Consider the following 112645-nt stretch of genomic DNA (forward strand, 5'->3'; position numbering starts at 1 on the left):
GCCGGTGAGGAAGACACGGCCGGAGTGGTAGCGGTCGGCCACGCGCTCGGCCGCGTGCCAGGGCGCGCGGCCGGTGATCTGGACCGGGAGGTCGGAGACGCCGGCGGCGGCCCGGATGTGCGCGGTGCAGCGCTCGTCGGTGAAGTCCTCGAGGGTCTCGCCGCGGTCGGGGTGCCAGGGCAGGTGGAAGACCCAGTGCTCGCGGTTGTCCACCGGCAGCAGCGCGCCCGAGCCTTCGGGATGCGTCAGGTAGCACGCGATGAACAGGCGGTCGCCCACCACGTCGGCGAGTTTGTCCGCGCGGAAGGTGACGCTGATGTTGTGGAACAGGTCGCCCTTGCCGCTCTGGGTGATGCCGAGGTGTTCGCGGACCGGACTGCGGGGCCCGTCCGCGGCGACCAGGTAGTCGGCGGTCACGGTGCTGCGGCGTCCGGTGGAACGATCCAGCAGTTCGGCCGTGACGCCGTCGCCGTCCTGTTCGAAGGAGACCAGCTCGGTGCCGAAGCGGACCACGCCGCCGAGGCGTTCGGCGTGCTGCAGCAGCACCGGTTCGAGGTCGTTCTGGCTGCACAGACACCAGCCGGCGGGGCTGAAGCCGGCCGTCCGGTTGCCCGGGTCGATCTGGCGGAAGAGCCACTCCTGCTCGGTGCCCGCCAGGGTGCGCGCCTGCAGGATGCCGTGGTTCTCGCGCAGGACCGAGGCGGCCTTTCGGATGTCGGGCTCCATTCCGGCGACCCGGAAGAGCTCCATGGTCCGCAGGTTGTTCCCGCGGCCCCGGGGGTGGTGCGAGGTTCGCTCGTGCTTCTCGACCAGCATGTGGGGGACGCCGAGGCGGCCCAGGAAGACCGACATGGACAGGCCCACGAGTGAGCCCCCGACGATGAGGACTGGTACTCGCTGCTCGCTGCGCTGGTTCACCGTGCTGCTCCATTCCTGGTGGTGGTTCTCCGGAGTCACGGCCGACCCGGTCCACCTGACAAATCCACCACGAGCGTGGCGTTTGCGCGAATTTCGCCCGGATGGCTGCGAATCATCGCGCCCTGCGGATACCTCGGAAACGATCTGGTGGTCAGGCAACCGGAAAGTGAGAGCGAGACCGCACATGGCTCAGTCAGCTGCCGTCCTCGACGAGCGCGCCCGCCCAGCCGATTCCCGTTTGCGGGTCGTCCTCCTTTTGGACGTCCAAGACGGCGAGCAACAGAACTTCCTCGCTGCGTACGAGAAGATGCGCTACCAGGTCTCGGCCGTCCCGGGGCACCTCACCGACCAGCTCTGCCAGTCCACGGACGATCCGTCGCGCTGGCTGATCACCAGCGAGTGGGAGGCCCCCGAGCCGTTCCTGGCGTGGCTGGACAGCCCGGAGCACATCGAGATGGTCAGGCCCATGAGCAAGTGCGTCCGGGACACCAGGTCGCTGCGTTTCACGGTGTTCAAGGAGACCTTCGGGACGAAGAGCGTCGACAGCGCCCTTCCCCCGCGGGCGAAGAACGGATCCGGGCGCCCCGCGGCGCTCGGCCCCGGACCGGACGGCATCATCCGGCACGCGCTCACCTTCACCGTGAAGCCGGGCACCGAGAAGACGGTCGCCGGCATCCTGGCCGGTTACAGCTCGCCGGCGGCCCAGGTCGACGAGACCACGCGGCTCGTGCGCACCTCGCTGTTCATGCGGGGCAACCTGGTGGTCCGTTCGGTGGAGGTGACCGGCGACCTGGTCGCCGCGCTGCGCCACGTCGCCGCGCAGCCCGAGGTGCGGGCCGTCGAGGAGGCCGTCAACCCCTACCTGGAGGAGGCCCGGGATCTGGACGATCCGCTGGCCGCCAGGGACTTCTTCATGCGGGCCGCGCTGCCCGCCGTGCGCCACAATGTGCGCAGCGGGAAATCCGGCGCGAAGGCGGGCAAGGAGCCGTCGCGCCACGCCTTCTTCTACCCCGTGCGGGCAGGGAGCGGCGAGGCGCTCGCGGAGTTCCTGGACCGCCAGGACCAGGCCGCTGTGGCCGACTCCGCGTCCCCGATCGTGCGCAGCACCGTCTTCCAGCGCGGCGACCGGGTCGTCCGGATGGTCGACATGACCGTGCCGGCGTCCGAGGATCCGGCCGCGGCGCTCGGCATCGCCGGCCCGCGGGCCGGCGCCGTGCTGGCCAGGTTGGTCCGGGCCGCGCCCGACCTGAGCGACCAGGACGGCCGCCTGTCGGCACTGGCGAGCTGGGAGCTGACCTCGGTCACCGACCGGCGCTCGCCGCAGGACTGACGCCGGCGCGCCAGGTGCGCCAGGTCGGCCAGGTCGGCCAGGTCGGCTGAGCCCGCCAAGCCGGCCCGGTGGGCCGGCTCGGCCGGCTCCGTCGTCCGGACATCCGGCGCGAGGGCTCTGGCCGTCGAGGCTTTGGCCGTCAGGACCTGGGTCGCGGCGATTTCGGTCGCCAGGACCCCGGTCGCCAGAACATTCGAGAACACCGCCAAGACCCGGGAACCCCCGGGCCCGTGAGCGCGCGAGCCCACCGGCCGCCGAGCTCACGGAAATGTCGCCAGAACCCACCCGGCGGACCGTCCGGGTGACCCGAAGCGTGAGGGGAAGACCGCTGTGACCGCGAACCTGCCTTGTGTCGTTGATGTCGCCGACGCTCCGTCGAACCGCCGCCGCGGCGGCGATCTGCGGGCCATGCTCACGCCCACCGCCGTCGGCGCCACCAGCGGCTTCATGGGACTGGCCCTGGTCCAGCCGGGGGAGCGGATCGGCGAGCACTACCACCCGTACTCCGAGGAGTTCGTCTTCGTCGTCTGCGGCGAGCTGGAGGTGGACCTGGACGGCGTGCCGCAGCCGCTGCGCGCCGACCAGGGGATCATGATCCCGATCGGCATGCGCCACCGCTTCCGCAACGTCGGCACCACCGAGGCCCGCCTGGTGTTCCACCTCGGGCCGCTGGCGCCGAGCCCGGAGCTCGGCCACGTGGACACCGAGGAGCCGCCCCGGGCGCAGGGCTCGCCGGAGCCGGCGGGAGCCGTCCGATGACCCGTCGGGCGGCGGTGACCGGGATCGGCGTGGTGGCGCCCGGCGGGACCGGCGTCCCGGCGTTCTGGGACCTGCTCTCGGCGGGCCGGACGGCCACCCGCGGCATCACCTTCTTCGATCCGGAGGGCTTCCGCTCCCGCATCGCCGCCGAATGCGATTTCGATCCCGTCGCCAGCGGCCTGAGCGCCGAGGAGATCGAGCGCAACGACCGCTACATCCAGTTCGCGCTGGCGGCCGCCGACGAGGCGGTCCGCGACAGCGGCCTGGACCTGGCCGCGGGCGATCCGTGGCGGCTCGCGGTCTCGCTGGGGACCGCCGTCGGCGCCACCACCCGGCTGGAACACGACTACGTCGCGGTCAGCGCCGGCGGCCGGTCCTGGGACGTCGACCACCGGAAGGCCGAGACGCACCTGGAACGCGCGTTCACCCCGGCCACCCTGGCCTCGGCCGTGGCCGAGCGTTTCGGCGCCGCCGGGTCCGTCCAGACCGTCTCCACCGGCTGCACCTCCGGCCTGGACGCGGTCGGCTACGCCGCGCTGGCGATCGAGGAGGGGCGCGCCGACGTCGCGATCGCAGGGGCCTGCGACTCCCCGATCTCGCCGATCACCGTCGCCTGCTTCGACGCCATCAAGGCGACCTCGGCGCGCAACGACGACCCGGCGCACGCGTCCCGGCCGTTCGACGCGAGCCGGGACGGCTTCGTGCTCGGCGAGGGCGGCGCGGTGCTGATCCTGGAGGAGCTGGAGCAGGCCCGCCGCCGCGGTGCGCGCATCTATGCGGTGCTCGGCGGGTTCGCCACCTTCGGCAACGCGTACCACATGACCGGCCTCACCCAGGAGGGTGTGGAGATGTCCCAGGCGATCGACCGGGCGCTGGACCACGCGCGGGTCGACGCGTCAGACGTGGACTACGTCAACGCGCACGGCTCGGGCACCAAGCAGAACGACCGCCACGAGACGGCCGCGGTCAAGCGCTCCCTGGGCGAGCACGCGTACCGGACCCCGATGAGCTCCATCAAGTCGATGGTCGGCCACTCGCTCGGCGCGATCGGCGCGATCGAGCTCGCGGCGTGCAGCCTGGCGCTGCACCACGGCGTCGTCCCGCCGACCGCCAACTACAGCGACCCCGATCCGGAGTGCGACCTGGACTACGTCCCGAACACCGCACGCGAACTCCCGCTGCGCCATGTGCTGTCCGTGGGCAGCGGTTTCGGCGGCTTCCAGTCGGCCGTCGTGCTCAGCCGGGAGGAGGCCGCGTTATGACCGGGTCGAAGACCGGCCGACGGGCCGCGGTGACGGGAATCGGTGTCGTGGCCCCCAACGGGGTCGGCACCGACGGGTTCTGGAAGGCGACGGCCGAGGGCACCTCCGTGCTCGCGCCGATCGACCGGGACGGCTGTGACGGGTACCCGCTGCGGATAGCGGGCCTGATCAAGGGTTTCGACGCGGCGCAGTTCGTCGAGGAGCGAGTGCTGGTCGCGACCGACCGCTTCACCCACTACGCCCTGGCCGCCGCGGGCCTGGCCCTGGCCGACTCCGGGGTGCCGGTCGACGCGGACGCCGACCCGTTCGGCGTCGGCGTGGTCACCGCGGCCGGCTCCGGCGGAGGCGAGTTCGGCCAGCGCGAGCTCCAGCAGCTGTGGGGTCGGGGCCCTCATCATGTCGGGCCGTACCAGTCGATCGCCTGGTTCTATGCGGCGAGCACCGGACAGATCTCCATCCGCGGCGGCTTCAAGGGCCCCTGCGGCGTGGTGGCCAGCGACGAGCCCGGCGGACTGGACGCGCTCGCGCACGGCGCGCGGGACGTGCTCCGGGGCACCAGCGCGGTCGTGGTCGGCGCCGCCGAGGCCCCCATCGCCCCGTATTCGATGGTGTGCCAGCTCGGCTATCCGGAGCTGAGCACCGGTACCGAGGCCGGAGCCGCGTATCTGCCCTTCACCAAGCAGGCCGCCGGATTCGTCCCCGCCGAGGGCGGCGCGTTCTTCGTCGTCGAGGACGAGGCGACCGCGCGGGCCCGCGGTGCGGAGATCAGGGCTTTGATCGCCGGTCACGCGGCCACGTTCACCGGCGCGTCCCGGTGGGCCGACTCGCGGGACGGACTCGCGTACGCCATCCGCGCGGCGCTCGCCGAGGCGGAATGCGCGCCGCAGGAGGTGGACGTCGTCTTCGCCGACGCGCTCGCCGTCCCGGAGGCCGACCGGGCTGAGGCCCTGGCGCTGGCCGACGTGTTGGGCGCGCACGCCGCCCGCGTGCCGGTGACCGCTCCCAAGGCCGGGACCGGCCGCGCCTCCTGCGGGGCCTCGGCACTCGACACGGCAGCCGCCGCGCTGGCCCTGGAGAAGGGCCTGATCCCGCCGACCCCGAACGTCACCGGCTGTGCTTACGACCTCGACCTGGTCACCGGACTCGCCCGGGTCGGCACGCCACGCACGGCGCTGGTGCTGAGCCGGGGCCTGATGGGCTCGAACTCCGCGCTGGTCCTGCGGCGCGGCTCAGAGTCCTGACAAACCGGACACTCTCGCAGTCTCCACAACCATCGCAATCCCCATGACCCTCGCAATCCCCACAACCGTCCCGGCAGGGACCCGAAAAAGGAGCTATGCGGTGACTGTCGAACTGACCTCCACCGATCTGGCCGGCTTGCTGAAGCAGAAGGCCGGGATCACCGTCGACCCGCTCGACCTGGACCGGCCGGGCGCCACGTTCGAGGACTTCGGCGTGGACTCGCTCGGGCTGCTCGCCGTCGTCGGGGAGCTGGAGAACCGCCACGGCCTGTCGATGACGGCGGCCGAGTCCGCGAAGTCCTCCTCCGAATTCCTCCAGACCGTCAACCTCTCCTTGAAGAAAGGCGCCTGAAATGCCCGGACACACTGAGAACACCGTCGTCATCAACGCTCCGCTGGACCTGGTGTGGCAGGTCACCAACGACCTGGAGAACTGGCCCACGTTGTTCAGCGAGTACGCGTCCGTGGAGGTGCTGGACCGCACCGGTGAGCTCACGCGCTTCCGGCTGACGATGCACCCGGACGAGAACGGCCAGGTCTGGAGCTGGGTCTCCGAACGCGAGACCGACCGCGAGGGCCGGTGCGTCACGGCCCGCCGGGTCGAGCCCGGACCGTTCGAGTTCATGGACATCCGGTGGGAGTACAGCGAGGTCCCCGGAGGCACCAGCATGCGCTGGATCCAGGACTTCGCGATGAAGCCCACCGCGCCGGTCGACGACGCGGGCATGACCCAGCGGATCAACCACAACTCCCGGATCCAGATGGACCTGATCCGGGAGAAGGTTGAGAAGCGCGCGACGGAGGAGTGAAGGCTGTGCACCGCACTCTCATCGTCGCCCGGATGAAGCCGGGCTCGGCCGACGGCATCGCCGGCATCTTCGCCGACTCAGACCGGGGCGAACTACCGCACCTGATCGGGGTCCGCGGACGCAGCCTGTTCCAGTTCGGCGACGTGTACCTGCACCTGATCGAGTCCGAGCAGCCGGCCGGACCGCAGGTGGCCCGGCACACCGGGCATCCGGAGTTCCGCGCCGTCAGCGACCGGCTCGCCGCGTTCGTCGATGCGTACGACCCGGACACCTGGCGCGAGCCGAAGGACGCGATGGCCCGTGAGTTCTATCGCTGGGACAGTGCCGGTTCCGGCTGAATCGACTGATCGCCACCGCGTTTTCGCGTGGGAGGAGGACTGGCCATGACCGCCGTCGACGGTTCGCGGGACACACGTGTGCCGCATTGGGTGCGGTGCGAGGGCTGCGCCGGACTGCTCTATGCGAAGCGGTTCGTCAGGATGCTGAAGGTCTGCCCGGAGTGTGCGCGGCACGGTCGGCTGACCGCGCCCGAGCGGCTGGACCAGCTGCTCGATCCGGGCTCGGCCGAACTCATCCTCGGCGGCCGCACCCTGCATGATCCGCTGGAGTTCGTCGACAGCCGGCCGTATCCGGACCGGCTGCGCGACGCCCGGGCAGACACCGGGCTGTCCGAGGCCGTGGTGTGCGCCAGCGGCCTGATCGAGGGGCTGCCGGTCGTGGTCGCGGCCATGGACTTCCGGTTCCTCGGCGGCAGTCTCGGCTGCGCGGTCGGGGACATGATCACCGAGGCGGTGGCGACCAGCCTGTCCCGGCGGATCCCGCTGCTGGTGGTGACCGCGTCCGGCGGGGCCAGGATGCAGGAGGGCGTGCTGTCGCTGATGCAGATGGCGAAGACCGCCCAGGCGTTCGCGGCGCTGGACGAGGCCGGGATCCTGACGATCTCGCTGATCACCGATCCGACGTACGGCGGGGTCGCGGCCTCGTTCGCGACGCTGGCCGACGTCATCTTCGCCGAGCCCGGGGCGCGGATGGGGTTCGCCGGACCGCGGGTGATCGAGCAGACGACCGGTGAAACCCTTCCGGAGGGCTTCCAGACCGCCGAATTCCTGCTGCGGCACGGGATGGTGGACGACGTCGTGCCCCGGGCGGCGCTGCGGCCGGCGCTGGCCCGGCTGCTGAGCCTGCGCCGATCGGAGCGGAGCATGCCCGCCGACACCGGTGCCGGTGAAGCGGTCTTCCGGACGGCCGAGCAGCTGACGGAGCGCGGCCCCTGGGAGACCGTGCGCCTGGCCAGGCACCCGGATCGCCCGACCACACCCGACTACATCCGCCACGTCGTCGACGACTTCCAGGAGCTGCACGGCGACCGCCTGGCCGAGGACTGCCCGGCCATCGTCGGCGGGACCGGCCTGGTGGCCGGGATCCCGGTGATGCTGATCGGGCACCACAAGGGCGGTCCCGACCTCACCGAGCGGCGGCGACGGCGCTTCGGCATGGCCACGCCGGCCGGATACCGCAAGGCCGCCCGGCTGATGCGGATGGCCGCCAAGCTCGGGCTGCCGGTCATCACGCTCATCGACACCCCGGGAGCGAATCCGGGTCCTGATGCCGAGCGCGCCGGGCAGGCCGTCGCCATCGCCGAGAACCTGCGGCTGATGGCCCGGCTGCCGGTGCCGATCATCGCGGTGCTGATCGGCGAGGGCGGCAGCGGCGGGGCGCTGGCGCTGGCCGTCGCCGACCGGGTTCTGGTCAGCGCCAACGGGATCTACTCGGTGATCAGCCCGGAGGGCTGCGCGGCGATCCTGTGGAAGGCGCCGGAGGCGGCGACGACGGCGGCCGCCGCGCTGCGGATGCGGGCCGGCGACCTGCTCCGGCTCGGCATCGTCGACGGCGTCGTCCCCGAACCGCCGGACGGCGCGCACTTGGACTGCGCCGCGGCGGCCGTCCTGCTGGAGAACGCGCTGAAGGCCACCCTTCAGGAGCTCGTCCCCTGGGACTCGCGGCAGCTCATCGCCCAACGCAGAAACCGTTTCCACAGCTTCGGGACCGAACAGCCCGAGCAGATGGGACCCGAGGAAAGGAGTGACTCGTGACCACCGATCTCAAGGGTGAGTACGCGAAGAACGGCGGCGTGCGGCGTCATGCGACGGGGGTGATGCGGCCCGCGGTGGTCACGGCGGCCGGTCTGGAGGCCGACCTGGAGGCGATGTGCCACCACGTCGCCGAGCTCGCCCGGACGCGGCCGGAGGCGCCGAGCCGGATCCGGGTGGAGCATCTGGGGACCGCCCTGGAGATCGAGTGGCCGTCGGCGGCCGAGAAGGTCGCGGCGGCGATGGCGGTCGGTGCGGGTTCGGGCCATGTGTGGACCGGCGCGGGGCCGGGTTCGGGGGTGGCTGCCGGCTCGCCTGTGGCGGGAGCGGTCGTGCCGCATGGCGGTCCGCCGATCGCCGACGACGGGCTGCACCTGGTGTGCGCACCGATGATCGGCACGTTCTACCACTCGCCCGAGCCCGGTACGCCGTCGTTCGTGTCCGTCGGCGACACCGTCGTGCCCGGCCAGCAGATCGGGATCCTCGAGGTGATGAAGATGATGAGTCCGGTCGAGGCGACCATCGCCGGGACCGTGCGGGAGATCCTCGCGCCCGACGGCGGCTCGGTGGAGTTCCAGCAGCCGCTGCTGGCCCTGGAACCGGTCGGCGGACGCTGACATGTTCCGCACCGTGCTGATCGCCAACCGGGGCGAGATCGCTTTGCGGGTGGCCCGGACCTGCCGGGAACTGGGCATCCGCACCGTGGCCGTGCACTCCACCGCGGACCGGGAGTCCGCGGTGGTCCGGTTCGCGGACGAGGCGGTCCACATCGGGCCGCCCTCGGCGAAGGCCAGCTACCTGCACATGCCGTCGGTGATGGAGGCGGCCCTGCGCACCGGCGCCGACGCGATCCACCCGGGCTACGGGTTCCTCTCCGAGGACCCGGACTTCGCAGAGGTCTGCGAGGCGCACGGCGTCACGTTCATCGGCCCGCCGCCGCACGTCATCGAGAAGCTCGGGGACAAGGCGGAGGCCCGCCGCCTGATGGCCGAGGCCGGGCTGCCGGTCCTGCCGGGCTCCATCGGGGCGGTGAACGGACTGGCCGAGGCGCGCAAGGTGGCCGACCAGATCGGATACCCGTTGCTCCTCAAAGCGGTGGCCGGCGGCGGAGGCCGGGGCATCGCCGTGGTGCGGGCCGCCGACGAGCTGGCACAGGCCTATCGCGAGACCTGCGCCCACGCGCGCGCCGTCTTCGGCGACGACCGGCTGTACGTCGAGCGCTTCGTCGAGGACGCCCGCCACATCGAGGTGCAGGTGCTGTGCGACCGCCACGGCGGCGCGGTCCATCTCGGCGAGCGGGACTGCTCCGTCCAGCGCAGGTACCAGAAGCTGATCGAGGAGGCGCCGGCGCCGAACCTGCCCGACGAGCTCCGCACCCGGATGTGCGAGGCCGCCGTGCGCGGGGCACTGGCCGTCGGGTACGTGGGTGCGGCGACGTTCGAGTTCGTGGTGTCCGGCGACGGCTCCTTCCACCTTATGGAGGTCAACTGTCGCCTCCAGGTGGAGCACCCGGTGACCGAGATGAGCACGGGGATCGACTTGGTACGCGAGCAACTGCTCATCGCGGCCGGGCTCCCACTGAGCTTCCGGCAGGAAGACCTCGCGCCGAGGGGCTGGTCGATCGAGAGCCGGGTGAACGCCGAGGATCCCGACCGCGACTTCGCCCCGACCCCCGGCCTGCTGACCGAGTTCATGCCGCCCGGCGGCCCCTTCGTCCGCGTCGACTCGCACGCCTACCCCGGCTGGCTGATGGGCCCGGACTACGACTCGCTGTTGGCCAAGACCGTCGTCTGGGCCCCCGATCGCGAGCAGGCCATCGCCCGCATGGACCGCGCCCTCGGCGAGTTCCGCGTCGAGGGCCACGGACTGCGCACGACGATCGGGTTCCTGCGCGAGATCCTCGCCCATCCCTCGCATCGGGCGGGGGAGCACACGACCGGGTTCGTCGGGGCGATGACGGCAGAACGGCAGGGTGCTGCGATGGCCGAGGCGGGTGAGGGGTAGGGCGCGCTCAGCCCCGCGCCTCGGCGTCCAGCACCGTCCGGATCAGCGCCGCCCGGCTCGACACCCCGAGCTTGCGGTAGATCTGGCCGAGGTGGGCGTCGACGGTCCGCCGGCTCAGGAACAGGGTCTCGGCGATCTGCCCGCTCGTGACGCCGGTGCTGGCCAGGGCGGCGATCTCGCGTTCGCGCGCGGTGAGGCCGGCGAGGGCGTCGAAGGGTTCGCGCTCGGCCGGTTTCTCGGCCAGGCGGGTGCGCTGGCGGGCCGTCTCGCCGACCAGCAGGGTCGCCTCGCACTGTTCGGCCAGAGCCGTGGCTCGTTCGAGCCATTCCTGGGCCTGCTTGTGGTTGCCCAGTGCGGAGGACAGAGAGGCCGCCGACGACAGGGTCCGGCAGACCTCGATGCGCTCGCCGCTCGCGGTGAAGTCCTCGATCGCCTGCTGGGCGCTGCTGAGGGCGGCTTTGAGGTCGTCGTGCATCGTCTGCGCCCGCATGCGGGCGCGCGAGGCGAAGGCCCGGCTGCTGGGGGAGGGGATGCGCTCGAGTGAGGCTTCGGCCAGTCCGGCCCAGCGGTCGGCCGCCTCGCGGTCGTTCTCGTACATGGCGACCTCGGCCATGGTGTCGCAGGACCTTGTTTTGCGTGCGGCTATCAGGTGCGACAGGTCCGGGCCGCCGGCCGCTTCCAGCAGGAGCCGTCCGGCGCGCGACGGGTCGCCGGCTTGCAGGACGATCTCGGCGCGGCGGCAGCGGACCACGACCGCCCACACGGTGGAGCTGCCCTCGGCCCAGGACGCGGCCTTGTCGGCCCAGGCCAGCGCCTGCTGCGGCGCGTCGCTGACGCCGGTCCACAGCAGCGCGGCGGCCCGGATGATCGCCAGGATCGCCTTGGTCGCCGGGTTCTCGGCGCTCTCGACGTACAGGTCGGCCTCGTCGAGGGTGACCAGGGCCCGCTTCATGCTGCCGGCGCGGGACTGGGTGTCCGCCAGGGATTTCAGGATCATCGGCAGGACGTAGGTCTGTCCGCTGCGCCGCGACAGCGCCGCGCCCCGGACCAGATGCCGTTCGGCGTCGGCCAGCCGGGACATCATCGATTCGCTGAGGCCGAGTTGGTAGACCGCTTCGAGGTTCTTCAACAGTGCGGCGTCCGAGGCGGCGTCGACGAGTTCGGCGGCCTGCGTCAGGGCGGTCTCGGCCGCGTTCAGGTCGTCGCAGGACAGGTACGCGAGCGCGGCCTGGGCCTTGGCCAGTGCTTCGCCGACCGGGTCGAGGCTGCCGTGCGCCAGTGCGGCGGCGGTGTCAGCATGCTGCTGTGCTCGCGCGTAGTCGCCTTGGTCCAGCGCGTTGTCGGCCTGCATGCTGTGCAGCGCGGCTGCTGCCGAGTCGTCGCCGGGGGCGGCGGCCAGGCCCGATCGCAGGATGGCCGAGGACTCCGACAGCCGTCCGAGTTGGCGCTCGAGACGGCCGGCGACGGCCACCGCGGTGAGGTCGCCGGTCGGCGGGTCCACGATGGCCGGGAGCGTGTGCAGCAGACTGCGGCCTTCGGAGGCCTGGCCGGTCAGCAGGCGCGCGCGGGCGAGCAGGATCTGCACCTCGCGCCATGCCGGGGAGTCTTCCCGCAGATGCGGCAGCACGGTTTGGAGGTAGCGCGCCGCGTCGGCGGGGGCGGTGTGGATGGACAGCCGTGCCGCCGCGATCAGGGTGGCCGTGTGCTCCGGGCGGCTGGGGTCGGCGGCGTGGGTGAGGTGGTAGGCGCGCCGGGCGATCGGGGCGGCCTGGCTGGACAGAACACTCTCGGCGCGCAGGTGGATGGCGATGCGCGAGCCGGGCTCGATGCGCCGGTAGACGACCTCGCCGACGGCGGGGTGGCGTATCGCGAATCGGGCGATGGTGCCGGTGGGCCGGACGATGTCCAGGCGGGTCAGCGAGTCCAGGGCGTCCAGGGCCTCGGCGGCCGCGAGACCCGCGACGGCCGCGATCAGCTGCGGGTGGGCCGGCTCGCCCAGGACGGCCAGGGCCTGAACCGTGGCCAGCGCGATCGGGTCCAGGTCGGCCAGCTCGCCGACGACGGCGCGCGCGGCGTCGGTGTGCGGGTCGCCGTCGGCACTCAGGATCCTGAGGTACTGCGGATTGCCGCCGGCCGCCTGGTGCACGGCGTCCAGGTTCGGCAGGTCGCCGACGAGTTCGCGGGCCTCGTCCCGGGTCAGCGGGCCCAGCTCCCAGACGTCGAGCAGGTCCGCCGCCACGGCCCGGGAGACGGCGGCGGCCACCGCCGGGGCGAGCTGGCGGCGGCGGAAGGCGAGCAGGAGCAGCATCGGGGCGTCGGCCGCGGTGCGGATGAGGCCTTCCAGGGCCGGCAGGTGGCGGGGGTCGATGCGGTGCAGCTCGTCCGCGGCGACGACCACGGCGTCGCCCGGCTTGGCGGCGGGGCCCGGCTGCGGGGTGCCGGCCGCGATGGCGTCGCAGAACGCCGGGCCCAGGACGTGGACCTTGGCCGCGCGGGCCCGGGCGGCGAGGTGGGTGACCAGCGTGCTCTTCCCGATGCCCGGCTCCCCGGCCAGGGCGATCGCCCGGCCACGGCCCGACCGCAGCTGGGCCAGGGCGCTGTCCAAAGCGCTGACCTCAGCCGTCCTGCCGACCACCGTCCGTGGGCGGTCAGCGGTGCCGTGATCTCGGGCTGTGGGCATGGGGCCTCCTGGAACGATCTACGGCAAATCTAGTCCACCGATCCGCCGTCACGATATGTCAGAAGTCTTAGTGAAACGGTCGGCGCCGGAGCTGGGTTCACCAGCGGCAGGCCCATACCGGGCCGAGGGCGCCGAGGGCGTTATCAGAGCTCTGCGCACAACTACCTAGGTCGAAACCGTGGCGAGGTCCAGTAGTTGTACCGATGCGCCGCCGATCAATCCGCACTTCACTGGGTCTGCGCGGTCGCCCGGTGCGGCGTCGGCTCCACGAATCCCCACACCTTCCTGCCCCGCTCGGTGCCCTGACGTCCGCCGGCGCCCGTCCGATCCGGCCCCGAGGAGTCTGACATGCCCGTCTACGAAGTCCACGACACATTCGCATACGCAGTGCACCGCCACCCCGGAGGCGTGGCGGTGTGATGACCATGACAGCGGACGCCGACCGAGCGGCCACCCCGACCGCGGGCACCCCCGCGATCACCGATCCCGACCAGGCCCGCTGGCTCCGCGACCAGAACCGGCGCACCGGCGGCCTCAGGCTGTTCTGCCTCCCGCACGCCGGCACCGGCGCCTCGGCCTTCCGCGGCTGGCCCGAACTACTGGGGCCGGGCATCCAGGTGACCGCCGTCCAACTCCCGGGCCGCGAGGACCGCATCCGGGACCCGGCGCACGACAGCCTGGACGACCTGCTCGCCGAGCTGGTCCCGGTCCTGGCTCGGGCCGTGGACGACGACGACGGCCCCTACGCCCTGTTCGGCCACGGCATGGGCGCACTGATCGCCTTCGAGGCGGCCCGCCGCCTGGTGGCCCAAGGCGCCCCGGCACCGCAGCACCTGTTCGCCTCCGCCCACGGCGCGCCCCACGCGCCGTACCGGGAGCGGCGCGTCAGCGGCCTGCCGGAGCCGGAGTTCAAGCGCGCGATGCTGAAACTGAGCGGCATCCGCGAGGAGGCGGTGAAGGAGGTCGCCTTCATCAGCCTGCTGCTGCCGACCCTGCGCGCGGACTTCCGCCTGTGCGAGACCTACGAGTACGTCGACGGCGCACCACTGCCCTGCCGCCTGACCGTCCTGTCGGGCGCCGACGACGACGTCCCCCCACTGGACCTGGCCCTGTGGCGCGAGCTGCACACCGGACCGTTCCGCATCCGCGTCATCGACGGCGGCCGGCACTTCGTGATGCGGGAGCGGCAGCAGGTCGCCGAGGTGGTGCGGGCGGGGTTGGCGGGGGAGTTCTGAGTTCTGAGGCCTGAGGCCTGAGGCCTGAGGGATGGAGGGCTGGCCTGCTGGCTTTCAGCGGGCCAGCCTTCGGGTCTCGCCGGCGCGACCATCGACCCACGCATATGTCAGGCGCGCAAGGACTGCCGGCTGGCTTTCGGCCACTGACAAGGCGGCGACTGCTTGTCCGGCGGCCGCGAACCGCTACTCGACCTCGGCGAGAATCGCCGCCAGGGTCTCGACCGCGGCGTCGGCGTCCGGTCCCTCGGCGTGCACGGTCACCGTGCCGCCGGCGGTGGCGCCGAGGCTCATCACCGTCAGGACGCCGGTGGGGTTCACCGTTTTGGCGCCGTACTCGAGGCGGATGGCGCTGGTGAACTTCGCCGCCTCTTGGGCCAGGCGGCCTGCGGGGCGGGCGTGCAGGGTCGCGGGGAGGGTCACTTGCGCCGACACGCTGCTGCCTTCAGCCCCGCTGGTCGGCTGCGGTCCGGCTTCCGGCGCCTCCAGCTTCGCGATGCCGCGTGCCTGGCGTGCCGCCTCCGCCACGGTGGCGAGGTCGGCGCCGGAGGCGGCGGTGACGGCGGCGGCTACCGCGCCCTCGACGAAGGGGGCGTCCACCAGCAGGACGTCGGGGCGGGGGTGGTCCTCCAGGACGGTCAGGGCGGTCAGGACCGAGCTGCCCAGGTCGGGCAGGATGATCACGCCCGCGCCCCGGTCGGCCTCCGTGATGGCCTCGGCGATGCGGTCGTAGCTCGTGCCCAGTCCGCCGTCGGCGGTGCCGCCGGCCAGTGCCACCGGGACCCGGTCCGTGGCGATCTGCGCCAGGAGTTCGCGCAGGCCCGCCGCCAGCTGAGCGCTGTGGGATACGAGTACGATGCCGGGGGACTGGTTCATGAACGGTGATACTAAATCTCGGAACTTTGTTCAGCAATACCGAAATGCGAGGGTCCAGGGATGGTGCAGTCGGTGCAGCGTGCGGTGCGCGTTCTGCGGGAGCTCGCCGCCGGGGGCCCGCGGCTGGGCGTGACCGAGTTGGCCGAGCGGGTCGGCGTCGCCAAGCCGACCGTGCACGCCCTGCTGCGGACGCTGGAGGGCGAGGGGCTGGTGGTCCAGGACTCCGAGACCGGCCGGTACCAGCTGGGCCCGGGGTTGCTGCTGCTGGGCAACGCCTATCTGGACACCCAGGAATTGCGGGCGCGGTCGCTGAGCTGGGCCGACACCCTGGCCACCAGGGCCGATGAGGCCGTGTGGGTGGCGGTGCTGACCGGGGACCATGTCTTCGTCGTGCACCACGCGTTCCGGCCCGAGGGCGTCGTGCAGATCCTCGAGGTCGGCGCCAGCATCCCGTGGAGCACCTGCGCGCTGGGCAAGGCGATCGTCGCGTTCCTGCCCCCTGACCAGCGCAAATCCCTGCTCGAAGGCGACCTGCCGGCGCTGACCGGCTCCAGCATCACCGATCCGGAGGCGCTGGCCCGGCAGCTGGACGAGGTCGGGCGGACCGGGCACGCCCTGGAGAACCAGGAGTCGGCCCTCGGCGATGCCGGGATCGCCGCACCGGTCTTCGACCGCAACGGCGTGGCCGGCGCGATCGGCGTCATCGGCCCGGTCGAGCGGGTTCTGGACGACAGCGCACGTCAGGGCCACATCGTCGCCGTCCGCGAGGTCGCCCGGCAGATCTCGCGGGAGCTCGGCGCGGGCCGCGGGGCCTCGCGGACCGCGCGTCCCTGACCGGTCGCGCCCGCCCTTGACACCGCCATCGGCCGGGACTAGCTTCCGAACATCGTTCAGTGATGACGAACACAAGTCGATCGCGTTAATCCTCGCCCGCGCCAGGCCGGCCCGCGGCGGCTGTATCGCCGGACAGGCCGCCGGGGCGACACTCGGTGCATGGGTGATCCCTCTGAAGGAGTCGCGGCATGAAGAAGCTGATCAACGCTCCAGAATCCGTCCTGAGCGACGCCCTCGCCGGGGTCGCGGCAGCCCATCCGGATCTGCACGTGGACGCACAAGCCCGCGTCATCACCCGGGCCGGCGGGCCCTCGGTCGGGAAGGTCGCGCTGATCTCCGGTGGCGGTTCCGGCCATGAGCCCCTGCATGGCGGATTCGTCGGCCCGGGGATGTTGCATGCCGCGTGTCCGGGGGAGGTGTTCACCTCGCCGGTGCCGGATCAGATGGTGGCGGCGGCGCAGGCGGTGAACGGCGGTGCCGGGGTGGTGTTCATCGTGAAGAACTACACCGGTGATGTCATGAACTTCCAGATGGCTGCGGAGTTGGCTGCCGATGACGGTATCGAGGTGGCGACGGTTCTGGTCGATGACGATGTCGCGGTGAAGGACTCGACGTGGACGGCCGGTCGTCGCGGTACTGGTGCGACGGTGTTCGTGGAGAAGATCGCCGGGGCTTTTGCCGAGCAGGGTGCGGGCCTGGGCGAGGTTGCCGAGTTGGGTCGTCGGGTGAATGCGGCCTCGCGCAGTTTCGCGGTGGCGTTGACTGCGTGTACGACGCCTGCGGCGGGTAAGCCCGGCTTCGAGTTGGCCGAGGATGAGATGGAGGTCGGTGTCGGTATCCACGGCGAGCCCGGCCGCAGCCGGGAGAAGCTGGAGCCGGCCTCGGCGATCGTGGCCCGTTCCCTGGACGCCATCTTCGCCGATCAGCCGTTGACCGCCGGTGACGAGACCATCGTGATGGTCAACGGCCTTGGCGGCACCCCGCTCATCGAGCTGTACATCGCCTACGCCGAAGTCGCCAAGTACTTCGCGGACAAGGGCGTCCGCATCGCCCGCAACCTCGTCGGGAACTACATCACCAGCCTGGAGATGGCCGGCGTCTCGCTGACCGTGTGCAAGGCCGACGAGCAGATGCTTGCCTTGTGGGACGCGCCGGTGAACACCCCCGCCCTGCGCTGGGGCGCCTGAGGACGAAGGAGCCGACTATGGACATCCACCTGACCCGGGCCTGGGTGCGGGCAGTAGCCGCGGCGATGGATGAGCACAAAGACCACCTGACGCAGCTGGACTCGGCCATCGGCGACGCCGACCACGGCGTGAACATGCAGCGCGGCTTCACGGCGGTCCTGGCGGCGCTGGACGGCTACGAGGCGGCCGGCGTCGGCGACGTGCTCGTCAAGACCGGCACGACGCTGATCTCCAACGTCGGCGGCGCCGCCGGCCCGCTCTACGGCACCTTCTTCCGCGCCACCGGCAAGCAGCTCACCGGCCCGACCGCCGACGCCGAGCAGCTGGCCGCCGCCTTCGACGCCGGACTGGCCGGCGTGCAGAAGCTCGGCGCCGCCGTGCCCGGCGACAAGACCATGGTCGACGCCCTCGTCCCGGCGCTGGCCGCGTTCGGTGAGGCGGCGCGCGCCGGGGAGGGCGAGGCCGCGGCGGCCGAGAAGGCCGCGAAGGCCGCCGAGACCGGCATGCAGGACACGATCCCCTTGCAGGCCCGTAAGGGACGCGCGTCCTACCTCGGAGCCCGCAGCGTCGGGCACCAGGATCCCGGCGCCACCTCCACCGCGTTGGTCCTCCGAGCCCTCGCGGAGGTGCTCCAGTCGTGACGCGGTCGACCTACGTCGGACACCTGGCTTCCGCCGGCACGGCTCTGGGCCTGCTGCACCACACGGATCTGCCGCCGGTCGCGCCGCCCGGTCCGGGCCCGGGCGAGCCCCCGGCGCCGGACTCGGCCGTGGCCGCGGGTGCGGGTGCGGCCTCGGACCCTGCTCCGGACCCTGCCTCGCCCTCGGCCCCAGCCCCGGACCCGGTCGCAGAGGTCACCGAAGCCTTCGACGCGGTGGCCGAGCAGCTGGCCGGGCTCTCGCAGACGCTGCGCGCCTCCGGGCAGACCGACATGGCCGACATCGTCGAGGTCGACGGCTACATCGCGCTGGACGGCGAGCTGCGCGGCGCGGCCGTGCAGCAGGTGCGCGCCGGCCGGTCCGCGCCGGACGCCGTCGTCCTGGCCGTCCACGAGTACGCCGCGCTGCTCGCGAACCTGGACGACCCGACGCTGGCCGAACGCGCGGCCGACGTGCGCCAGGTCGGCCGCCGAGTCCTGGCCCACGTCGCCGGGGCGAAGTCGGCCGTCCCCGAGGGCCCGGTGGTGCTGGCCGCGCAGGAGATCGGCGCCGCGGACCTGCTGGAGTACGGCGATCTGGTCGTCGCCGCGGTCTCGGCGATCGGCGGCCCCAACTCCCACGCCTCGATCATCGCGCGCTCGCTGGGCATCCCGCTGATCCTGGGCATCGACGCGGAAGTCCTGAACCATCCGGACGGCACCGAGGTCCTCATCGACGCCGAACGCTCGACGCTCACAGTGAATCCCGAGCCGGGGGAGCGGACGGCGGCCGTCGCGGCGATGGACGCGGCGCGCCGGCGGCGCGAGGTCCTGGCGGCCGAGCGCGACCTGCCGTCGCAGACCCTTGACGGCCAGGCGGTCGCGCTGTGCGCGAACGTCGCCACGTCGGTCGAGACCAAGGCCGCGAACACCGCGAAGGCCGACGGCGTCGGGCTGCTGCGGACCGAGCTGCCGTTCCTGGACGCGCGTTCCTGGCCCACGGCCGAGCAGCACGCCGCGGTGCTGCGGCCGATCCTCGGCAAGCTGGCCGGGCAGCCGGTGACCGTGCGCATGCTGGACTTCGCCGACGACAAGTTCCCGCCGTTCCTGGCCGACCAGGCCGTGGACGGGCACCTGGGCCGGGGCCTGCCGCACATGCTCGCCGAGCCGCACGCGTTCGCGGATCAGTTCCGTGCGATCCTCGCCGCCGGGGAGGCGTGCGATCTGCGTGTCATGATCCCCATGGTGGCCACCGTCGAGGAACTCGCGGCCTGCGCGAGGATTCTGGCCGACGTCGCCGCGGAGCTGGACGTGGCGCCGCCGCCGATCGGCGCGATGATCGAGCTGCCCGAAGCCGTCGAGATCGCGGACGAACTGGCGGCGGCCGGTGCCTTCTTCTCCATCGGCAGCAACGACCTGACCAGCCAGATCCTGGGGCTGGACCGGCGCGATCCGGCGGTGTCCCCGGCGCTGGCCGCGCACCCGCGCGTCCTCGACGCCATCGCCCGCACCGTGCAGGCCGCGCACCGGCGGGACATCCGGGTATCAGTGTGCGGCGATGCCGCGGCCCATCCCCTCGTCATCCCCCTCTTGCTCGGCCTGGGCTGCGACGTGCTGTCGGTGGCCCCCGCCGCGCTGGACGAGACGCGGGTCCGCGTCCGCCGCCTGGACGCGCAGATCTGTGCCGATGTCGCCGCCGAGGCACTGGCCTGCGAGACGCTGGAGGGCGTGCAGCGGTTGGTACGCCGGCGCTGCTGGCCGGCCATGCCCTGAAGCCGGAACCGCCATGCAGTACCCGAGAGGATGTCCATGACGTCGAAGCACCCTGATCCCGATCCGGCCCCGATGGCGGCCTTCGGGCTGGGCCTGGCTGCCGTGGGGCGCCCCGGGTACATCAACCTCGGCCGCGAGGACGACCTGCCGGCCGACCGCTCGGTCGAGGCGATGCGTACTCGCGCGCACGCGGTGCTCGACGCGGCCTACGCGGCCGGGATCCGCTACTTCGACGCCGCTCGCTCCTACGGCCGCGCCGAGGAGTTCCTCGGCGAATGGCTGAATGCGCACCCTGACATCGACGACGTGGCCGTGGGCAGCAAGTGGGGCTACACGTACACCGCCGACTGGCGCGTCGACGCGCCGGTGCACGAGGTGAAGGACCACAGCATCGCGGTGTTCAGCCGGCAGATCGCCGAGACCCGGTCGCTGCTGGGCGATCGGCTGAACCTGTACCAGATCCACTCGGTCACCCCCGACAGTCAGGCTCTGACCGATCAGGGCCTGCACCGCCGGCTGGCCGCCTTGGCCGCGCAGGGCGTGCGGATCGGCTTGTCGACCAGCGGGCCGCGGCAGGCCGAGGCCATCCGGGCGGCGCTGCGGATCACGATCGGCGGCAGCCGCCTGTTCGAGTGCGTCCAGGCCACCTACAACCTGCTGGAGACGTCGGTCGGACCGGCGCTGGCCGAGGCCCACGAGGCCGGATGGACGGTCATCGTCAAGGAGGGGCTGGCCAACGGCCGGCTGACCGACGCCCATCTGACGGAGCAGAAGCAGGACGACTCGGCGCTGTCGGAGGTCGCGAAGACGTTGTCGGCCGGCGCCGATGCCGTCGCGCTCGCGGCGATCGCGGCCCGGCCCTGGGTCGACGTCGTGCTGTCGGGCGCCGCGACCGTGGCCCAGGTGGAGAGCAACCTGACCGCCGCGGATCTGCGCTTGGCGCCCGATCAGCTCGACCGACTCGCCGCGCTGGCGATGCCGCCGGAGGAGTACTGGACTCAGCGTTCTCAGATGGCGTGGAGCTGAGCGCGTGCCGGAGCTTCGCTACGACTGCGGTGGGTCGTCTGCCGGAAGGTAGGTACCGAGGGTCTTGGCTTTGGCGATGCCGAACTCCTCGGGCGTCAACATGCCTCGCATGAACAGCTCCGCCAACTGGCGGAGCTGTTCGGCGAGGTTCGGCTCGGCGAGGGAATCACGGGCCCTGAGCACCATGTCCCGGAACAACGACGCCTCCGCCTTGTCGAGGTCGTTGACCTTCAACGGATTGCCAGGGCCGTCGTGCGGCGGCACTCCGCCGGCGATCACCAGGCTGATTCCCGCGAACATGGGCCCTTTTTCCAGGGCCACACCCACTATCGCCTCAAGCGGGTACCGGGTCTCGCCGGCACCCGAGGCGGCACTCGACTTGTGCGTGATGACCACGTCTCGGCCGTCGAAGGCCAGCGAGCCGTCCATGCCCTTGATGCGGCTGGTGCCGGGCGGCAGCGGATCGTTCCTGCCCATGATGTTCCCCTCCACCTGTCGTGGTGGGGACGTTACAGGGTCCTGCCTTCCGCGGCGGACTGCCGGGCCTGCTCTAGAACGGTGAGCGTGGCCAGCGCGTCGCGGGGATCGACGGGAGCCGGTGCACCGTCCCGCAGCGCCGCGACGACGCCCGCGTAGAAAGCGGGGTAGTCGCCGGGCAGCGACGGGTACCGGTGCGCGTCCGCGGTCGTGCCGAGCAGGCCCCACTCGCTCTCGGCCGGCTCGCCCCAGCCGGGGCCGGGGCGCTCGCCGGCTCGCAGTGCCGCCTCCTGGGGGTCCAGGCCCTGGACCACGTACGCACCCTGATTGCCGAGGACGCGCAGACGGGGGCCGAGTTGGGCGGTCACGGCGCTCATCCACAGATGCGAGTGGACGCCGGAGGCGTGGGTCAGCGCGATGAAGGCGTCGTCGTCGACCGCGGCGCCGGGGCGGCGGACGACGACCTCGGCGTAGACGCCGGTGGCCGGGCCGAACAGGGTCAGGGCCTGGTCGACCAGATGGCTGCCCAGGTCGTTCAGGACGCCGCCGGCCTTCGCCGGGTCGGCGGACTCGCGCCAGCCGGTGGCGATCTGCGGGCGCCAGCGCTCGAACCGCGACTCGAAGCGGAGCACGTCGCCGAGCTTCCCCTCGGCGATCAGGTGCTTCGCGGTCCGGAAATCGCTGTCCCAGCGCCGGTTCTGGAACACCGTCAGCATCACGCCGCGCGCCTCGGCGAGCTCGATCAGCTCGCGGGCCTCGGCGGCGGTGGGCGCCAGCGGCTTGTCGACCACGACCGGCAGGCCGGCCTCCAGCGCGGCGCGCGCGGTCGGGCTGTGCGTGTCGTTGGGGGAGGCCACGACGACCAGGTCCAGCGCCGAGGGGTCGGCGAGCAGCTGCTCGACGCTGTCGACGGGGCGGGCCTGCGGGTACTCGCGGCTCAGCTGCCCGCGCCGCTCCGGGTTGGCGGTCACCACGTTCTCCAGCCGCAGGCCGGGTGTGGTGGCGATGAGAGGCGCGTGGAAGGAACGCCCGGCCAGTCCGTAACCGACGAGGCCGACGCGCAGCGGGTTCTCGGGAGCGCTCATGGGACCGAGTTAAGCAACACTGTTGGCAAAGCGCAAAACGAGGTCGCACAATGGGACGCATGGAGCGACGGCAGGCCGGGACCAACCTCACGGGGTTGCGGGACCACAACACCGCCTTGGTGCTGGGCCTGCTCCGCGCCGCCGGCAGCGAAGCCGGGACCGGGCCCGGGGCCGGGGCCGAGGGCGGGGCCGAGGGCGGCAGCCGCGTCCAGCTCGCCGCCCAGACCGGCCTCACCCCGCAGGCGATCAGCAAGATCACCGCCCGGCTGCTGGCCGAGGGCCTGATCGAGGAGGTGGGGCGCAGCGCTTCGACCGGCGGCAAGCCGCGCACGCTGCTGGCCCTGCGCCCCGAGGCCGGCTGTGCCGTCGGCGTGGAGCTGGACCGGCGCAGCGGCACGATCCTGCTCGTGGACTTGGCCGGGCGGACGCTGGCGCGGCGGTCCCTGCCGTTCGGGCTGGACGGCGGGCAGCCCGAGCGGGTGGCCGGCGAACTCGCCGAGCGGGTGCGCGGCGTCCTCGCCGCGGCTCCGCGGGGGGCCCGGATCCTCGGCGTCGGCATCGGCTGCCGCGGGCCGCTCGATCACCAGACCGGGGTGCTGCACCGTCCTGCCGGGCTGCCGGCCTGGGACGGATTCCCGTTGCGGGACCTCATGGACGCGCTGCTGGACGTGCCGACCGTGCTGCTCGACAAGGACACCAACACCGCCGCGCTGGCCGCCCCGGCCCCCGGCAGCACCGCGTACCTGCACCTCGCCGACGGCCTCGGCGCCGGAATGCTGCTCAACGGCGCGCTCTACCGTGGCGCGCGGACCAACGCCGGGGAGTTCGGCCACCAGATCGTCCAGCCCGGCGGGCCGGTCTGCACCTGCGGCGCGCGAGGCTGCCTGGAGGCGCTGTGCCTGGCCGCGCTCGCCGAGGACGATCCGCGGACGGCGGCGCGCTGGCTCGGCCTGGGTGCGGCGAACCTCGTCCGGTTGCTCGACATCGACCGGATTCTCCTTGGCGGGCACCGGATCTTCGCCGCCCCGGACGTCTATCTGCGCACGGTCGTCGACCAGATCGCCGAGCACCTGCCTGATCCGGCCTGGCAGAACGTGCAGGTGTCGCTGACCCCCGTCGGAAAGGACGCGGTCGCGGCCGGCGCGGCGCAGCTTGTCCTGGACACCATGTTCGCGATGCCCGCGATGCCCGCGACGCAAATCAGCCCCCTGTCACAGGTGGCAGAGGGCTGATCGGCAGGTTCGCCATCGTCAGCGGACGACGTCGAAGACGTTCTTCTGGATGCCGTTGCTGTAGGTCTGGCTCTCGACCAGCTTCAGCTTCTGCGCGTCCTTGTCCGTGCTGCTGAACAGACGCTTGCCGGCGCCGAGCAGCAGCGGGAAGACGAGCAGGTGGTAGCGGTCGATCAGGCCCGCGTCGGACAGGGCCTGGTTCAGGGAGGCGCTGCCGTGGACGATGATCGGGCCGCCCTCGGTCTCCTTCAGCGCGGCGACCTCGTCCAGGGAGCGCAGGATCGTGGTCGGGCCCCAGTTGTCGACCAGGTCCGCCTCGGTCAGGGTGGTCGACACGACGTATTTCGGCATGTCCTTGTACAGCGAGAACTCCTTCATGTCCGGCCACACCGGGCTGAAGGCCTCATAGCTGGCCCGGCCCATCAGGATGGCCGTGGACTCCTCCTGCTCGGTGCCCTTGAGGGCGTAGGCCTCGGGGACGAACTCGACGTCCTTGAAGGTCCAGCCGGAGTTCCGGTAGCCGGGCTCGCCGCCGGGGCCCTCGACGACGCCGTCGAGCGAGATGAACGCGGTGCTGATCAGGGTACGCATGTCGGACTCCTCAGTTATTGCTGGTGTCGGTGGTGTCGCTGGTGTCGGTGTGGATGGCGTGGGTGAGCCACTGCTGCCAGGCCTGCTCGGCCGCTGCTTCTGTTTCTGCCTCTGCCGGGCCGGCCGGCGGCGCGAACAGGTGGTGGAACATCAGCGCCAGGCCCGAGCCGTGATGGAAGGTGTAGAGCGCGTCGGCGGTGCGGACGCCGAAGCGTTCGCCGTCGGCCCAGACCACCTCGCCGTCCACCAGGGGCAGTGCGACCGGTCCGCCTTCGGCGCGGGCGCCGACGGCGACGGGCGCGGTCAGTGACAGCGCGTCGGCCAGCAAGGCCTGCACGTCCTCGGGCGTGCGGCCGGCCGCTGGCGCCATGCCGAAGACCGGGACCGCGGTGCGGCCGGGAAAGTGCGCCAGATACTCGCGCAGCGTGTTCAGGTGGAAGGGCCAGCCGCGGCGCAGGGCGTCGTACTCGTTCTCCCAGTCGTCGCCGAGCAGGCCGCTGTGCACGACGCGCAGCACGGTGCTCCCGCCCTCGCGGCCTTCCAGGAGGTACTCGAAGGCCATGAAGCGGCCGTCGGGCCCGGGGGCGGTGCGGGTGGCCAGGCGCTTGCCGGGGTCGTAGGCGGTGACCAGGGCCTGCTCCCGGTGGCCGCCGGTGTCCATGGAGGCGGTGCCGCCTTCGCGCGGCTCGATCTCGTTGCGTCCCATGAACCAGGAGTCGACCCCCGGTCCGGTGGCGATCGCCTCCCAGACCTGCTCGGGCGTGGCCGGCAGCGTGGTCTCGAGCTCGATCTCGAAGGGGTGCGTCATCGCGGATCCTCCTGTCCTGCGGCGGATTCGGGCTGGGTGGTGGTGGGTTCGGGCGGGGCGGCGGTGGCGGTGGGTATGGGATGGAGCCCGACGACCAGCCGGTACTCCCGCCCTCCGCCGGCCTGCTCGTCGTGGTAGCGGCTGACCAGCGCGGACACGGCCTGGGTCAGCTCCTCGGCGAACGCCGCCCGGTCGGCCGCGGAGGCGAAGCGCACCCGCGCGTCCATCCCGTAGGTGGCGACCGGCTTCCCGGCCCGCGCCGACCCGCTGAGCAGCGTGCCGACCTCCTGGATCAGCCGCGAGCCCAGCGCCAGCAGCCACCGCGCGGACAGCCGGTCCGGTGCCCGGTCCGGATCCGGGCTCACGGCGCCCAGCGCGCCGGGCGAGATCACGTAGGAGGCGGCGGTGGCCCCGTAGACGCGCTCGGTGACGTTGCCCTTGCGGCGCTCCTCGACGAGCTCTACCAGGCCGTGCCGCTCGAGCTCCTTCAGGTGGTAGTTGACCTTCTGGCGCGGCAGGCCCAGGCGCGCGGCCAGCATGGCGGCCGAGCCGGGCTCGGCCAGGGCGGCGAGGATGCCGGACCGGATGGGGTCCAGCGAGGCCTCGGCCGCGGCGGGGGAGGCGATGACGGCGACGTCGAGCATGGTTCCAGGATGTGACCGACAAGAGATTTTGTCAAGACAAGAAAATTTGTCGGTGGGACGGAAGCCGCACGTCACGCCTCGGCCCGGTGGCCTGATCGCGGAAAACTCCGGCACCGCCGCCGCCGGAGCGCCAAGATTCACCTCATGACAAGACGTATCGCGATCCTGATAGCAGGGCTCTTCGCGGTCCTGCTCGCACTCAGCGGGTGTTCCAGGTCCAAACCCGTCGCCTACGCCCCGGCCGCTTACGGACAGCAGGTCGGCGGCGTGTTCCAGTGCTACTACGTCGACAGCCCGGCCGAAGCGCAGGAGCTGATCGCCGAGGGACTGTGCCCGCCGGGGTCGGTGCCGATGCCCATGCCGCAGTCGTGGCTCAACCAGTACTTCGCGTATTACGACTCCCCGGCCTACTACAACACCTATGTGCCGGTTGGTAACCGCTCGCACTACATCGGGACCTACCACACCTACTACACGCAGCACGCCAGCGTGATCGACGCGGCGGCCAAGACGGCGTCCTGGAAGGGCTCCAACGGCAAGACGGTGTCCGGGTCGCAGGTGGACACGGCGAAGATGAAGTTCTCCACCGGCTCGGGGTCGAACTCGATGATGGGCGGCGGTTCACTGCGCGGCGGATCCAGCGGGGGATCCGTCGGCGGGTCTTCCGGCGGCGGCGATGACGAGTCCGGCCACTCCAAGTCCGGGACCAGCCACTCCAAGTCCGGCGGTACCAGCGGCGGTTCGTTGCGAAAGGGCAAGAAGTGATGCTGCGGGACTTCTCCGTCTACGGCTACTGGCCGCACACCATGGAGCGCTGGGGCGAGGTGTTCCAGGCGACGTCGGCGCGCGCGGCCGAGGACCTGGCGCAGATGTACGCGCGCGAACGGGGCGCGGCGCTGCGGGTCGCGGGTGTCTTCGAGGGCGTCATCGCCTCGGTGGACCGGTACACGCTCTTCGTCGATCCGCGCGACGTCCGGAACCTCGATGCCGAAGGGCTCGATCCCGAGGTGCCGGGGCTGCGGAACGAGACGTGGACGGTGCTCGGGTTGATCGAGTCCGTGAAGGACCGCCGGTGGAACGAGCACACCGGCGGACAGCGGTTCTGCGATCACGTGCTCGCCGATTCGGCGCTGTCCGCCGAGGACGTCGCGGAGGACAAGGCGCGCAGTGAGGGCGGCAGGCTGCTGGTGTGCGCGGTGTTCGACGGGACGCGGCAGCGTGCGGATGCGCTGTATGCGAAGTTCGCGAACCCGGACGTGCGGGTGGCGTAGGCGACCCGGGCCACGTTCCGCGGCGCGGGGGTTGCAGCAGGTTTCCCCGTAAAGGTCTCGCCTTGCCACCCCGGCGCCGACAGCGCATCATCGGTACGCCCTATATCAAGTCATGTGCGCGGAGGCCAGATGAGCGTGCCCGACACGGCCGTGCCGTGGCCGCTGGTCGGGCGTGATCTGGAGCTGGCCGGCTTCGACGCGGTCTGGGCCGCGCGGGGGCGGCAGGGCGTGGTGATCCACGGGCCGGCCGGGATCGGGAAGTCGCGGCTGGCCGAGGAGTTCCTGCCGCGCGCGGTGCGGGCCGGGTTCGAGGCCGGGCGCGCCACGGCTTCGTCGCCGGCGGCCGCCGTGCCGCTCGGGGCCATCGCGCACCTCATCCCGCCGGGCCTGGATCTGGCCGATCCGGTGCGGGGGTTCGCCGCCGTGGCGCGGGAGCTGTCCGGGCCGCGCGGGGAGCGGCGCTGGGTGCTGCTCGTGGACGACCTGCAGTGGCTCGACGCGGCCTCGGCCGTGCTGCTGCGGCAGCTCATGGACGCCGGGGTGGTGCGCCTGATCGGCACGGTGCGCACCGGCGAGCCGGTCGGGGAGGCCGTCGGGGCGCTGTGCGGCGGCGACGCGGTGCACCGCATCGACCTGGAACCGTTCGACGTCCGGGCCACCGAGCAGGCGCTTCAGGCGGCGCTCGGCGGCCCGGTGGTCCGGCGTACCGTCGAGGCCCTGCACGAGGCCTCCGGCGGCAACATCCTGTTCCTCAGGGAACTGGTACTCGGTGCGCTGGCCGCCGGGAGCCTCGTCCACGACGGCGAGATCTGGGAGCAGACCGGCCCGTTCGCCGCCGGGACGCGCCGGCTGACCGAGATGATCGAGGCCCGCCTGTCCGCCGCGCCGGTCCGGGCCCGGCCCGCGCTGGAGCTGCTGGCGTTGTGCGAGCCGGTGCCGGTCGCCGACGTGCTGGCGACCACCGACCTGGACACGGTGACCGCGCTGGAGGAGTCCGGGCTGGTGCGGGTCGTCATCTGCCGCCGCCGGACCACCGTCGCGCTGGCGCATCCCTTGTACGGCGAGGCTTTGCGCGCAAACATCTCGCTGCTGCGGCGGACCAGGGTGCTGCTGGACCAGATCGAGCGGACCAGGGCCGCCGGCGCGCGGCGTTCCGACGACACCCGCCGCATGGCCGCCTGGCAGCTGGCCGCGACCGGCACCGCCGACCGGGACCTGCTCGTCGAGGCGGCGGCGCTGTCCCGCTACGCCCACGACTACGCGCAGACCAAGACGCTTCTGGAGTCGCTGCGCGAGGAGGACCAGACCACGGCGACCCGCCTGGCACTCGGCGAGGCGTTGTTCGAACTCGGGGCCCCAGTGGGTGCCGAGGCCGTGCTGGCGGCCGCCGACGCCGGAGCCCGCGAGGACCCGGAGAAGCTGGCGGTCGCGGTGGTCCGGTCCTGGAACCTGTTCTGGGGCGCGGGCCGGGCCCAGGACGCCCTGCGGCAGATCGCCGACGCCGACGCCGTCATGACCGACCCCGAATGCCGCAGGATGCTGCGATACCACCAGGCCTCGATCCGGCTCTCCGACGGCGACGCGTCGGCGCTCGCGCTCCTGGACGACATGCCCGACGACGTCGAGGACCACGGCGACCCGACGGCCTGGCTGACGGCGGCCATGATGAAGTCGATGGGGCTGACGATGCTCGGGCGCACCGCGGAGGCCTCGGCGTGGGCCGAACACTCCTATCGGACGCACCTCGACATCGCCGGACGGGCCCTCTACCCGCATCCGTCCGCACAGCTCATCTCGCTGTCGGTGACCCTGCGCGACGCCGGACGGTTCACCGAGGCGCGCGCGGCGAGCGAACTCGCGCACTCCGGGCTCGGCACGTCGGCGACCCAGCTGACCCGCACCTGGGTCGCCTTCAGCCGCGGCCAGATCGAGCTGAGCTGCGGCCACCCGGCGACCGCGCGCCGCTGGTTCGCCGAGAGCGTGCGGCGCGCGCGTTCCCAGGGCCAGATCAGGCCCCTGAATCCGGGCCTCAACGGACTGGCGGTGGCCGCCGCGCTGCGCGGCGACATCGCCGCCGCCGAGCGCGCGGCCGAGCGCGCGCGGCAGTATCCGGCGTTCGGCATCTGCGGGGAGTTCGGCGCCCTGGCGCAGGGCTGGCTGCGGGTCGCCCGCGGGGACCTGGTCGGCGCGCGCAGGGAGCTGACCGAGGGCGCGCAGCGGTCCCGGGCCGCCGGGAACGTGCCGATGGAGGCCTGGCTGCTGGCCGACCTGGCACGCCTCGGCGGCGCGCGGGCGGCGCTGGAGCGGCTGACGGAGCTCGCCGAGACCGGGCAGGGGCAGCTGGTCCCGGCGGTGACGGCGCTGGCGCGGGCGCTCGCCGCCGACGATCCCGAGCGGCTGCTGGCGTCCTCGGGCGAGCTGGCGGCGATGGGCGCCGACCTGTACGCGGCCGAGGCGGCCGGCGCGGCGGCCGCGGCGTTCCGCCGGGTCGGGCGCCCGCGGCGGGCGCCGGTGGCGGCGCGGCTGGCCGCGGAGCTGGCGGTGCTGTGCGAGGGGGCGCGGACGCCGTTGGTCGCCGCGGAGGCGGCGGCGCCTTTGACGGCGCGGCAGCGGGACATCGCGGTGCGGGCCGCGGCGGGGGTGGCGAGCAAGGACATCGCGGCGCAGTTGCATCTGTCGGTGCGGACGGTGGAGAACCATCTTCAGAACGCCTATGCGCGGCTCGGTGTGACGACGCGGGCTGAACTGGCGGCGGCGCTGGGAGCTTAGGGCTTCTCGAGTGTCGGTTACTTGAGTACCGATCACTTGAGTACCGATTACTCAAGTGCGTTGTTCGGCGCGATGGTCGACTTCCCTCATACCCCTTGAGGACTCACGGGGCGGAGGAGGTGACCGTTGTGGCCATGAAGAAGGACATCATCTGGGACTGACGACGTGTGGGCGAGCGTCTGGGCTGGACCGCGGTGCAGGGTGGGGACCTCGCGGCCCAGCCGTTTTCGTGTGCTCAGTAACCCTGCTGGTTCTGGTTCTGATGCTGCTGCGGTTGCTGGTGCTGTTGCTGGACGGCGAGGATCTCGGCGACCTTCTGGGCCTGCTTCGTGGGCATCATGGTCGCGACCATCGAGCCGTCGGCGAAGTGCAGCTCGGCGCGCGGGGTACGCCCGTGCAGCGCGGCGTCCTTGGTGCCCTCGGTACGCACGCCCGCGATGGCGGTGCGCGGCACGGCGTGCACCAGGCGCATGGACGAACCCCCGGTACGCCCGGCCCGGAAGATGAGGTACCGCCGGTCGGTGAGCACGCCCCACGAGCCGGGCCCGTAGTCCTCACGCGTGGCCCGCGAATAGCGGATGAACCAGCCGGCCTGACTCTCCCAGCCGCCGAGGAAAACCGGCCCGGCGAGCTTGCGATTGAGCGCCTCGACGCTCTTCTCGGCGATGCGCTCATTCATCGCGTCCATGGGATTCAGGGCCCACTTCAGACCCTTGTTCATCTTCTTGTCCGCACGACTGATGCCCCCGAGCACCCGATGCTGGCCCTCGATGGCGATCATGAGCTCACGCGGCGTCTCGGGAATGGTGTCATCGAGCTTGAGGATGAAGCCGTAGTAGACGCTCTCCCCGGGCTCGAGGAAGGGCGCGGCCCCCTCGACCAGGCGGTCGCGGGGCGTGGCGAGGCCGGGCGGGGGCGGGAAGCTGGCGGATTGGGGCTGGGGTGGTTGCTGCTGCTGCCAGCCCTGGTTCGGAGCCGCCGGGGACGCTTGGTAGGGCGCGGGCTGCTGCCAGGGCTGGTTGGGGGCGGCGGGCGGGGCCGGGTACTGCTGGGCCGGAGCCGGCTGCTGCCAGGCCGGGGCAGGAGGTGCTGCCTGGGGAGCTGCTGCGGGCGGCTGCTGCCACGCCGGAGGGGCGGCGGGTGCTGCGGGCTGCTGCTGCCAGGCCGGGGCCGCAGGAGCGACCTGAGGCGCGACGTTGGCAGGCTGCTGCCAAGCAGGAGCGCCGGCGGGTGCTGAGGGCTGCTGCTGCCAAGCCGGAGCACCAGTGGCTGCTGAGGGTTGCTGCCATGCAGGAGCGGGCGATGCTTCGGCGGGCTGCTGCCACGCCGGTGCAGCATGCGGCTGCGGCGCATCAGCAGGCTGCTGCCAGCCCGGAGCGGCGGGAGACTCGTGCGGCTGCTGCCAGCCCGGAGCGGCGGGAGACCCTTGCGACTGTTGCCAGCCCTGACCAGCCGGATACTGCGGCGCCCCGCCCGCCTGCTGCCACCCCGGGTTCGGCGCCTGGTACTGCTGCGCCGGCGGATACGCCTGCTGCGGCTGCTGCCACCCCTGCGGCGCCGCATAAGGCTGCTGCTGCTGATGCTGCGGCGCGTGGGCCTTCTTCCCCGACCCGTACGGATTCACCGGTTGCGCGGGATTCTGCTGCTGCTCGTTCTGTTGCGGCCACTGCGGCTCGGGCTGATTCATGCGTCCCCCATGGCTTCGGATATGCGTGCCAAGGGTAGGGCTCGGCGGGCCCCCGAGCCAGGGGCTTGATGCGGCGGGTTTCGGTGCGCCCGGTGCGGTTAGTCGGGGCGGCCGAAGGCTCTGATCTCCTCGATCTGCTTCGGGGTCAGCTTTGCGGGCTTCTCGCCGCGTTCCAGTTTCGCGGCGTGGACGTGCCGCTGGATGTCCGTGGCCGGGGTGCCGGTGTCGCCGACGTCGGTGAAGTTCGAGATGCCCGCCAGGACGTGGCGCATGATCTCCCCCGTGCGGGTTTTCGGCATGCCGGCGATGATCCACACGTTCTTGGGGCCCGCTATGCGTCCTGTTTCGCGTTCTATCGCGGTGGTGATGCGGGCGACGGTATCGCTGTCGGGTTCGCCGGGTGGTTCGAGGACCACGTACATCTCGATCAGCCAGCCGTGCTCCGGGTCGTGGACCGGGACGGCTGCCGCCTCGGCGACGTCCTCGACGGTCAGGGCCGCCGCCTCCAGGTGCTTGGCGCTCAGCTGGTGGCCGGCGACGTTGATCACGTCGCCGACCCGGGCGGGGCTCGGTCTCGGCGCCGCCTCGCGTTCCGTCCTGCGCCGCAGGTGCGTACGCGGGTGTGCGGGACGGACCGCTCCCGCGGCCCGTCCCGGCGTCCGCACACCGCGCCCGCCGGCTCTGGCCCGACCGCTCATCGCGGCCAGGTCGGCAGCAGGGTCTTGCCGTGGGTGGCGTTCACCACCGCGGCCGAGGAGGCGTACCAGGCGACCACCGCCGTGACTATGCCGAGCCACCCGCCCACCTTGGTCATCACGTCCGGGGCCGGCACGCCGTTCTGGAACGCGCCGATCGCCAGGAACAGGAAGGTGAGAGTCAGCAGCACGAACACGCCCAGCACCGCCAGGTTCGTCTTCAGCGCCGCCAGCGTCATGTACGCGGTGAAGATGCACCAGGCCAGCAGGAACAGCCCGACAGCCTGGTGGATGTCGCCCGCGTTCCTGGGCGTCAGCCTCACCAGCGCCCAGTAGCTGAGCCAGAACGCGCCGAAGGAGGCGAACGCGGTGGCACCGAAGGTGTTGCCGCGCCTGAACTCCCACATACCGGCCAACAGCTGCGTGGTGCCGCCGTAGAACAAGGCCAAGGCCAGCACGACGTGTACCGCGCCGGTCTCCTTGATGAGGTTCGCGTTCAGGAAGCTGAGCACGAACGTGGTCATGGCGAAGCCGGCGAGTCCGAGCGGGGCAGGATCGGCGATTCCCGAGACGGGGGGCGCGGGTGGCGCCGGCCGGCCCGTGGGGGTCGTCTCGCTCATTTCGCGACTCCTTCCTGCGGAGGAAGGGACAGACATATCCGCTAAATAAAGGATAGAACGGTCACTCGCGAAAGAGTAGTGCTGAGCGTGTCTCCTAGAGCCCATGTGGTGTTCGGGGCCGATGATGGCTAGGCGCTCACGTGCTCCTCCACGACCCACGACCGCGTGGCCGAACGGTCCAGGAAACGCGCCTCGTCCTCGGCGACGCCGGACCCTTCCGCGAGCACGAGGGACAGCCATGCTCTGCGTGCGGCCTTGTCGGTGAACTTCATCCGCGTCACCACGTCGAAGTCGGCGGGGAATCCGCGGTCGTCGGTCGCCGGGAGGTAGTCGCGGACGTAGTGATCCGGGGTCGGCGCCAGGCTGAGGATCAGCGGGACGTGGTGGTTCTCGTAGTAGTCGACCAGTTCGGCGCGGCTGAGGCCGGCGCGGGCTTTGAGGAGGGCTATCGAGGTGATCATGCCTGCCATTCTGGCCAGTTCCCGGCGAAGCGCCTTTCGTTAGAACCTCTCACGCTTCCTATTGACTCTCGCGGCTCGGAAGTTATAGCTTCTAACTCAAGCGTTAATGGCTAACTGATGGGACTCGCACCATGACACGGACCATGTCACGCACCGCTCTGCTCGCCCTCCCGCTGGCCGCCGCCGCGCTGGTCGGCGGCCTGGCCGCACCGGCCCAGGCGCAGGCGTCCGGCGCCGCGCAGCGCCCCCTGACCTGCCAGGGCCAGGGCATCGACCCCGCCGCGCAGCTGCACTACCAGACACAGATCTTCATCAAGGCGCCGCTGAGCACCGTGTGGCGCGTCCACACCGACGTCGCGGCCTGGCCGCAGTGGCAGCGCGCGGTGAGCACCATGGAGCCGCTGACGCCGGGCCGGCTGCGCCCCGGATCGCAGTTCCGGTGGACGACGCCGGCCCCGGCCACCGCCTCGACGCCCGCGACCACGCTGGTCGTCACCTCGACGGTGCAGGACGTCCGCCCCGGCCAGTGCATCCGCTGGATGGGCCCGGCGATCGGCGACGGGCTTCGCATCGACCGAGGCACCCACGTCTGGAACTTCATCAAGGTCCCCGGCGGCGTGATCGTGCGCACCGAGGAGAGCTGGACCGGCGCGCAGATCGAGGCGGACCCGGCGACCGCGATCCGTTACCTGGCGCCGGGTCTGGACGAGTGGCTGGCCGACCTCAAGGCGCGCGCCGAAGCCCAGGCCTGCCATCACTGATGGGGCTGATGGGGCGGCTACACCAGATCAGGCTGCTGCCACTCCTGGCCCAGCACATGCTCGGCCAGGAACGCCCGTACCGTCTCGTACCAGAGCTTCGACTCCTGCGGCCGCAGGATCCAGTGGTTCTCGTCGGGGAAGTACAGGAACTTCGCCTCCTTGCCCCGCCGCTGGAGGTCCTGCCACTGCCACAGCGCGTTGGCCACCGGTACCCGGTAGTCGTTGTTCCCGTGGATGACGAGCATCGGCGTGCTGACGTTGTCCGCGTACAGGTGCGGCGACCAGCGCAGGGCGTGCTCGGGCCGCAGCAACACGTCGCCGTAGGCCTGCCGGAAGAACCACGGTACGTCCGAGACCGTGCGCAGCTGCGCGTTCCAGACGCCGGCGTGGGATATCAGAGCCTTGAAACGGCCGGTCTGGGTGGCGATCCAGTTGGTCAGGTAGCCGCCGAACGAGCCGCCCATGGCGGCCGTGCGCGTGCCGTCGATGTCCGGCCGGTCGATCACGGCGTCGGTGGCGGCCATGATGTCGTGGAACGGGACCCCGCTGCCCTCGCCCTTGCCGCGGTCGACGAACGCCTGGCCGTAGCCGGTGGACAGCGAGTAGTCCGGCAGCAGGACCGCGTATCCGCGCTGCACCAGAACCCACGGATTGGCGCGCCAGCTCCAGGAGTTGCTGCTCATCAGCGGGCCGCCGTGGATCCACACGACCAGTGGGGCCGGGCCGTCGGCGGCGTTCGGCAGGACCAGCCGGGAGTGGATGACGGTGCCGTCCTCGGCGGTCGCGGTCACCTCCTCGACCCAGCCGGGCAGCCGCACCGTGTCGCCGGGCGCCGACAGCAGAACCGGTTCCTGGTCCTCGGCCGCGGCGTCCAGGCGGACCGGACGCGGAGTGGCGTCAACGGCGGTGCGGATCGCGAACAGGGTCCGGCCATCGGGGGAGACCTGAAGGCCGGTGTACGCCGCGCGGTCGCCGGTGAGCCGGGTGACCTCGCCGCCGGCCAGGTCCACCTTGAACACCGGCGCGCGGCCGAGCTGGTCGGCGGTGAAGTAGAGGGCTGAGGAGTCCGGCGCCCACACCAGGCCCTGCGGCCACAGGTCCAGACGCTCGGCCAGGGCCCGGCTCGGGCCGCCGGCCAGCGGCTGGAGGTGGATGGTGGGCTTGCCGGCCGCGTCGAAGGTGGCGGATTCGCTGCGAACGAAGGCGACGGTGGTGTCGTCGGGGGAGATGGTCGGGTCGTAGTGCTGGTGCCCCGGGTCGCCGGCGAACAGGGCCGACTTCCCGGAGTCGACGTCGAGCACCCGCAGTTCGGCGGCGTGCTCGCTGTTCGCGAGGGCGGCCGTGATGCCGTAGACGACCTTCGAGCCGTCGGAGGTGACGCCGAAGGAGTCCACCGCCGGCCCGAGGTCCCCGGTGGCGTCGCGCAGCTCCAGCTTTCCGTCCGGACCGGGGGCCTCGGCCACGAACAGGCGGATCCCGTCCGGGCCGATCTGCGTGTCGAACTGCCGGACCCACGCCTGGGTGTGCAGGATCGCGGTGACGTTCGCGTCCTTGCGGGCCTTGCGGCGCGCCGCGTCGTCTTCGAGGTCCCCGGCCTGCGGCATGACCTTGGCCGACAGCACGATCCGGCCGGTCTTCGCGGCGACCTGGACCTGCCCGATCCCGGCCGGCGGCGCCGCCAGCAACCGGGCCTCGCCGCCGCGCGCCGACAGCAGCCACAGACCCTGGCCGCCGCCGTTTCCCTTGTCCTCGCCGTCCTTGGCGTCGGCGTCCGGGTCGGCGCGCTTGGCGGCGAACAGCAGCGAGCCGTCAGGCAGGAACGCCGGGGCCGACTCGCCGGCCGCCGACCGGGTCAGCCGGAACGGGGCGCCGCCGTCGCGGTCGACATCCCAGATGGAGGAGACGTACTTCTTGCCGTCCGGTGACAGGTGCTGCACCCCGACCACCAGGCGGTTGCCGTCCGGGGACAGCGCGAGGCCCCTCACCCGGGGGATCTCCATGAATCCGGCCAGGTCCTCGAAGGGGCTCTGGGCATCGGAGAGGCTTTGGGCGTCGAGGAGGCTCTGGGCGTCGGCTGGCTGGGTGGCTTCGGTTTCCGCTATGTGCTCAGTCATCGGGGGCCACAGTAGCTGTCGCGGCTTTGCGCGCATCTGAAAATTCCCATGACATCCGGCTGGTCGCGGGCGACCATGTAGGCACGATGCAGTCCGCGATCACTGTCACTCCCTCCCAGCTCCCGCCTTTGTTGCTGGCCACCGCGACCGTCCGCCCCGTCTTCCTGTGGGGCGCGCCCGGCATCGGCAAGTCCTCGCTGGTGCGGGCTTTCGCCGACAGCCTCGCTCTGCCCTGCGTCTCGCTGCTGGGTACCCAACTCGCTCCCGAGGACCTCATCGGGGTCCCGCAAATCACGCCGGAGGGGCGCAGCCGTTTCTGCCCGCCGGAGATGATCGCGCGCGACGAGCCGTACTGCCTGTTCCTGGACGAGCTCAACGCCGCCTCGCCGGATGTGCAGAAGGCGTTCTACAGCCTCATCCTCGACCGGCGGATCGGCTCCTACGAGCTGCCCGCGGGCTCCATCGTCATCGGCGCCGGCAACCGGGCCACCGACAACGCGCTGGCGCGGCCGATGGCCAGTGCGCTGGTGAACCGGCTGATCCATGTGCACCTGCGGGCTTCGGCCGTGGACTGGTTCGAGTGGGCCGGGGCCAACAACGTGCATCCGTGGGTGCTCGACTACCTCACCGACCGGCCGGACCAGCTGTGGTCGCAGGCGCCCAAGACCGAGGAGGCGTTCTCCACGCCGCGGTCCTGGCACATGCTCTCCGACGCGTTGCACTCCTGGGGCGAGGCGCCCGACGAGGACATGCTGAAGGTCCTGGCCTCCGGCACGCTGACGCCGTCGCACGCCGCCGGGTTCTGCGGCTGGGTGAAGATCGTGCGGAACTCCTACGGCTTCGAGGCGATCCTGAAGGGCGACGCCTCCTGGCCGCGTCGGCGGCAGGACCGCGACCTGCTCTACTACCTCGCCGAGGCGTTCCGGGCGCGGCTGGTCAAGGAGCTGCCGGCGGAGAAGAACCAGGGCTCGAACGCCGGGCGGCAGCTGGCGTTCCGGGCCAAGGCGCTGCTCGTCGAGCTGGCGGAGATCTCGCTGGAGATCGCGCAGACCGTCCTCGCCGACGACGAGGACGGCGTGCCGCTGCTGCCGACGTGGTTCCTGGTCGAGGCCGCGCGCGACCTGCCGCGGCTGGTCGCCGCCCGGCAGTAGGACCTGAGCCACAACCTGAGCCACAACCTGAGCCACAACCGGAGGTGGAACCAGAGGCTGATGGGCAAGTCCAAGAAGAAGATCCCGGATCCGACCCTCGCCGACTTCGAGGCGGGCATGGCCCTGCTCTCCGCGCATCCGGCCTTCTCCCACCTGCGCGTCGGCTCGGTCTGCCGGGCCCCGCAGTGTCCGCACGCGCCGGAGCGCGGCTTCTGCGTCGTCGACTCCAACGGGGCAGTGCACGTCTCCCGCTCCCACCGGGCCACGCCGGAGCAGTGGGCCTGGGCCGTCGCGCACGCGCAGCTGCACCTGGGCTTCGGCCACGTCCCGGCGGACGAGGCGGGCGACCGTCCGCAGCCGGACGCCGTGGCGATCGCCGCGCGCTGCGCCGTCGTCAACCGGTTCCTGGACTCGCTGAGGATCGGCGAGCCGCTGCCGCCGGAGTTGGTGGAGACCAGCGGCTCGGACGAGGAGACGCTGGCCGACCGCTGGCGCCGCCTCGGGGTGCCGCCGCACCTGTCCGATCCGGAGCTGACCGGCACTGCCGGGCCCGACCCGGACCAGGTTCTCGTGGCCTACACCCAGAGCTGGCGCACGCCCGACGGCAAGGTACCGGACTGGCAGGCCGGCTTCGCGCGGTCGCTGTCCCGGGCCGTTACGGCCGCCGTGGACGTCGCGGGCGGCGGCCGCGAGAGCATGAGCCACGGCGCCCGGCGCAAGAAGCCGTGGGAGCTGGCGCTCAGCTGGTTCGTGGCCTCCTATCCGCTGCTCGGCGGCATCGCCTCCGGGCTGACGATCGTCTCCGACCTGGACATCGCGCAGGCGCACCAGATCTGGATCGCCGCGGTCGACGCCGCGCTCGGCGAGGTGTACATCAACCCGTTGGCCGCGCTGAGCGAGACCGAATGGCGGTTTGTGCTGGCCCACGAGATGCTGCACGCCGCGCTGCGCCACGGCGACCGCGTCGGCGGCCGGGACCGCTTCCTGTGGAACGTGGCCGCGGACTACGTGATCAACGGCTGGCTGCTGGAGATGGGCGTCGGCGACATGCCCGACGGGTGTCTGTACGACCCGGACCTGGCCGGCATGTCGGCCGAGGAGGTCTACGACCGCATCGCGCGGGACCTGCGCCGCGTCCGCAAGCTGCGGACCCTGCGCGGCGCGGGCGTCGGCGACGTGCTGCACGAACCGCTGCCCGGCGCGGCGGACCGGCGCGGCGTCACGGACCTCGACGACTTCTACCGGCGCGCGCTGCTCACCGGCGTGTCCTTCCACCGCGACGTCGACCGCGGCCTGCTGCCGGCCGGCTTGACCCAGGAGATCAAGGCGCTGGAGCAGCCGCCGCCGAAGTGGGACGCGCAGCTGGCGCGCTGGTTCGACGAGTATCTGCCGCGCGTGGAGCCGACCCGCAGCTACGCGCGGCCCTCGCGGCGTCAGTCATCGACCCCTGACATCCCCCGCCCCGGCCGCCACCACCCGACCGAGCTGGTGCCACGGGTGACCTTCGGCGTGCTGCTGGACACCTCGGCGTCGATGGACGTCCGGCAGCTGGGCAAGGCGCTCGGCGCGGTGGCCTCGTTCGCCGCGGCCCGCGACGTCCCGGCGGTGCGGGTCGTCTACTGCGACGCGACGCCCAAGGACGCCGGGTACGTGCCGGTCGAGGAGATCGGTCACCGGCTGCGGGTGTGGGGCCGCGGCGGGACGGTGCTGCAGCCCGGGATCCGATTGCTGGAGAAGGCCGCCGACTTCCCCGAGGACGCCCCGATCCTGATCATCACCGATGGGGATTGTGACGTATTGACGGTGCGCCGGCGGCACGCCTATCTGGTCCCGGCCGGGCTGTCGCTGCCGTTCAAGCCGCACGGGCCGGTGTTCGGGTTCCGCTGAGGTTTCCGGCTCCGGACGGGCCCGGGACGGGCGGGAACGGCGTCCGGAACGCGGGTCTGTCATCCGTGTGGCGGTGTGGCAGGGGCCTGCCACAGTGCCATGATCCGGCGGTGAACTGCTCGTTTCCAGGTCTGTACACCGGGATTACCGGTTGGTAACTTACTCCGAGTCAGGTCTGTGATCCACTTCACCCGCCAAGGAGTGCCATGCGCAGAAGACCAGTTCGGCGTGCCCTCGCGACCGCCGCCGTGGTGGCCCTCGGGGCCGCCGGGATCGGCACGGCCACGGCCGCGACGTCCTCCGCCGCCTCGTCCGACTCGTTCTACAGCTACAGCGGCTCGGCGCCGTTGTCCTCGTACGCGCCGGGCACCGTCCTGGACACGCGGACGTTGCAGTACCACGTCCTCGGGATCCCCACGCCGGTCACGGCGATCCAGATCCTGTACCGCACCACCGACGCGCAGGGGCGTGCCACCGCCGGTGTGACGTCGGTGATCCGCAGCATCACCGGCGACGCCGGCAGGGCCGTTTCCTACGACTCGTTCTACGACTCGCTGAACCCGGCCGACAGCCCCTCGCGCGCCATCGCCGGCGACGTCTCGCTCGGCGGCGTCATCCCGAACGCCGAGACCCTCTTCCTGGCGCCGCTGCTGCTGGAGGGCTACAACGTCGTCATCCCCGACACCGAGGGCCAGACCGCGGACTTCGCCGCCGGACCCGAATACGGGACGACCACCCTGGACTCGATCCGCGCTTCCACAAGCAGCGCCGCCGGGACCGGCATGAACGACGGCACCAAGTTCGCCCTGGAGGGCTACTCCGGCGGCGCCATCGCCACCGACTGGGCCGCGGCCCTGGCCCCCTCGTACGCCCCCGACGTCAACCGCAACCTGGTGGGCTTCGCCGAGGGCGGCCTGCTGGTGGACCCGGCACACAACCTGAAGTACGTCTCGGGCTCCCTGGTCTGGTCCGGCGTCATCCCGATGGCCATCATCGGCGTCGCCCGCTCCTACAGCATCGACTTCAGCAAGTACCTGAACTCCTACGGCATGCAGGTCTACAACCAGCTGCAGCAGGGCTCGATCGTCAACGCGCTCGGTGAGTACCCCGGCCTGACGTGGCAGAAGATGGCCAAACCGCAGTACGCGAACCCGGACTCGGTCCCCGAATTCGTCGCCGCCGTCAACAAGATCAACCTCGGCTCCGCCGGCACCCCCACGATCCCCGGCTTCATCGGCCAGGGTGACGGCGGCGTCCTGGAGGGCACCTTCTCCAGCCCGCCGGGCATCGGCACCGGCGACGGCGTGATGGTCGCCGGCGACGTTCGAGCGTTGGCGCGCCAGTACTGCGCCACCGGCGACAGCTCGATCGAGTTCAACCAGTTCGACCTGCTGAGCCACATCGGCACGGCCGCCGCCTGGGCCCCGCTGGCCCTGCTGTGGCTGAACGACCGCTTCGCCGGCCACACCGCGCCCTCCGACTGCGGCTCGATCGCGGCGGGGAACTCGCTGGCGCCGGAGCAGGTGGTGTCGGGTTCTTGAGCGAGGCCAAGGCTTCTGTGTGACCGATCGCATCCCGCGAGCTGCTCAGGCGGCATCGCGGGATGCGCTTTGCGCGCACGGTTCAGCGATTGAGTCCGGCCAGATACTCGTTGTAGGCGTTCAGCTCGGCATCGTTGTTGCGGTCCGCGGCCCGGTCCCGCCGTACGGCGTCCCGGGTGTCGGCCTTCCGCCACTGCATGAACAGCACCAGCAGCACCAGCACGCTCGGAATCTCGGAGAACGCCCACGCGATCGCGCCGGCTGCGTGCTCGTCCGACAGCGCGGTCCCCGGCCAACTGGCGGGGTGGTGCGTGAACACCGTGGTGGTCAGGGAGCTCTCCATCATCACCGCGATGCCGAAGAAGGCGTGGAACGGCATGCCGCCGAACAGTTCCAGGATGCCCAGCACCGGGTTGGCGCGGCGGGGGCCGGGGTCGACGCCGAGGATCGGGTAGAAGAACAGCAGGCCGACGGCCAGGAAGTGGACCAGCATCAGGTCGTGTGTCCACCAGGTGCTCATCAGCGTCGTGAACAGCGACGTGAAGTAGAGCCCGTACAGGCTCGCCACGAACACCGGCAGGGTGAACCACGGTGCCGTGATCACCTTGGCGAAGCGCGAGTGCAGGACGTGCACCAGCACTTCGCGCGGGCCGAGGCGGCCGTGGGGCGCGGCCCGCAGCGAGCGCAGGGCCAGAGTGATGGGGGCGCCGAGCAGCAGCAGGACCGGGCTCACCATGGACATCACCATGTGCTGGACCATGTGGACGCTCATCAGCTGCATCCCGTAGCCGCCGATGCCGGTCGCGGTCACCTCGATGATGGTCGCGATGCCGAGCAGGAAGGCCACGGTGCGGCCGGGCTGCCAGGAGTCGCCGCGGCGGTGCAGGCGCCATACTCCGATCACGTACAGCAATGCCGCCAACAGGCAGGCCGCCGGGAGCAGGGGGATCGGCTGCGGATGCCAGGCCAGCAGCCGGCCGAGCGAGACCGGGGCCTCGGGCATCCAGCCGGGGCCGCTCATCCCGTCGCCCATGGGCGTGCTCCTTGTGCTCCTCGTGAGTGGTTGCTGACCGGGGAGTGGCGGGTTCCGGCCGTCGGTGGCCCGGTTAGGGGCCCATCGTCCCACACCGCCTTTCGCTCCCCGCGGGCGGTGTGTCCCGGTTGGGCCGAAACCGGGCGGGGCATGACGGACGGCGTGGGGAACCGATGCGATGATGTGTCCGCCATGGACCTCAGGAGTGTCGCCCCGAACGCGCGGGCCGCTGTTTTCGCAGCGGTCTGCACGTTGCTGGCGGTCGCGGCACACCGCCTGATGTCGGGCACGGGCATTCCGGTAGCGGCCCAGGTGTTCGGCGCGGTGGCGGTGTTCTGCTTCGCGCGGATCGCCGCGGCGCTCGGCGAACGCGGCCTGGGATCGATCGCGCTGCTCGTCGGCGGCTCGCAGATCGGGTTGCACCTGCTGTTCCACGCTGTGCAGGCCCCGACTATGTCTGCCATGCCTGGTATGGGGCAAATATCCGGAAACTCATCCGGCATGACGATCGCCCACATCCTCGCCGCCGCCACCGCCGCCTGGTGGCTGCGCCGCGGTGAGGCCGCGTTGTTCGCCGCCGTCGAGCGGGCCCGAGTGGTCCTCGGCGCGTCGTGGCGGATGGTGGCGTGGTGGGCCATGGGGACGCGGCCGATCCGGTCGGCGCCTCCTGCGGTGCCCGCGTTCGGTCCGGAGGTCTGCCGGCCGGCCGCGGCGCGCGCGTTGCTGTTCACGGTGATCAGGAGAGGGCCGCCGCCGGCTTCCGGTCGGTAACGGAACATCATCAGCCCCGCTTCGTCCGGGGCTGCGGCGGCTCCGCCATTTTGTCGTGCTCTCTATCACCGTGGAGATACCACTATGTCCAAGTTCTTCCGCGCCGCGGCGGTCACCGGCGCCGTGTGCACCGTCCTGGCGATCGCCGGTCCGGCGTCCGCGCACGTCACCATCGGCCCGAACACCTCGCCCAAGGGCGGCAGCGACGTCGAGCTGACCTTCCGCGTCCCCAACGAGGAAGCCCAGGCGAGCACCACTCAGATCGAGGTCGACTTCCCGACCGACAAGCCGATCACCGGCGTGCTGCCGGAGCCGACGCCGGGCTGGACCGTCAAGGTCGACAACCTGACGCTGCCCACTCCGATCAAGACCGACGACGGCACGGTCACCCAGGTCGTGCAGCGCATCACCTGGAGCGGCGGCCAGATCCCGGTCGGGCAGTACCAGGGCTTCCGCGTGATGCTCGGCGCCCTGCCGGACGACGCCGACAGCCTGACGTTCAAAGCCCTGCAGACCTACTCCAACGGCGATGTCGTCCGCTGGATCGACGTCCAGCAGCCCGGTCAGCCCGAGCCCGATCACCCGGCTCCGGTGCTGACGCTGACGGCGGCGGCTCCCGACGGGGCTTCGTCCTCGTCCTCGTCCTCGGCTCCGGCCTCGGGCTCGCAGGTGACCGCGACGGCCTCGGCCTCCTCGGCCGGTTCGACCACCGCCGCCGGTACCGCCGCCTCGGCCAAGACCAGCGACTCGACGGCCCGCGCGCTCGGCATCGCCGGCATCGTCGTCGGCGTCCTGGGTCTGGGCGCCGGCGCGTTCGGCTTCGCCGCGGCGCGCCGCAAGGGAGCCGGGACGCCGGAATGATGCGTCGCCTCGCCTGCGTGGTCGCGGTGGTCGTCGCGGTGCTCGTCGCCGTGGCGCCCTCCGCGTCCGCGCACGCCACCGTCGTCTCGACGTCGCCGGGGGACGGCCAGGTGGTCGCCACCGCGCCGAGCGCGGTGTCGGTGCGCTTCGACGAGCCGGTCCAGATGCAGTTCGGGGCGCTGCGGGTGTTCTCGCCGTCCGGGGCGCGGGTGGACGAGGGCAGCCCCTCGCACCCGGCCGGGCACTCCGACACGGTCGAGGTCGGCTTGGCCGCCAACCTCGGTCGCGGCACCTACACCGTGGCCTGGCACGTGATCTCGGCGGACTCGCACCCGGTCTCGGGGGCGTTCACGTTCAGCGTCGGCGCCTCCTCGACGACCTCGGTGTCCCAGGACACCCTGAACGCCGCCGGGAGCAAGACAGTCGGGGTCCTGTACGGGATCGCCCGCGGCGTCGCCTACGGCGGTTTCGCACTGGCCGTCGGCGCGACGGCGTTCCTGCTGTGCTGCTGGCCGGCCGGAGCAGCGTCGCGCCGGGTCCAGACCCTGATCGGCGCGGGCTGGGCGGCCCTGGTGGCCGCCACCCTGGCCGTGCTCGGGTTGCAGGGCCCTTATGACGGCGGCTTCGGGCTGGGCCGGGTCTTCGACAGCGCGGTGCTGCGCACCACGATCGGGACCCGGCTCGGCACCGCGCTGTCGGTCCGGCTGCTCCTGCTCGGGGCGTTCGGCACCGGCCTGGCGGTGCTGCTGCCGAGGTTGGAGCAGGCCTCGATCCGGATGCGGATCGCGGCCGGCGCGGCCGGGGCGGCGCTGGCCGTGGCGATGGCGGCGACGTGGGCCACCGCCGACCACGCCGGCACCGGTTCCCAGGTCGCGCTCGCGCTGCCGCTCGACGTCGTGCACGTGATGGCGATGGCGGTGTGGCTCGGCGGGCTGACGGTCGTCGTCGCCGCGCTGCTGCGTCCGGTGGGGGGCGGCACGAAGACCGGGTCCGGAGTGGATCCGGCGGTGCTGGCACCGGCGATCCGGCGGTTCTCGACCATCGCGGCCTGCTGCATCGGCGTGCTGGTCGCCAGCGGCACGTACCAGGCCTGGCGCCAGGTCGGGACGCTGGGCGCGTTGACCGGCACCGTCTACGGCAAGCTGTTGCTGGTCAAGCTGCTCGGCGTCGGGCTGATCGTGGCGTTGGGGTATCTGGCCCGGGTGTGGATCGCGCACTACCTGGCTGATCGCGCGGCGCCCGACGAGGTCGCCATCCGGCAGCTGCGCCGCTCGACAGGTCTGGAGGCGGTGCTCGCGATCGGGGTGCTGACCGTCACGGCCATGCTGGTCAACGCCCCTCCCGCGCGCACTGCCTTCGCGGCGCCGGTCTCGACGGCCGCCGCCTTCGACACCGGCGGCCCGAACGGCAAGGGCAGCGTGCAGATCTTCGTCTCGCCCGCGAAGGCCGGCACCGACCTGGTGCACATCGAGGTCGTCGCGCCGTCGGGGGAGCCGGAGGCGGTGCCGCAGCTGACCGCGACGCTGTCGCTGCCCGACCGGCAGCTCGGCCCGCTGCCGGTGAGCCTGAGCGGCGCCGGGACGTCGCACTACTACGGGAACGCGACGATCCCCCTGCCGGGCAGCTGGAAGTTGGCGGTGACGGTGCGGACCGACGACATCGACGAGACGACGGTCACCGTTCCGGTCACGATCCGCTGAGCCCCACGACGCCGGCGATGGCGGCGGCGGTCGGTATCAGAACTCAGATGATCCCGACCATCGCCGCCATCGTCAGCGTCATCAGCAGCGCGCCGACATGCGGCACGGTCACCAGCAACCGCGGCGCCCCGGCCGTGCCGCCGTGCCGGTGCCGCGCGTCGACCAGCCGCCGGCCGTGCACCACCGCGCACCCCGCCAGCACGCCGGCGACCCCGAGCGGCACCCACGTCGGCGGATGCGTCGGCGCGTCGAGCATGTACGCCATCGCGGCCTGGCCGGCGCCGATCGCCGCGTTCTGGCACCGGTGCTGGGTCGGGCTCGGACGCAGCGTGGCGCGCGCGAAGTAGGCCGCGCCCAGAGCCGCGTAGCCGATGGCGGCGGCGTGCAGCGCGCCGGCCGGCACCCCCGGGAACACCATGAGCGTCATGCCCGCGCCCATCACCGCGTGCCCGGCATCGGCCGGCCGGTCCGTGTCCGGAAGCCGTGTCGGCGAGAGCAGACGCAGCACATGCACAACCGTCGCCGCCCAGAACAGCGTGAGCTCGGCCAGTACCACCGGCACCGAACCGCCGCCGGAACCCATGTCCATTCCCGACAACCCCTCGGCTCGACACCGCTCCACCGACCACCCACAAAACACCCACGGAACACCCACCGACCGTCCCCACGGAGAGCCTTCCCGACCGGAAGCCGGGATAGTCCATGGCGAATGCGGCGAAACCGAGGGACACCGTAGCGGGCCGGTATGACAGGGCTCGGACTGTCCCTTAGGGGCGCGGCGCCGGTGGCAGCGGCGGCACCAGTTTCGTGTCGGACAAAGCCGCCCGCAGCATCGCCTCGGACACCGGGTCCTGAGGCAAAGCGCGCTCGGGATTCGGCCCCGGCTGCTGAAGCCCGGAGCTGGGCGCGGGGGAGACGAAGTTCAACCACGTGGCCGCCACCGCACCGCGATGACCAGGGAACAGTCGGACCGCGAAAACGGCGGAGAAGGGCCCGTAGTCCTTGCTGGAAGTCTTCAGAACTGATCCGTCGGACAGCGTCGATGTGGTGCACGGAGTCCACTGCGCCGTATCTGTCCAGCCGCCTTGGGGAGTCTGCTCGGGATGCAGTATCACGAGCGAATTGCTGTAGTCCGCCGCACAGCCGGCCATCCCGTCCATCCCCCCCTCCGACGAATCCATGAACGACAGGCTCAGGGTGCCGGCCCGGGTCGTCGCCCCGGTGGCCTGCACTGCTGTCGCCGGCAGTCCGTCCTCGGTCCACAGCACGCTCGCGTTCACAGCGGTCTCGTTCACGGCCTTCGGGTCGTTGTCGGCCACCAGCTTCGCGAAGCCGTCGGGCGCGGTCTTCGCGACGTGGACGAGGGTGGGGTCGAGTTTGCTCAGCAGCTCCATGGCATCGCGCGCTGTAGAGGTCGAGACGGCCAGTCCCTTCGCGGACGTGCCGAGGTTGGCGGCGTTTCTCGGCGCGTAGCTGACGAAGTCCACGTAGTCGAGGACCTTGGAGGGGTCCACGGCCGCCGGCAGCAGTGTCGGTGGCGGCGTCGAGGGCGCAGCGCTCTGCCCCGGGGCGGCCGAACTCCTTCTCGTCGGGTCCGCGCATCCGTTCCGCCCCTCATCCCCATGCTGCGCCCGGGTGTCCCGGACTCTTCCGACCACCCCACGGATGCCGGGGCCGTCAGGTTGTCGCCGCGCGCGAGTTCGGAAGGCGGTGTCTCGGTGTCTCGCTGCCACGGTGCCTTGATGTCTTGGTGTCTCGGCGCTTCCTAGCGGCGCCGCAGGTACTCGTCGATCGCCGCGTGCACGGCTTCGCGGGCCTGCTCGTAGCCGACCCCGCGGTCCGCGAGCGCCTGCGCCGCGGGATCGTTGGGGGTGTGGGCCACCGCCAGCAACAGATGCTCGGTGCCGACGTAGTTGTGGTTCAGCTTGAGCGCCTGGGCGAGCGCGGTCTCCAGAAGACGGCGCGCCGGGGTACCCAGCGGCGGCGCGACGGTACGCGAAGATGCGGTGCCGTGCGGTGTGTCGAGTGCCGCGCGCAGATCCGCGGTGTCGACTTTCAGCAGATCAAGGGCCTGAGCCGCCAGGGTGTCGTGGTCGTCGAGCATCGCGAGCAGCACGTGGCGGGGCTCGACCGTCGCGCTGCCCAGCCGGCCGGCGTGCTGTTCGGCGCGCAGCAACGTGGCGCGGGTGCGTTCGGTGACCCGGCTCAGGCCGCCGGTGCCGAGGAGGTCGCTGAGCGTCAGCTGGAAGCGCGCCGGGGCGTAGCGCTGCTGCGCGGCCTGCCGGCTGATGCCCAGATGGTTGCCGATGTCGGCCCAGGAGCTGCCGCGGGCGCGCGCCTGCTCGACGTAGTACCCGACCAGGCGTGCGCCGAGCGCTGAGAGCTCGTCGGCGATCTGCTCGGCGGCGGCGAGGCGGTCCAGATCGGTGCCGGTGCCGGTGCCGGTGTCGTTGTCGCTGCCGCCGTCGCCGGCGGCCGTGCGCGCGTCCAGCTCGGCGATCAGGGAGGGGAGGTCGGGGAGCTCGGGCACCCGGCCATTCTGGCAGTCAATCGGACGGTTGCCGTGGACGTTGGCGTCAACCATAGCCTTGACATTACGATAAGTGTCAATCAATCCTTGACGCATGACCGTGACGCACGTGGCCCAAGCCCTCGACACCCTCGTCCCGCAGATCCTCACCCTGTGCAAAGCCCCGGGCATGTCCCTGGCCATCGGCGTGGACGACCAGGTCGTCTTCGCGAAGGGCTACGGGTACGCCGACCTGGCCGCCGGCCGTCCGATGACGACCGCGACCGTCGGGCCCACCGGCTCCGACGCGAAGCCCTACACCGCCACTGCGGTGCTTCAGCTGGTCGACCGAGGCCTGATCGGCCTCGACGAGCCGATCGCGGACCACCTCGGCGGCCTGCGTGTGGCCAACCCCCATGGGCGGCGCGAGATAGCGCTGCGGGACCTGCTGACCCATCGCAGCGGCCTGGGCACGGATCTCGGCTTCTGCGACCGCGCGTTGCCGTTGCCGTTGGGGGACCTGCTGAAGAAGGTCTTCGAAGAAGGGCGGACCGATGCCTACCACGGCGGATTCCTGCCGCTGTGGGCCACACCGGTCGGAGCGCACTACCAGTACAGCAACGTGGGCATCGCCCTGGTCGGGTACCTCGTCGAGCGGCTCAACCCGGACGGCGTCCCCTTTCCCGAGTGGCTGCGCCGGAATCTGTTCGCGCCGCTGGACATGACGTCGACCTGCTTCCCGCCGGCCCAGCACCCCGACCACGTCCCGGCCGACCTGCTCGCGCGCCGCTCGACCGGCTACGCCACGCTCGACGGCTTCCAGTTCCGGCTGCCGCAGATCCACGCCGGCCTCTACCCGGCCGGGACCGCGCTGACCACGCCGTCCGACCACGCGCGCTTCCTGCTGGCGACGGCCGGCGGCGGCCGGCTCGGCGACGTCAGGATTCTGCGACCCGAGACGGCGGCGGCGATGGTGACGCCCCAGGCCGGCCGCGGCCCCGACCCGGACAGCGCGGTCGGGCTGGTCTGGAACGTCTTCCAGTACGGCAGTCCCGGCTACCACGTCGGCCACGGCGGCGAGTACATGTGGGGCTGGAACCAGGTCTCCCGCATCTGGCCCGACCGGCGGATCGCGGTGACCGCGTCGGTCAACCAGTGGGACCTCGGCGACCAGGGCTCGTCCGAACGTCCCAGCCACCTCGCGGGGCGGCTGGTGTTGGACGTCGTCAGCGCGTGGGTCGAGGGGAAGGACCCGCGGCCCCTGCGCGGTCCGGCCGCCGCGCGGAGCTACGTGGCCGGGCTGATCGTCGGCGATCGCCTCACGTCCCGGCTCGGTATCAGCACCGCGCTGACGGATCGCGACGTGGACGCCGTCGTCGCCGACAGCGTGGTGGCCGAGGGCACGCCGTGGGATCCGGACGCGTTCGGCGCGGCGGTGCGGGACGTGGCCGCGACCGACGGCACGCTGCCGTCCCTGCTGGCACTCACCCGGCAGCAGATGCCCAAGCATCATCTGGCACTGGTGCGGCGCCAACTCGGTGTTCCGTTCCTCGGTGCGATGCTGGGCAGTGACTAGCCTGGCCCGATGGACAGTCTTGCCACGAAGGTCGACGATCTCCTCGCCGCGGGTATCGAGCAGCGGGTCTTCCCCGGCGCGGTGTGGGCCGTCGGCGGCCCGGACGGGGTGCTTGAGCAGGGCGCGGCAGGGCTGTTGGATCCGGATGATCCGAGCCTGCCGATGCGGGCGGACACGCTGTTCGACCTCGCCAGCCTCACGAAGATCATCGCGGTGTGGTCGACCGTCGGCATGCTCTGGGAGCAGGCGCGACTCGACCTCGACGACCCGCTGGCCAAGCACCTCCCGGACTCGGTCGGCTTCCCTTTGGGAGCCGTCACGATCCGTCAGTTCCTGACGCACACGTCCGGGGTCCCGCTGCGGGCGAATCTGCGCGCCTCATACGGGACCGACTCCGAGGCGGTGCGGCTCGGCGTACTGCGCGAGGCGATGCGCCGGCCGGCCGGCGAGGCCGTCGAGTACACCGACCGGTCGGCGCTGATCCTGGGCTTCCTCGCCGAGCAGCTGACGGACCGGCGCCTGGACGACGTCGCACGCGACGAGATCTGGACGCCGCTGGCGATGTCGGCGACGCGCTACGGCCCGCTCCCGGCAGACCTCGCCGGACAGTGCGCGCCGACCGAGTTCGACGAGGAGGCCGGCGCGCACGTGCGCGGGTTCGTGCACGACTACTCGGGGCGGCTGCTGGGTGTCTGCGGGATCTCCGGGACGTTCTCGAACGCGCCGGATCTGAGTCGCTTCCTGCGATACGTGCTGAATCCGACGGCACCGGCGGACTCGGCGGCATCGGCGACACCATCGGCGCCTGTGGGCTTCGGCCGGCGCTGGATCGGCGAATCCCTCCGCCTGCACACCGGCGACCTGCATCCCGCACGCGGACTGTTCTGGGTCGCCGCCGACCAGGACATCTGGTACCACTACGGCTTCACCGGCACCGGAATGTGGGTGTCGCCGACGCGCGATCGGTGGGCCCTGCTGCTCACGAACAAGCTCTACTACAGCCGGGACCGCGGCCCGATGGCCGAGGTACGCAACGCGTTCCGGCGGATCGTGTTCGCAGAGGGCTGATCAGCGGGCATCACGCGAGCCCGAGCAGCGCCCCGCCCTGCCCGCCGACCTCCGTCGTCTCCGTCACGAACGTCTCCTCGACCCCGAGGATGTACGGCATCAGTTCGGCGAGCAGCGGCGCGAGGTGTTCCCCGTCGCGTACGCCGCCGATCTGGTCGGAGTCGGGCGCCCACTCGATGCGCAGGACGTAGGTGTCGGGAGTGGAGATCGAGCGCGACAGCTCGTAGGTGAGGCACTGCTGGTTGTGGCGCAGCCGGTCGGTGAGGCCTGCGAAGGCGCCTTCGAAGACCTGCGCGTCGTTCGGTGGGATGTGGATGCGGACGGTCTCTATGTACATGTACTGATTCCCTGCCCGAGTGCGGTGGCGGCCCTCGCGCTCCGGACCGGGCGCGGGGCCGCCGACGGCTCTTCGATCAAGCCTACAGAGGACGCACGTTGTAGTTCGCGGCGAAGAGGTTCGCCGGGTCGTACTGGCGCTTGACGGCCGCGAGGCGCTTGTACGTGTCGGCCGGGTAGGCGGCGGCCACGTCCGTGTCGTCGGCTGCGGAGTTGAAGTTCGGGTACGTGCCGCTGACGTGCGGGGCCAGCCGTTCCCAGACCGCGTCCAGGGCCGGCAGGGCGGCCTGGACCACCGGGGCCGGGCCGATCACGGCGGTGCCGATCATCAGCTCCGCGCGCCGGTGCGCGAACGCCGTCGCGTCCTCGGCCACTCGGGCGAGTGCGCCGCCGACGCTGCGCGCGGTGATGAACGGCGCGCCCTCGGCCGCCCCGACCTCGGTGAGGATCCGCAGCGCGGCGTCGGCGCCGGCGCGTTCGACGAAGGCGTTGGCGGTGTGGAAGGTGATGCCCGGCGGCGGGGTCTGGGCGTTTTCCAGCGTGTCCGCATAGGGCTTGAGGACGACGTTGTCCCCGGTCACCGTGCCCAGCCGCCGGATCGGGTCGATCGCGGCGTCGGCGTCCTCGGCGGAGTCCCCGTCGAAGGCCACGAAGATCTCGACCGGCGCCTCGGGCCCGCCGGCGAAAGGGTTGGCGAAGGCGGCGATGGTGGTCAGGGACTCGGGTGCGCCGCGCATGTACTCGGCCCAGCCGTGGAGCACCTGTGGGGCCTGCGCGGCCGGGAACGCGATGCGGCCGTGGAACACGTCGGTCGTCGGATGCGCGGCGAACTCGAAGGCGGTCACGATCCCGAAGTTCCCGCCGCCGCCCCGGAGGGCCCAGAACAGCTCGGGGTTCTCGTCCTCGTCGGCGGTGAGCACCTGCCCGTCGGCCGTCACCACCTCGGCCCGCACCAGGCTGTCCAACGCCAGGCCGTACTTGCGCACCTTCCAGCCGATCCCGCCGGCCAGCGTCAGCCCGCCGACCCCGACGCCCTTGGTGTCGCCCGAGGAGATCGCCAGCCGGTGCGGCGCCAGCGCCTCGGCCACCTGCCCCCACGTCGCGCCGCCGCCGATGCGGACCACGTGCCAGCCGCCGTCGACGACCTCCACGCCGCTGAGCATGCCCAGGTCGATGACGACGCCGCCGTCGTTGGTCCCGAAGCCCGAGAACGAGTGGCCGCCGCCGCGCACGGCCAGCGGGAGCCCGGCCGCCGCGGCGTACTTGACGGCCGCCTGCACACCACCGACGCTGCTCGGCCGGAGGATGACGGCCGGCGCGCCGGCGGCCATGATCGCGCCGGAGTGGGCGGCGTACTCGGGGTGTCCGGGCTCGATGATGTCGCCGCTGAAGTCACGGCTGAGGGTTTCCAGGGTCGCGGTCATGGCGGATCCTCCTGCGTCTCGCTGTTCGTCTCTGTGGGGTCGAACAGGAGATGCCGGAGGTCGACGGGTTGTGACAGCAGGGGAGTGTGACGTGGGTCACGCAACCGTGGCCGATCGCGCAGCCGTCAGTCGAGCTCGATGTTGAAGTCCCACACCGCGACCACATGCCCGTCCTCGCGCAGCGTGATCTGCGCCGCGCCGGACGAGAACGTGCCGCGCATGACGAGGTCCGCGGTGCCGCCGGCGGTCGCGGCGGCCTGCGCCGGGCCGACCGGGGTGAGGGCGATGTCGGTGCCGTGGTCGTCGCGGGAGGACAGGTCGGCGGCAGTGACCTTCATCGTGCCGGTCTTCGTCGCCACTCGCAGAGTGATGGTGCCGGGCACCTGGGTCGGCATCGTGGCCGGAAGCGGTGTCGGCAGGTCCTCCGTCGGGCCGAGCGCGGTGATCACGCCGGTGCCGGAGGGCAGAGTCACCGCCACCGGTGAGCCGACGGCGACCAGTTGCGGGTGCGCCTCGTCGGCGGACGGCGTCGGCTGTGTCTTCGGCGCGCTGGGGATCGGGACGGCGCCGAGCTTGTTGACGACGTCCGCGGCCGACTGGTCGGACGAGCTCTTGGAACTCGCGCAGCCCGCCGCCAGCGCGGCGAGCGGGACAGCGGCGAGAGCGATGGCCGAAACGGTGGCGAGGCGGCGGACGCCGGACCGGCCGGGGAGGCCGGTCCGGCGCGAGGCCGCGGAGTGCGGTGTCTGTGTCTTCACAGGGTTCCTCAGTGGGCGTACACGCTGTCGGCGGGGATCTCCGGGCGTCCGACATCGGTCACGCCGGCGACCGCCGGATACGTGATCGATCCCGACGGGGCCGGGGGCAGCGCGTGGCCGGAGGGGTTGTTGTACACGTCCCCGCCGAAGGGCCGCAGCCCGTCGGCCGCCGCGTAGCCGAGGTGCCCCTTGCCGTCGGTCCCGCCGTGTTTGACGCCGAACAGGTCCTCCATGCTGCGCAGCCAGCTGTAGTGGTTGTACGGCTGCGCGCTCACCGACCCCGGCTTGATGTAGCGCGAGATCATCACCGCGCCGGTGATCCCGCCGCCGGGTGTGGTGTCTTGTCCGAAGGCTTGGTCGCCGGGCTGCGCGGTGTTCGGTCCGGGCAGCTCGTTGCAGCACGCCACCACCGACTGCGCGGTGTCGGTCGGGGTGTTCAGGCCCGAGTCCGGCGGGTTGCCGGTGTAGTCGCCGATGGAGTTCCCGTACATCTTGTAGGGCGGGAACGCCTCGTCGAAGACGATCTGGATCAGGCCGTCCTTCTGGAACGCGGGGGAGGCCATGATCTCCGGGACGACCTTCTCCAGGAACAGATCCGAGGCGTACAGGCCGCCCTGGTGGTTGTTCGGGTCGCCGGACAGGTTGTCGCCCTTGCAGGTGGCGTCGTGCGCGTCCGAGCAGTTGTCGGGGGTGATCCAGTTGAAGGCCGGGGTCGTCTTGATGGACTTCAGGTCCTGCGCCAGGCTGTTCTCGGCCGGGTGGCCGGGGGCCGCGGCCAGGCCGTTCAGCGGCACGACGTTCTTGCAGTCGTTCGGATTGTCGCTCACGGCGTGGAAGAACGCCGCCGGGTTGTGCTTCGGCACGTACTGGTCGTCCGGGGTCGCGCTGCCCGGATCCGGGACGCCGGCGCCCGACGGGTCGCCCGGCACGCCGCAGGCGTAGGCGTCCTCGCGGCTCGGCGTGTTGCCCATGTCCTGCGCGTAGAGCTTCCACGGCACGTGCTTGTCGTCGAGCTGGTTGAACAGCGTCTTGACGGAGGACGGGTACACACAACCGGAACTGGCGTTGACCTGACCGTCCGCGGCCGGGGTGCCCGGTGAGACGTTCTTGTAGGTCGGGCAGTCGCTCTGGTTGTCCGGCGCCGGCGCCTGGCCGGCGATGAGGCTGAGGTAGTTGTCCAGGCTGTAGTGCCCGGTGCCGTAGTACTGCGTCAGCAACTCGCCGTAGGAGGGCAATGTCTTCCACAAGTAGCTGTTCTGGTTGAGCCCGGAGAAGGTCGCCTCGTAGGACTTGTTCTCCAGGATGATCGTCCAGACGTGGCCGATCCTCGGCGTCCGGCCGTGCTCGGAGTCGGCCTGCGCGGTGCCGCCGGCGGTGACGACCATCGCCGCGGTGGCGCCGAGTGCCAGAAGCCCGGCCGCGACCTGCTTCTTCCTGCGGAACAGCGGTCGCGGGCTTCGCCCGGGAAGTCTCATGCGGTCTCCTCGAAGTGGCTGGAGGGTTGCCAAAAGGTGAACAACGCGTAGCGGATGATATTCGAGCCCTGCCGAAGGCGGTAGCCCAAACGTGCGAATCGGGTGATTCCTCGACATCTTCGAGGCTCGCCGCGTTATGCTCCGTCGTGTCGGATTAAGGACGCTGAAAGGCGTGGGCACGCGTTGGGTAGTCCTTTGACACGATGGGTCCGGACAGGCGGCGTGGCCGCGCGCCGTCCGGCCGATGCCGGGCGCGCGGTTCTGCTGTTCGTGCTGCCCGGGATCTGGGTCGCCGTCGTGCTCGTGCTCCAGATCCTGCTCCCGGCCCGGATCCAGCTCGCGCCCCTTCTTGCCGCGGCCCCGGCGATCGCCTGCGCGGGCACCGGACGGCGGCAGTGCGTGTGGATGGCGGGCCTGTGCGCGTTCGTCGCGTTGTTGCCGGGTGCTCCGGGCAACGGCTCCGGCGGCGAGGTACAGCGGATCGGGACGTTCGCGGCGATCCTGTCCGTGGTCGCCACCAGCTATGTGATCGCCGTGCGCCGGCAGCGCACGCTCGGTGAGCTGACCCAGGTGCGGGCCGTCGCCGAGGTGGCGCAGCGGGTGCTGCTGCGGCCGCCGCGGCCCGAGATCGGCGGCGTGCTGGTCGCCGCGCGCAGCGCCTCGGCCTCGGCGGGTGCCTCGGTCGGCGGCGACTTCTACGACATCGTGGACACGCCCTACGGCGTGCGCGCGATCATCGGGGACGTGCGCGGGAGCGGCCTCGGCGCGGTCGAGGTGGCGGCGGTGCTGCTCGGTTCCTTCCGCGAGGCCGCCTACGACGAACCGGACCTGCGGGATCTGGTGCGGCGCCTGGAGATCAGCCTGCGCCGCTACCTCGGGGACGCGGACGCCGCCGCGGCGCACGTGCCGCTCGCCGACGGCGCGCGGCTGTGGGAGACCTCGAACTCGCTCGCGGTGGCGCCGCCCCGGACCGCGGTGGACGTGCGCGAGGAGTTCGCCAGCGTCGCGGTCGTGTCGATCCGGCCGGACGGCTGGCTGGAGCACGTCACCTGCGGCCACGCGCCGCCGCTGATGGTGCGCTGCGGCGCGGTGTCGACGGTGCAGGGCCAGTCGGTCGGGCTGCCGCTGGGGCTGAGCACCCTGGCGCCCGGGCTGGACGGCCGGGCGCGGTTGGTGGTGACGCCGTTCGACAGCGGGGATTCGCTGCTGCTGTACACCGACGGCGTGACGGACTCCGGCGGCCCGGACGCGGAGCCGCTGCCGCTGGCGGCGTTCCTGGAGGATCTGGCGGACGCCGCGCCGGACTATGTGTTGTCGGCCATCGAGGCCGAGGTGACGGTGCGGGCGCGCGGGGCGCGGGCCCGGGATCTGGCGATGCTGTTGGTGCACCGGCCCTGAAGCCCTGAAGCCCTGAAGCCCTGAAGCCCTGAAGCCCTGAAGCCCTTAGAGCCCTTAAGCCCTTAGAACTCTTAGAGCCCTTGAGGATCTTGAGGATCAGCCCTCGACCGGCAGCGTCGAGTGCGCCGGGGCGCGCAGCCCGTCGAGGAACAACTGGAGATACCGCCGGGAACTGCGCCGCACCGTGACCAGGTCCGGCAGCGGCCGGGTGAGCTGGGCGACGGCCACGATGATGTCGGCCAGATCCACGTCCGCGCGCAGCACGCCGGCCCGCCGGGCCCGCGCCAGGATGGTCTCGACCAGGCCGTTCAGTCGTCCCTCCAACGCCTTGACCTCCGGATCGCCGGGATCGTAGGCGCCGTCGAGCATCACGCACATCGCGCCTATGCGCTCGTCGGCGGCGGCCAGGACGAAGCGCGTCAGCGCGTCGAACGGGTCGTCGCCCTGGGCCAGCGCGGACTCGGCGCGGTCGCCGGTCCGCTTGAGCACGCTGCGGACCACGGCCAGCACCAGCGCGTCGCGGTCGGGGAAGTGCCGGTAGACGGTGGCGTTGCCGATGCCGGCGCGGCGGGCCACCTCGTCGATCGGGGCCTGCCGGCCGATCTCGGTGAACAGGTCACGGGCCGCGGAGACGATGCGTTCGCGGTTGCGCAGGGCGTCGACCCGGGGGGCTCGGGTGCGCTGCGGGCGGCGGTTCGCGGTGGCCACGACGTCCACGGTTCCTCCTGGGCGGTCGGGCGGGATGCGGGCCGCACCATCCTAACCTTTAGAAATGCCCTGATTTCGGGCGTTCGACGGGCTTTCCGGTGAACGGTGGAGGCCGCCGCGCACGAGACACGGAGGGGGTGCGTACTCGGGCGCGACGGCCGTTTTCCAAGGATCTACCTGCGGAGGGATCCTCGTGGGGGACCAGGTCCCCTGTGCAGGGTAACGCATCTTCCGGGGAAATGTTCCCCGGAAAATAACGATACTTAGCGTTGCTTATTATATGGCGCCGTCCGGCCCCGTTGGATACCGGCGGGGGTATAGCAGATACCCGGCGGGGTATAGTGACGTGTACGGATCCCCAGGGAAGGAGTGCCGGGATGCAGGTCGAGACCGAGACCGTCACCGAGGTGACCAAGCGGCTGCGCCGCGCCGAGGGGCAGATCCGCGGCGTCATCGCCATGCTGGAGTCGGGGCGGGACTGCGCCGAGATCGTGACGCAGCTGGCCGCGGTGTCCCGGGCGCTGGACCGCGCCGGGTTCAAGGTGATCGCCGGCGGGCTTCAGCAGTGCCTGGAGTCCGACGACGCCGAGGAACGCGCAGCGAGCGTGGCGCAGATGGAGAAGCTGTTCCTCTCGCTGGCCTGAGTGCCACGGCGCCACCAGCACTACAGCGTTACGGCAATGCAGCACCGCAGCACCGCAGCACCACAGCACCACAGCACCACAGCAAGGAAGGCAGCATCATGAGCTACGGAACAGCCGTCACCGTCGACCGTCCCTACGCCGACGTCGTCGAGCAAGTCCGCGAAGCCCTGCGCGAGCAGGGGTTCGGCATCCTGACCGAGATCGATGTGCAGGCCACGATGCGCGAGAAGCTCAACGAGGAGACCGGCCCCCATCTGATCCTCGGCGCGTGCAACCCGCCGCTGGCGTACCGCGCGCTGGCCGCGGAGCCGTCGATCGGCCTGCTGCTGCCGTGCAACGTCGTGGTCCGCGAGGACGGCGACCGGACTCTCGTCGAAGCGCTGGATCCGGACATCATGGTGCGGGTCACCGGGAATCCGGCGCTGGAACACGTGGCCGCGGAGGCGAAAGCGCGGCTCGCCGCGGCGTTGGCGGCCGTTGCCGAAGCCTGACAATCCGGGAAACGACCATCGCGCCGAGGCGCCGATCCCCGTAGGCTCAGTGCGTGACCGAGCCAGGACGGGTGATCGGGGGACGCTACCGACTGGTGGATCGGTTGGGTTCCGGAGCGTTCGGACAAGTGTGGCGGGCCTACGACATGCACCTCGGGGTGGACGTCGCCGTCAAGCAGGTCCTGCTGCCGATGGAGGGCAAGGGCCCCCAGGCCGCCGAGCGCGTCGCGCGCGCGGCCCGGGAGGCGCGCAACACCGCGCGGCTGCGGGACTGCCCCAACATCGTGACGGTGCACGACGTGCACATCGAGAACGGCGCGCCGTGGATCGTCATGCAGCTGGTCAAGGGCGAGAGCCTGGCCGAGCGGCTGGCGCACCGCGGGCCGCTCACCGAGAACAACGCCGTCGCGCTCGCGCGCGACCTGTTGCGCGCGCTGGCCGCGGCGCACGCGGCCGGGATCGTGCACCGGGACGTGAAGCCGGGCAACGTCCTGCTGGCCGGCGACGGGACCGCGCTGCTCGCGGACTTCGGCATCGCCGTCCGCTTCGACGACGCGCGGGTCACGCGCACCGGGACCTTCATCGGCTCGCCCGGGTACGTCGCCCCCGAGCGCGTGATCTCCCAGGACGCCGGAGCCATCGGCGACCTGTTCTCCCTCGGGGCCACGCTTTATGAGGCGGTGGAAGGGCTTCCCGCCTTCCGTGCCGACATCATCGGCTCCGTGGTCGCCGGGCAGCCGGCGCCGATGCGCCGCGGCGGCCGGCTGACCGCGCTGATCACCCGGCTGCTGGACAAGGATCCGGCGACCCGGCCCGATGTGGCCGCCGCGTTCGCGCTGGTCGGCGACTGGACGCCGCCGCCGACCGTCGAGGCGCCCGGGTCGGCGGCGCGGCCGCCGGCGCAGGACGTCCAGCTCGGCGTCGAGTGGGTCGAGCACTTCGCGTTCGTCAACGAGCGGCTGCGCAACGACGACGTCGCGGCCGGCCGCGGCGCCCGGACGTCCAACGCGACCGAGGCGCTCGGCAGCATCCGGACCGAGATCGGCGTCGACCAGAACGAGTACCTGGCGGCCGGCGGTCGCGAGGTGCACGCGATCGTGTCGGTCAGCACCGCCGACTCCGGGAGCGCGGCTCCCACCCGTGCCATCGCGGCCGCCTCGGCGCGGCGTGCCGATCGCAGCTACGGCGCCAAGCCCGCGCCGGTGGCCAGCACCGACGGCCCGCCGTCCGTGGTCTTCATCGCCGACTGCTCGCGGTCGCTGGCCGAGCCGGGACGGCTGGAGGGCGTCAAGGCCGCGCTGCACGCCGGGATCGACGGCCTGCCCGAGGGCGCGCGGTTCGCGGTGATCGCCGGCCGCGCGGACAGCCAGGCCGTCTATCCCGAGGACGGCGGCACCGAGCCGGTGACGAAGGCGTCGCGCGCCGCGGCGAAGGCGGCGGTGGACCGGCTGACGGCCTACGGAGGGCGCGAGATCGGGCTGTGGCTCAGCCGCGCGGCCCGGATGTTCGCGCTCGGATCCGGGCCGGTGCGGCACGCGATCATCATCGTCAACGGCCGCGACGAGGGCCTGCACCCCTCGCGCCTGGCGATGACCGCACGCGCCTGCACCGGGCTGTTCACAGCCGACTGTCTGGGCCTGGGCGACGACTGGGACGTGCACGAGATGCGCCTGGTCTCCGAGCAGCTGTCCGGGACGGTCGCGCTGGTCGCCGAGCCCGCGGCGCTGCCGCAGGCGGTGCGCGAGGCGACGGTCGGCGCGGCGGCGAAGCGCGTCGCGGACGTCGAACTCAGCGTGTGGACGCCGAGCGGCGCGGTGATCCGGTACGTGAAGCAGGTCGATCCGGTCCTGCGGGACCTGACGGACAACCGGATCGCCGGCGACGCGGTCCGCACGGTCGGCTTCCCGACCGGCGCGTGGGGCCCGGAGACGCGGACGTTCCACATCTGCGTCGAGGTGGCCCCGGGCGAACTCGGCCAGGAGAAGCTGGCGGCGCGCGTACAGCTCACGGCGCGCGGGCCGGAGGCCGTGGAGGTGCTCGGCGAGGGCAAGATCCGCGCGGTCTGGGTCGACGACGAGACGCTGGTGATGCGCGTCGTGTCGAAGGTCGGCCCCTACGCCGGGCAGGCTGAGGCCGAGGTCTGGGTCGACCCCGAGATCGGCGACCTGGAACGGGAACTGGCCGGCCTGGCCGACGAACTGTCGCAGGCCGAGGCCGAACTCGCCGAGGTCCGCAACCTGCTCGCGGTCTTCGGCCGGGCCCACGCGCGCATGTTCGCGCCGCTGCTGGCCGAACTCGACGAGATCGAGGCCCGCATCGCCGAGGTCCACGCGGCCCGCAGCGGCCGCGCGGACGACCAGCGCGACGCCGAGACCGCGCGCGAGCGCGCCCAGCAGTCGGCACGCCAGGCGGACGAGGAGAAGGTCCGCGCCACCCGCGCCGAACCGCCCCGCCCGGCCCCGACCGGCGAGGCCAAGCGCATGTACCGCAAACTGGCCCGCCGCTGCCACCCCGACCTGGCCGACGACGAGTCCGACCGCCAGCGCCGCGAGGTGTTCATGGCGCGCGTGAACGACGCCTACACCCGCGGCGACATCGGCCTGCTGGCCCAGCTCTCGCGCGAGTGGGACGCGGAGGGCCCGGACAGCGCCGGCACCAAGCCGCCGAAGGACCCGGGCGAGCGCCGGAAGCTGAAGGAGCACCTGCAGCAGGCACTGTCCTCGGTCCACAACCGACTGGACCGCATCCGCGAGGAACTGTCGGCGGCCCGCGAGTCGGAGCTCGGCCGGATCGTGTTCGCGCCGGGACAGGACGCCGGGATGCCGGCCGCGATGCGGCGGCTGGACTCGATGGCGGACAAGCTCAAGGCACTGGTCGACGAGCGGCGGCGGATGCTGGAGGGGCTCCTGGACGCCGCGGCTGAAGCGGCGGCCGCGAGCGCCGCCGCGGATGCCGGAGTGGGGGACGAGAGCAGGCGGTGAGCGGCGGGCGATGAGCGTGGGGGGCGGCGCGGCGGAGGGCGGCTTGCCGGGCTCAGGGGACTCGGCGGGCTCGGAGTCGGTGGCTGCGGAGGGCGGCTTGCCGGGCTCAGAGTCGGTGGCTGCGGAAGGCGGCTCGGAGCCGGACTCGGGGCAGAGCGGCTCGCCGGGCTCAGCGGGCTCAGCGGACTTGGAGCCGGCGGCTGCCGGGGTGCCGGAATCGCGGCCTGCGGCGTCCGAGGTCGAGGCGTTCGGCGCATCAGCGCTCGCGGACACCGGCGACTCCCCGCTGGCGCGCCGCCTGTCCGAGCTCGGTCTCCACGACGGCCCGCGCGTGGTCTGGCGCCGCCCCTTGGCTCCCCGACTCCGCATCCGGGTGCGCGAGGACGACGCGCTCCTGGTGTCCATGCCCGACGACGCCACTCCCGTCGCCGTCATCGATCCGGCCACCGGTGCCGACAGCCCGCCGCCGGCCGAGTGTTCATGGCCGGCACCTGTGGGCCGCCTGCACTCTGTCCGTCTCGACCCGCGAAGCGGCTACGTCATCGCCGGCGGCTGGAACGAGGACGGCCGCTACACCGTCACGGCGGTGGATCCGGGCAGCGGCGCGGTCGTCTGGCAGAACGTGCCCTTCGCGCACGGCGTTCAGAGCGGGAGCGGCTGGCGCTCCTGGCTCGCCGACGACCATCCCGACGCCGAGGCCCTCGTCACCTACCAGTTCATCCGCGGCGACGAGCCCACGTGGCAGTACTCCGATCCGTTCACCGGCAGCCAGGTGTGGACGGTCGAGTGGTGGATGCACGATCCGACTCCGCCGGTGGACGATCCCCGGGACGTCATGATCGGGCTGTGGTCCGGAGCGTCGCGTCTGGGCCCTCAGGGCATAACCGGATTGCGTGCTGAGGACGGCGCACATCTCTGGTACATCGAGTGCGATTCAGGTCGCTGGCAAAGGTACAAAAAGCCCCAGCACCCCCTCTACGCCGGTAAGTCCGACCACTGCGTCGTCCTGGCCGAACTCGTCTCCGGGACGGTCGATCTCCCGACCTGCCCCTGCGGCCGCAGCCCGGACGACCGCTTGGAGACCTATTGCGAGGAGTGCGGCGGGAATTTCACCTACGCGGCCCTCGTCCACGTCTTCGACCGCGCGACGGGCAGGCTGCTGTTCCACCGCGAGTGGCCCGATCCCGACGCCCCCGCCACCGCCGTGGCCGACGTCGTCGACATCCGTTCCGACGTCCTCCTCACCCGCGAGGGCTCCTTCGTGCGCGGCCACTCGCTGCCCGAGGGCCGGCAGCTCTGGTCCGTCGTGCCCCCGATCGCGACCACCTTCGACGCGAGCGGTCGTCATCCCGGCAGCCGCTGGGCCTGGCTCCGCCCCTCGGGGCCGGATGCCGGATCCGTCGCGCCGAGCGGCCTTTTCCTGCACGCGCCCACCGGCAGAACCCTCAACGTGCCGGGCGCCTTCCACCACACCGCGGACGACCACGTCATCACCCGCGACGGCGGGGACCTGATGTGTTGGGCGCTCCCGGCACGTTAGTGGAGCGGCGGTTGCGGTTAATCAGAGAGCAGAGATTTATCAGAGAGCAGAGTCGGTGGGTAAGATCCGCGCCGAGCGATCAACAACGGAATGGGGAGGCGACATGTCCGAGGCGGGTTGGAGTTCGCCGGAAGTGGACACCGAAGTCGCCACTCCGGCGCGGATGTACGACTATTATTTGGGCGGAAAGGACAATTTCGCCGCCGACCGCGAGGCCGCCGAGAAGGTCCTGAAGAACATGCCCAAGGTGCGGGCCTTCGCGCGGGCGAACCGGGCGTTCCTCGGGCGTGCGGTGCGGGGGATGGCGGCGGAGGGTGTGTCGCAGTTCCTTGACATCGGGATAGGGCTGCCCGGTCCCGGCGGGACCGTCGCGAGCGCGTTGGCCGCGCGGCCGGACGCGCGCATCGTCGGTGTCGACAACGACCCGATCGTCCTGGCGCACGCCCGGGCCCGGCCGGCGGACTCCGGAAACGGCGCGGCGGCGATCGTCGCCGGGGATCTGCGCGATCCAGCCTCGATACTGGCCGATCCGCAGGTGCGCGGGAAGCTCGACTTCGAGCGGCCGATCGGGGTGATGCTGATCGCGGTGCTGCACTTCGTCGGCGACGACGAGGATCCGTACGGCGTCGTCAAGACCCTGATGGAGGCGGTGGCGCCCGGGAGCTTCCTGGCGCTGACGCACGTCACCGGCGACTTCGACCAGGAACGCCTCGCGGTGTCGGCGCAGGCCTACGAGAAGTCGACGGCGAAGCTCACGGTCCGCAGCGCCAAGGAGACCGGCGCGTTCTTCGACGGTCTGGACCTGCTCGACCCCGGTGTGGTGCTGTTGCCGCGCTGGCGGCCGGACGGCTCGGTGCCCAGGGACGCCGACGACATCTGGATGTACGGGGCGCTGGGACGCAAGGAGTAGTTACCGGCCAGTTGCCTGCGGGCTCCGGTTTGACCAAGGTGGAGTCGTCCACCTCGGAACGGAGCCAGCATGACCCAACCCGCCACGGCGGCCGCGGACGCAGCCGAGCTGCTGCGCGGGCTGCATGACGTCCTGCCCGGCCTGCGCGACCTCTACAAGGACCTCCACGCGCACCCCGAACTCTCCTTCCAGGAGACCCGGACCGCGGGCATCGTCGCGCAGCGCCTGCGCGCCGCCGGCTGGGACGTCACCGAGGGTCTCGGCGGGCCGGAAGGCGTCCCGGGCACCGGTGTCGTCGCCGTTCTGCGCGGTGGCCTGAACGATGGTCCGAACGGTGGGCCGAACGGCGCAGCGGAGGGCCCGGTGATCCTCCTGCGCGCCGACATGGACGCCCTCCCGGTCCGCGAGGAGACCGGCCTGCCCTACGCCTCGGAGGCCACCGCCACCGAGCCGGACGGCACCGAGGTCCCGGTGATGCACGCCTGTGGCCACGACGTCCACGTCACCTGTCTGCTCGGCGCCACCGAGCTGCTGGCCACGAATCGCGCGGCGTGGGGCGGCACCGTAGTGGCCGTCTTCCAGCCGGCCGAGGAGGTCGGCGGCGCGCCGAGGATGACTGAGGACGGCTTCCTGTCCCGCTTCCCGCGGCCCGAGGTCTGTCTGGGCCAGCACGTAGGTCCGGCTCCGGCCGGGCTGGTCGGCACGCGTCCGGGCCCGGTGATGAGTGCCTGCGACACCTTGCGGGTGAAGGTGTTCGGCCGGGGCGGCCACGGCTCGATGCCGGAGACGACCATCGACCCGGTGGTCATCGCCGCCGCGATCGTCATGCGGCTGCAGACGATCGTCTCGCGCGAGATCGCGGCGAGCCGGTCGGCGGTGGTGACCGTCGGCTCGCTGCACGCCGGGACGCGGGCCAACGTCATCGCCGACGAGGCCGAGCTCGGCATCACCGTGCGCACCACCACACCGGCGGTGCGGGACAAGGTGCTGGCCGCGATCACGCGCGTGGTGAACGCTGAGGCCGCCGCGTCCGGGGCGCCGCGGATGCCGGAGATCACGCCGCTGGACGAGCTGCCGCTGCTGGTGAACGACCAGGCCGCGACCGACGTCGTGCTCGGGGCGTTCCGCGAGCTGCTCGGCCCGGACCGGGTGTTCGTGCTGCCGTCCACGCTCACCGGCAGCGAGGACTTCGGGCACTTCGGTACGGTGCTCGGCGTCCCGTCGGTGTTCTGGCATTTCGGCGGACTGGACCTCGCCGACTTCACCGAACAGGACATCCTCTCCCTGCTGGAGGACGGCATTCCGGCCACCCTGCCCAGCAACCACTCCCCGAAGTTCGCCCCCGCCGTCGATCCGACGCTGGAGGTCGGGGTGCGGCTGATGCTCGCCGCCGCGTCCGCGTGGCTGGCGGGCACGGCGGCGGGAGGTTCGGTGTTGGATACAGAATAGACGTTGGAAAAGGGGAGTCCTGGAAGGGAGCGCTTGATGGGTGTCGGTGGCTGGCTCCGCAAGAGCACAGACCGCTTCTTGAGCCGGTTCGAGGACCCGCTGGAGCAGTTCGAGCTGGCCCGGCGTCGGCAGCTGGACCTCCAGACCGACCTGGAGCACCGGCTGCTGCTGGTGCAGCCCGGCTCGAAGGAGGAGGCGAACCTCCTGAAGGCCAAGGCCGAACTGGAGGGCCGGATCTCCGAGTTCCAGGGGATCATCGTGCGGCTGAAGGCTTCGCAGTCCGCCGGGGCTTCGTCGTCGGCGGCGGACAAGCTGGAGGAGGAGATGGCGCGGCTGGCCGAGGACGCGAAGCGCTGGGGCTGACACGCCGCCGGTATTCTTTGTCGCACGGTCGTCCTCATCAATGCTCTGTGGTGTTACGGTGCCACGCATGCAGGCATCAGCACCCTCTTCGGAATCGGCACGCTCTTCGGAATCGGCACAGATCGGCGTCACCGGACTGGCCGTCATGGGCCGCAACCTGGCGCGCAACTTCGCCCGTCACGGTTACACCGTCGCACTTCACAACCGCACCGCCGCTCGGACCCACGCCCTCGTCGAGGAGTTCGGGAGCGAGGGCACGTTCGTCCCGACCGAGACCGCCGAGGAGTTCGTCGCGGCGCTCGAGAAACCCCGCCGCCTGATGATCATGGTCAAGGCCGGCGAGCCCACCGACGCGGTCATCGAGGAGTTCGCCCCGCTGCTGGAGCCCGGCGACATGATCATCGACGGCGGCAACGCGCACTTCGCGGACACCCGGCGCCGGGAGAAGGCGCTGCGCGAGCGCGGCATCCACTTCGTCGGCTCCGGCGTGTCCGGCGGCGAGGAGGGCGCGCTGCACGGCCCGTCGATCATGCCCGGCGGCTCCGCGGAGTCCTACGCCGTGCTCGGGCCGATGCTGGAGGCGATCAGCGCCAAGGTGGACGGCGAGCCGTGCTGCACGCACATCGGCACCGACGGCGCCGGGCACTTCGTCAAGATGGTGCACAACGGCATCGAGTACGCCGACATGCAGCTCATCGCCGAGGCCTACGACCTGCTGCGCAACGTCGCCGAGTACAGCCCGGCGCAGATCGCCGAGGTGTTCCGGTCCTGGAACAAGGGCCGGCTGAACTCCTACCTGATCGAGATCACCGCCGAGATCCTGGCCCACACCGACGCCGCGACCGGCAAGCCGTTCGTGGACATCGTGCGCGACGCCGCCGAGCAGAAGGGCACCGGCCGCTGGACGGTGCAGACCGCGCTGGACCTGGGCTCGCCGGTGACGGCGATCGCGCAGGCGACCTTCGCCCGCGTGGCCTCCAGCCGGACCGAGCTGCGCGAGGCGTACAAGAAGCAGGCCGGCGGGACGGAGCACCCGCTGCGCGCGCACGAGACCGAGCGCTACGTCGCCACGGTCGAGCAGGCCCTCTACGCCTCCAAGGTCATCGCCTACGACCAGGGCTGGACGATGATCCGGGACGCGGCCGAGGAGTTCGGCTGGGACATCGACCTGGCGGAGGTGGCGAAGATCTGGCGCGGCGGCTGCATCATCCGCGCCGCGTTCCTGGACCGGATCCGCGCCGCGTACACCGCCGACGCGACGCTGCCGAGCCTGCTCTCCGAGCCGGAGTTCGCCGGCGAGATCGCCAAGGCCCAGGTGTCCTGGCGCGAGGTGATCGCCTCGGCGGCGCGGCGGGGGATCCCGGTCCCGGCCTTCTCGGCGGCGCTGGCGTACTTCGACACGTTGAGCGCCGGGCGGCTGCCGGCGGCGCTGATCCAGGGGCAGCGCGACTTCTTCGGCGCGCACACCTACCACCGGACCGATCGCGAGGGCGCTTTCCACACGCTGTGGGCGGAGGAGGGGCGGCCGGAGGTCGAGGCCTGAGCGAGGTCTGAGGCCGCATCCGCCGACGGCGGATGCGGGGGGATAGGTCGGCCGGGGCGAGTCCGGGGGCTGTGAGCTTCTAGGGTGCCTCGGCCGGCTCAGGTGCCTTGGCTGACCCAGGCGCCTCGCCCGACGCTGCCGCCGGCCAGTTCCGCAGCGCCACGTCCAGGGCCTCCATCGCGGCGTTCCACGACGCGTCGGCGGCCCGGGCGTTGTGCTGGTAGGAGCCGCCGGCCTCCAGCGTGACGAAGCCCAGGACCGTCGCGCCGAGCAGCCGCACGGCGTCCGTCTCGGCGGGCTCGCCCAAGGCGTAGCCGCGCAGCAGGGCGCGGGTCAGATCGGAGTTCCGGCGCGCGGCGTCGGCGGCGGGGGAGTCCAGGGGGACGGCCATGCGCGCGGCCGTGAAGCGGCCGGGGTGGGCGCGGCCGTAGTCGCGGTAGGCGGCGGCGAAGGCCAGGAGCGCCTCGCGTCCCGAGCGGCCGGCCAGGGCCTCGGAGAGGCGGTCGGCCAGTTCCCCGAGCGCTTTGGCCGCGACCCGGACGCGCAGGTCGTTCGCGTTGCGGATGTGCGAGTACAGGCTCGGTTCCCGTACCCCGAACCGCCGCGCCACCACCCCGATCGTGACGTTCTCGAAGCCGATCTCGTCGGCCAGTTCGGCGGCCGCGGTCACGAGGACTTCCGGGGACAGGCCGGCGCGTGCCATGCGTCTCCTTTGCTGGTTAACGATTTGCCTAAGTGACTTAGGCAAGCTTAGCGTACCGAGCATGGAACCGATCACCGAGAGCCAGATCCGCACCTGCTTCGTCAACTGCTCCAAGGGCGAGGCCCTGCGGATGGGGCTGCCCAGGGAGCTGGAGGAGACGCCGTGGGCCGACCTGGACTTCCTGGGCTGGCGCGATCCCGGCGCTCCCGAGCGCGCCTACCTGGTCGTCGAGCGCGAGGGGAGCCTGGTCGGCCTGTCGCTGCGGGCCTCCGGCGGCGCGGCGCGCGGGTTCGGGGCCCGGAGCATGTGCTCGGTCTGCCTGACCACCCGGACCGGCGGCGGGGTCGCGCTGATGACCGCGCGGCGGACCGGCGCGGCCGGGCGCAACGGGAACTCGGTCGGGCAGTATCTGTGTTCTGATCTGCGGTGCTCGCTGTTCGTGCGGGGGATCAAGACCACGGTGAACGGGCACGATCTGGACGAGTCGGTGGACCTGGAGGGACGGATCGCGCGGGCCGTCGGGAACCTGGACTCGTTCCTGAACCGCGTCCTGGCGCCGTAGGTGGGCGGTGCAGGCGGGCGGCGCCGTCCATGGAAGCCGCAAGCCACCCGCAACCGTCACGCAATCCCCTCGTTCTACCTTCTAAGAAGGCTGATGCCGTACCGCTCAGCCTTCGCCGGGGCCGGCGCCGGTTCCCCCCGATCGGCGCCGGTCCTTCTCCCGTGTCCGGAGCCTCTCAGTCCATCGCCTCGACCAGCCGGCGGCTGACGAGCAGGGCGCCGGCCAGCCCGTGCTCCGGCGAGGTGCCCGGGTCCTGATAGAGCACCACGCCCAGCACCAGATGGTCCTGGCCGTTCAGGGCGCGGTGCGCGGCCCACATCAGGGCGCCGCCGGCGGGGGTGCTGGAGCCGGTCTTGCCGCCGACGACGCCGTCGGCACCCAGGAGCCCGTCGGTGTTGGCCAGGACGTCCTCGGGATCGTCGGGGACCTGGATCACCGGCTCGGCGGTCAGAGCGAGCAGCGTGGGGTCGGTGAGCGCCGTCTTGGCGAGCTGCAACTGGTCGATCGCGGTGCTACGGGTACTGGCGTCCAGGCCGCTGGGGTCGGTGTAGGTGGTGTCCTTCATGCCCAGCGAGAGCGCCGCGGCGTTCATCTCGGCGACGAAGGCGTCCTGCGTCCCGGCGTCCCAGCGGGCCAGGAGCCGGGCGACGTTGTTCGCCGAGGGGACGAGCATCAGCTCCAGCAGGGTGCGCTCGCTCAGGCGCTGGCCGGCGCGCACCGGGGCGGAGCTCTCGTCGCGGGAGTAGGACTCCATGGCGGCCTGCGGGTCGACGAGGATGTCCGGACCGGACTCGCCGTCGGCCAGCGGGTGGTCCTTGAGCACCACGTAGGCGGTCATCACCTTGGCGACGCTGGCTATCGGCACGGGCGTCTGGTCCCCGCAGGTGCCGAGATCCCCGATGCCCTCGGCCCACAGGGCGGTCTCGCCGTCGGAGGGCCAGGGGAGCGAGGCGGCGAAGTCGTGGTACGCCGGGGTGACGAGCTTGAGGTCGGGCGCGGCCGGCTCGTCGAAGCCGTGCGCGGCCAACACCGCGGCGAGCGCGGCGCCGGTGAGGGCGACCAGGCCGAGGAAGGTGAAGACGAAGGTACGCACGCGGTGGCGACGGCGGGGTTTCTGGGGCAATCCACTGGATTCGGCGGTGTTTTCCGCCTGTCCGGATTCCGGCGCCGATTCCCGCGCTGGCGCCGCGGCAGCGGACCCCGTCGACTCCGGCTCGGACGCCGGGGTCGCAGGGCTCTCCGATGCCGCCTGCTCTTCCAGTTCTGGATTGGGCACCCATCGAAGCTAGCGGAGGCCCCTCGTCGAACGCGATCTCGAACGGCAGGTTGTGACAGAACTGCGGGATCCCGCTCAGTCCGCGTCCACAAAACCCACCAGCACCGCCGCCCCCGCCAGCAGTTCCTCAGCCTTCGCCGACTGCCCCGAAGCCTGGTACACCTCCGCCGCGTGCTCCCGCTCCGCGATCTCCGCGCGCACGATCGCCGCCACGTCCGCCTCGCTCAGCTCGCGGCGCGCGGCCTCGGCGGCGCCGATTCCGACCGCGCTGGCCTCGATGGCGCCGGCGCGCACGTCGCCGGCGTCGACCGCTTCGGCGTTCTCGATGGCGGCGAGGGCGGCGCGCAGGGTTGACGCGGTGGCGCGGTCGCGGGCCTTCAAGGCGATCGGGAGGGCGGCGCGGAGGCGGTCGCGCAGGGGTGTCGGGTTCGGGGCGGGCTGCTCGGTCATGCGATGACCGTAGGTGGGGGTGTGCCGGTGATCAAACGGTTATGGGGAACCACTCGGCCAGCGTGGTGATGGTCTTCTTGGAGTCCGTGTGGTGCAGGCCGAGGATGCCGAGGCGGGCGGCGCCTTGGAGGTTGTGCTCCAGGTCGTCGATCATCACGCAGTCGGTCGGTTCGACGCCGAGGCGGGTGCAGGCCAGCTCGTAGATCGCCCGCGACGGCTTGCGGACGCCGACCTCGCCGGAGATCACCGTGATGTCGGCGAGCTCCGTCAGGTCGTAGCCGCGGTAGGCGTCGTCGCCGAGGGAGTTGGAGACGATCGCCACCGGGACGCCCGCGGCCCGCAGGGCGCGCATAGCCGCGAGCATCTGCTCGTCCGGCTTCAGCAGGGCCTGGAAGGCGTCGACGAAGCCCGGCGCCGGGAGTTCGACGCCCCGCGGCGCCAGCAGCTCGGCGATCCCGCGCTCGAACTCCGCCTGGTCGATCCGGCCGCACTCGTGGTCCACCAGCAGAGCGCCGGCTGCCGGGTCGGAACGGAACAGCGTCCCGAACAAGTGCGGATCGCCCGAGACCGTCGCCGAATACGCGGCGAAGGCCTCGAAGATGCTCGACGTCAGCACGCCGCCGAAGTCGGTGAGTACCGCGCGCGGGGTGCTCATGCCGACTCCAACGGGGCGAAGCGCGGCGGACGGCGCTCCAGGTAGCTGTGCACGCCCTCGGCCGCGTCGGGGTGCCGGAACGAGTCGTGCATCAGCTTGGTGGACAGCGCGACCGCCGTCGGCAGGTCGGAATCCATGGCCTGATACACCTGCCGCTTGATCAGCGCCATCGACTGCGGCGAGCAGTTCTCGGCGAGGTCGGCCGCGTAGGCCAGGGTCGTGGAGAGCAGGGATTCGCCGGGCAGGACGCGGTCGACGAGCCCCATGGCCAGCGCCTCCTCGCCCAGGACCACCCGCGAGGAGAACAGGAGGTCCAGGGCCCGGCTCTGTCCCACCAGGCGGGGCAGCAGCCAGGCGCTTCCGTACTCGGCGATCAGTCCGCGGCGCGAGAAGGCCGTCGTGAACTTGGCCTCCGGCGTCGTGAAGCGCAGGTCGCAGTACAGCGCCTGCACGAAGCCCAGACCGGCCACCGGGCCGTTGATCGCCGCGATCAGGGGCTTGCGGAAGGACAGCGGCCGCTCGCGCGGGCGGCGGGTCCGGTCGTCGGCGAGGGTGTCCGGATCGACCGTGCCGAGCTGCGACAGGTCCTCCATGTCGGCGCCGGCGCAGAACCCGCGTCCGGCGCCGGTGACCACCACGACCCGCACCTCGGGGTCGGCCTCCGCCTCGTCGAGGAGCGCGAAGTAGCGCTCCTCGAGCGGGATGTTCCAGGCGTTCAGCCGCTCCGGCCGGTTGAGGGTGAGCAGCAGGACCGCTCCGTGCCGCTCGGCCAGGACCAGCTCGGGCGCATCAGTGTTATGAGTCATGTCAGTCCTTCGGGCCGCCGGCCGCGTAGATCACCTGGCCGGACACGAACCCGGCGTCCTCGCGCACCAGGAACGAGGCCACGGCCGCGATGTCCTCGGGCTTGCCGGAGCGGCCGACCGGGATCTGGCTGATCGCCACCTGGCGGAACACGTCGAAGTCCACGCCCATCCGCTCGGCGGTGGCCTTGGTCATGTCGGTCTCGATGAAGCCCGGCGCGATCGCGTTGGCGGTGACGCCGAACTTGCCCAGCTCGATCGCCAGCGTCTTGGTGAAGCCCTGCATCCCGGCCTTGGCCGCGGCGTAGTTCGCCTGGCCCCGGTTGCCCAGCGCCGAGGTGCTGGACAGGTTCACGACGCGGCCGAAACCGGCGTCCACCATGTGCTTCTGCGCGGCCCGCGACATCAGGAACGCGCCGCGCAGGTGGACGTTCATCACCGCGTCCCAGTCCCCGACGGTCATCTTGAACAGCAGGTTGTCGCGCAGGATCCCGGCGTTGTTGACCAGGATCGTGGGCGCGCCGAGCTCGGCGGCGATCCGCGTCACCGCGGCGGCCACCTGCTCCTCGTCGGAGACGTCGCAGCCCACGGCCAGCGCCTTGCCGCCGGCCTTGGTGATCGCCGCGACGGTGTCCGCGCACGCGGTCTCGTCCAGGTCCACGACGGCGACCGCGTGCCCGTCGGCGGCCAGCCGGGCGGCGACGGCCGCGCCGATGCCGCGCGCGGCACCGGTGACGATCGCCGTGCGGGGGGTTCCGGAGGTGTCGGTCATGTCAGCGTCCTTAGTGCTTTGGCGATCAGGGAGTCGATCTGCTCGGTGGTCGGGGCGAAGGCGGCGGCGCGGTTGCGCGGCTCGTCCAGGACGCGGCGCAGCACGCCCTCGGCGATGATGGCGATCTTCCACAGGCCCAGCGCGTGCCAGAACGCCAGCGCGGCGCCGTCCCGGCCGCTGGCCTCCAGGTACGCGGCGGCCATCTCGTCGCGGTCCGGGAAGCCCGGCATCGTCGAGAAGCTCAGCAGGCCCTGGCCGGCCTCGCCGGCCGCGGGCCAGTAGGCCAGCAGCGTGCCGATGTCGGCCAGCGGGTCGCCGAGCGTGCACAGCTCCCAGTCCAGGACCGAGGCGACCGAGCCGTCGGCCGGGGAGACGATCACGTTGCGCATGTGGAAGTCGCCGTGCACGAGGGTGAGCTCGCGCTGCTCGGGGATCGCGGCGGCCAGCCGGGCGGTCAGCGTGTCCAGGTCGGCGGACTCGCGGGTCTTCGAGTGCTGCCATTGCGTCGTCCAGCGCTTCAGCTGGCGCTCGGCGTACGGCTTGTGGCTGGCCAGGTCGACCAGCCCGGTCTTGTCCAGGTCGACGGCGTGCACCGGCGCCAGCGCGCGGGCGATCGAAAGGCCCACGGCGTGCCGGGTCGGCTCCTCGACCCCGTCCACGACCTCCTTGCGGTCCAGAACCAGGCCGTCGACGAACTGCATCAGGACCATCGGCACGCCGTCCGCGGTCCACACGCCGAACACGCGCGGGACCGGTACGTCAGAGTCCTGCAAAGCGGTCAGGATGCGCGCCTCGCGGGCCACGTCGTGCGCCGAGGCCAGCAGGTGGCCCAGCGGCGGCCGGCGCAGGATCCAGCGGCGCTCGGGGCGTCCGGTGGCGTCGGCGACGGCGTAGGTCAGGTTCGACTGGCCGACGCCGACCCGGGTCAGCGTCAGCGGCGGCTCGTGCTCGATCCCTGATTCGGCCAGCCAGCCCGAGACCAGCCCGGGCAGCTCTTCCAGAGCCGGACCGGCGGAGGATCCGGACTTCTCGGGAGTGTCAGACACCGGCCTGCCCCAGCAGCGCACCGCCGTCGATGACCAGCGTCTCGCCGGTGATCCAGGACGCGGCGTCGGAGGCCAGGAACGCCACCGCTGAGGACACGTCCTCCGGCTCGCCGATCCGGCCCAGCGGGTAGGAGCCGGCGACCCGCTCCTCGTGTTCGAACAGGGCCGCGGCCAGCTTGGTGCGCACCACCGCCGGCGCCACGCCGTTCACCCGCACCTTCGGCGCCAGCTCCAGCGCCAGCTGCTTGGTGACGTGGATCAGCGCGGCCTTGCTGGCGTTGTAGACGCCCAGGTTCTCCGCGACGTGGATGCCGCCGATCGAGGCGGTGTTCACCACCGAGCCGCCGTGCTCGCCCATCCATGCCTTGACCGCCAGCGAGGTCCACAGGATCGGGCCCCACAGGTTGGTGTCCAGGGTCTTGGCGAAGCGGCTCTTCTCGATGTCGATCAGCGGGCCGTACGCCGGGTTGGTGCCGGCGTTGTTGATCAGGATGTCCAGGCTGCCGAAGCGCTCGATCGCGAAGTCGACGCAGGCGCGGGCGGCGTCCTCGTCGGTGGCGTGCGCCTGGTGGCCGATCGCGGTGCCGGGTCCTACGACCTGCTTGGCGGCTTCGTCGGCGTGCTCCTGGGTGCGCGAGGTCAGGACGACGTTCGCGCCGCCGGCGGCCAGCGTCTGCGCGATCGCCAGGCCGATGCCGCGCGAGGCGCCGGTGACGATCGCCGTGCGGCCGGACAGCGAGGGGATGAGGGGGCTGGTCATGAGGTGAGGGGACTCCTGGTCTCAGTGCTGATCTCAGTGCTGGTCTCAGTGCTTGTACTTGGCGAGCTCGATCTTCGCGATCGACCGCTTGTGGACCTCGTCCGGCCCGTCGGCCAGCCGCAGCGTCCGCAGGTGGGCCCAGGCCCAGGCCAGCGGGAAGTCGTCGGTGACGCCGGCGCCGCCGTGCACCTGGATCGCGCGGTCGATGATGCGCAGCGCCATCTCCGGGGCCGCGACCTTGATGGCGGCGATCTCGGTGCGCGCGGCCTTGTTGCCGACCGTGTCCATCATCCAGGCGGCCTTCAGCGTCAGCAGCCGCGTCTGCTCGATGTCGATGCGCGACTCGGCGATCCAGTCCTGGATGTTGGCGCGCTCGGCCAGCGGACGGCCGAAGGTGACGCGGTCGGTGGCGCGCCGGCACATCAGCTCCAGCGCGCGCTCGGCCATGCCGATGGTGCGCATGCAGTGGTGGATGCGGCCCGGGCCCAGCCGGGCCTGGCTGATGGCGAAGCCCTCGCCCTCGCCCTTGAGCAGGTCCTCGGCCGGGACGAAGACGTCCTCGAAGGTGATCTCGGCGTGCCCCTCGCGGTCCTGGTAGCCGAAGACCGGCAGCGAGCGCACGATCGTCACGCCCGGAGCGTCCAGCGGCACGACCATCATCGACTGCTGACGGTGCGGCGCGGCCTCCGGGTCGGTCTTGCCCATGACGATCAGCACGCGGCAGTTCTTGTGCATGGCGTTGGACGTGAACCACTTGCGGCCGTTGAGCACGTAGCCGCCGCGCTGGTCGTCCCGGACCATGAGCATCTCGATGTTGGTGGCGTCCGAGGAGGCCACCGCCGGCTCGGTCATCGCGAAGCCGGAGCGGATCTCGCCGTCCAGCAGCGGCTTGAGCCACTTCTCCTTGTGCGCCTCGGATCCGAAGAGGGTGAACACCTCCATGTTGCCGGTGTCCGGCGCGGCGCAGTTGGTGGCCTCCGGCGCGAGATGGCTGCGGCCCATGATCTCGGCCAGCGGCGCGTACTCGAAGTTGGTCAGCCCCGGGCCCCATTCAGGATGCGGGTGGAACAGATTCCACAGCCCGCGCTTCTTGGCCTCGGTCTTCAGCTCCTCGATGACCGCGGGCTGGTGGTGCGGGTCCCCGGAGGCGCGCATCTGCTCCTCGTAGACCTCTTCGGCGGGATAGACCTGCTCGTCCATGAAGGCGAGGAGGTCGTCCTGGTAGCGCTTGGCGCGGTCGGAGACTGGGAACATGGTTCCGGTATAGTTGAGGTCGGCGTCAAGTTCAAGTAGGGAGACGGCGTTTCGCCATGGGAAAGACTGAGGTTCGCGTCACACCCCGCAGCGCGCGGGGCATCCGCACCCGCACCGCGCTGGTCACCGCGGCGCGCGTGGTCTTCGAGCGCGACGGGTACCTGGACGCCCGGCTGGCGGACATCTCCGCGGAGGCGGGGGTCGCGTCCGGCTCGCTCTACACCTACTTCGAGGGCAAAGAGGAGATCTTCCGCGCGGTCGCCGAGCAGGTGGCCGAGGAGATGATGCACCCGCACCTGCGCGCCCGGACCGGGGTCACCGACCCGCGCGAGCTGATCGACCTGGCCAACCGCGAGTACCTGCGCTCGTACAAGAAGAACGCCAAGCTGATGGGGCTGTTCGAGCAGGTGTCGCAGGTCGACGAGGAGTTCCGCGCGGTGCGGATCGAGCGCGCGAACGCCTTCGTGCAGCGCAACGCGAAGATGATCCGGACCCTGCAGGAGGCCGGCGCCGCGGACACCGAGCTGGACCCGCTGCTGACCGCGCACGCGCTGTCGGGGATGGTGTCGCGGATGGCGTTCGTGGCGTACGTGCAGAAGGTGCCGATGCCGTTCGAGCGGTTGGTGGAGACGCTGAACCGGATCTGGGTGAGGGCCCTGGGTCTGGAATCCGCAAGCGGTCTCGAACCTGGGGGCGGCTCCGCGTAGGCTCCGGGGCCATGGGCTACACCACGGAATTCACCGGCGCGGTCACGGTCGAGCCGCCGTTGAACAGGCACGAGATCTCGTATCTGCGGCGCTTCGTCGGCACGCGGCGCATGGACCGCGAGCAGGGTCCGTACTACTGCGGCACGGGGTTCGCCGGGCAGGACGAGGAGCCGGACATCCTGGACTACGACAAGGCCGGGTTCGGGCAGCCGGGGCTGTGGTGCCGGTGGGAGCCGACCGACGACGGCCGCCGGATCCAGTGGGGCGGGGCCGAGAAGTTCTACCACTCCGAGGAGTGGATGGCCTACCTGATCAGGACGTTCCTAATGCCGGGAGCGGTGCTCTCGGAGGAGTTGGCGGCGGGTTTCGAAGGGCGCTACTACGCCCCGGAGTTCGAGTACTTCACGTTCGACCACGTCGTGAACGGTGTCATCGACGCGGACGGGGAAGAGGTCGACGACGTCTGGCAGCTCATCGTCACCGACAACGAGGTCACCTCGCGCGAAGTGGAGTCAGGGCTCACCGATATCGAGGAGCCCTGACTTGAGCCCTGACGTGAGCCCTGACTTGAGCCCCGACGTGATCTGATCCGGCCTCGTCCGCGAAAGCCGCGCTCAGCTCGTCGGCAGATCCACGAGCTCGGCGAGCCGCCGCCGGTGCCGCGTCGGGCTCCCCAACGCGATCGAGGCGCTCTTGGCCCGCTTCAGATACAGGTGCGCGGGGTGTTCCCAGGTGAAGCCGATGCCGCCGTGCATCTGCACGCACTCCTCGGCCGCCTGGACCGCGACCGCCGAGCAGTGGGCCTGCGCGACGGCGACCGCGATCTCCCGCTCCCGGCCGGTCGCCGAGGCCGCGTGGCGGGCGACCGCCCGGGCCTGGGCGATCTGGACCCACAGCTGTGCCAGGCGGTGCTTGAGTCCCTGATAGGAGCCGACGGCGCGGCCGAACTGGTGCCGCGTCTTCACGTACTCGACCGTGGTCTTCAAGCACTGCTCGGCCAGGCCGAGCTGCTCGGAGGCCAGGATCGCCGCCCCGCTCAGCAGCGCCTGCGAGAGCGGTTCGTACCGGATCGCGAGCAGCTGGCCGGGCGTGTCGTCGAACTCGACGTCGCTCAGGACCCGCGTCATGTCCAGCGTGGTGGCCGGGGTGATGCGCGCGTCGGACGCCTGGACCACGTAGATCGAGCCGTCGGAGGGGACCAGCAGGACGTCGGCGGTCTGCGCGCCCGCGACGCTGGTGACCTTGCCGGTGAGCCGCGCCGGGTGCGGGGCCTCGCGGGGCGGCCACGGCGTGACCGAGACCCGGCCCTTGTACGTCGTGTCGGGCGAGCGCGTGAAGGGGATCGCGATCACCGCGGTCACCTCGCCCGAGGCGATGCCGCGGAGCAGGTCCTCGGCCGCGGCCGCGGTGCCGTTGCCGCCTTCCCGCGCCGCCAGCAGGAGTTCGGTGGCCATCAGGTTGCCCAGGAACGGCACCGGCGCGACCGCCTTGCCCAGTTCCTCGGCGACCACGGCGGCCTCGCGCAGCGAAGCGCCGGCGCCGCCGAGCTCCTCGGGGATCAGCAGGCCGGCCGCGCCGATCCCGGTGCCCAGCGCCTTCCACAGCTCCGTGTCGTACGGCTCGGCCGTCTCGGTGCGGGCCAGCACCGCGGACCACGGGGCGCGGTCGGCGAGCAGGTCGGCGACGGCGGTCCGCAGCTCTTCCTGGTCTTGCGAGTACAGGAGTTCGTCGCTCACCGGGGGAGGTCCTTCCACGCGACGTCCTTGTCGGTCCGGATCTCGCCGGGCAGGCCCAGGACGCGTTCGGCGATGATGTTCAGCAGGATCTCCGAGGTGCCGCCCTCGATCGAGTTGCCCTTGGACCGCAGGTAGCGGTAGCCGGGGGACCGCCCGACGAAGTCGACGGTGTCGGGCCGGCGCATCGTCCAGTCGTCGTAGCGCAGCGCGTCCTCGCCGAGCAGTTCCAGCTCCAGGCCGGAGATCTGCTGGTTGAGGGTGGCGAAGGCGTACTTCGCCGCCGAGCCCTCGGGCCCGGGCTGGCCGGCGGCCAGCTGCGCCGACAGCCGCTGCGCGGTCAGGCGTGCGGCCTCGGCCGCCACCCACAGCGTCATCAGCCGGTCGTGCAGCGCCGAGTCGCGCACCTTCTCGTTCTCGCGCCAGGTCTTCGCCAGCACGCCGATCATCCCGGACTCGCGCGGGGAGGACCCGCCGCCGATCGCGACGCGCTCGTTCATCAGCGTCGTCTGCGCGACCTTCCACCCCTCGCCGACCGCGCCGAGGCGCTGGCCGTCGGGGATGCGGACGTCGGTCAGGAAGACCTCGTTGAACTCGGCCTCGCCGGTCATCTGCCGCAGCGGCCGCACCTCGACGCCCGGCGCGGTCATGTCCAGCACGAAGTAGGTCATGCCCTGGTGCTTGGGCACGTCCGGATCGGTGCGGGTGACCAGGATCGCCCAGCGCGCCTCGTGCGCCATGGACGTCCACACCTTCTGGCCGTTGACGACCCAGTCGTCGCCGTCGCGCACGGCGCGGGTGGCCAGCGCGGCGAGGTCGGATCCGGCGCCGGGCTCGGAGAACAGCTGGCACCACACCTCCTCCCCGCACCACAGCGGCCGCAGCCAGCGCTGTTTCTGCTCCTCGCTGCCGAAGCCGAGGATGGTCGGGGCGGCCATCCCCAGCCCGATGCCGATGCGCCGGGGCCCGTTGTCGGGGGCGCCGGCGGCGGCGAACGCCTTCTCGGCGATCGGCTGCCGGTCACGCGGCAGGCCCAGGCCCCCCAGCCCCGGCGGATAGTGCAGCCAGGCGAGCCCGGCGTCGAAGCGGGCACGGAGGAAGTCCAGCCGGTCCGTGCTGCCGGGATCGTGGGAGGCCAGGAAGTCGGTGATGCGGTTCTCGAGGTCGTGCTGGGTGATCAATGGCGGCACCCTTGCTTTCCAACCGGTCGGTAACTGTCCGCTCAGTATTGTCCTGGCGGGGGTGGTGTCAACAGGGGTTGATCGATTTCAGCATTCATGATCGGCCCACCACGCCTTGGCCGAGGCCAGCAGATGGTGCCGGACCAGGTCCACGTGCGGGTTGGCCGAGCCGCCGGGCCGGCGGACCAGATACGCGGTGTTCAGCGGTGCTTCCTCGGGCTGGTGGAGCAGTGTCAGAGCACTGCTGTCCAGCTCCGCGCGGCACAGGTATTTCGGGAGCACCGTCCAGCCGGCGCCGGCCACCGCCGCGGTGCGGATGGCGCGCAGATCGGGGATCGTGGTCAGCTGCGCCGGGGCGGACAGCTGCTCGTTGAAGACGTAGCGCCAGTAGCGGCGGATTATCGGCAGATCGGCGTCGTAGGCGATGAGCGGAACATCGGTCAATGCGGCCGGAAGCGCCTTGCCCTTAAGCCTTTCGGCCCAACGCGGTGCCGCCACAAGGATGAACTCCTCGTCGGCGAAGGGCTCTGAGACCAGGCCCCTGCTGTTCGGCCGCCGGGTCGAGATCACCAGGTCGTGCCGGCCGGCGCGCAGCTCGTCCAGGAGATCGTCGGTGAGGCCGGTGGAGACGCGGAGCTGGACGCCGTCGGCGATCAGCGGCGCGACCAGTCCCATGCCCACCGCGCCCAGGAACTCGGCCGGTCCTGCCAGGTGCACGGGCTCGGCGACCGGGGTGTCCGCCTCGTCGGTGAGGCCGGACAAATGGTCGAGCGACGACGCGACCTGCGCCGCCAGCTCGTCGGCGTAGGGGAGCGGCACCACACCGCGGGCCCGGCGCTCGAAAAGCTCTCGGCCCAGGCGGGTCTCCAGCGCGCGGATCTGCGTGGTGACCGTCGACTGGGACAGCCCGAGCAGGTGCGCGGCGGCGGTGAAGGAGCCGGAGCGGTGCACCGCCAGGAAGGTGCGCAGCTGGTTGAGGTCCAGGGGGTCGGCCATGATGCGAGGCTACCTCGATCCATCGATAAACAGATACGTGCCATCGGAGTACCCATTGGTCTCGATAAGTTCACCAGGTTTACTGTCGGGGCATGGCGAAGATCCTGATGGTTATGACCGGTGCCGACTCCTGGACCTTGAAGGACGGCACGAAGCATCCGACCGGCTTCTGGGCCGAGGAGGCCGTGGCGCCCTACCAGGCGCTGAAGGCCGCCGGCCACGAGGTGGCCGTCGCGACCCCCGGCGGCGTGGTGCCCACCCCGGACGCCGGCAGCCTGTCCGCGCAGTTCACCGGCGGTGAGGACGGCGCGCGGCAGATGTCCGACGCGGTGGCCGCGATGACCGAGCTGCGGAGCCCGGCCGTGCTGGCCGACGTCTCCCTGGACGACTACGACGCCGTGTTCTACCCCGGCGGCCACGGTCCGATGGAGGACCTGGCCGAGGACGCCGACTCCGGCCGTCTGCTGACCGCCGCCCTGGCCTCCGGCAAGCCGCTCGCGGTGGTGTGCCACGGTCCGGCCGCGCTGCTCGCCGCCAAGGGCGCGGACGGGAAGTCGGCCTTCGCCGGCTACCGCGTCGCCGCGTTCACCAACGAGGAGGAGGTCCAGGGCGGCCTCGCCGACAAGGCGAAGTGGCTGCTGGAGGACCGCCTGGTCGCCGACGGCGTGGTGGTCGACAAGGCCGCGCCGTGGACGCCGCACGTCGTCGTGGACCGGAACCTGATCACCGGGCAGAACCCGATGTCGTCCGCGCCGCTGGCCGCCGAGCTGCTGAAGGCGCTCGGCTGAGCGACGATGAGCAGGCCGGACTTCTCTTTTTAAATCCTTTCATCCCTCCCCACCTTCACTCTCTTGGAGCAACTCGTGTCCGTCGCCAGTCGTGAATGGCAGCTGATCGCACGTCCGGTCGGCGAGCCGAAGGCCTCCGACTTCCGCCTGCTGCAGGCCGAGGTCGCCGACCCCGGTCCGGGACAGATCCTGGTGCGCAACACCTGGCTGTCCGTCGACCCGTACATGCGCGGCCGGATGGACGACGTCCCGTCCTACATCCCGCCGTTCCAGCTGGACGAGCCGATGACCGGCGGCGCGGTCGGCGTCGTGGTGGCCGCCGGGGAGGGGTCGCCGGTGCCGGTCGGCGCGACGGTCTCGCACTTCGAGGGCTGGCGCGAGTACGCGCTGCTGGAGGCCGCCAGGACGCAGGTGCTCGACACGTCGAAGGTGCCCGCGCAGGCGTTCCTCGGCGTGCTCGGCGTGACTGGTCTGACCGCGTACGTCGGGCTCACCGAGATCGCGCCGGTGAAGGAGGGCGACGTCGTCTTCGTCTCCGGGGCGGCTGGCGCGGTCGGCTCGGTGGCCGGGCAGATCGCCAAGAAGCTCGGGGCGTCGAAGGTCATCGGGTCGGCCGGCGGGCCGGAGAAGGTGCGGCGGCTCAAGGAGGACTACGGCTTCGACGTCGCGATCGACTATCGCGAGGGCGAGCTGAACGCGCAGCTGAAGCAGGCCGCGCCGGAGGGCATCGACGTGTACTTCGACAACGTCGGCGGCGACCACCTCGACGCGGCGCTGCGGCGGATGAACCTGTTCGGGCGCATCGCGCTGTGCGGGGCGATCTCGGTCTACAACGAGAAGGGGCGGCCGCCCGGGCCGGCTCACCTGACCAACGCGATCGGCAAGAGCCTGACGCTGCGCGGCTTCACGATCGGGCACCACATGAAGACGTTCCCGGAGTACATCGGGAAGGCCGTCGGGTGGCTCGCGGACGGCTCGCTCCGCGCGGACGAGACGGTCGTCGACGGGATCGACAACGCTTTGGACGCCTGGTTCGGTCTGATGAGCGGGGCCAACACCGGCAAGATGTTGGTACACCTGCCCGAGGCCTGAGCCCGGGTTCCGTACTCCGGCCTAAGCGCTCTGTGATCCGAACGGTCGCCTCGACCTCCCGCGCTCCGCTCAGGTGGGATAGGGAGGACGCATGCGTATTGTGATTGCGGGCGGCCATGGAAAGATCGCGCTTCTGCTGGAGGCGCGCCTGAGCGCGGACGGTCACACCGTCCAGGGGCTGCTGCGGCGGCCCGACGGCGCCGACGATCTGGTGGCCGCCGGGGCGGAGCCGGTCGTCTTCGACCTGGAGAGCGCGACCGCCGAGGCGCTGGCCGAGGTGATCCGCGGCGCCGACGCCGTGGTGTTCGCGGCCGGCGCCGGCGCGGGCAGCACCGCCGAGCGGAAGTACACCGTCGACCTCGGCGGCTCGGTCCTGCTGGCCGAGGCCGCCGAGCTGGCCGGGGTGCGGCGGTTCGTGCAGGTCTCGTCGATGGGGGCCGGGGCGCCCGCGGCCCCGGGGTCGGACCCGATCTGGGTTGCGTACATCGACGCCAAGACCAAGGCCGAGGACGACCTGCGGGGCCGTGATCTGGACTGGACCATCATCCGGCCCGGCGGCCTCGTCGACACGCCGGGTTTGGGTCTGGTGCATCTGGTTACCACCACCGGCCGGGGGACCGTTCCGCGAGCCGACGTCGCGGACGTCCTCGCCGAGGTCATCGAACAGCGGGCCGGCATCCACCAGACCCTCGAACTGGTGTCCGGGTCGACCCCGATTTCTCAGGCCGTCGCAGCCTGGAAGGGATGAGGAAATGCAATACATCACTTTGAATGACGGAGTCAGCATCCCGCAGCTGGGCTACGGCGTCTGGCAGGTCCCCGACGAGCAGGCCCACACCGCCGTCGGCACCGCCCTGGAGATCGGCTACCGCCACATCGACACGGCCGCCGCGTACGAGAACGAGACCGGCGTGGGTCGCGCGATCCGCGACTCGGGCATTCCGCGCGAGGACATCTTCCTCACCACCAAGCTCTGGAACGGCGACCACGGCTACGACGCCGCCCTGCGCGCCTTCGACAAGAGCCTGGAGCGCCTCGGCACCGACTACGTGGACCTGTATTTGATTCACTGGCCGGTCCCGGAACAGGATTTGTATATCGAGAGCTGGCGCGCCCTGGAGAAGATCAACGCAAGCGGCCGGGCCAAGGCCGTGGGCGTCTGCAACTTCACCGCCGAAACCCTCGAACGCCTGGTCAAGGAGTCCACCAAGATCCCGGCGATCAACCAGATCGAACTCCACCCCTACTTCCCCCAGCCGGCCATGCGCCAGCTGAACGAGAAGCTGGGCATCGTCACCGAGGACTGGAGCCCCCTGGGCCAGGGCGGCGACCTCCTCAAGGAGCCGGTCCTGATCCGCATCGGCGACGCCAACGACAAAACCCCGGCCCAGGTCGTCCTCCGCTGGCACCTGCAACTCGGCAACGTGGTCATCCCGAAGTCCGTCACCCCCTCCCGCATGATGGAGAACTTCGACGTCTTCGACTTCGAACTCACGCCCGCCGAGATGGACGAGATCACCGCCCTGCGGCGGGACGACGGCCGGATCGGGCCGGACCCGGCGCATTTCAATTACGTGGGGTGAGGCGGTACTCGCTGGGCCGGCCGATCACGGCCGGCCCTCAGTCCTCGGTCGCGTCGTCTTCGTCGCCGCCGGCGTAGGCGAGCAGCGCTTCGCGTGTGCGGCCCCTGACGCTGATCCACGCCCCGTCGGCGACGTGTGCCAGGAGGTCGTCGCCGACGTACCAGGCGGTCTTGTACCAGTCGGGCGTGATGCGGGGGAGGGCTGTGAGGCCGGTGTCTTCCGGGGTCTCGTCGTCGGGTTGCCAGGCGGAGGTGAGGTTCTCGTCGTCGCCGATGATGGTCTCGGTGATCAGGGCTTCGACCAGGGCCAGGGACAGCTTGCCGGTCCAGGGCTCCCACTTCTCCTGGGTCTTGTCCGCCAGGTCGGCGCGGAGGTAGGTCGGCGGGTCGTCCTGGGTCAGGTCCTCGAGCAGGACGCCCCAGGCGCAGACGCCTTGGTTCTCCTCGCGGAAGACGAGTGCGCCTTCGTAGACGTCCAGTTCGTCCGGGGTGGTGAGCGGGTCCTGGTTGCGGGTGAGGTCGTCGCGGCGGCCGAAGAGTTTCAGGGCTTCGCGCAGGGCGGCGGGTAGGGGGTGGCCGAGGGTGGCGGCGGCTGCGTCCAGGTCGGTGTCGGGGTGGCCGTCGGCGGGGGTGAGGGGGCGTTCGGTCCAGTCGGCGGCTAGGACTTCGGCGACGTGCCAGGCGGCTGTGCGGTCGCCGGGGGTGGCGACGGCGTTTTGCAGTGCTGTGGATATGCGGGATGCGGCGGTGTCGGTGTCGGTGTCGGTGGCTGGGGCGGTCATGGGGCCACACCGTAGCGGCGGGGACCGTCAACATGCGGGACCATGGCGTATATGGAGAATGACGGGCTCGCGGTCGCGGTGATCGGGCTGGGCGGCATCGCCCGCAGTGCGTACCTGCCGGTGTTGGGGACGCGGGCTGATCTGCGGTTGCGGCTGATGACGCGCGATCGGGCGCGGCTGGACGCGCTGGGTGAGTCGTATCGGGTTCCCGCGGGGTGCCGGTTCACCGACCTGGACGCGCTGCTCGGCGAGGATCCGCCTCAGGCGGCTTTCGTCCATGTCGCGACGGTCGCGCATGTCGAGGTCGTCGCGCGGCTGCTCGACGCCGGGATCCCGACCTATGTCGACAAACCGCTGGCCGACACGCTCGCCGAGTCGCGGGCGCTGGTCGAGCACGCCGAGCGCACCGGGACGCCGCTGATGGTCGGCTTCAACCGCCGCCACGCGCCGGCCTACGTCGATGCGGCGCGGGCCCCGCGCGAGACCGTGATCCTGCAGAAGAACGAGGCGGACGCGCCGGGCGTGGTGCGTGACGTCGTGTTCGACGACTTCATCCATGTGGCGGACACGCTGCGCTTCCTCGCGCCCGGTGACGTCACCGACGTGACGGTCTCCGGCCGGGTCGAGGACGGGATGCTGGAGCATGTCGCGCTGACGCTGTCCGGACCCGGCTTCACCTGCTTCGGCGTGATGAACCGCCGCGCCGGTTCGAAGGGCGAGCGCCTGCAGCTCATCGGCGACGGGCACCGCCGGGACCTGCACGACCTGACCGAGGGGCCGACCGGCTGGACGCCGGTGGGGCGGGTCAAGGGGATCGAGCAGATCTGCGAGCACTTCCTCGCGGCGGTGCGCGGCCAGACGCAGTTTCCGGACTTGCAGGACGCGCTGGCCTCGCACGAGCTGTGCGAGCAGGTGGTCGAGCGGCTGGACGGGTGACGCCGGCCGCGTCGCGGGGGCGCGCGGCGGGAAGGTGAGTTGCTGATGAGTGAGCAGGGCGAGCCGGACGAGCGTGACGGAGGCGGGAGCGGCGGCGACGGCCGCGCCGATGCCGGCCGTTCCGACAGTGCCGCCCGCGGCGGGGGTGGCGGCGCCGGTGACTCGGGAGGGCGCGGCGAGTCCCGTGGACTCGACGAGTCCGGTGTCTCGGGCTGGCGCATCCTGTTCCCCTCCCCGACCCGCTTGGCCGTGGGCGTCCTCGGCCCCCTCCTCCTCACCACCGCCTACTTCATCCTCCCCTTCGAGGTGATCGGCCCGGACCACCCGGTCCTCGCCTGGGTGGTCCTCGTCGGCATCCTCGTCTTGTTGGCCATCGGCATGGTCGTGACCACCAGCCGCACCCTGGCCGCCCAGCCCGGCCGCTTCCGGCACCCGGGAGTGGCCATCCTGATCATGTCCTGGGCCGCGACCCTGGCCTTCTCCGCGAGCTACTGGGCCATGGCCACGCGCCACGGGGAGTTCGTCGGACTCCAGACCCGCCTGGACGCGCTCTACTTCACCGGGGTCACCATGGCGACCGTCGGTTACGGCGACATCCACCCGAGCGGTCAGCTGGGGCGCGCGGTGGTGCTCGTGCAGATCGTCTACACCTTCACCTTCCTGGTCGGCGGGATCACCGCGATCAGGACCCGGACACGGGCCCGAATGATGGATCGGATGAGCGGGGGTAAGTAGGCCCGATGCTCAATTGGCTCAGCAGTCTGCCGCCCGCCCTGATCTACGTCGTGGTGGGCCTTCTGGTGTTCGTCGAGGACGCCTTGTTCGTCGGCTTCGTGGTGCCCGGGGAGACGGCGGCGGTGATCGGCGGGGTCCTGGCGAGCCGGGGGACGGTGGACATCTGGGCGCTCGCCGCGGTGGTGGTGTTCGCGGCGATCGCCGGGGACAGTGTCGGGTACGAGGTGGGGCGCCACTTCGGGGAGCGGCTGCTGGGAACCCGGCCGCTGCGCGGGCACCAGGTCCGGATCGACAAGGCCCGGGCCCTGATCCGGCGCCGCGGGGCCGAGGCAGTGTTCCTCGGCCGGTTCGTCTCCTTCTTCCGGGCCCTGATGCCGCCGCTGGCCGCGATGTCGCATCTTCCGTATCGGAGATTCCTGCTCTTCAACGCGCTCGGCGGGGTGGTGTGGGGCATCGGATTCACTCTGTTGGGCTACTTCGCCGGCGCCGCCTACTCGCGAGTCGAGCATCTGGTGGGCGGGATCCTGGCCGGGGTGGTGGCGACGGTGGTGATCATCGGGCTGATCGTGTGGAGCGTCCGGCGCCACCGGGCCGAGCGGGCCGAGGAAGAAGAAGCCGATGACCAAGCCGATGACAAAGCGGAGGACGAAGCGGACGACGAAGCCAAGGACGAAGCCAAGGACGAGCCCGAGGGCGGCGTCACCCGCTGACGAGCTCCCCGTCCCGCGCGACGACCGTCCCGCCCCGCACCACCACCTCCCGCGCCGGCACGTCCACCACCACCTGCGCCAGGCACTCGCCGCGCACCAGGAAGAAGTCCGCCGGCGAGCCCACCCGCAGGTCGCTGACCGGCAGTCCCAGCAGCTCGGCGCCGTGGGCCGCGGCGGTGTGGAAGCCGAGTTCGAGGTCTTCGTCCACCCGCGCCCGCAGCGAGCGGGCCATCAGATGCGCCCGGTGCAGCATGTCGGCGTTGCCGAACGGCGACCACGAGTCCCGGACCCCGTCCGACCCCAGCCCGACCTGGACCCCGAGCTCGCGCAGCCGCCGCACCGGCAGCGTCCGGCCGGCCGGGGCGACCGTGGTCAGGCCGATGCCCGCCTCGGCCAGGTCCGCGGCCCGCCGGTCCAGCTCCGCCTCGGGCAGGCCGACCAGCGCGAAGGAGTGGCTGACCGTGACCCGGCCGCCCAGGGACAGGGCGCGGGTGCGCTCGAGGACCCCGTCGAAGACGTCGAGGCCGTCGCGGCCGGTGTCGTGCAGGTGCAGGTCCACGCCGACACCGTGCCGGTCCGCCAGCTCGAACATCAGGTCCAGCTGGCCGGTCGGGTCGTGGTCGAAGGCGATCGGGTCGATGCCGCCGATGAAGTCGGCCAGGCCGGCGCGCGCCGCCTCCCGCATGAGGTCGGCGGTGCCGGGGGCGACGTGCACGCCGTGCTGCGGGAAGGCGACGGTCTGGACGTCCACGATCCCGCGCAGCCGCTCCCGGGCCTCGGCCACGCCTTCCAGGCCGGCCAGGCCGAAGGCCGGGGCGACGTCGGCGTGGGCCCGCATCGCGCGGGTGCCCTGCGTGGCGGCGTGCGCCATGAGCCGATGGGCCCGCTCGCCGACCGGGGTCGGCAGGGTGCGGAACAGCTCCGCGTCGGCCTGACCGAGTTCGGCGATGCCCAGCGCACGCTTGCGGGAGACCCATGGCTCACCCCACGCCGTCTTGTCCGGGTGGATGTGCGCGTCGACCATGGTCGGCAGCGCGATCCGCCGAATGCCGTCGACGACCCGCGCGCCCGGCGTGTCCGCGACGGCGGTGCGGAACCGCGCGATCCGGGTGATGACGCCGTCGGCGACCACCAGGTCGACGGGCTCGCCGCCGAAGGGGCGGATCCCGGTGAAGACGGTCGGGGAAGCCATGGGTCTCCTTCTGGGTTCTTGTCCGGGGTTGATACAGGGGTTGATGCAGGGGTTGATGCAGCCCTACTTGGTCACGGCGTTGGCCCCGGCCTGAGCGTAAGTCTCGTCCATCGTGCCGCTCGGCGCGCCGGCCACGCCGATGCCGGCGATCGGGGCGTTGCTGCTGTCGACGGGGACGCCGCCGGCCAGGAACAGAGTGCCGGGGATGTCCTTCAGGGTCGGGTTCTGCTGCACCGGCATCGACGGGGCGGAGGCCACCCGTCGCATCCGCACCTCGAATCTGACCCCTGACGCGCCCCGCATCCTGGTCCTCACCACCTACGACACCGACGCCGACATCACCCGCGCCGTCGAAGCGGGCGCCACCGGCTACCTGCTGAAAGCCGAACCGCCGGACGAGCTCTACGCCGCCGTCCGGGCCGCCGCCGCGGGCCGCACCGCGCTGTCCCCGCCGGTCGCCAGCCGCATGCTGGCGCGGATGCGCTCGCCGAGACCCGCGCTCACCGACCGGGAGAAGGACATCCTCGCGCAGCTGGCGCAGGGGCTCGGGAACCGCGACATCGCGAAGCAGTTGTTCATCAGCGAGGCCACGGTGAAGACCCACCTCGGGCGCATCTACGACAAGCTCGGGGTGGACACGCGCGCTGGAGCCGTTGCGGTGGCTAAGGAACAGCGGTTGCTGGGCTAAGGCGTCAGGTGCTGGGGCGAAGTCTCAGTCCGCCAGCGCGAGCAGAAGCCGGGCACGCTCCGAAGCCGCCACGATCCGTGCCGGATCACTGCCGGCGGACAGCAGCTGCGCCAGGACGCGATGCGCCAGGCATGCGCGGAACGTCGCCTCGTCGGACGCGGCGACGGCGGCGCGCGCCAGGCTGTCGACGGCGGTCCTCGGCGCGCCGCCGATCACCGAGGCCAGCAGGGCCGTCAGATCGATGGTGCGCGTGCCCCGGCCGAAGCCCTCCAGGTCGATGACGGCCGAGAGCGCGCCGCCGCGGGCGAGCAGATTCGCGATGCTGAGGTCGCCGTGGACGAACTCCGTGCTCGGCAGTGCGGGGACCGGATGCGGGACCAGCGCGAGGGCGCGCGCGGCGAGGCCGGCCAGGTCCGGGTGGAACTCGTGCTCGGTGATGCCGCCGTTCAGGAACAGGGTGATCATCGCCGACCAGTCCCGGTCGGGGCGCGGCCGGACGTCGGCTTGCAACTCGATGGCGGCGGCTGCTCGGGCGAGGACGTCGGGGGACGGCGGGGCCTGCTCGGCGTCGGGGGCGAAGGCGGTGACCAGGAAGTGGCGCTCGCCGCCTTCACGTCCGACGCCGAGCGGGCCGTGGGCGAGGATCGGCGGCGTCGGATAGCCGGCCGCGCTCAGCGCGGCGGCCAACGGTTCCAGGGCTTCGAGTTGCGGGCCCCACCACGCGCCGTCCTTGACCTTCGCCACGGCCCGGTCGTCGCCGGAACCGAGGAGCTGGACGCTGTCGGTGCGCCCGCCGGCCAGGCGTCCGAGCACGGTCCAGGAACGTCCGGTGGCGCGGTTGACGGCGCGGAGGTCGTCGGGGATCAGACCGGCGGGTTGCTGTGCGCTGTCCTGGTTCGCCGACACGTGCAACAGGCGGTATCCCTGCTTCGACGCCGCGCGCTCGGCCGGGAAACCGGTGTCGGTGAGCCAGGTGTGCAGGGCGTCGGCGCCCATCGACTGTTTCAGGACGAGGTAGGCGTCGCCGCCGTGGGCCAGGCGGCGCAGCCAGCTGTCGAGCAGCTCCTGCATCGAGGAGCGGCCGATCTTGACCGGCGGATGCGAGTAGATGCGGTCGAAGCGCAGGGCCGCGGGCACCGTCTCCGGTTCGGCGACGACGACGTTGCGCGCGCCGGCCGAGGCGGCGTTGCGCGCGGTCAGGGCCAGGGCTCGCCGGTTGACGTCCACGGCCCACAGCCCGGCGTCGGGCTGCCGCACGCCCATCGCCACGGCGATCGGGCCGTAGCCGCACCCCAGATCGACGACGCCGGTGCACGCCGCGGGGGCCGGCGCGTGCCGGACCAGGATGCCGGTGCCCCGGTCCACGCGCTGGGCGCCGAACACGCCTTCCGCGCTGACCAGCGGTAGTGGTTCGGCGCGGCCGGGGACGTCCAGGGTCACGACGCGCTCGCGCGCGGGACCGTCGGGCTCGGCTCGCCAGTACTCACCACCCATGGCGCGAGTGTCGCAGGGTTCGGGGGATCGGGCATCCGGTTAAGCCGTCCGGATCGGTGGGGCGCCGGATCAGTGCAGCCCCGACCCACCCATGGAGTCCGGATCAGTAAGGTTCAGCCGTGACCTCGGATGAGACGGGCCCATCGGGCCAGACCTGCCAGACCTGGTTGATCGTCGGCCTCGGCAACGGCGGATTCTGGTTCGCCGGAACGCGCCACAACGCGGGCTTCTCAGTGGTCGAACATCTCGCGGAGCGCGTCGGCGCCAGGTTCCGCTGGGCCGGACCGCGGTGCCGGGTCGCGGAGATCGAGCTGGCCGGGCAGCCGGTCGTGCTGGCCAAGCCGCTGTGGAACATCAACAAGTCGGGCGGGCCGGTCGCGGCGTTGATGCGGGCGCGGCGGGTGGGGGCGATGCGGATGGTCGTGGTGCAGGACGATCTGGACTTCCCCTTCGGGAAGGTGTTGCTCAAGCGCGGCGGGGGCGCGGGCGGCCACAACGGGGTGCGGTCGGTGTCGGACACCGTGAAGAGCCACGAGTACACGCGGCTGCGGTTCGGCGTCGGGCGGCCGGCGAAGGGGCAGAAGATGGGCCGGTTCGTGCTCGGGAAGTTCGCCGACGCGGAGCGGGAGCAGATGCCCGCTTTGCTCGACCGGTGCGCGGACGCGGTGGAGATGTTGGTCGAGCAGGGGTTGTCCCGGGCGCAGACGGCGTTGCACACCGGGCAGCGTTAGGGGTTTCAACGGCCCCTGAGACCGTTCCGCAACCCGCGACAACTGGTCGAAGCCACCCTGTCGTGACAGCGTGTCAGGGTGAGCGAATCAGGGGATTGGGCGGCGCCTGGTTACACGGAGATCCGGGAGCTGGGCTCGGGGGCCACGGGGCGCGTCGTCCTCGCGCGCGAGGACGCGGGCGGACGGCTGGTGGCGATCAAATACCTGGCTGCGCGCCTGGTGGGGGACCATGTCTTCGCCGAGCGCTTCCGGCGCGAGGCCGAGCTCATGGCGCTGGTGCGGGACCCGAACGTGGTCGAGGTGTACGGGCTCGTGATCGCCCCCGACGGCCGGGGCGTCGCGCTGGTGATGGAGGCGGTCGAGGGACCGACACTGCGGACGCTGCTGGGCCGCGGCCACGGCTCGCCGGAGGCGGCCCTGTCGCTGCTGCGCGGGTCGCTGCTGGGGCTCGCCGCCGCCCACGACCGGGGCGTGGTGCACCGCGACTACAAGCCGGACAACGTGCTGGTGGACGCACGCGGCCGCAGCAAGCTGACGGACTTCGGCATCGCCTCGCCGGCGTGGCAGGGCGCGCCCGCCGAGGGAACGCCGGCCTACATGGCGCCCGAGCAGTGGAACGGCTACCCGCCGGCGCCCGCGTCGGACATGTACTCGGCGGCGGTGGTCTTCTACGAGTGCCTGACCGGCGTACGGCCCTTCCGCTCGGAAACCCTGGCCGAGCTGCGCACCCTGCACGAGTCGGCGAGGCCGCCGCTGGACCAGATCCCGCCACCGGTCCGCGCGCTGCTGGAGCGGGGACTGGCGAAGTACCCGGACCAGCGGTACGGGGACGTGCGCACCTTCCTGGCCGACGTCGAGGCGGCCGCGTTCGCCGGGTACGGCGCGGACTGGCTGGAGCGCGGTGTCAGGGACCTGGCTTACGTCGCGGCGGGCCTGGTCGCGGCGCTGCCGTTGCTGGCGCTGGCCGCGGGGACTACGGCGGGGACGATCGGGGTTGCGGGGGCGGCGGGCGCGGCCAGTGCGGTTGGGGCGGGGACAGCGGGCGCCGTAGGTGCTGGCGGTGCTGCGGGCGGCGCGGCCAGTGCGGTCGGAGCCGGTGCGGCAGGCGTGGGCGGAGCCGGTGTCGGTGCCGGGGCTGCCGGCGGCGCGGCTGGTGCGGGCGCAGGCGCTGCCGGAGCCGGTGCTGGTGCCGCAGGCCAAGCAGGCATCCAAGGCGCCATCCAAGCCGGCCAGGCCGGAGGCCAAGCCGTCACACAAGCAGCCGGCCACGCCGCCACCCAAGCCGCCGGTCACCTCGGTGCCCAAGCCGCCGGCCACGGTGCCGCGGCCCAAGCCTTCGGCGGCGTCGCGGCCGGTCACGGTGCCGCCGCGGCACAGACCTTCGGGCGGGTCGGCCACGTCGTCGCGGGCCATGCCGCCGTGCACGGCTCCACCGCCGCCGGGCAGGTGCTCGGCGACGCCTCCGGCCATGCGGCACAGGCCGCGCAGCACACGCGCCGGGCCGCGCGTTGGACTCGGCACGGTGCCAAGCTCATGCACGGCAAGGCGCTCGTGGCCACCGTCGCGACCGTGACGGTCGCCGCGGCCGGGACCGGGGTCGTGGTGGCGACGGCGGGGAGTGGCGGTGATGCGAAGACCTCTGTGGCGCAGGCGGAGGAGTCGGCGTTGCACGCTTTCGGGCGCGGCGACTATGCGGCCATGTGCGGGGAGATGAGTGCGGCGATGCTCAAGATGTACTCCGGGTCGGCGGGATGTCTGAAGATCATGGCGAGTGCCAATGGCTTCGTGTCCACCGTCGGTGCCTCGCTCGCCGATCAGCGCAAGGCAGCTAGTGCGGCGACCGTGGATGCTTCGCAGGTCACTGTCACCGGCGACACCGCTGTGGTGCCGGCCTCGGCGGTGCACGGGGACTTCGGCGACATCACGGTCATGGGGCAGAGCGTGCAGTTCCACATCAACGACGTCACCTGGGTGAAGGAGGACGGCCGTTGGAAGATCGGGATGCCCAAGAACCTGCCCAGTGTTCTGCCGACGGTCTTCCCGACCGACTTCCCCACGGACTTCCCGACGAACTTCCCCACGAACTTCCCGACCGATCTGCCGACCGACTTCCCGACTAACCTGCCGACCGACTTCCTGAGCGACCTCCCCACCGATCTCCCGACAGGCCTCCCCACCGGCTGACCGACATCACCAATTGGTAACGCCCGCAACGCCCCCGCTCGGGGACCCCGTTCTACACCGTATGAGCCGTGTCCCCAAAGCACCCGGCGGCGGACTGCCGGGCCTGGTCGGCAAGCGTGCGATCGCCCAGCGCATGCTCCTGCTGGCCGCCCTGGCGGTGCTCCTGCCCGCGCTCGTCCTGGTCACGCTCATCCGCATGCACGGCACCACCGCCGAGCGTGACGGCGTCCGCAAAGCGCTCAGCACCCTGCCCGACAGCGAGCGCACCGTCACAGCGCTCTACAACATCGGATCGCGCTTCCCCGCCGACCCGACCACGCGCGTGGCCTTCCTGGCCGGCATCGAGCAGCAGATCCACGCCGCCTTCACCGGGGTGGACGTCGATGTCGACCAGGAGACCGCGACCGCCCCCTACGGCGTCACCGGTACCGATGGAAGCAGCGCGGGGAATCAGGCAACGTACTCGGTCTACTTCCTCGGCTCCAACGAGGCCACCAAGCACGCCCGCCTCGTCTCCGGCACCTGGCCCGCCCCGGCCCCCGCCGGTGCGCAGCCCGGCACCGGCACCGCCTCGGGCACCGAGTTCGAAGCCGCGGTCCCGCAGGTCGCCGCCACCGCCAACCACTGGAAGGTCGGCGACGAGGTCGACACCCGGGCGCGCATGGACGGCGCGATGCAGCGCTTCAAGATCGTCGGCGTCTACGACCCGGTCGACACCTCCGGCGGCTTCTGGCAGGCCGAGGCCTACAAGGGCGCCGGCAAGGGCCAGGAGGACCTGCCCACCTTCGGGCCGGCGTTCGTCGACCCGAGCGTCACCGCCGGCCGGCTGCTGGAGGTCCGCCAGGAGACGGTGCTCGCGGCCCCGGACTTCAGCACCATCCAGACCGGGCCGGCCTCCACCCTGCAGAACCGCCTCGCGGTCCTCGACGCCTACCTGGCCGGCGCGGCGAACGCCGTCGACACCGACATCCACACCACGGTCGTCGACCCGCTCACCGCGCAGACCCAGGGCATCGACGGCGACCTGCGCATCAGCAGCCGTCTGAACCTGCTGCCGGTGGTCGAGCTCGCGCTGCTGGCGCTGACCGCGCTGGTCCTGACCACGCGCCTGCTGTCCGAGCACCGGCGGGAGACCGACGGCCTGCTGCGCGCCCGCGGCGCGTCGGTGCGCGGGCTGCTGCGCATCGGGATGACCGAGGGCCTGCTGCTCACCGCCCCGGTGGCGGCCGTCGCGCCTTTCCTGGCAAGGGTTCTGGAGCGCGGTCTGACCTCCAGCCGGTGGTCCGCCGCGCACGACAGCGCCCCGCCGATCTCCTCCGGCCTGTGGGCCGTCGTCCTGGTCGGCGCGCTGATCACGTTGCTGCTGCTGACCTTGGTGCCGGTGACGTCCTCGGCCAGCTTCGTCGGCGTCAAGCGCGAACGCAGCCGCTCACAGGTGCGCACCGCCGTGCAGCGCACCGGCGCGGACGTGGTCGTGGTCCTGCTCGGCGCGGCCGCGCTGTGGGAGCTCACGCGCTTCGGCGACGACCCCTCCCACAACGGCCCGCTCAGCCTGCCGCAGGTGGTCGCGCCGTCGGTGCTGCTGCTGGCCGGATCGCTGGTGCTGCTGCGGGTGCTGCCGCTGATCGTCGGTCCGCTGGAGTACGTGGCCGCGCGACGCCGGGCCGCGGTCGTGGCGCTGGCCGGGTGGCGCGTGGGCCGCATGGCCCGGACCTACGCCGCGCCGATGGCCCTGCTGATCATGGCGGTCGCGGTCGGGACGCAGGCCACGGTGTTCCTGGCCTCGGCGGACCGCTCCGCCGCTGATCAGGGTGCGCACTTGGTCGGCGCCGACGTCCGCGCCGCCGACATCCCCGGCGGGCATCTCGGCGTCAGCGGATCGTTCGCCGCCGTGCCGGGGACCGCCGCCGGGTTCGCCGCCGCCCGCGAGAACCTCTCCTTCGGATCCGGGACCGTGCAGCTGCCGGTCGACGTCCTGGGCCTCGACCCGGCACGCTCGGCGGGGGTCGTGGATCTGCGCTCCGATCTGGCCGGCAAGACCTGGCCCGAGCTGTCCGCGGGGCTGGCGGCGCGCGGCTGGGACCAGGACGGGCTGTCCGGGGGCGTGCCCTTGCCCGGCAAGCCGACCAGGCTGGCGATCGACGTCCGGTACCAGGCGCAGAGCGCGCATCCGACCGAGCCCGGCAGCCTCGGCGCGCTCGATGTCCAGGCCGAGGTGGTGGACGCCTACGGCGTCGGCTCCGTCGTGGACTTCGGCGGTCTCCCCGCCGCGGACGGCCAGACCCACACCCTCAGCGCGCAGGTCGCCGCCGAGGGCGGCACCATCGCCTATCCGCTGCGGATCACGGGTCTGTCGATCACGTACAACGCACCGCTGTGCGCGACCTACAGCTCGCAGGGCACTGTCGATCCGAACTGCAGCGTGCAGGCCGGCGGTCAGGGCAACGGCGAAAACATCACCATGGACGTCGGCAACCTGACCGCCGACGGACAGCCGGTCTCGCTGCCCGCCGGGGTCCAGGCGCACGCGGTCGGCGAGACGCAGCCCGGCAGCACCGATTCGGACACCTCGGGGACTGTTGCCGCGCCGAACGCCTACCAGGTCGGCACGACCTCCGGCTCCGGGCTCGTGCACTTCACCGAGTACTCCGGCTTCGGCGCCGACACCTCGCCGATCGTCACCCACACCCTGGACCTGTCCCGCTCCGCCGCCTCCTCCGCCGACGTCCCGGCCCTGGCCTCCGCCCAGCTGCTGAACACCCTCGGCCTGAAGGTCGGCGACTCCTACACCACCAAGGCGTTCGGGGCCGAGGTGCGCCTGCACTTCGTCGGCTTGGTGACCGCGATGCCCGCGCCGTACCGGATCGGGAATCCGGCTCCCGGCGCCCCGGCAGAGAACGCGGCGCTGGTCGTGCCGATCGGATTCCTGGATCGCGCGGACCTGATGGTCAAGGCGGTGGACGAGCAGATCGAGTGGTGGGCCAAGGCCGCCGGGGACACCACGCCGGCGCAGCTTGCCGACCGCTACCGCGCGGTGCACAACGGCGCCCTGGTCTCCGCGCCGACCGTCACCGACCGCACCAGCCAGGCCGCGGTGATCCGGGACGACCCGATCCGCAGCGCCATGAAGCTGACGCTGGTGATCGCGGCCGGCGCGGCGCTGCTGTTCATCCTCATCGGGTTCGCGCTGCACTCCGTCATCGCGCTGCGCGAGCGCACCACCGAACTCGCCCTGCTCAACGCCCTGGGACTGTCCCGGCGCCGCACCGCCGCGATGCTGCTGGCCGAGAACCTGCTGCTGGTGGTCCTCGGCATGGTCGGCGGCGGGGCGCTGGCGGTGCTCACGATCCGATCGGAACTGCCCTTGCTGATCCTCACCGATTCCGGACAGGTGCCGATCCCCAAACCGGTGGCCGTGGTGGACCTGCCGGCCCTGGCCGGGGTCGGCGCGGTGGCCGCCGTGCTGCTGCTCGGGCTGGTCGCGCTGGTCTCGCTGACCCGGCGCTCGGACGGCGTGGGCGGCACGCTGCGCCTGGGGGAGGACGGCCGATGAGGACGCCGCGCTGGTTCGCCGAACTCGGCCCGGCCCGCCTGGTGCTGGCCGCGCTGGCGCTGTTGGCCGCCGGGACGGCCGCCGTCGCGGTGGTGGTCCCGGCCGACACCAAGAAGTCCGACGCCTTCACCGTCAGTTCCCTGATAGGCCAGGCGCCCTGGTCGCACCGCGATCTGGTGTTCTCCGGCCCGCCGGTCTCCACCGACGCCGCGTACCCGAAGACCGCGTCCGACATCTCCTCGGTCGCGGCGTCGAACCTGGCCGCGCTGCCGGACGCCCTGAAGAAGCTGGTGTCGCAGACCTCGATCACGCGGCAGTACGACCACCTGCTGCCGGCCGTGAACCCGCCGGCCCACCTCGCCAACCCCGCCTGGCTGCGCTTCGACTGGGCGCCGCAGCTGGACGACAAGGTGCGCTGGATCGCCGGGGGGACGCCGGGCAAGGAAGCGGAACAGGACGTCTTCAACAGCTCCGACGGGTTCCTCACCGGCGTGAAGATGACGGTGCCGATCGCGGTGTCCGAGGCGACGGCGGACCGGCTCGGCCTGACCGTCGGCACGGTCGTGGCGACGGACACCACCGGCACCGGGACCGGCCCGGGCAACCACGTCGCGTTCACGATGTCCGTCCAGGTCGCCGGGATCTTCGCGCCCGCCGCCGGGGTCGGCGCGGACGACCCGCTGTGGCACATCGCCACCAAGCGCGATCCGGTGCTGACCACGGAGTGCCTCAACTTCAAGTGCGAACAGTCGGTCACCGTGTGGGAATCGGACGTGTTCGTCAGCCGCCCCGACGCGATCGCGTCGATCTCGGCCGGCGCCCGCGTCGGCGAGTACACGACGGTCTACGACTACGTCGTCGACCCCTCCCGCCTGACGCCCGCGGTGCTGTCGGCCGTCGGCCCGGCGCTGGACCAGGCGACGCTCGGGGTCAGCGACCTCAAGGGCGGCGTCGAGCTGAACACCGGGCTCAAGGACCTGGCCGCGGGCGTCCTGAGCACCCAGTCCGACAGCCACCAGCTGTCCGCCGTCGTGCTCGGCGCGCTGTCCGCGGGCGCGCTGGCGGCGCTGTTCCTCATGCTGCGCCTGACGGTGCTGCGGCGGGCCCTGTTCGTCGCGCTGTACCGGGCCCGCGGCGCCTCCCCGGTCCGGCTGGCGCTGCGCCACGCGACCCAGGTCGCGGCGGTCGTGGCGGTGTTCGCGGTCCTCGGGGCGGCCGGCGCGGTCCAGGCCGGGCACGGCACGCTGCGCGACCCGGCCGCGTGGTCCGGCGTGGTGCTGGTGACGCTGCTGACGTTCGGCATGGTCGGCTACTCGGTGCTCCGGGCCGGGGACCGCGTCGTGTCGGCGCGCCACGAGGCGGTCGGCGACACCGCGCGGGTCCGGCGGATCGTGCGCGACATCGGCCTGCTGCTGGCGGCCGGCGGCGCGCTGGCCGTCTACCGCAGTCAGGGCTCTGCGACCGCGAACGGCTCGATCGACTGGATCGCGGTGGCCGCCCCGGCGCTGCTGGCCTTCGCCGCCGGGATCGCCGCGGTGCGGCTGGTGCCGGCCTTGTTCGGGCCGGCGGTCCGGCTGCTGGCACGGCGCCGCAGCGTCGTCGGGTTCGTGGCGGCGGCGCTGTCCGGGCGCCGGGTGCGCGTGGTCGCGGCCCCGCTGGCCGGCCTGGTCGTCGTGGTCGCGGCCGGGATGTTCGCCGCCGGCTACGACGCCGCGGTGCAGCAGAAGGTGCGCGACGACACGGTCCGGTCCGTCGGGGCCGCGGCACAGGTCGACGCCCTGCCGGTCGGGTCGGTGTTCCCCGACGACTTCGCGGCCGAGGCTGAGAAAGTGCCCGGTGTGCGCGGCGTCTTCACCGGCCGCGCGGACGTCGGCGGGATCGCGCAGATCACCGACGAGGGCACCCCCGAGCCGCGGCCGATCACGGTGATCACCGTCGAGCCGGAGGCCTTCCGGAAAGCCGCTGCGGCAGCGCTGAGCGACGCTTCGGCGCGCGGGCAGCAGGTCCCGGCGAGCTGGCCGGTGCCCCCGAAGGCGGACGGGACCGTGACCGTGCTGGCCTCGCCGGGCCTGGCCGGTCTGTACAGCGGGTCGGTGTCGGTGTCCGAGACGGCCGGCTCGTTCAAGGCCGTCATCGGGGCGTACGCCGACGTGCCGCTGGCCGACTCCGTCGAGAACGTGGGCGGGACCGACTACGTCGTGGTGCCGGCCGGCGAGGTGCCGATGGTCGACCCCGGCAAGCCGAACGTCGCGTGGTTCGGTGCCGGCACCGGGTCGGTCTCGGCCTCGGCGCTGCGCGCGCTGCCCGGGGTGACGAAGGACTTCGACGTCACGATGCTGGCGGACGCGCAGTCCCAGGTGTACGCCGAGGGACGGGTGTCGGCGGCGCGGGACGTGTTCCATCTCGTCGAAGCACTCTGTGTCGGCTACTTCGCGTTGTGCCTGCTGCAGTTGCTGACCGCGACGCGGGCCGTCAGCCGTGACAGTGCTCTGCTTCTGCAGGTGTTCGGCCTGCGCGCGGTCCGCAGCCGGCTGGTCGCGATGCTGGTGCCGTTGCCGGTCGCGGTGCTCGCGGTCGCGGCCGGACTCGGCATGGGAGCCGGGCTCTCGCCGCTGCTGGGCTCGCGGAGCCGCGGTCCGGCGGGAGGGGCCGGAGGGACCGGGGACTCCGTGGTGGCGACCGGATCGATCGGCTGGGACTGGGCCGTGCCGGTCGTGGCGGTGGTGCTCGCGATGACGGTCGGGGGCGTGCTGCTGGACCAGATGCTGCGGCGGCCGATCGAGTTGTCCGTGCGGTTGCGGGACGCTGAATTCGAGTAGCAGGCCGGGATTCGGGCGGACCCGAGTCGGTGGCGGCTGGTAGAAAGTCTCGCGTCGGAACCAGCCGCCTGAAGGGGTCCCCGTGATCGCAAGCGAGTGTGTCGAACTACAGGGGTGGGGCGGACTGCCCGTATTCACCATGCCCGACGCGGATCCCGAGGCGAACCACGACTGGCCCGCCGGTGCCGAGAACCCCGCCGACGTCGAGATTCCCGCCGACGTCGAGGAGTGGGCCTGGCGCCTCGAGGTCGGCGACTATCGCGGCCTGCCTTACCCGGCGCGCTTCGACGCCTTCCTGCACGCTGTGGACACCACCAGGATCAGCGCTTTCATCATCGGCAACTGGATCACCGACGACGATCACGATCGCGACGCGGCCGACGTGTTCGCGCCGCTGATCGCCGCCGCCGACCGGTTCCCGAACCTGCGACACCTGTTCCTCGGCGACATCGTGGCCGAGCAGAACGAGATCTCCTGGATCCACCAGAGCGACCTGACGCCGCTGCTGCGGGCCTTCCCGAAGCTGCTGACGTTCGGCGTCCGGGGCAGCGAGAACCTGGGGTGGGAGCAGCGCGCGTACCCCGAACTCAGGGAGCTGACGTTCCAGAGCGGCGGCCTGCCGCCCGAGGTGGTCCGGGCCGTCGCCGGCTCGGAGTTCCCGGAGCTGACCGACCTGGAGCTGTACCTCGGCGACGAGGAGTACTTCGGCGGCTCGGAGATCGCCGACCTGGCCGGCATCCTGGCCGGTGCCGGCTTGCCGAAGCTGCGCTACCTGGGCCTGCGGGACGCCGAGAACGCCGACGAGGTCGCCGCGGCGGTCGCGCACGCCCCGATCGTGGCCCGGCTGGAGGTGCTCGACCTGTCGCTGGGCACGCTCGGCGACGAGGGCGCGGCCGCGCTGCTGGCCGGGCAGCCGCTGACCCACCTGAAGAAGCTCGACCTGCACCACCACTTCATCTCCGAGCCGATGCAGGAGCGGCTGCGCGAGGCGCTGCCCGGCGTGGAGCTGGACCTGTCCGGACAGGAGGAGCCGGACGACTGGGACGACGGCGAGGAGCACCGGTTCGTCGCGGTCGCCGAGTAGGCGGGCCGGGCGGGGATGGCGGGGATGGCGGGGATGGAGTTCGGGGGAGGCCTCGCGTCGCGGATCGAATGCCGTGGCGGCGTCGCGTTCGAGCAGGCCTTCGAGGACTTCGTGGAAGCGGTCGACACGACGCGGGTGGCCGCTCTGGTCATCGGCCGCTGGGGCGAGGTCTCGCACGCGGACGGGTACCCGGGCCGGCTGCTGGCCGAGAACGCGGAACGGTTCCCGGCGTTACGCGCGCTGTTCCTCGGCGGCGGCGACGGCGACGAGATCGTGTACATCGAGCACGCCGACCTCACGCCGATCCTCGATGCGTATCCGGGATTGGAAGAACTCTGGGTCCGCGGTACTCCCGACCTTTCGCAGGAGTCGCCTCGACATTTCGATGCGATGCGGCATACGGGACTCCGCCGCCTGGTGCTGCAATCCGGCGGCCTCCATCCCGAGGCGATACGCGCGCTCAGCGAGTGCGATCTCCCGGAGCTGCGGCATCTGGAGCTGTATCTGGGGCATCCCGACTGGTGCGGATGGGCCGAGCCGGAAGACCTCGCCTGGCTCCTGGCCGGTGGGACCTTCCCGCAGCTCGAGCACCTGGGCATTCGCAATTCCCTGATCCAGGACGAGATCGCGGCGGCGCTGGCGCACGCGCCGATCGTGGCCGGGCTGCGGGTGCTCGATCTGTCATTGGGCGCGCTCGGCGACGACGGCGGGGAGGCGTTGCTGCACGGTCAGCCGCTGGACCATCTCGCCGCGCTGGATCTGCACCATCACTACTTCTCTGAAGCTATGCAAGACCGGCTGCGTACCGCGTGGCCGGGGGTGGACGTCGATCTGTCCTGGCACCGGACAGCCGACGAATCGGGCCGCAGGTATGTCGGAATCGGGGCGTGAGTATGAGTTTCGTGGAATATCTGGAGACATTCGGCGGGCTGCCGGTGGTCGCGTTCTCGCCGCACCCGGAGGCGGCGATACCGGAGGTGACCGGAGACGTCGCGTTGCGCATCGACTGCTACTACGACGACGACCACGGCAGTTGGGCCGATGACTGGTTCGAGTTCGAGGACATCTGGGAGCGGTTCCTGGCGACCGTCGACACCACCCGGGTGACCGCGCTGACCATCGGAATGTGGAGCGAGTACATGGGCAACGGGGACTACCCGGTGGCCGAACTGCTCGCCAAGAGTGCCGACCGGCTCCCGGCCCTGCGTGCGCTGTTCCTCGGTGACATCTTCGAGGGCGGCGACGGCGGTTCGGACACCGCCTACATCGAGCATGGCGACCTCGCTCCCATACTGCGTGCGTATCCGCGGTTGGAAGAGTTGTGGGTGCGCGGCTGCCCGGAACAGGAGTCGTTGTATTTCGAGCCGCTCCGCCACAGCGCGTTGCGCAAGCTGGTCTTCGAATCCGGCGGCCTGCCGCCGACCGTGATGCGGACCGTCGGCGAATGTGACCTCCCCGCGTTGCGGCACCTCGAGTTCTACTTCGGCGACCCCAATTACGGCGGGGACGCGACGCCCGCGGATGTCGAATGGCTGCTCAGCGGACAGCACTTCCAGAACCTGAAGCACCTCGGCCTGCGCGACTCCGTGATCCAGGACGAGATCGCCGCCGCGGTCGCGCACGCGCCGATCGTCTCCCGGCTCACGACGCTGGACCTGTCCCTGGGCACGCTGGGCGACGAGGGCGCGGCCGCGCTGCTCGCCGGCCAGCCGCTGACCCATCTGGCCAAGCTGGACCTGAACCACCACTACATCTCCGCGGCGATGCAGGACCGGCTGCGCGCCGCGTGGCCCGGCGTCGACGTCGATCTGTCCGATGCCCAGAACGAGTCCCGAGGACGCCGCTACATCGCGGTGGCGGAGTGAGCATGTCCTTCTCCCATCACATCACCGAGTTCGCCGGCTGGCCGGTCGTCGACTTCCCCGCCGATCCGGAGCTGGACACGCCGGCCGAGGCCGCCGATCCCGGTGCCGTGGCGTGGCGCCTGGACTGCAACAAGGACGAGTATTTCGACGTCGATTTCCCCGAGCTGCTCGCGGACTTCCTGGACCGGGTGCCGAGCACCGCGGTCGAGGCGCTGGTCACCGGACAGTGGGTGGAGTGGTGCGAGGACGACTGCACCGTCGTGGACGACCTGGTCGCCGTCGCCGGCCGGCTGCCGTCGCTTCGGGCGTTGTTCGTCAACGACCTGGTCGACGAGCAGAGCCAGCCGTCTTGGATCTACGTGCCGCAGCTGACTCCGTTGCTGGAAATCTTTCCCCAGCTGGCCGAGCTCTGGGTCCGGGGTACGCCCGACGGCATGGTCAGAGACGACGCGACCAGACCTCTGATAGCACCCGCCAAGCACGCCGCGCTGCGCACGCTGGTTCTCCAGTCCGGCGGCCTTCCCGCGAGCACGATCCGCGCGCTGGCCGAGTGCGAGTTCCCCGAGCTGACGCATCTGGAGATCTACCTCGGCCACCCGAGATACGGCGGCGACGCGACGATCGAGGATCTGGCCCCGCTGCTCGAGGCCGGCCGTTTTCCCCGCCTGCGGCACCTCGGCCTGAAGGACTCCATGATCCAGGACGAGGTCGCGGCAGCGGTGGCCCGGGCGCCGATCGTGGCCCAGCTGGAGTCGCTGGACCTCTCGCTCGGCACCTTCGGCGACGAGGGCGCGGCGGCGCTGCTGGCCGGACAGCCGCTGGACCATCTGCGCGAGCTCGACCTCGGGCACCACTACCTCTCGGCGCCGATGCAGTCCCGGCTGCGGCAGGCCTGGCCGTCCGTGCGGATCGGCTTGGCGGACGAGCAGCAAGAGGACGGGTGGGGCCGGTACATCGCGGTGGCCGAATGACGGCCTCGGCCTCGCGCGATCCGGCCGTCCCGTTGCGCTTCGCGGTCGTCGGCAATCCGGACAACCGCCGGGTGCAGCTCTTCGCCGACGCTGTCCGCGAAGAAGGGCTGCCCGAGCAGCGGATCGTCGCGTGGCTCGACGTGCTGCGCGGGGACGCCGAATTCCACGCCGGCGAGCTGGTCCGTGTCGACTCCCCTGGCGAGGACGCCGAGGTGGCCCGGCTGCTGCACGGCGCGGACGGGCCGGTCGACATGTACCGGGTCGAGGGCACGCGCCGGTGGTATCAGGGCTTTACGACCGCGGTGGAGAAGCTGGAGCACGCGATCGACACCGCCGGCGCGGTCCGGCTGTTCACAGCCCGGGAAGTCGCCACGGCCTTCGACAAGCAGGCGACGCATGCGCTGTTGGCCGAGGCCGGGGTGCCGGTGCCGCCTGTCGCGGCGACGGACGGCTCGGAGTCGGCGTTCATCAAGATCCGGCACGGTTCCTCGGCTTCCGGCGTCGTCGCGCTGACGGTGCGCGGGCCCCGTCGGCGTGCGGTGACCTCGGCGGAGATGGTGCGCACCGAGGCCGGTATCGAGCTCTACAACTCGCTCAGGGTCCGCACCTACCTTCGCGACCCCGACATCGACGACCTGCTGGGCGTCCTGGCCCTCGACGGTCTCCACGCCGAGCAGTGGGTCCGCAAACTGAGCATGGCCGGCCGGGAGTGCGACCTGCGCGTCGTCACCGTCGGCGGTCGCGCGACCCACGCGGTCGTGCGGACGAGCACGTCCCCGATGACCAACCTGCACCTCGGCGGGCAACGCGGCGACCTGGCACGGTTCCGGGTGCTGGTCGGGGACGAGCGCTGGCAGGCGATCCTGGACCTCGCGGAGTCGGCGGCGGCGTGCTTCCCGGGCGTGCACTGCCTCGGGATCGATGTGCTGCCGGGCGCCGACGGCCTCGATCGCATCGGCGAGGTCAACGCTTACGGCGACCTCCTGCCGAACCTCATGGGACTTCCGGGCACCCCCGGGGAAGGCGTCGGTACCTACGGCGCACAAGTTCGTTCACTGATAGGCCGTTACGCACCATGACCATGCGAGACATCGTCGGGAGTCACGACCTCCTGTTCGTCACCCTCGACACCCTTCGCTACGACGTCGCCGTCGAGGAGCTGGCCGCCGGCCGGCTGCCGAACCTGGCCCGGGTGCTGCCGGAGGGGTGGGAGCGCCGGCACACGCCGGGTTCGTTCACCTTCGCCGCGCACTCCGCGTTCTTCGCCGGCTTCCTGCCGACGCCGGACGCGCCGGGCCGGCATCCGCGGCTGTTCGCCGCGCGCTTCGGCGGCAGCGAGACCACGGCCGAGGACACCTGGGTGTTCGACGAGCCGGACCTGGTGGCCGGGCTGCGCAAGGCCGGGTACCGGACGGTCTGCGTCGGGGGAGTGGGATTCTTCAACCCGGAGAGCCGGCTCGGGCAGGTGCTGCCGGGCTACTTCGACGAGGCGTACTGGTCGGCGGCGACCGGGGTGACCGATCCGGACTCCTTCGCCAACCAGATCGCGGTGGCCGAGCAGGTGGTCGCGGCGCAGCCGGACGACCAGCCGCTGTTCCTGTTCGTGAACGTCCCGGCGCTGCACCAGCCGAACTGGTTCTACCTCGACGGTGCCATCAGGGCTGCCGGGGCCGGGGCTGCGGCCGGTGACACGCGCGCCTCCCACGCGGCGGCTTTGCGTTACGTCGACTCGCAGATCGGGCGGCTGTTCACCCTGATGGCGGCGCGCCGGGCCTGTTTCACCATCGTCTGCTCCGACCACGGCACCGCCTACGGCGAGGACGGCCATGTCGGGCACCGCATCGGCCACGACGTGGTGTGGACGGTGCCGTATGCGGATTTCGTGCTGCCGAAGGGATACGAGGGCTGATGCTGGACCGTCCCTACGAAGCCTACGTTTACGCCTACCCACATAAGACCGCGTATCGGCCACTCGCGCCGAAGCCCCTGCTGTCCGATGTGTGGCGCGGCGAGTCGCGTGATGCGTTGTCCTTTTATACGCACGTCCCGTTCTGCGAAGTCCGGTGTGGTTTCTGCAACCTGTTCACCCGGACCGGGGCGCCGGCGTCGCTGACCGAGGCGTACCTGGACGCCTTGGAACGGCAGGCGACCGCGGCCCGGGCGGCCTTGGACGACTCCGGTCCCGCGCCCCGCTTCGCCAACGCGGCGATCGGCGGCGGTACCCCGACGTATCTGAGCCCTGACGAGCTGACCAGGTTGTTCGACATCGCCGAGAAGGTGATGGGGGTCGGCCTCGGGACGATCCCGCTGTCGGTCGAGGCCTCGCCGGCCACCGCGACCCCGGACCGGCTGGCGGTGCTCGCCGAGCGCGGGACCACGCGGCTCAGCCTGGGCGTGCAGAGCTTCGACGACGTCGAGGCGCGCTCGGCGGTGCGGCCGCAGAAGGCGGCTGACGTCTTCGCCGCCCTGGACGCGGTGCGCGACGCGGCCATCCCGGTGCTGAACGTCGATCTGATCTACGGCATCGACGGCCAGACCCGCGAGTCCTGGCAGGCGTCCTTGCGGACGGCGCTGCGGTGGACGCCTGAGGAGATCTACCTTTACCCGCTTTATGTCCGGCCGCTGACCGGCCTCGGCCGTCTGAGCCTCGGTCACGACACCGAGTGGGACGCGCAGCGCCTGGACCTGTATCGCCACGGCCGTGATCTGTTGCTGGAGAACGGCTACGAACAGGTGTCGATGCGGATGTTCCGCCGCCTGGACGCCCCGGCCGTCGAGGGCGGCGAGGACTACGCGTGCCAGACGGACGGCATGATTGGCCTGGGCTGCGGTGCGCGGTCGTACACCGCCTCGCTGCACTACTCCTTTGATTACGCCGTTTCGGCCTCGGAAGTGCGCGGGATCATCGACGAGTACGTCGCCACCGGCGACTTCAGCCGCGCCGAGGTGGGATACCGGCTGGACGAGGACGAGCGTGCTCGCAGGATCCTGATCCAGTCGCTGCTCCAGGCGGACGGGATGGAGCGGGGTGACGCGGCGGAACGGTTCGGGGCCGAGCTGGCGCTGTTGAGCGATCGCGGGTTCCTGGCGTCGCTGCCGGACGGCCGGCTGCGGCTCACGGACGAGGGCCTGGCCTGGTCGGATTCGGTCGGCCCGATGTTCTTCTCCGAGCCGGTGCGGGCCGCGATGCGCGCCTACGAGCTGAGGTAGGGCCTTGATGGACCTGTCGATCCTCTATCGCGGCCCGTTGGCCAGTTGTGACTATGACTGCGGCTATTGTCCCTTCGCCAAGCGCCGGGATTCGCCGGAGACGTTGCGGGCCGACCGCGCGGCGTTGGAGCGGTTCGTCGCTTGGGTGACCGAGCAGACCGGGGACCGGATCAACGTGCTGTGCACGCCGTGGGGCGAGGGGCTGACGAGGAGCTGGTACCGGCGTGCTCTGGTCGATCTCAGCCGGCTCGGGCAGGTCGGCGAAGTGGCGATCCAGACCAACCTGAGCTCGCGGACCGCGTGGGCCTTGGAGGCGGACCTGGATTCGCTGGCGCTGTGGTGCACGTACCACCCGGACCAGGTGCCGTACGGGCGGTTCCTCGGCCGGTGCCACGAACTGCGGGACGGCGGTGTGCGGTTCAGCGTGGGGATCGTCGGGCTGCCCGAGCATCTGGAGGCGGCGCGGCGGTTGCGCGCCGACCTCCCCGATGAGGTCTACCTGTGGGTCAACGCCGCCGAAGGCCACACCTACACCGACGACGAAGCCGCGCCGTGGGCCGAGATCGATCCGCTGTTCCCGGTGTCGCGTTTCCCGCATCCCTCGCAGGGGCACGCCTGCCGGGCCGGAAAGTCGGTCATCTCGGTGAACGGCGACGGTGAGGTCTACCGGTGCCACTTCGTTTCGCGCACCGACCCCACCGAACGCCTGGGCAATCTCTACGACGGTTCATATCGCAAGGCTCTGATGCGGCGTGTCTGTCCTCTGGCGCAGTGCGATTGCCATATCGGCTATGTGCACATGCCGGAACTCGGGCTTTATGAGACGTTCGCCGGCGGGGTCCTGTCACGGATCCCCGCCGCGCTGCCCGTGCTCCCGGTGCTCCCAGTGCTCCCAGTGCTCCCGGTGGTCTCGGCGCTCTCGCCCGCGCTCAGGTCTGCTGGAGCGGCTGGTACTGGTCCTCCGTGAGCCCGAAGGTCCAGGCGACGCCGGCTTTCGCGGTCTGCATGCTGGGCGGCACGCGTAGGAAGTAGACGTTGAAGGTGCCGTCCGGCTCCGGCGAGGAGTTCACCACCTCGACCATGACGATGGACTCGTCGGTGCCCATCTCGATGCGCCACAGCTTGCCGGCCTCGTCCTCCTGGAGCGGCTCGGCGCCGGACTCCTTCAGGAAGCGCTCCGGGGTGTAGTGCTCGACCATCATCCGGCGGAGCTCGGCGTTCTCCTCCGCGCGGATGGACTCCGGCGTGGTTGTGGCCAGCCGCTGTCCGAACTCCTCGGTCAGCGGGGTGCCGCGCCAGGAGTACACGGCGAAGCCGTCGGACCAGACGACTGCCGGGCCGTCGCCGTGGTGCAGGCGGTCCTGGTCGTCCAGGCGGAGGGCCAGCGGGCGCTCGGTGAGGACGACCGCGTTCTCGAACGGCCACCACCAGCCGGCCGAGCGGGCCATCCGGGCCAGGCCCGAGGCCATGCCGGCGGCTTCGTAGAGCGGGAGCCAGGCGGCGTCGAAGGGGCCGTGGACCGCGTGGGTCAGGGCGACGCGCAAAGCGGTGCGCTCCGCGGCGTCGTCGGGGTCGGTCTGGTCGGCCTGGTCGGCCTGGTCCTCGACGGCGGCGGCGAAGCGGGTGATCAGGGTGCTGATCAGCGGCGCGATCTCGCCGCAGGACGCCTGCCAGACCCGGCCGAACTCGCGCGGTCCGAGGCGTTCGGCGAGCTCGGCGCGGCCCCGCGACCAGGTCAGGTCCCTGATGCGGTCGCGGGCCGGGGCACCGAGGCGGTCGGCCTCGGAGATCACCAGCCGCGCGGCCTCCAGCGGGGAGCGGCACCAGATGATCCGGGGCGCCGGTGCGTCGGGCAGCGCCTCGGCGTACAGACGCAGCACCTCTTCCTCGGCGGCCTGGCGGTCCACGGCCTCCGTGGACAAGGCGATCTCGCGCCAGGCGTCGTGCGCGGCGGCGGCGACCGCGACGATGCCGTCGGCGGTCAGATCGGGGTGCGCGGTCACGTCGATCGCGGGGGCGGCCGGCTTCGCGGGGGTCGAGGCGTTCGCGGGCGTCGGCATCAGTCCGCCACCACCCGGAAGGAACGCAGCGCCTGCGGCTCGTACTCGCGCTGGCGGACCACCTTGAACCAGCCCTGGGGCAGCGGGATGGTGCCGTGCTCCTCGTGCACGACCTTGCCGCCGAGCGGGAGGAACGCGTAGGCCGGCTCGCTCTCGCTGGGTGCGGGGTAGAAGTCGCCCTCGTCCCGGGTGGCGACCAGCGCGTGCGCGTGGCCGGTGCTCTCCCCGAGCGCCAGGATCATGGACTCGCGCGGGCGGCGCGGCTTCGGTCCGGCGGCGCGGACGTCTTCGGGTACTGCGTTCTCCGTGACCTGGACGATCAGCACGTCTCCTTGGCGGTACACGGCCCCTCCTCGTGTTCTCCGTGTGGCTCCGGCGGCAACGGACTTCACGCTAGGGGGCGCTACTGACAGCCGCGTGACAGCTGCGGCTCTTGACGGCGATCGCTTTAGCGGCTTGATTGATTGGCCGACGGCGATCCTGCCACCCGGGTCGGCGCGGCGGCTCCCACCCGACCGGTGCGGCAGCCCGATCGCACCGCCCGTGTCCTCGTCACTGCGCAGTAGGTGCCACATCCCTAAGCGTCAGGAGGACCATCGAGTGACACGTATCGCTCTCGCGAAGAGCCCCGCACGGCGGCTGCTGATCGCGGCCACCGCGGCCGCGGCCGGAGCCGCCTTCGCTTTGTCCGGGGCGGGATCCGCGGGATCCGCGGGCTCGGTCGGGTATCCGGTCGTGCAGCCGTTCGCCCAGGACTCCGTCCAGGTCGCCGCCGGCGTCCTGCCGCCCACGCAGGCGGCGTGCAACGCGGTGGGACGGCGGTGCTTCACGCCGGCGTCGATGCAGAACTCGTATGACGTCACCCCGCTGCTCAGCGGCGGGAACGACGGCCACGGCAAGACGATCGCGATCATCGACTCGTTCGGGTACGACACCGTCGCCGGCGACCTGGAGAACTTCAGCCAGCAGTTCGGTCTGCCGCTGATGTGCGGGATGCCGAACGTGACCTGCACCCCCGGGATGCCGACCTTCCAGTGGGACCAGTGGGACGGCAAGCGGCCGATCAAGCAGCCGCCGTCCGGCTCGCACGGCACCGCCCAGCAGGCGAGCAACGCCTGGGCCGAGGAGGTCGCGCTCGACACGCAGTGGGCGCACGCCACCGCGCCGGGCGCGAACATCATCCTGATGTCCACCAGCGTCGCCGAGACGCAGGGCGTGCAGGGCCTGCCGCAGATGATGAACGCCGAGCAGTACCTGGTCGACAACCACCTGGCGGACGTGGTCTCGCAGTCGTTCAGCACCGCCGAGCCGGACTTCCACGGCGGCAACTCGATCCAGAACCTTCGGCACGCGTTCATCAGCGGCACGGCAGCCGGCGTGACCTTCCTGTCCTCCTCCGGCGACAGCGGCACGGAGAACAACGCGAAGACGCCGATCAAGAACCCGGCGGCCCTGGACACCCCGAGCGTCGGCTGGCCGGCCTCGGACCCGCTGGTGACGGCGGTCGGCGGCACGTACCTGTGCACCGACGGCGCCACCGGCACGACCGTCGACAGCACCAGCCCGGGCGGCCTGTGCAGCAAGTACCCGGGCCAGCGCGACGTCGGCTGGACGGACTCCGGCGGCGGCTACAGCTCGATCTTCGCCCGGCCGTCCTACCAGGACACCCTGCCGGCCGGCTCGACCCCGATCGGCGCGATGCGCGGCGTCCCCGACATCGCGTATCAGGCCTCTGCCGGCACCGGCGTCCTCATCTACGACACAGCCCCCGGCGACAACGGCGGCTCGGACGTCAACGACGGCAGCTGGTACGTGATCGGCGGCACCAGCTCCTCCTGCCCGCAGTGGGCCGGCCTGGTCGCGATCGCGGACCAGCTGGCCGGACACGACCTGGGCCTGATCCAGCCGAAGCTGTACAGCCTGGCGTTCGGCACGGACCACGGAACGTACTTCTTCGACGTGACCACCGGGAACAACACCGTGTCGAGCACGGTCCCGGGCTACCCGGCGACAGCCGGCTGGGACCCGGTGACCGGCCTCGGCACGCCGGACGCGGCGAAGCTGCTGCCGGTCTTGGGGGAGTAGCGGTGTTGCTGCTGGGGCTGGAGTCGTAGCCCTCTCCCAGGTGTCCTGACCCTTCGACACTTCGACGAACGTGGCGTCCCCCTGGTCCGGGGACGTCACGTTTTTTTGTTTGTGGGTTGACAGGCGACAGGCGTTTCTTGACGGCTTCGCGCATGGTTGGCGGGATCCGTTGGTGGCGCGGGTCGGGGGTGGAGCTGGTTTCGCGGGGCGGTGGTGGTGTGGGTAGGTGGGTGAGCCTAAGGCCACAGTCAAGAGCAAAAGCGGCAGTCAAGAGCAAAAGCGGCAGTCAAGGTCAAGGGCGCCTCCGGCGGCGCCTGCGCGGCGAGCGGCCTGGCTCCGGGGAGTGGGGGTCGCGCTGCTAGGCGGCGGTTGTTGCTTGTGGTCGCCTGTGTCCCGGATTCCCCGTCGCTTCGTCGCCCGGAGGGAACCATCCCGGCCTGGGCGGTGTCAAGCCGGATCACTGTTGCTGGCCACCGGTTTCGTCCGGCTGGACACCGCCCAGGCCGGGATGGTTGTGCAAGCACCGCCGAAGCGACGGGGAATCCGGGACAACCCCCGCCTGTGGTGTGGACTCGGTCCACTTCGCGAGGCACAGCGGCGGCGAGGCGGTGTGTGCACGAGGCGCGGGAACTCTTCCCACAGGTGGGTTTGTCCCGGATTCCCCGTCGCTTCGGCGGGCGGAGCCAAGCAGGCCGGTCCGGTGGTGTCAAGTCGCTGATACTGGACCACCAGCTGGGCGATCCGACTTGATACCACCGGACCGGTCTGCTTCCGTAAGGCGACGATGCGACGGGGAATCCGGGACGAAGGCGACCACAAGCAACGTCCGGCGGCAGCCAGCGCGACCCCCACTCCCCGGAGCCAGGCCGCTCGCCGCGCAGGCGCCGCCGGAGGCGCTCTTCAGGCTCTTGACTTTCGCAGTTGCCCTTGACTGTCGCAGTAGAGCCGACCACCTGCCCACACCACCACCGCCCCGCGAAACCAGCTCCACCCCCGACCCGCGCCACCAACGGATCCCGCCAACCATGCGCGAAGCCGTCAAGAAACGCCTGTAAGCCCCCCCCGCCCTCCCAGCCGCACCCACACGAGGAACTCACCCACACCACAGGCAGGGAATCCGGGACTGAGGCGGCCACAAGCAATGACCGCCGCCAGGCAGTGCGGCCCCCCAACCCCCGGAGCGAGGCCGCCCCGCCGTCCGAAATGCCACCGAACGCCCATCTCATGCCCATCACGGCGTTGCCGAAAGGTTACCCGCGCGGGTGCTCGGACCCCTTCCGTCGCGACAATATTTAGTTTACTTTACTGACGAACTCGCACGGCGCTTCATCTGTACGTCACCGAGTACGGCCCTGCTTCACCCACGCCCCACCCGCACGGCACGACATCCCTCCGAGGAGGACGCTTGCATCCGCCCGTTGTGCTGGGAATCGACTTCGGCGGCACCAAGACCGCGATGGCGGTCGCCGAGCCCACGCCCGGCCCCCGTCTCGGGGCTGCCACCGTTCCGACCCATGCTGCCGAGGGCGGCCGGGCTTCGCTCGGCCGTGGTCTGCGCGCTGCGCGGGCGCTGCTGGACCGGGTCGCTCCGGGGCGGGAGCCCGTCGCGGTGGGGGTGTCCACCATCGGGATCCCGCGGGACTCCGGGGTCGATCTGGCCCCGAACATTCCCGGGTGGGCCGATCTGGCGCTGGCCAAGGAGATCCAGGCGGCGTTCCCCGCTTCGGAGGTCCGGGTCGAGACCGATGTGAAGGCTGCCGCGCGGGTCGAGGCTGTCGAGGGTGCGCTGAAGGATGCTGATCCCGGTCTGTATCTGAATCTCGGTACCGGGCTGGCCGTCGCCATCGTCACCAAGGGCGAGGTCATCGCCGGACGGAACGGGGCCGCCGGGGAGATCGGCTACAACCTGCGCGCCCTGGCCGACGTCGGGGTGGCCGCCGGGCAGCGGTCGATCCTGGAGGACCAGGTGAGCGGGATCGGGTTGCTGGCCCGGGCCAAGGAGCTGCTGCCGGATGCCACCGGGGCCAAGGACCTGTTCGCCGCGGTGAGTCAGGACCCTCGGGCCGCGCAGGTTCTGCGCGAGTTCACCGACGAGCTGGCCTTCCACCTGGTGAACCTGGCCATCGCCGTGGATCCGGCGCGGATCGCGGTCGGCGGTGGCATGGTGCGCTCCTGGCCCGTGCTCTACGCGCCGTTGCGCCGCGCGCTGGACGCCGCGGTGCCGTTCCCGCCGGAGCTGGTGCAGGCCGCGTTCCCCTTCGACGCGCCGCTGGCCGGTGCGCTGGCCCTGGCCCGGGCCGCTCTGGAAACCTCCACGACCTCAAAAGCCCCTTGATGACACCGCATGGCTTCTCTGTGACGATCAGGGATTTCACGCGATCGGCAAGCGCACCACAGCAGGACGTAAGACCGCACATCGCAGGACCGCACACCGCACCACGGCACGACGCACCACCGCACATCGCACCACCGCACGACGCACCACCGACACAAGCAAGGCACCACACCACGAAACCAACCACGGGCGCCACATCCCGCAGTAACCGGAAAGGAACCCCAGCATGAGGCGCAGGAAATCGTCTTTGATCGCGATCGCCGTCTCCATAGGCCTGGCGGCATCCGCGTGCGCGAGCACCAAGCACACCTCGGATTCCAGCAGCGGCGGCACCACCGCGGCCAGCTCGGCCGGGGGCTCGTCCACGGGGACCGCCGCGAGCTACAAGCAGGGTGGGACGCTCACCATCTCCAACGAGCAGGGTCAGACCTGGCCGTGCTCGTTCAACCCGTACAACTCCTCCTTCAACCTGGAGTCCCTCGGCTTCATCTACGAGCCGCTGGTCTACACCAACATCCTGCAGGACGCCAAGGAGACGCCGATGCTGGCGTCGAGCTACCAGTGGAACGCCGACAAGACGCAGATCACCTTCACCATCCGCGACGGGGTGAAGTGGAGTGACGGCCAGCCGCTGACCGCGGACGACGTGGCCTACACGTACAACCTGATGAAGCAGACCCCGGCGCTGGACAACTACTCGCTGTGGTCCGCGGCCGGCCTGACCAGCGTCACGGCCACCGGCAACCAGGTCACCATGGCCTTCAAACAGAACGCGCAGGTGTACTTCTACACCTTCGCCACGCTGGTCGGCATCGTGCCCAAGCACATCTGGTCCACCGGTGACGCCGCGGCGCACCCGGA

103 protein-coding genes and 1 pseudogene (2 of these 104 cut by a window edge) are annotated in these 112645 nt (G+C 71.6%); 64 read left to right on the forward strand and 40 right to left on the reverse strand.

Going from position 1 to position 112645, the window contains the following annotated elements; all coding sequences use genetic code 11:
- Positions 1-918, reverse strand: the 5' portion of a protein-coding gene (locus ABIA35_RS25885; protein ID WP_370343649.1) for an FAD-dependent oxidoreductase. Its footprint begins 702 nt before the window's first position; 918 of the gene's 1620 nt are visible here — the first part of the coding sequence; its start codon is at positions 916-918; the stop codon falls past the left edge of the window.
- 184 nt (positions 919-1102) lie between these two features.
- On the opposite strand from ABIA35_RS25885, the gene ABIA35_RS25890 reads away from it, so the two are divergent.
- The 10 genes from ABIA35_RS25890 to ABIA35_RS25935 all read left to right on the forward strand — a co-directional run bounded on the left by ABIA35_RS25890 (position 1103) and on the right by ABIA35_RS25935 (position 10413).
- Positions 1103-2248: a SchA/CurD-like domain-containing protein gene (locus ABIA35_RS25890; RefSeq protein ID WP_370343564.1), complete on the forward strand. Its 1146-nt coding sequence runs from the start codon at positions 1103-1105 to the stop codon at positions 2246-2248.
- A 330-nt stretch (positions 2249-2578) separates the two neighbouring features.
- Positions 2579-3007 (forward strand): cupin domain-containing protein, encoded by a 429-nt coding sequence (locus tag ABIA35_RS25895; protein WP_370343566.1) that lies wholly within the window; start codon positions 2579-2581, stop codon positions 3005-3007.
- Positions 3004-4269, forward strand: a complete 1266-nt coding sequence (locus ABIA35_RS25900) for a beta-ketoacyl synthase (protein WP_370343568.1) — start codon at positions 3004-3006, stop codon at positions 4267-4269. Before ABIA35_RS25895 ends, ABIA35_RS25900 begins: the two co-directional genes overlap by 4 nt.
- Positions 4266-5510 carry a beta-ketoacyl synthase N-terminal-like domain-containing protein gene (locus ABIA35_RS25905; protein ID WP_370359619.1) on the forward strand — a complete coding sequence of 415 codons (1245 nt, stop codon included), beginning with the start codon at positions 4266-4268 and terminating at the stop codon, positions 5508-5510. Before ABIA35_RS25900 ends, ABIA35_RS25905 begins: the two co-directional genes overlap by 4 nt.
- Positions 5511-5610: 100 nt before the next feature.
- Complete coding sequence (locus ABIA35_RS25910) at positions 5611-5862, forward strand: acyl carrier protein (protein ID WP_370343570.1); 252 nt, start codon at positions 5611-5613, stop codon at positions 5860-5862.
- Position 5863: 1 nt separating this feature from the next.
- Positions 5864-6319, forward strand: coding sequence for an SRPBCC family protein (locus tag ABIA35_RS25915; RefSeq protein ID WP_370359621.1), 456 nt, complete (start codon positions 5864-5866; stop codon positions 6317-6319).
- A gap of 5 nt (positions 6320-6324) precedes the next feature.
- Positions 6325-6657 (forward strand): TcmI family type II polyketide cyclase, encoded by a 333-nt coding sequence (locus ABIA35_RS25920; RefSeq protein WP_370343573.1) that lies wholly within the window; start codon positions 6325-6327, stop codon positions 6655-6657.
- 45 nt (positions 6658-6702) lie between these two features.
- A complete protein-coding gene (gene accA / locus ABIA35_RS25925; RefSeq protein ID WP_370359623.1) occupies positions 6703-8412 on the forward strand; it encodes an acetyl-CoA carboxylase carboxyl transferase subunit alpha in 1710 nt (569 codons plus the stop codon).
- Complete coding sequence (locus ABIA35_RS25930) at positions 8409-9026, forward strand: acetyl-CoA carboxylase biotin carboxyl carrier protein subunit (RefSeq protein ID WP_370343575.1); 618 nt, start codon at positions 8409-8411, stop codon at positions 9024-9026. The genes accA and ABIA35_RS25930 overlap by 4 nt, the downstream gene beginning before the upstream one ends.
- Position 9027: 1 nt before the next feature.
- Positions 9028-10413: an acetyl/propionyl/methylcrotonyl-CoA carboxylase subunit alpha gene (locus ABIA35_RS25935; RefSeq protein ID WP_370359624.1), complete on the forward strand. Its 1386-nt coding sequence runs from the start codon at positions 9028-9030 to the stop codon at positions 10411-10413.
- Positions 10414-10420: 7 nt separating this feature from the next.
- Here ABIA35_RS25935 and ABIA35_RS25940 read toward each other — a convergent pair whose 3' ends face one another.
- A complete protein-coding gene (locus tag ABIA35_RS25940; RefSeq protein ID WP_370359626.1) occupies positions 10421-13093 on the reverse strand; it encodes a LuxR C-terminal-related transcriptional regulator in 2673 nt (890 codons plus the stop codon).
- Between the two features lie 419 nt (positions 13094-13512).
- Here ABIA35_RS25940 and ABIA35_RS25945 point away from each other — a divergent pair, with 419 nt between their 5' ends.
- On the forward strand, positions 13513-14328 hold the full coding sequence (locus ABIA35_RS25945; RefSeq protein ID WP_370343579.1) for a thioesterase II family protein: 816 nt from the start codon (positions 13513-13515) through the stop codon (positions 14326-14328).
- Between the two features lie 183 nt (positions 14329-14511).
- Here ABIA35_RS25945 and dhaM read toward each other — a convergent pair whose 3' ends face one another.
- The gene (gene dhaM, locus ABIA35_RS25950) at positions 14512-15201 is read right to left on the reverse strand and encodes a dihydroxyacetone kinase phosphoryl donor subunit DhaM (protein ID WP_370359627.1); all 690 of its coding nucleotides are present in this window, start codon (positions 15199-15201) and stop codon (positions 14512-14514) included.
- A gap of 60 nt (positions 15202-15261) precedes the next feature.
- Between dhaM and ABIA35_RS25955 the strand changes: the two genes are divergently transcribed.
- From ABIA35_RS25955 to ABIA35_RS25975, 5 genes are all read left to right on the forward strand, one after another.
- Positions 15262-16035 (forward strand): IclR family transcriptional regulator, encoded by a 774-nt coding sequence (locus tag ABIA35_RS25955; RefSeq protein WP_370343581.1) that lies wholly within the window; start codon positions 15262-15264, stop codon positions 16033-16035.
- Positions 16036-16223: 188 nt separating this feature from the next.
- Positions 16224-17222 carry a dihydroxyacetone kinase subunit DhaK gene (gene dhaK, locus ABIA35_RS25960; RefSeq protein ID WP_370343582.1) on the forward strand — a complete coding sequence of 333 codons (999 nt, stop codon included), beginning with the start codon at positions 16224-16226 and terminating at the stop codon, positions 17220-17222.
- A gap of 17 nt (positions 17223-17239) precedes the next feature.
- Positions 17240-17863, forward strand: a complete 624-nt coding sequence (dhaL, locus tag ABIA35_RS25965) for a dihydroxyacetone kinase subunit DhaL (RefSeq protein WP_370343583.1) — start codon at positions 17240-17242, stop codon at positions 17861-17863.
- Positions 17860-19632, forward strand: a complete 1773-nt coding sequence (locus ABIA35_RS25970; RefSeq protein WP_370359628.1) for a putative PEP-binding protein — start codon at positions 17860-17862, stop codon at positions 19630-19632. Before dhaL ends, ABIA35_RS25970 begins: the two co-directional genes overlap by 4 nt.
- A gap of 36 nt (positions 19633-19668) precedes the next feature.
- Entirely contained in the window at positions 19669-20658 is a 990-nt protein-coding gene (locus ABIA35_RS25975; protein ID WP_370359630.1) for an aldo/keto reductase, read from the forward strand.
- An 18-nt stretch (positions 20659-20676) separates the two neighbouring features.
- On the opposite strand, the gene ABIA35_RS25980 is transcribed toward ABIA35_RS25975, so the two are convergent.
- Complete coding sequence (locus ABIA35_RS25980; protein WP_370359632.1) at positions 20677-21150, reverse strand: hypothetical protein; 474 nt, start codon at positions 21148-21150, stop codon at positions 20677-20679.
- Positions 21151-21167: 17 nt separating this feature from the next.
- The gene (locus ABIA35_RS25985) at positions 21168-22220 is read right to left on the reverse strand and encodes a Gfo/Idh/MocA family oxidoreductase (RefSeq protein ID WP_370359633.1); all 1053 of its coding nucleotides are present in this window, start codon (positions 22218-22220) and stop codon (positions 21168-21170) included.
- A 59-nt stretch (positions 22221-22279) separates the two neighbouring features.
- Here ABIA35_RS25985 and ABIA35_RS25990 point away from each other — a divergent pair, with 59 nt between their 5' ends.
- Positions 22280-23452, forward strand: coding sequence for an ROK family protein (locus ABIA35_RS25990; RefSeq protein ID WP_370359634.1), 1173 nt, complete (start codon positions 22280-22282; stop codon positions 23450-23452).
- Between the two features lie 18 nt (positions 23453-23470).
- Here ABIA35_RS25990 and ABIA35_RS25995 read toward each other — a convergent pair whose 3' ends face one another.
- From ABIA35_RS25995 to ABIA35_RS26005, 3 genes are read right to left on the reverse strand one after another with little or no spacing between them, the layout of a single operon-like run.
- On the reverse strand, positions 23471-24043 hold the full coding sequence (locus ABIA35_RS25995) for a dihydrofolate reductase family protein (protein WP_370343590.1): 573 nt from the start codon (positions 24041-24043) through the stop codon (positions 23471-23473).
- A 10-nt stretch (positions 24044-24053) separates the two neighbouring features.
- Positions 24054-24851, reverse strand: coding sequence for an SRPBCC domain-containing protein (locus ABIA35_RS26000; protein ID WP_370343591.1), 798 nt, complete (start codon positions 24849-24851; stop codon positions 24054-24056).
- Complete coding sequence (locus tag ABIA35_RS26005; RefSeq protein WP_370343592.1) at positions 24848-25495, reverse strand: ArsR/SmtB family transcription factor; 648 nt, start codon at positions 25493-25495, stop codon at positions 24848-24850. The genes ABIA35_RS26000 and ABIA35_RS26005 overlap by 4 nt, the downstream gene beginning before the upstream one ends.
- Positions 25496-25639: 144 nt before the next feature.
- Here ABIA35_RS26005 and ABIA35_RS26010 point away from each other — a divergent pair, with 144 nt between their 5' ends.
- From ABIA35_RS26010 to ABIA35_RS26020, 3 genes are all read left to right on the forward strand, one after another.
- Positions 25640-26260 carry a hypothetical protein gene (locus ABIA35_RS26010; protein WP_370343593.1) on the forward strand — a complete coding sequence of 207 codons (621 nt, stop codon included), beginning with the start codon at positions 25640-25642 and terminating at the stop codon, positions 26258-26260.
- Positions 26260-26766 carry a hypothetical protein gene (locus ABIA35_RS26015; RefSeq protein WP_370343594.1) on the forward strand — a complete coding sequence of 169 codons (507 nt, stop codon included), beginning with the start codon at positions 26260-26262 and terminating at the stop codon, positions 26764-26766. Before ABIA35_RS26010 ends, ABIA35_RS26015 begins: the two co-directional genes overlap by 1 nt.
- A gap of 129 nt (positions 26767-26895) precedes the next feature.
- On the forward strand, positions 26896-29535 hold the full coding sequence (locus ABIA35_RS26020; protein ID WP_370359635.1) for an AAA family ATPase: 2640 nt from the start codon (positions 26896-26898) through the stop codon (positions 29533-29535).
- 235 nt (positions 29536-29770) lie between these two features.
- On the opposite strand, the gene ABIA35_RS26025 is transcribed toward ABIA35_RS26020, so the two are convergent.
- From ABIA35_RS26025 to ABIA35_RS26040, 4 genes are all read right to left on the reverse strand, one after another.
- Complete coding sequence (locus ABIA35_RS26025; RefSeq protein WP_370359637.1) at positions 29771-31222, reverse strand: hypothetical protein; 1452 nt, start codon at positions 31220-31222, stop codon at positions 29771-29773.
- 98 nt (positions 31223-31320) lie between these two features.
- The gene (locus ABIA35_RS26030) at positions 31321-31770 is read right to left on the reverse strand and encodes a hypothetical protein (RefSeq protein WP_370343598.1); all 450 of its coding nucleotides are present in this window, start codon (positions 31768-31770) and stop codon (positions 31321-31323) included.
- 146 nt (positions 31771-31916) lie between these two features.
- The gene (locus ABIA35_RS26035; RefSeq protein ID WP_370343600.1) at positions 31917-32537 is read right to left on the reverse strand and encodes an acetate uptake transporter; all 621 of its coding nucleotides are present in this window, start codon (positions 32535-32537) and stop codon (positions 31917-31919) included.
- A gap of 128 nt (positions 32538-32665) precedes the next feature.
- Positions 32666-32998: an EthD domain-containing protein gene (locus ABIA35_RS26040; protein ID WP_370359639.1), complete on the reverse strand. Its 333-nt coding sequence runs from the start codon at positions 32996-32998 to the stop codon at positions 32666-32668.
- A gap of 143 nt (positions 32999-33141) precedes the next feature.
- Between ABIA35_RS26040 and ABIA35_RS26045 the strand changes: the two genes are divergently transcribed.
- Positions 33142-33759: an SRPBCC family protein gene (locus tag ABIA35_RS26045; RefSeq protein WP_370343603.1), complete on the forward strand. Its 618-nt coding sequence runs from the start codon at positions 33142-33144 to the stop codon at positions 33757-33759.
- A 17-nt stretch (positions 33760-33776) separates the two neighbouring features.
- Here ABIA35_RS26045 and ABIA35_RS26050 read toward each other — a convergent pair whose 3' ends face one another.
- The gene (locus ABIA35_RS26050; protein ID WP_370359640.1) at positions 33777-35873 is read right to left on the reverse strand and encodes a prolyl oligopeptidase family serine peptidase; all 2097 of its coding nucleotides are present in this window, start codon (positions 35871-35873) and stop codon (positions 33777-33779) included.
- A gap of 86 nt (positions 35874-35959) precedes the next feature.
- Here ABIA35_RS26050 and ABIA35_RS26055 point away from each other — a divergent pair, with 86 nt between their 5' ends.
- From ABIA35_RS26055 to ABIA35_RS26065, 3 genes are all read left to right on the forward strand, one after another.
- Positions 35960-37024, forward strand: coding sequence for an ATP-binding protein (locus ABIA35_RS26055; protein ID WP_370359641.1), 1065 nt, complete (start codon positions 35960-35962; stop codon positions 37022-37024).
- A 60-nt stretch (positions 37025-37084) separates the two neighbouring features.
- Positions 37085-38911, forward strand: coding sequence for a hypothetical protein (locus ABIA35_RS26060; RefSeq protein ID WP_370359642.1), 1827 nt, complete (start codon positions 37085-37087; stop codon positions 38909-38911).
- 206 nt (positions 38912-39117) lie between these two features.
- Positions 39118-40452 (forward strand): lipase family protein, encoded by a 1335-nt coding sequence (locus ABIA35_RS26065; protein WP_370359643.1) that lies wholly within the window; start codon positions 39118-39120, stop codon positions 40450-40452.
- An 82-nt stretch (positions 40453-40534) separates the two neighbouring features.
- Here ABIA35_RS26065 and ABIA35_RS26070 read toward each other — a convergent pair whose 3' ends face one another.
- Positions 40535-41485: a cytochrome c oxidase assembly protein gene (locus ABIA35_RS26070; RefSeq protein WP_370343609.1), complete on the reverse strand. Its 951-nt coding sequence runs from the start codon at positions 41483-41485 to the stop codon at positions 40535-40537.
- Positions 41486-41677: 192 nt separating this feature from the next.
- On the opposite strand from ABIA35_RS26070, the gene ABIA35_RS26075 reads away from it, so the two are divergent.
- The 3 genes from ABIA35_RS26075 to ABIA35_RS26085 all read left to right on the forward strand — a co-directional run bounded on the left by ABIA35_RS26075 (position 41678) and on the right by ABIA35_RS26085 (position 44817).
- Complete coding sequence (locus ABIA35_RS26075) at positions 41678-42256, forward strand: hypothetical protein (protein ID WP_370359644.1); 579 nt, start codon at positions 41678-41680, stop codon at positions 42254-42256.
- 84 nt (positions 42257-42340) lie between these two features.
- Positions 42341-43117: a YcnI family protein gene (locus ABIA35_RS26080; RefSeq protein ID WP_370359645.1), complete on the forward strand. Its 777-nt coding sequence runs from the start codon at positions 42341-42343 to the stop codon at positions 43115-43117.
- Entirely contained in the window at positions 43114-44817 is a 1704-nt protein-coding gene (locus tag ABIA35_RS26085; protein ID WP_370343612.1) for a copper resistance protein CopC, read from the forward strand. The genes ABIA35_RS26080 and ABIA35_RS26085 overlap by 4 nt, the downstream gene beginning before the upstream one ends.
- A 43-nt stretch (positions 44818-44860) precedes the next feature.
- Here the strand turns inward: ABIA35_RS26085 and ABIA35_RS26090 are convergent, their stop codons facing one another.
- From ABIA35_RS26090 to ABIA35_RS26100, 3 genes are all read right to left on the reverse strand, one after another.
- Positions 44861-45406 (reverse strand): DUF5134 domain-containing protein, encoded by a 546-nt coding sequence (locus tag ABIA35_RS26090; protein ID WP_370343613.1) that lies wholly within the window; start codon positions 45404-45406, stop codon positions 44861-44863.
- A 178-nt stretch (positions 45407-45584) separates the two neighbouring features.
- A complete protein-coding gene (locus ABIA35_RS26095; protein WP_370359647.1) occupies positions 45585-46331 on the reverse strand; it encodes a hypothetical protein in 747 nt (248 codons plus the stop codon).
- Between the two features lie 251 nt (positions 46332-46582).
- Positions 46583-47347 (reverse strand): Clp protease N-terminal domain-containing protein, encoded by a 765-nt coding sequence (locus tag ABIA35_RS26100; protein ID WP_370359649.1) that lies wholly within the window; start codon positions 47345-47347, stop codon positions 46583-46585.
- A gap of 94 nt (positions 47348-47441) precedes the next feature.
- Here ABIA35_RS26100 and ABIA35_RS26105 point away from each other — a divergent pair, with 94 nt between their 5' ends.
- Both ABIA35_RS26105 and ABIA35_RS26110 read left to right on the forward strand, forming a co-directional pair.
- Positions 47442-48902 carry a serine hydrolase domain-containing protein gene (locus ABIA35_RS26105; RefSeq protein WP_370359651.1) on the forward strand — a complete coding sequence of 487 codons (1461 nt, stop codon included), beginning with the start codon at positions 47442-47444 and terminating at the stop codon, positions 48900-48902.
- 9 nt (positions 48903-48911) lie between these two features.
- Positions 48912-49970 (forward strand): serine hydrolase domain-containing protein, encoded by a 1059-nt coding sequence (locus ABIA35_RS26110; protein ID WP_370359652.1) that lies wholly within the window; start codon positions 48912-48914, stop codon positions 49968-49970.
- Positions 49971-49980: 10 nt separating this feature from the next.
- Here ABIA35_RS26110 and ABIA35_RS26115 read toward each other — a convergent pair whose 3' ends face one another.
- The 4 genes from ABIA35_RS26115 to ABIA35_RS26130 form a co-directional block, all read right to left on the reverse strand.
- On the reverse strand, positions 49981-50307 hold the full coding sequence (locus ABIA35_RS26115) for a putative quinol monooxygenase (protein ID WP_370359653.1): 327 nt from the start codon (positions 50305-50307) through the stop codon (positions 49981-49983).
- 82 nt (positions 50308-50389) lie between these two features.
- A complete protein-coding gene (locus tag ABIA35_RS26120; protein ID WP_370359655.1) occupies positions 50390-51730 on the reverse strand; it encodes an FAD-binding oxidoreductase in 1341 nt (446 codons plus the stop codon).
- 125 nt (positions 51731-51855) lie between these two features.
- Complete coding sequence (locus ABIA35_RS26125) at positions 51856-52488, reverse strand: hypothetical protein (protein WP_370359657.1); 633 nt, start codon at positions 52486-52488, stop codon at positions 51856-51858.
- A gap of 8 nt (positions 52489-52496) precedes the next feature.
- Entirely contained in the window at positions 52497-53963 is a 1467-nt protein-coding gene (locus ABIA35_RS26130) for an alkaline phosphatase family protein (protein WP_370359659.1), read from the reverse strand.
- Between the two features lie 222 nt (positions 53964-54185).
- On the opposite strand from ABIA35_RS26130, the gene ABIA35_RS26135 reads away from it, so the two are divergent.
- Positions 54186-55361, forward strand: coding sequence for a PP2C family protein-serine/threonine phosphatase (locus tag ABIA35_RS26135; protein WP_370359660.1), 1176 nt, complete (start codon positions 54186-54188; stop codon positions 55359-55361).
- Between the two features lie 96 nt (positions 55362-55457).
- Here the strand turns inward: ABIA35_RS26135 and ABIA35_RS26140 are convergent, their stop codons facing one another.
- Positions 55458-56078 carry a TetR/AcrR family transcriptional regulator gene (locus ABIA35_RS26140; RefSeq protein WP_370343626.1) on the reverse strand — a complete coding sequence of 207 codons (621 nt, stop codon included), beginning with the start codon at positions 56076-56078 and terminating at the stop codon, positions 55458-55460.
- Positions 56079-56446: 368 nt separating this feature from the next.
- Here ABIA35_RS26140 and ABIA35_RS26145 point away from each other — a divergent pair, with 368 nt between their 5' ends.
- From ABIA35_RS26145 to gndA, 8 genes are all read left to right on the forward strand, one after another.
- Complete coding sequence (locus tag ABIA35_RS26145; RefSeq protein WP_370343628.1) at positions 56447-56713, forward strand: metal-sensitive transcriptional regulator; 267 nt, start codon at positions 56447-56449, stop codon at positions 56711-56713.
- A gap of 98 nt (positions 56714-56811) precedes the next feature.
- Positions 56812-57204, forward strand: a complete 393-nt coding sequence (locus ABIA35_RS26150; protein ID WP_370343629.1) for a DUF302 domain-containing protein — start codon at positions 56812-56814, stop codon at positions 57202-57204.
- Positions 57205-57257: 53 nt separating this feature from the next.
- Positions 57258-60185 carry a protein kinase gene (locus tag ABIA35_RS26155; RefSeq protein WP_370343631.1) on the forward strand — a complete coding sequence of 976 codons (2928 nt, stop codon included), beginning with the start codon at positions 57258-57260 and terminating at the stop codon, positions 60183-60185.
- A 10-nt stretch (positions 60186-60195) separates the two neighbouring features.
- Positions 60196-61725 (forward strand): hypothetical protein, encoded by a 1530-nt coding sequence (locus tag ABIA35_RS26160; RefSeq protein ID WP_370359661.1) that lies wholly within the window; start codon positions 60196-60198, stop codon positions 61723-61725.
- Between the two features lie 103 nt (positions 61726-61828).
- Complete coding sequence (locus ABIA35_RS26165) at positions 61829-62635, forward strand: SAM-dependent methyltransferase (RefSeq protein ID WP_370343634.1); 807 nt, start codon at positions 61829-61831, stop codon at positions 62633-62635.
- 69 nt (positions 62636-62704) lie between these two features.
- The gene (locus ABIA35_RS26170) at positions 62705-64084 is read left to right on the forward strand and encodes an amidohydrolase (RefSeq protein WP_370359663.1); all 1380 of its coding nucleotides are present in this window, start codon (positions 62705-62707) and stop codon (positions 64082-64084) included.
- 36 nt (positions 64085-64120) lie between these two features.
- Complete coding sequence (locus ABIA35_RS26175) at positions 64121-64447, forward strand: hypothetical protein (protein ID WP_370343638.1); 327 nt, start codon at positions 64121-64123, stop codon at positions 64445-64447.
- A gap of 67 nt (positions 64448-64514) precedes the next feature.
- Positions 64515-65990: an NADP-dependent phosphogluconate dehydrogenase gene (gene gndA, locus ABIA35_RS26180; protein ID WP_370359664.1), complete on the forward strand. Its 1476-nt coding sequence runs from the start codon at positions 64515-64517 to the stop codon at positions 65988-65990.
- Positions 65991-66069: 79 nt separating this feature from the next.
- Here gndA and ABIA35_RS26185 read toward each other — a convergent pair whose 3' ends face one another.
- Positions 66070-66693 carry a TetR/AcrR family transcriptional regulator gene (locus ABIA35_RS26185; RefSeq protein WP_370347228.1) on the reverse strand — a complete coding sequence of 208 codons (624 nt, stop codon included), beginning with the start codon at positions 66691-66693 and terminating at the stop codon, positions 66070-66072.
- Between the two features lie 61 nt (positions 66694-66754).
- On the opposite strand from ABIA35_RS26185, the gene ABIA35_RS26190 reads away from it, so the two are divergent.
- Positions 66755-67255, forward strand: a complete 501-nt coding sequence (locus ABIA35_RS26190; RefSeq protein WP_370359666.1) for an FBP domain-containing protein — start codon at positions 66755-66757, stop codon at positions 67253-67255.
- 175 nt (positions 67256-67430) lie between these two features.
- Here ABIA35_RS26190 and ABIA35_RS26195 read toward each other — a convergent pair whose 3' ends face one another.
- From ABIA35_RS26195 to ABIA35_RS26230, 8 genes are all read right to left on the reverse strand, one after another.
- Positions 67431-68348 (reverse strand): D-alanyl-D-alanine carboxypeptidase family protein, encoded by a 918-nt coding sequence (locus tag ABIA35_RS26195; RefSeq protein WP_370347225.1) that lies wholly within the window; start codon positions 68346-68348, stop codon positions 67431-67433.
- A gap of 258 nt (positions 68349-68606) precedes the next feature.
- Entirely contained in the window at positions 68607-68981 is a 375-nt protein-coding gene (locus ABIA35_RS26200) for a hypothetical protein (RefSeq protein WP_370359668.1), read from the reverse strand.
- 31 nt (positions 68982-69012) lie between these two features.
- Complete coding sequence (locus tag ABIA35_RS26205) at positions 69013-69636, reverse strand: HAD-IA family hydrolase (RefSeq protein ID WP_370359669.1); 624 nt, start codon at positions 69634-69636, stop codon at positions 69013-69015.
- Complete coding sequence (locus ABIA35_RS26210; RefSeq protein ID WP_370347219.1) at positions 69633-70442, reverse strand: enoyl-CoA hydratase-related protein; 810 nt, start codon at positions 70440-70442, stop codon at positions 69633-69635. The genes ABIA35_RS26205 and ABIA35_RS26210 overlap by 4 nt, the downstream gene beginning before the upstream one ends.
- Position 70443: 1 nt before the next feature.
- Positions 70444-71211, reverse strand: a complete 768-nt coding sequence (fabG, locus tag ABIA35_RS26215; RefSeq protein WP_370347217.1) for a 3-oxoacyl-ACP reductase FabG — start codon at positions 71209-71211, stop codon at positions 70444-70446.
- Complete coding sequence (locus ABIA35_RS26220) at positions 71208-72212, reverse strand: phosphotransferase family protein (RefSeq protein WP_370359721.1); 1005 nt, start codon at positions 72210-72212, stop codon at positions 71208-71210. The genes fabG and ABIA35_RS26220 overlap by 4 nt, the downstream gene beginning before the upstream one ends.
- A gap of 37 nt (positions 72213-72249) precedes the next feature.
- Entirely contained in the window at positions 72250-73017 is a 768-nt protein-coding gene (locus ABIA35_RS26225; RefSeq protein WP_370359671.1) for an SDR family oxidoreductase, read from the reverse strand.
- Between the two features lie 45 nt (positions 73018-73062).
- On the reverse strand, positions 73063-74271 hold the full coding sequence (locus tag ABIA35_RS26230; RefSeq protein ID WP_370359672.1) for an acyl-CoA dehydrogenase family protein: 1209 nt from the start codon (positions 74269-74271) through the stop codon (positions 73063-73065).
- A gap of 56 nt (positions 74272-74327) precedes the next feature.
- Here ABIA35_RS26230 and ABIA35_RS26235 point away from each other — a divergent pair, with 56 nt between their 5' ends.
- Entirely contained in the window at positions 74328-74978 is a 651-nt protein-coding gene (locus ABIA35_RS26235) for a TetR/AcrR family transcriptional regulator (RefSeq protein ID WP_370359674.1), read from the forward strand.
- Between the two features lie 11 nt (positions 74979-74989).
- Positions 74990-75520, forward strand: coding sequence for a hypothetical protein (locus tag ABIA35_RS26240; RefSeq protein WP_370359675.1), 531 nt, complete (start codon positions 74990-74992; stop codon positions 75518-75520).
- 72 nt (positions 75521-75592) lie between these two features.
- Here the strand turns inward: ABIA35_RS26240 and ABIA35_RS26245 are convergent, their stop codons facing one another.
- The 3 genes from ABIA35_RS26245 to ABIA35_RS26255 form a co-directional block, all read right to left on the reverse strand.
- Entirely contained in the window at positions 75593-76714 is a 1122-nt protein-coding gene (locus ABIA35_RS26245; RefSeq protein ID WP_370359677.1) for an acyl-CoA dehydrogenase family protein, read from the reverse strand.
- Positions 76711-77901 (reverse strand): acyl-CoA dehydrogenase family protein, encoded by a 1191-nt coding sequence (locus ABIA35_RS26250; RefSeq protein WP_370359678.1) that lies wholly within the window; start codon positions 77899-77901, stop codon positions 76711-76713. Before ABIA35_RS26250 ends, ABIA35_RS26245 begins: the two co-directional genes overlap by 4 nt.
- 78 nt (positions 77902-77979) lie before the next feature.
- Entirely contained in the window at positions 77980-78888 is a 909-nt protein-coding gene (locus tag ABIA35_RS26255) for a LysR family transcriptional regulator (RefSeq protein WP_370359680.1), read from the reverse strand.
- Positions 78889-78980: 92 nt separating this feature from the next.
- Between ABIA35_RS26255 and ABIA35_RS26260 the strand changes: the two genes are divergently transcribed.
- The 4 genes from ABIA35_RS26260 to ABIA35_RS26275 all read left to right on the forward strand — a co-directional run bounded on the left by ABIA35_RS26260 (position 78981) and on the right by ABIA35_RS26275 (position 82351).
- On the forward strand, positions 78981-79676 hold the full coding sequence (locus ABIA35_RS26260) for a type 1 glutamine amidotransferase domain-containing protein (protein ID WP_370359682.1): 696 nt from the start codon (positions 78981-78983) through the stop codon (positions 79674-79676).
- A 75-nt stretch (positions 79677-79751) separates the two neighbouring features.
- The gene (locus ABIA35_RS26265) at positions 79752-80768 is read left to right on the forward strand and encodes an NADP-dependent oxidoreductase (protein ID WP_370347198.1); all 1017 of its coding nucleotides are present in this window, start codon (positions 79752-79754) and stop codon (positions 80766-80768) included.
- A 91-nt stretch (positions 80769-80859) separates the two neighbouring features.
- Positions 80860-81516, forward strand: a complete 657-nt coding sequence (locus ABIA35_RS26270; protein ID WP_370359684.1) for an SDR family oxidoreductase — start codon at positions 80860-80862, stop codon at positions 81514-81516.
- Positions 81517-81520: 4 nt separating this feature from the next.
- On the forward strand, positions 81521-82351 hold the full coding sequence (locus ABIA35_RS26275) for an aldo/keto reductase (RefSeq protein ID WP_370359686.1): 831 nt from the start codon (positions 81521-81523) through the stop codon (positions 82349-82351).
- Positions 82352-82388: 37 nt separating this feature from the next.
- Here ABIA35_RS26275 and ABIA35_RS26280 read toward each other — a convergent pair whose 3' ends face one another.
- A complete protein-coding gene (locus ABIA35_RS26280) occupies positions 82389-83132 on the reverse strand; it encodes an SMI1/KNR4 family protein (protein WP_370359687.1) in 744 nt (247 codons plus the stop codon).
- Between the two features lie 51 nt (positions 83133-83183).
- Between ABIA35_RS26280 and ABIA35_RS26285 the strand changes: the two genes are divergently transcribed.
- Genes ABIA35_RS26285 through ABIA35_RS26295 form a run of 3 tightly spaced genes read left to right on the forward strand, consistent with a single transcriptional unit; the run spans position 83184 to position 85513 of the window.
- Positions 83184-84068: a Gfo/Idh/MocA family protein gene (locus ABIA35_RS26285; RefSeq protein ID WP_370359688.1), complete on the forward strand. Its 885-nt coding sequence runs from the start codon at positions 83184-83186 to the stop codon at positions 84066-84068.
- A 45-nt stretch (positions 84069-84113) separates the two neighbouring features.
- Positions 84114-84803, forward strand: coding sequence for a potassium channel family protein (locus ABIA35_RS26290; protein ID WP_370359689.1), 690 nt, complete (start codon positions 84114-84116; stop codon positions 84801-84803).
- A gap of 5 nt (positions 84804-84808) precedes the next feature.
- On the forward strand, positions 84809-85513 hold the full coding sequence (locus tag ABIA35_RS26295; protein ID WP_370359691.1) for a DedA family protein: 705 nt from the start codon (positions 84809-84811) through the stop codon (positions 85511-85513).
- Here ABIA35_RS26295 and ABIA35_RS26300 read toward each other — a convergent pair.
- Complete coding sequence (locus ABIA35_RS26300; RefSeq protein WP_370347180.1) at positions 85503-86705, reverse strand: amidohydrolase; 1203 nt, start codon at positions 86703-86705, stop codon at positions 85503-85505. The genes ABIA35_RS26295 and ABIA35_RS26300 overlap by 11 nt on opposite strands.
- A 63-nt stretch (positions 86706-86768) precedes the next feature.
- On the reverse strand, positions 86769-86939 hold the full coding sequence (locus ABIA35_RS26305) for a heme-binding protein (RefSeq protein WP_370359693.1): 171 nt from the start codon (positions 86937-86939) through the stop codon (positions 86769-86771).
- A gap of 1 nt (position 86940) precedes the next feature.
- Between ABIA35_RS26305 and ABIA35_RS26310 the strand changes: the two are divergent.
- Positions 86941-87393, forward strand: a pseudogene (locus tag ABIA35_RS26310) (LuxR C-terminal-related transcriptional regulator); the annotation flags it as partial.
- Between the two features lie 24 nt (positions 87394-87417).
- Here ABIA35_RS26310 and ABIA35_RS26315 read toward each other — a convergent pair.
- Positions 87418-88887 (reverse strand): methyltransferase, encoded by a 1470-nt coding sequence (locus ABIA35_RS26315; protein WP_370359695.1) that lies wholly within the window; start codon positions 88885-88887, stop codon positions 87418-87420.
- Positions 88888-89006: 119 nt separating this feature from the next.
- Here ABIA35_RS26315 and pth point away from each other — a divergent pair, with 119 nt between their 5' ends.
- From pth to ABIA35_RS26375, 12 genes are all read left to right on the forward strand, one after another.
- Positions 89007-89618: an aminoacyl-tRNA hydrolase gene (pth, locus tag ABIA35_RS26320; protein WP_370347176.1), complete on the forward strand. Its 612-nt coding sequence runs from the start codon at positions 89007-89009 to the stop codon at positions 89616-89618.
- Between the two features lie 78 nt (positions 89619-89696).
- A complete protein-coding gene (locus tag ABIA35_RS26325; protein WP_370359696.1) occupies positions 89697-91802 on the forward strand; it encodes a protein kinase in 2106 nt (701 codons plus the stop codon).
- Positions 91803-91863: 61 nt separating this feature from the next.
- Positions 91864-95355 carry an ABC transporter permease gene (locus tag ABIA35_RS26330; RefSeq protein WP_370359698.1) on the forward strand — a complete coding sequence of 1164 codons (3492 nt, stop codon included), beginning with the start codon at positions 91864-91866 and terminating at the stop codon, positions 95353-95355.
- The gene (locus ABIA35_RS26335) at positions 95352-98174 is read left to right on the forward strand and encodes a hypothetical protein (RefSeq protein WP_370359699.1); all 2823 of its coding nucleotides are present in this window, start codon (positions 95352-95354) and stop codon (positions 98172-98174) included. Before ABIA35_RS26330 ends, ABIA35_RS26335 begins: the two co-directional genes overlap by 4 nt.
- 139 nt (positions 98175-98313) lie before the next feature.
- Complete coding sequence (locus tag ABIA35_RS26340) at positions 98314-99258, forward strand: STM4015 family protein (RefSeq protein WP_370347232.1); 945 nt, start codon at positions 98314-98316, stop codon at positions 99256-99258.
- Positions 99259-99291: 33 nt separating this feature from the next.
- Complete coding sequence (locus ABIA35_RS26345) at positions 99292-100149, forward strand: STM4015 family protein (RefSeq protein ID WP_370347167.1); 858 nt, start codon at positions 99292-99294, stop codon at positions 100147-100149.
- A gap of 2 nt (positions 100150-100151) precedes the next feature.
- Positions 100152-101123 carry an STM4015 family protein gene (locus ABIA35_RS26350; RefSeq protein ID WP_370347164.1) on the forward strand — a complete coding sequence of 324 codons (972 nt, stop codon included), beginning with the start codon at positions 100152-100154 and terminating at the stop codon, positions 101121-101123.
- Positions 101124-101125: 2 nt separating this feature from the next.
- Positions 101126-102094, forward strand: coding sequence for an STM4015 family protein (locus ABIA35_RS26355; RefSeq protein ID WP_370359700.1), 969 nt, complete (start codon positions 101126-101128; stop codon positions 102092-102094).
- Positions 102091-103173, forward strand: coding sequence for an STM4014 family protein (locus tag ABIA35_RS26360; RefSeq protein ID WP_370359701.1), 1083 nt, complete (start codon positions 102091-102093; stop codon positions 103171-103173). Before ABIA35_RS26355 ends, ABIA35_RS26360 begins: the two co-directional genes overlap by 4 nt.
- 2 nt (positions 103174-103175) lie before the next feature.
- Entirely contained in the window at positions 103176-104003 is an 828-nt protein-coding gene (locus ABIA35_RS26365) for an STM4013/SEN3800 family hydrolase (protein ID WP_370359702.1), read from the forward strand.
- Positions 104003-105304 (forward strand): STM4012 family radical SAM protein, encoded by a 1302-nt coding sequence (locus ABIA35_RS26370; protein ID WP_370359703.1) that lies wholly within the window; start codon positions 104003-104005, stop codon positions 105302-105304. The genes ABIA35_RS26365 and ABIA35_RS26370 overlap by 1 nt, the downstream gene beginning before the upstream one ends.
- A gap of 7 nt (positions 105305-105311) precedes the next feature.
- The gene (locus ABIA35_RS26375) at positions 105312-106271 is read left to right on the forward strand and encodes an STM4011 family radical SAM protein (RefSeq protein WP_370359704.1); all 960 of its coding nucleotides are present in this window, start codon (positions 105312-105314) and stop codon (positions 106269-106271) included.
- Here the strand turns inward: ABIA35_RS26375 and ABIA35_RS26380 are convergent.
- Positions 106234-107364, reverse strand: coding sequence for a DUF6745 domain-containing protein (locus tag ABIA35_RS26380; protein ID WP_370359705.1), 1131 nt, complete (start codon positions 107362-107364; stop codon positions 106234-106236). The two genes, ABIA35_RS26375 and ABIA35_RS26380, sit on opposite strands and share 38 nt — an antisense overlap.
- Complete coding sequence (locus ABIA35_RS26385) at positions 107364-107708, reverse strand: hypothetical protein (RefSeq protein ID WP_370347151.1); 345 nt, start codon at positions 107706-107708, stop codon at positions 107364-107366. The genes ABIA35_RS26380 and ABIA35_RS26385 overlap by 1 nt, the downstream gene beginning before the upstream one ends.
- Before the next feature lie 256 nt (positions 107709-107964).
- Here ABIA35_RS26385 and ABIA35_RS26390 point away from each other — a divergent pair, with 256 nt between their 5' ends.
- The 3 genes from ABIA35_RS26390 to ABIA35_RS26400 form a co-directional block, all read left to right on the forward strand.
- The gene (locus ABIA35_RS26390; RefSeq protein WP_370359706.1) at positions 107965-109449 is read left to right on the forward strand and encodes a S8 family serine peptidase; all 1485 of its coding nucleotides are present in this window, start codon (positions 107965-107967) and stop codon (positions 109447-109449) included.
- Between the two features lie 1405 nt (positions 109450-110854).
- Positions 110855-111784 carry an ROK family protein gene (locus ABIA35_RS26395; RefSeq protein WP_370347805.1) on the forward strand — a complete coding sequence of 310 codons (930 nt, stop codon included), beginning with the start codon at positions 110855-110857 and terminating at the stop codon, positions 111782-111784.
- A 226-nt stretch (positions 111785-112010) separates the two neighbouring features.
- Positions 112011-112645: the beginning of an ABC transporter substrate-binding protein gene (locus ABIA35_RS26400; protein ID WP_370359707.1), read on the forward strand. The gene runs 1093 nt beyond the window's last position; the window shows 635 of its 1728 coding nt (coding positions 1-635); it begins with the start codon at positions 112011-112013; its stop codon lies beyond the right edge, outside the window.

It is taken from the genome of Catenulispora sp. MAP12-49, from assembly GCF_041262705.1.
Lineage (GTDB): Bacteria > Actinomycetota > Actinomycetes > Streptomycetales > Catenulisporaceae > Catenulispora.

Bases quoted from the DNA above. Each gene is read 5' to 3' on its own strand.
- ABIA35_RS25890 (WP_370343564.1), top strand. From the start codon at position 1,103: ATGGCTCAGTCAGCTGCCGTCCTCGACGAGCGCGCCCGCCCAGCCGAT.
- ABIA35_RS25900 (WP_370343568.1), top strand. From the start codon at position 3,004: ATGACCCGTCGGGCGGCGGTGACCGGGATCGGCGTGGTGGCGCCCGGC.
- ABIA35_RS25905 (WP_370359619.1), top strand. From the start codon at position 4,266: ATGACCGGGTCGAAGACCGGCCGACGGGCCGCGGTGACGGGAATCGGT.
- ABIA35_RS25915 (WP_370359621.1), top strand. From the start codon at position 5,864: ATGCCCGGACACACTGAGAACACCGTCGTCATCAACGCTCCGCTGGAC.
- accA (WP_370359623.1), top strand. From the start codon at position 6,703: ATGACCGCCGTCGACGGTTCGCGGGACACACGTGTGCCGCATTGGGTG.
- ABIA35_RS25935 (WP_370359624.1), top strand. From the start codon at position 9,028: ATGTTCCGCACCGTGCTGATCGCCAACCGGGGCGAGATCGCTTTGCGG.
- ABIA35_RS25940 (WP_370359626.1), bottom strand. From the start codon at position 13,093: ATGCCCACAGCCCGAGATCACGGCACCGCTGACCGCCCACGGACGGTG.
- ABIA35_RS25945 (WP_370343579.1), top strand. From the start codon at position 13,513: ATGACCATGACAGCGGACGCCGACCGAGCGGCCACCCCGACCGCGGGC.
- dhaM (WP_370359627.1), bottom strand. From the start codon at position 15,201: ATGAACCAGTCCCCCGGCATCGTACTCGTATCCCACAGCGCTCAGCTG.
- ABIA35_RS25955 (WP_370343581.1), top strand. From the start codon at position 15,262: ATGGTGCAGTCGGTGCAGCGTGCGGTGCGCGTTCTGCGGGAGCTCGCC.
- dhaK (WP_370343582.1), top strand. From the start codon at position 16,224: ATGAAGAAGCTGATCAACGCTCCAGAATCCGTCCTGAGCGACGCCCTC.
- dhaL (WP_370343583.1), top strand. From the start codon at position 17,240: ATGGACATCCACCTGACCCGGGCCTGGGTGCGGGCAGTAGCCGCGGCG.
- ABIA35_RS25975 (WP_370359630.1), top strand. From the start codon at position 19,669: ATGACGTCGAAGCACCCTGATCCCGATCCGGCCCCGATGGCGGCCTTC.
- ABIA35_RS25985 (WP_370359633.1), bottom strand. From the start codon at position 22,220: ATGAGCGCTCCCGAGAACCCGCTGCGCGTCGGCCTCGTCGGTTACGGA.
- ABIA35_RS25990 (WP_370359634.1), top strand. From the start codon at position 22,280: ATGGAGCGACGGCAGGCCGGGACCAACCTCACGGGGTTGCGGGACCAC.
- ABIA35_RS25995 (WP_370343590.1), bottom strand. From the start codon at position 24,043: ATGCGTACCCTGATCAGCACCGCGTTCATCTCGCTCGACGGCGTCGTC.
- ABIA35_RS26000 (WP_370343591.1), bottom strand. From the start codon at position 24,851: ATGACGCACCCCTTCGAGATCGAGCTCGAGACCACGCTGCCGGCCACG.
- ABIA35_RS26005 (WP_370343592.1), bottom strand. From the start codon at position 25,495: ATGCTCGACGTCGCCGTCATCGCCTCCCCCGCCGCGGCCGAGGCCTCG.
- ABIA35_RS26010 (WP_370343593.1), top strand. From the start codon at position 25,640: ATGACAAGACGTATCGCGATCCTGATAGCAGGGCTCTTCGCGGTCCTG.
- ABIA35_RS26015 (WP_370343594.1), top strand. From the start codon at position 26,260: ATGCTGCGGGACTTCTCCGTCTACGGCTACTGGCCGCACACCATGGAG.
- ABIA35_RS26020 (WP_370359635.1), top strand. From the start codon at position 26,896: ATGAGCGTGCCCGACACGGCCGTGCCGTGGCCGCTGGTCGGGCGTGAT.
- ABIA35_RS26025 (WP_370359637.1), bottom strand. From the start codon at position 31,222: ATGAATCAGCCCGAGCCGCAGTGGCCGCAACAGAACGAGCAGCAGCAG.
- ABIA35_RS26035 (WP_370343600.1), bottom strand. From the start codon at position 32,537: ATGAGCGAGACGACCCCCACGGGCCGGCCGGCGCCACCCGCGCCCCCC.
- ABIA35_RS26040 (WP_370359639.1), bottom strand. From the start codon at position 32,998: ATGATCACCTCGATAGCCCTCCTCAAAGCCCGCGCCGGCCTCAGCCGC.
- ABIA35_RS26045 (WP_370343603.1), top strand. From the start codon at position 33,142: ATGTCACGCACCGCTCTGCTCGCCCTCCCGCTGGCCGCCGCCGCGCTG.
- ABIA35_RS26050 (WP_370359640.1), bottom strand. From the start codon at position 35,873: ATGACTGAGCACATAGCGGAAACCGAAGCCACCCAGCCAGCCGACGCC.
- ABIA35_RS26055 (WP_370359641.1), top strand. From the start codon at position 35,960: ATGCAGTCCGCGATCACTGTCACTCCCTCCCAGCTCCCGCCTTTGTTG.
- ABIA35_RS26060 (WP_370359642.1), top strand. From the start codon at position 37,085: ATGGGCAAGTCCAAGAAGAAGATCCCGGATCCGACCCTCGCCGACTTC.
- ABIA35_RS26065 (WP_370359643.1), top strand. From the start codon at position 39,118: ATGCGCAGAAGACCAGTTCGGCGTGCCCTCGCGACCGCCGCCGTGGTG.
- ABIA35_RS26070 (WP_370343609.1), bottom strand. From the start codon at position 41,485: ATGGGCGACGGGATGAGCGGCCCCGGCTGGATGCCCGAGGCCCCGGTC.
- ABIA35_RS26075 (WP_370359644.1), top strand. From the start codon at position 41,678: ATGGACCTCAGGAGTGTCGCCCCGAACGCGCGGGCCGCTGTTTTCGCA.
- ABIA35_RS26080 (WP_370359645.1), top strand. From the start codon at position 42,341: ATGTCCAAGTTCTTCCGCGCCGCGGCGGTCACCGGCGCCGTGTGCACC.
- ABIA35_RS26085 (WP_370343612.1), top strand. From the start codon at position 43,114: ATGATGCGTCGCCTCGCCTGCGTGGTCGCGGTGGTCGTCGCGGTGCTC.
- ABIA35_RS26090 (WP_370343613.1), bottom strand. From the start codon at position 45,406: ATGGACATGGGTTCCGGCGGCGGTTCGGTGCCGGTGGTACTGGCCGAG.
- ABIA35_RS26105 (WP_370359651.1), top strand. From the start codon at position 47,442: ATGACCGTGACGCACGTGGCCCAAGCCCTCGACACCCTCGTCCCGCAG.
- ABIA35_RS26110 (WP_370359652.1), top strand. From the start codon at position 48,912: ATGGACAGTCTTGCCACGAAGGTCGACGATCTCCTCGCCGCGGGTATC.
- ABIA35_RS26115 (WP_370359653.1), bottom strand. From the start codon at position 50,307: ATGTACATAGAGACCGTCCGCATCCACATCCCACCGAACGACGCGCAG.
- ABIA35_RS26120 (WP_370359655.1), bottom strand. From the start codon at position 51,730: ATGACCGCGACCCTGGAAACCCTCAGCCGTGACTTCAGCGGCGACATC.
- ABIA35_RS26130 (WP_370359659.1), bottom strand. From the start codon at position 53,963: ATGAGACTTCCCGGGCGAAGCCCGCGACCGCTGTTCCGCAGGAAGAAG.
- ABIA35_RS26145 (WP_370343628.1), top strand. From the start codon at position 56,447: ATGCAGGTCGAGACCGAGACCGTCACCGAGGTGACCAAGCGGCTGCGC.
- ABIA35_RS26150 (WP_370343629.1), top strand. From the start codon at position 56,812: ATGAGCTACGGAACAGCCGTCACCGTCGACCGTCCCTACGCCGACGTC.
- ABIA35_RS26160 (WP_370359661.1), top strand. From the start codon at position 60,196: ATGAGCGTGGGGGGCGGCGCGGCGGAGGGCGGCTTGCCGGGCTCAGGG.
- ABIA35_RS26165 (WP_370343634.1), top strand. From the start codon at position 61,829: ATGTCCGAGGCGGGTTGGAGTTCGCCGGAAGTGGACACCGAAGTCGCC.
- ABIA35_RS26170 (WP_370359663.1), top strand. From the start codon at position 62,705: ATGACCCAACCCGCCACGGCGGCCGCGGACGCAGCCGAGCTGCTGCGC.
- ABIA35_RS26175 (WP_370343638.1), top strand. From the start codon at position 64,121: ATGGGTGTCGGTGGCTGGCTCCGCAAGAGCACAGACCGCTTCTTGAGC.
- gndA (WP_370359664.1), top strand. From the start codon at position 64,515: ATGCAGGCATCAGCACCCTCTTCGGAATCGGCACGCTCTTCGGAATCG.
- ABIA35_RS26185 (WP_370347228.1), bottom strand. From the start codon at position 66,693: ATGGCACGCGCCGGCCTGTCCCCGGAAGTCCTCGTGACCGCGGCCGCC.
- ABIA35_RS26190 (WP_370359666.1), top strand. From the start codon at position 66,755: ATGGAACCGATCACCGAGAGCCAGATCCGCACCTGCTTCGTCAACTGC.
- ABIA35_RS26200 (WP_370359668.1), bottom strand. From the start codon at position 68,981: ATGACCGAGCAGCCCGCCCCGAACCCGACACCCCTGCGCGACCGCCTC.
- ABIA35_RS26205 (WP_370359669.1), bottom strand. From the start codon at position 69,636: ATGAGCACCCCGCGCGCGGTACTCACCGACTTCGGCGGCGTGCTGACG.
- ABIA35_RS26210 (WP_370347219.1), bottom strand. From the start codon at position 70,442: ATGACTCATAACACTGATGCGCCCGAGCTGGTCCTGGCCGAGCGGCAC.
- fabG (WP_370347217.1), bottom strand. From the start codon at position 71,211: ATGACCGACACCTCCGGAACCCCCCGCACGGCGATCGTCACCGGTGCC.
- ABIA35_RS26225 (WP_370359671.1), bottom strand. From the start codon at position 73,017: ATGACCAGCCCCCTCATCCCCTCGCTGTCCGGCCGCACGGCGATCGTC.
- ABIA35_RS26230 (WP_370359672.1), bottom strand. From the start codon at position 74,271: ATGTTCCCAGTCTCCGACCGCGCCAAGCGCTACCAGGACGACCTCCTC.
- ABIA35_RS26235 (WP_370359674.1), top strand. From the start codon at position 74,328: ATGGGAAAGACTGAGGTTCGCGTCACACCCCGCAGCGCGCGGGGCATC.
- ABIA35_RS26240 (WP_370359675.1), top strand. From the start codon at position 74,990: ATGGGCTACACCACGGAATTCACCGGCGCGGTCACGGTCGAGCCGCCG.
- ABIA35_RS26255 (WP_370359680.1), bottom strand. From the start codon at position 78,888: ATGGCCGACCCCCTGGACCTCAACCAGCTGCGCACCTTCCTGGCGGTG.
- ABIA35_RS26260 (WP_370359682.1), top strand. From the start codon at position 78,981: ATGGCGAAGATCCTGATGGTTATGACCGGTGCCGACTCCTGGACCTTG.
- ABIA35_RS26270 (WP_370359684.1), top strand. From the start codon at position 80,860: ATGCGTATTGTGATTGCGGGCGGCCATGGAAAGATCGCGCTTCTGCTG.
- ABIA35_RS26275 (WP_370359686.1), top strand. From the start codon at position 81,521: ATGCAATACATCACTTTGAATGACGGAGTCAGCATCCCGCAGCTGGGC.
- ABIA35_RS26280 (WP_370359687.1), bottom strand. From the start codon at position 83,132: ATGACCGCCCCAGCCACCGACACCGACACCGACACCGCCGCATCCCGC.
- ABIA35_RS26285 (WP_370359688.1), top strand. From the start codon at position 83,184: ATGGAGAATGACGGGCTCGCGGTCGCGGTGATCGGGCTGGGCGGCATC.
- ABIA35_RS26290 (WP_370359689.1), top strand. From the start codon at position 84,114: ATGAGTGAGCAGGGCGAGCCGGACGAGCGTGACGGAGGCGGGAGCGGC.
- ABIA35_RS26295 (WP_370359691.1), top strand. From the start codon at position 84,809: ATGCTCAATTGGCTCAGCAGTCTGCCGCCCGCCCTGATCTACGTCGTG.
- ABIA35_RS26300 (WP_370347180.1), bottom strand. From the start codon at position 86,705: ATGGCTTCCCCGACCGTCTTCACCGGGATCCGCCCCTTCGGCGGCGAG.
- ABIA35_RS26315 (WP_370359695.1), bottom strand. From the start codon at position 88,887: ATGGGTGGTGAGTACTGGCGAGCCGAGCCCGACGGTCCCGCGCGCGAG.
- ABIA35_RS26330 (WP_370359698.1), top strand. From the start codon at position 91,864: ATGAGCCGTGTCCCCAAAGCACCCGGCGGCGGACTGCCGGGCCTGGTC.
- ABIA35_RS26335 (WP_370359699.1), top strand. From the start codon at position 95,352: ATGAGGACGCCGCGCTGGTTCGCCGAACTCGGCCCGGCCCGCCTGGTG.
- ABIA35_RS26340 (WP_370347232.1), top strand. From the start codon at position 98,314: ATGCCCGACGCGGATCCCGAGGCGAACCACGACTGGCCCGCCGGTGCC.
- ABIA35_RS26345 (WP_370347167.1), top strand. From the start codon at position 99,292: ATGGAGTTCGGGGGAGGCCTCGCGTCGCGGATCGAATGCCGTGGCGGC.
- ABIA35_RS26350 (WP_370347164.1), top strand. From the start codon at position 100,152: ATGAGTTTCGTGGAATATCTGGAGACATTCGGCGGGCTGCCGGTGGTC.
- ABIA35_RS26355 (WP_370359700.1), top strand. From the start codon at position 101,126: ATGTCCTTCTCCCATCACATCACCGAGTTCGCCGGCTGGCCGGTCGTC.
- ABIA35_RS26360 (WP_370359701.1), top strand. From the start codon at position 102,091: ATGACGGCCTCGGCCTCGCGCGATCCGGCCGTCCCGTTGCGCTTCGCG.
- ABIA35_RS26365 (WP_370359702.1), top strand. From the start codon at position 103,176: ATGCGAGACATCGTCGGGAGTCACGACCTCCTGTTCGTCACCCTCGAC.
- ABIA35_RS26370 (WP_370359703.1), top strand. From the start codon at position 104,003: ATGCTGGACCGTCCCTACGAAGCCTACGTTTACGCCTACCCACATAAG.
- ABIA35_RS26375 (WP_370359704.1), top strand. From the start codon at position 105,312: ATGGACCTGTCGATCCTCTATCGCGGCCCGTTGGCCAGTTGTGACTAT.
- ABIA35_RS26380 (WP_370359705.1), bottom strand. From the start codon at position 107,364: ATGCCGACGCCCGCGAACGCCTCGACCCCCGCGAAGCCGGCCGCCCCC.